General features: G+C 46.4%; 89 protein-coding genes (2 of these 89 running past the window's edge). 30 read left to right on the top strand and 59 right to left on the bottom strand.

Going from position 1 to position 115,343, the window contains the following annotated elements:
- From LZZ85_RS06250 to LZZ85_RS06225, 6 genes are all read left to right on the top strand, one after another.
- Nucleotides 1-435, top strand: the end of a protein-coding gene (locus LZZ85_RS06250) for a hypothetical protein (RefSeq protein ID WP_237869755.1). The gene continues 789 nt to the left of window position 1, outside the view; 435 of the gene's 1,224 nt are visible here — the last part of the coding sequence; its start codon lies beyond the left edge, outside the window; it ends in the stop codon at nucleotides 433-435.
- A 10-nt stretch (nucleotides 436-445) separates the two neighbouring features.
- Nucleotides 446-958, top strand: a complete 513-nt coding sequence (locus LZZ85_RS06245) for a hypothetical protein (RefSeq protein WP_237869752.1) — start codon at nucleotides 446-448, stop codon at nucleotides 956-958.
- A 28-nt stretch (nucleotides 959-986) separates the two neighbouring features.
- Entirely contained in the window at nucleotides 987-2,774 is a 1,788-nt protein-coding gene (locus LZZ85_RS06240; protein ID WP_237869750.1) for a thiol-activated cytolysin family protein, read from the top strand.
- Nucleotides 2,775-2,999: 225 nt separating this feature from the next.
- On the top strand, nucleotides 3,000-3,239 hold the full coding sequence (locus LZZ85_RS06235) for a hypothetical protein (protein ID WP_237869748.1): 240 nt from the start codon (nucleotides 3,000-3,002) through the stop codon (nucleotides 3,237-3,239).
- A gap of 2 nt (nucleotides 3,240-3,241) precedes the next feature.
- A complete protein-coding gene (locus tag LZZ85_RS06230) occupies nucleotides 3,242-3,529 on the top strand; it encodes a type II toxin-antitoxin system RelE/ParE family toxin (protein ID WP_237869746.1) in 288 nt (95 codons plus the stop codon).
- A gap of 14 nt (nucleotides 3,530-3,543) precedes the next feature.
- Nucleotides 3,544-4,050, top strand: a complete 507-nt coding sequence (locus LZZ85_RS06225; RefSeq protein WP_237869744.1) for a hypothetical protein — start codon at nucleotides 3,544-3,546, stop codon at nucleotides 4,048-4,050.
- Nucleotides 4,051-4,258: 208 nt separating this feature from the next.
- On the opposite strand, the gene LZZ85_RS06220 is transcribed toward LZZ85_RS06225, so the two are convergent.
- Both LZZ85_RS06220 and LZZ85_RS06215 read right to left on the bottom strand, forming a co-directional pair.
- Nucleotides 4,259-4,840 carry an LOG family protein gene (locus tag LZZ85_RS06220; protein ID WP_237869742.1) on the bottom strand — a complete coding sequence of 194 codons (582 nt, stop codon included), beginning with the start codon at nucleotides 4,838-4,840 and terminating at the stop codon, nucleotides 4,259-4,261.
- Nucleotides 4,841-4,849: 9 nt separating this feature from the next.
- Nucleotides 4,850-5,041: a hypothetical protein gene (locus LZZ85_RS06215; protein ID WP_237869740.1), complete on the bottom strand. Its 192-nt coding sequence runs from the start codon at nucleotides 5,039-5,041 to the stop codon at nucleotides 4,850-4,852.
- Nucleotides 5,042-5,166: 125 nt separating this feature from the next.
- Between LZZ85_RS06215 and LZZ85_RS06210 the strand changes: the two genes are divergently transcribed.
- Nucleotides 5,167-6,207, top strand: coding sequence for an alpha/beta hydrolase (locus LZZ85_RS06210; RefSeq protein ID WP_237869738.1), 1,041 nt, complete (start codon nucleotides 5,167-5,169; stop codon nucleotides 6,205-6,207).
- Nucleotides 6,208-6,748: 541 nt separating this feature from the next.
- Here LZZ85_RS06210 and LZZ85_RS06205 read toward each other — a convergent pair.
- Nucleotides 6,749-7,705, bottom strand: coding sequence for a hypothetical protein (locus LZZ85_RS06205; protein ID WP_237869736.1), 957 nt, complete (start codon nucleotides 7,703-7,705; stop codon nucleotides 6,749-6,751).
- Nucleotides 7,706-8,168: 463 nt separating this feature from the next.
- On the opposite strand from LZZ85_RS06205, the gene LZZ85_RS06200 reads away from it, so the two are divergent.
- A complete protein-coding gene (locus LZZ85_RS06200) occupies nucleotides 8,169-11,024 on the top strand; it encodes a M16 family metallopeptidase (RefSeq protein ID WP_237869734.1) in 2,856 nt (951 codons plus the stop codon).
- Nucleotides 11,025-11,880: 856 nt separating this feature from the next.
- Here the strand turns inward: LZZ85_RS06200 and LZZ85_RS06195 are convergent.
- The 4 genes from LZZ85_RS06195 to LZZ85_RS06180 form a co-directional block, all read right to left on the bottom strand.
- Nucleotides 11,881-15,468 carry an efflux RND transporter permease subunit gene (locus LZZ85_RS06195; RefSeq protein ID WP_237869732.1) on the bottom strand — a complete coding sequence of 1,196 codons (3,588 nt, stop codon included), beginning with the start codon at nucleotides 15,466-15,468 and terminating at the stop codon, nucleotides 11,881-11,883.
- A 154-nt stretch (nucleotides 15,469-15,622) separates the two neighbouring features.
- Nucleotides 15,623-16,810, bottom strand: a complete 1,188-nt coding sequence (locus tag LZZ85_RS06190) for an efflux RND transporter periplasmic adaptor subunit (RefSeq protein WP_237869730.1) — start codon at nucleotides 16,808-16,810, stop codon at nucleotides 15,623-15,625.
- A 31-nt stretch (nucleotides 16,811-16,841) separates the two neighbouring features.
- Nucleotides 16,842-18,197, bottom strand: coding sequence for a TolC family protein (locus LZZ85_RS06185; RefSeq protein WP_237869728.1), 1,356 nt, complete (start codon nucleotides 18,195-18,197; stop codon nucleotides 16,842-16,844).
- Nucleotides 18,178-18,816 carry a TetR/AcrR family transcriptional regulator gene (locus LZZ85_RS06180; protein ID WP_237869726.1) on the bottom strand — a complete coding sequence of 213 codons (639 nt, stop codon included), beginning with the start codon at nucleotides 18,814-18,816 and terminating at the stop codon, nucleotides 18,178-18,180. The genes LZZ85_RS06185 and LZZ85_RS06180 overlap by 20 nt, the downstream gene beginning before the upstream one ends.
- Before the next feature lie 149 nt (nucleotides 18,817-18,965).
- On the opposite strand from LZZ85_RS06180, the gene LZZ85_RS06175 reads away from it, so the two are divergent.
- From LZZ85_RS06175 to LZZ85_RS06145, 7 genes are all read left to right on the top strand, one after another.
- Nucleotides 18,966-19,592, top strand: a complete 627-nt coding sequence (locus tag LZZ85_RS06175) for a DUF502 domain-containing protein (RefSeq protein WP_237869724.1) — start codon at nucleotides 18,966-18,968, stop codon at nucleotides 19,590-19,592.
- 221 nt (nucleotides 19,593-19,813) lie between these two features.
- Nucleotides 19,814-20,767, top strand: coding sequence for a zinc dependent phospholipase C family protein (locus tag LZZ85_RS06170; protein ID WP_237869722.1), 954 nt, complete (start codon nucleotides 19,814-19,816; stop codon nucleotides 20,765-20,767).
- Between the two features lie 84 nt (nucleotides 20,768-20,851).
- Nucleotides 20,852-21,925 carry a 3-phosphoserine/phosphohydroxythreonine transaminase gene (gene serC, locus LZZ85_RS06165; protein ID WP_237870303.1) on the top strand — a complete coding sequence of 358 codons (1,074 nt, stop codon included), beginning with the start codon at nucleotides 20,852-20,854 and terminating at the stop codon, nucleotides 21,923-21,925.
- 5 nt (nucleotides 21,926-21,930) lie between these two features.
- Nucleotides 21,931-23,151, top strand: a complete 1,221-nt coding sequence (locus LZZ85_RS06160; protein ID WP_237869720.1) for a DUF1015 domain-containing protein — start codon at nucleotides 21,931-21,933, stop codon at nucleotides 23,149-23,151.
- A 129-nt stretch (nucleotides 23,152-23,280) separates the two neighbouring features.
- Nucleotides 23,281-24,303 carry a tetratricopeptide repeat protein gene (locus LZZ85_RS06155; protein ID WP_237869718.1) on the top strand — a complete coding sequence of 341 codons (1,023 nt, stop codon included), beginning with the start codon at nucleotides 23,281-23,283 and terminating at the stop codon, nucleotides 24,301-24,303.
- Nucleotides 24,304-24,485: 182 nt separating this feature from the next.
- Nucleotides 24,486-26,273, top strand: coding sequence for an AMP-dependent synthetase/ligase (locus tag LZZ85_RS06150; protein WP_237869715.1), 1,788 nt, complete (start codon nucleotides 24,486-24,488; stop codon nucleotides 26,271-26,273).
- A gap of 78 nt (nucleotides 26,274-26,351) precedes the next feature.
- Entirely contained in the window at nucleotides 26,352-26,594 is a 243-nt protein-coding gene (locus tag LZZ85_RS06145; RefSeq protein ID WP_237869714.1) for a hypothetical protein, read from the top strand.
- A gap of 13 nt (nucleotides 26,595-26,607) precedes the next feature.
- Here LZZ85_RS06145 and LZZ85_RS06140 read toward each other — a convergent pair whose 3' ends face one another.
- Nucleotides 26,608-27,108 carry a Panacea domain-containing protein gene (locus LZZ85_RS06140; protein ID WP_237869713.1) on the bottom strand — a complete coding sequence of 167 codons (501 nt, stop codon included), beginning with the start codon at nucleotides 27,106-27,108 and terminating at the stop codon, nucleotides 26,608-26,610.
- A 186-nt stretch (nucleotides 27,109-27,294) separates the two neighbouring features.
- Here LZZ85_RS06140 and LZZ85_RS06135 point away from each other — a divergent pair, with 186 nt between their 5' ends.
- Together LZZ85_RS06135 and htpG are read left to right on the top strand one after the other, a co-directional pair.
- Nucleotides 27,295-27,951, top strand: coding sequence for a DUF1003 domain-containing protein (locus tag LZZ85_RS06135; protein ID WP_237869712.1), 657 nt, complete (start codon nucleotides 27,295-27,297; stop codon nucleotides 27,949-27,951).
- 228 nt (nucleotides 27,952-28,179) lie between these two features.
- Complete coding sequence (gene htpG / locus LZZ85_RS06130; RefSeq protein ID WP_237869711.1) at nucleotides 28,180-30,069, top strand: molecular chaperone HtpG; 1,890 nt, start codon at nucleotides 28,180-28,182, stop codon at nucleotides 30,067-30,069.
- A gap of 273 nt (nucleotides 30,070-30,342) precedes the next feature.
- Here htpG and LZZ85_RS06125 read toward each other — a convergent pair whose 3' ends face one another.
- The 20 genes from LZZ85_RS06125 to LZZ85_RS06030 all read right to left on the bottom strand — a co-directional run bounded on the left by LZZ85_RS06125 (nucleotide 30,343) and on the right by LZZ85_RS06030 (nucleotide 61,145).
- Nucleotides 30,343-31,713, bottom strand: a complete 1,371-nt coding sequence (locus tag LZZ85_RS06125; RefSeq protein WP_237869710.1) for an MFS transporter — start codon at nucleotides 31,711-31,713, stop codon at nucleotides 30,343-30,345.
- A 4-nt stretch (nucleotides 31,714-31,717) separates the two neighbouring features.
- Nucleotides 31,718-32,380: a bifunctional 4-hydroxy-2-oxoglutarate aldolase/2-dehydro-3-deoxy-phosphogluconate aldolase gene (locus LZZ85_RS06120; RefSeq protein WP_237869709.1), complete on the bottom strand. Its 663-nt coding sequence runs from the start codon at nucleotides 32,378-32,380 to the stop codon at nucleotides 31,718-31,720.
- The gene (locus LZZ85_RS06115; RefSeq protein WP_237869708.1) at nucleotides 32,355-33,431 is read right to left on the bottom strand and encodes a sugar kinase; all 1,077 of its coding nucleotides are present in this window, start codon (nucleotides 33,429-33,431) and stop codon (nucleotides 32,355-32,357) included. The genes LZZ85_RS06120 and LZZ85_RS06115 overlap by 26 nt, the downstream gene beginning before the upstream one ends.
- A gap of 118 nt (nucleotides 33,432-33,549) precedes the next feature.
- The gene (kduI, locus tag LZZ85_RS06110) at nucleotides 33,550-34,380 is read right to left on the bottom strand and encodes a 5-dehydro-4-deoxy-D-glucuronate isomerase (protein WP_237869707.1); all 831 of its coding nucleotides are present in this window, start codon (nucleotides 34,378-34,380) and stop codon (nucleotides 33,550-33,552) included.
- A gap of 245 nt (nucleotides 34,381-34,625) precedes the next feature.
- Nucleotides 34,626-35,396 carry an SDR family oxidoreductase gene (locus tag LZZ85_RS06105; protein WP_255724003.1) on the bottom strand — a complete coding sequence of 257 codons (771 nt, stop codon included), beginning with the start codon at nucleotides 35,394-35,396 and terminating at the stop codon, nucleotides 34,626-34,628.
- Nucleotides 35,397-35,539: 143 nt separating this feature from the next.
- Entirely contained in the window at nucleotides 35,540-36,979 is a 1,440-nt protein-coding gene (uxaC, locus tag LZZ85_RS06100; protein ID WP_237869705.1) for a glucuronate isomerase, read from the bottom strand.
- Between the two features lie 216 nt (nucleotides 36,980-37,195).
- The gene (locus LZZ85_RS06095; RefSeq protein ID WP_237869696.1) at nucleotides 37,196-38,839 is read right to left on the bottom strand and encodes a UxaA family hydrolase; all 1,644 of its coding nucleotides are present in this window, start codon (nucleotides 38,837-38,839) and stop codon (nucleotides 37,196-37,198) included.
- An 87-nt stretch (nucleotides 38,840-38,926) separates the two neighbouring features.
- Nucleotides 38,927-40,459 (bottom strand): tagaturonate reductase, encoded by a 1,533-nt coding sequence (locus LZZ85_RS06090; protein WP_237869687.1) that lies wholly within the window; start codon nucleotides 40,457-40,459, stop codon nucleotides 38,927-38,929.
- A gap of 141 nt (nucleotides 40,460-40,600) precedes the next feature.
- A complete protein-coding gene (locus tag LZZ85_RS06085; protein WP_237869685.1) occupies nucleotides 40,601-42,502 on the bottom strand; it encodes a glycoside hydrolase family 88/105 protein in 1,902 nt (633 codons plus the stop codon).
- Nucleotides 42,499-44,139 (bottom strand): glycoside hydrolase family 28 protein, encoded by a 1,641-nt coding sequence (locus LZZ85_RS06080; RefSeq protein WP_237869676.1) that lies wholly within the window; start codon nucleotides 44,137-44,139, stop codon nucleotides 42,499-42,501. Before LZZ85_RS06080 ends, LZZ85_RS06085 begins: the two co-directional genes overlap by 4 nt.
- Before the next feature lie 244 nt (nucleotides 44,140-44,383).
- Nucleotides 44,384-46,165, bottom strand: coding sequence for a RagB/SusD family nutrient uptake outer membrane protein (locus tag LZZ85_RS06075; protein ID WP_237869674.1), 1,782 nt, complete (start codon nucleotides 46,163-46,165; stop codon nucleotides 44,384-44,386).
- A 19-nt stretch (nucleotides 46,166-46,184) separates the two neighbouring features.
- Nucleotides 46,185-49,463, bottom strand: a complete 3,279-nt coding sequence (locus LZZ85_RS06070; RefSeq protein ID WP_237869672.1) for a TonB-dependent receptor — start codon at nucleotides 49,461-49,463, stop codon at nucleotides 46,185-46,187.
- Nucleotides 49,464-49,736: 273 nt separating this feature from the next.
- Nucleotides 49,737-50,840, bottom strand: coding sequence for a FecR family protein (locus LZZ85_RS06065; protein ID WP_237869670.1), 1,104 nt, complete (start codon nucleotides 50,838-50,840; stop codon nucleotides 49,737-49,739).
- Nucleotides 50,841-51,033: 193 nt separating this feature from the next.
- Nucleotides 51,034-51,636, bottom strand: a complete 603-nt coding sequence (locus LZZ85_RS06060) for an RNA polymerase sigma-70 factor (protein ID WP_237869661.1) — start codon at nucleotides 51,634-51,636, stop codon at nucleotides 51,034-51,036.
- Nucleotides 51,637-51,817: 181 nt separating this feature from the next.
- Nucleotides 51,818-52,246, bottom strand: coding sequence for a nuclear transport factor 2 family protein (locus LZZ85_RS06055; protein WP_237869658.1), 429 nt, complete (start codon nucleotides 52,244-52,246; stop codon nucleotides 51,818-51,820).
- Between the two features lie 11 nt (nucleotides 52,247-52,257).
- Nucleotides 52,258-53,655, bottom strand: a complete 1,398-nt coding sequence (locus LZZ85_RS06050) for a Gfo/Idh/MocA family oxidoreductase (RefSeq protein ID WP_237869656.1) — start codon at nucleotides 53,653-53,655, stop codon at nucleotides 52,258-52,260.
- 717 nt (nucleotides 53,656-54,372) lie between these two features.
- The gene (locus LZZ85_RS06045; protein WP_237869654.1) at nucleotides 54,373-56,001 is read right to left on the bottom strand and encodes a glycoside hydrolase family 43 protein; all 1,629 of its coding nucleotides are present in this window, start codon (nucleotides 55,999-56,001) and stop codon (nucleotides 54,373-54,375) included.
- 292 nt (nucleotides 56,002-56,293) lie between these two features.
- Nucleotides 56,294-58,024 carry a sodium:solute symporter family transporter gene (locus LZZ85_RS06040; RefSeq protein WP_237869652.1) on the bottom strand — a complete coding sequence of 577 codons (1,731 nt, stop codon included), beginning with the start codon at nucleotides 58,022-58,024 and terminating at the stop codon, nucleotides 56,294-56,296.
- 292 nt (nucleotides 58,025-58,316) lie between these two features.
- Nucleotides 58,317-59,645, bottom strand: a complete 1,329-nt coding sequence (gene xylA / locus LZZ85_RS06035; RefSeq protein ID WP_237869649.1) for a xylose isomerase — start codon at nucleotides 59,643-59,645, stop codon at nucleotides 58,317-58,319.
- Nucleotides 59,646-59,654: 9 nt separating this feature from the next.
- On the bottom strand, nucleotides 59,655-61,145 hold the full coding sequence (locus LZZ85_RS06030; protein ID WP_237869647.1) for a xylulokinase: 1,491 nt from the start codon (nucleotides 61,143-61,145) through the stop codon (nucleotides 59,655-59,657).
- A gap of 230 nt (nucleotides 61,146-61,375) precedes the next feature.
- Between LZZ85_RS06030 and LZZ85_RS06025 the strand changes: the two genes are divergently transcribed.
- The gene (locus LZZ85_RS06025) at nucleotides 61,376-61,555 is read left to right on the top strand and encodes a hypothetical protein (protein WP_237869645.1); all 180 of its coding nucleotides are present in this window, start codon (nucleotides 61,376-61,378) and stop codon (nucleotides 61,553-61,555) included.
- Between the two features lie 265 nt (nucleotides 61,556-61,820).
- Here LZZ85_RS06025 and LZZ85_RS06020 read toward each other — a convergent pair whose 3' ends face one another.
- The 17 genes from LZZ85_RS06020 to LZZ85_RS05940 all read right to left on the bottom strand — a co-directional run bounded on the left by LZZ85_RS06020 (nucleotide 61,821) and on the right by LZZ85_RS05940 (nucleotide 83,566).
- Nucleotides 61,821-62,828 carry a zinc-binding alcohol dehydrogenase family protein gene (locus LZZ85_RS06020; RefSeq protein ID WP_237869643.1) on the bottom strand — a complete coding sequence of 336 codons (1,008 nt, stop codon included), beginning with the start codon at nucleotides 62,826-62,828 and terminating at the stop codon, nucleotides 61,821-61,823.
- Between the two features lie 186 nt (nucleotides 62,829-63,014).
- Nucleotides 63,015-63,683 (bottom strand): SGNH/GDSL hydrolase family protein, encoded by a 669-nt coding sequence (locus LZZ85_RS06015; protein ID WP_237869640.1) that lies wholly within the window; start codon nucleotides 63,681-63,683, stop codon nucleotides 63,015-63,017.
- A gap of 28 nt (nucleotides 63,684-63,711) precedes the next feature.
- Nucleotides 63,712-64,500: an SDR family oxidoreductase gene (locus LZZ85_RS06010; protein WP_237869631.1), complete on the bottom strand. Its 789-nt coding sequence runs from the start codon at nucleotides 64,498-64,500 to the stop codon at nucleotides 63,712-63,714.
- A 6-nt stretch (nucleotides 64,501-64,506) separates the two neighbouring features.
- A complete protein-coding gene (locus tag LZZ85_RS06005; RefSeq protein WP_237869629.1) occupies nucleotides 64,507-65,340 on the bottom strand; it encodes an amidohydrolase family protein in 834 nt (277 codons plus the stop codon).
- The gene (locus LZZ85_RS06000) at nucleotides 65,327-66,184 is read right to left on the bottom strand and encodes a fumarylacetoacetate hydrolase family protein (protein WP_237869627.1); all 858 of its coding nucleotides are present in this window, start codon (nucleotides 66,182-66,184) and stop codon (nucleotides 65,327-65,329) included. The genes LZZ85_RS06005 and LZZ85_RS06000 overlap by 14 nt, the downstream gene beginning before the upstream one ends.
- A gap of 120 nt (nucleotides 66,185-66,304) precedes the next feature.
- The gene (locus LZZ85_RS05995) at nucleotides 66,305-67,081 is read right to left on the bottom strand and encodes an SDR family NAD(P)-dependent oxidoreductase (protein WP_237869626.1); all 777 of its coding nucleotides are present in this window, start codon (nucleotides 67,079-67,081) and stop codon (nucleotides 66,305-66,307) included.
- Between the two features lie 139 nt (nucleotides 67,082-67,220).
- Entirely contained in the window at nucleotides 67,221-67,562 is a 342-nt protein-coding gene (locus LZZ85_RS05990) for an L-rhamnose mutarotase (protein WP_237869623.1), read from the bottom strand.
- Nucleotide 67,563: 1 nt separating this feature from the next.
- A complete protein-coding gene (gene fucP / locus LZZ85_RS05985) occupies nucleotides 67,564-68,829 on the bottom strand; it encodes an L-fucose:H+ symporter permease (protein WP_237869622.1) in 1,266 nt (421 codons plus the stop codon).
- 250 nt (nucleotides 68,830-69,079) lie between these two features.
- Nucleotides 69,080-70,021 carry an alpha/beta hydrolase gene (locus tag LZZ85_RS05980; RefSeq protein WP_237869619.1) on the bottom strand — a complete coding sequence of 314 codons (942 nt, stop codon included), beginning with the start codon at nucleotides 70,019-70,021 and terminating at the stop codon, nucleotides 69,080-69,082.
- Nucleotides 70,022-70,390: 369 nt separating this feature from the next.
- Nucleotides 70,391-72,016: a glycoside hydrolase family 28 protein gene (locus tag LZZ85_RS05975; protein WP_237869617.1), complete on the bottom strand. Its 1,626-nt coding sequence runs from the start codon at nucleotides 72,014-72,016 to the stop codon at nucleotides 70,391-70,393.
- Between the two features lie 2 nt (nucleotides 72,017-72,018).
- Entirely contained in the window at nucleotides 72,019-72,942 is a 924-nt protein-coding gene (locus LZZ85_RS05970; RefSeq protein ID WP_237869616.1) for an alpha/beta hydrolase, read from the bottom strand.
- A 473-nt stretch (nucleotides 72,943-73,415) separates the two neighbouring features.
- Entirely contained in the window at nucleotides 73,416-74,411 is a 996-nt protein-coding gene (locus tag LZZ85_RS05965; protein WP_237869614.1) for a pectinesterase family protein, read from the bottom strand.
- Nucleotides 74,412-74,419: 8 nt separating this feature from the next.
- A complete protein-coding gene (locus LZZ85_RS05960; protein WP_237869612.1) occupies nucleotides 74,420-75,166 on the bottom strand; it encodes a rhamnogalacturonan acetylesterase in 747 nt (248 codons plus the stop codon).
- Between the two features lie 35 nt (nucleotides 75,167-75,201).
- Nucleotides 75,202-76,614 carry a pectate lyase gene (locus tag LZZ85_RS05955; protein ID WP_237869610.1) on the bottom strand — a complete coding sequence of 471 codons (1,413 nt, stop codon included), beginning with the start codon at nucleotides 76,612-76,614 and terminating at the stop codon, nucleotides 75,202-75,204.
- 260 nt (nucleotides 76,615-76,874) lie between these two features.
- Nucleotides 76,875-78,464 carry a DUF5123 domain-containing protein gene (locus LZZ85_RS05950; protein WP_237869608.1) on the bottom strand — a complete coding sequence of 530 codons (1,590 nt, stop codon included), beginning with the start codon at nucleotides 78,462-78,464 and terminating at the stop codon, nucleotides 76,875-76,877.
- Nucleotides 78,465-78,494: 30 nt separating this feature from the next.
- Entirely contained in the window at nucleotides 78,495-80,330 is a 1,836-nt protein-coding gene (locus LZZ85_RS05945; RefSeq protein ID WP_237869606.1) for a RagB/SusD family nutrient uptake outer membrane protein, read from the bottom strand.
- 20 nt (nucleotides 80,331-80,350) lie between these two features.
- Nucleotides 80,351-83,566 carry a SusC/RagA family TonB-linked outer membrane protein gene (locus LZZ85_RS05940; RefSeq protein WP_237869596.1) on the bottom strand — a complete coding sequence of 1,072 codons (3,216 nt, stop codon included), beginning with the start codon at nucleotides 83,564-83,566 and terminating at the stop codon, nucleotides 80,351-80,353.
- A 534-nt stretch (nucleotides 83,567-84,100) separates the two neighbouring features.
- Between LZZ85_RS05940 and LZZ85_RS05935 the strand changes: the two genes are divergently transcribed.
- From LZZ85_RS05935 to LZZ85_RS05925, 3 genes are all read left to right on the top strand, one after another.
- Nucleotides 84,101-85,135, top strand: coding sequence for a LacI family DNA-binding transcriptional regulator (locus LZZ85_RS05935; protein WP_237869594.1), 1,035 nt, complete (start codon nucleotides 84,101-84,103; stop codon nucleotides 85,133-85,135).
- Nucleotides 85,136-85,382: 247 nt separating this feature from the next.
- Nucleotides 85,383-86,417, top strand: a complete 1,035-nt coding sequence (locus LZZ85_RS05930; RefSeq protein ID WP_237869592.1) for a sensor histidine kinase — start codon at nucleotides 85,383-85,385, stop codon at nucleotides 86,415-86,417.
- Nucleotides 86,418-86,611: 194 nt separating this feature from the next.
- Entirely contained in the window at nucleotides 86,612-87,394 is a 783-nt protein-coding gene (locus tag LZZ85_RS05925; RefSeq protein WP_237869590.1) for a LytR/AlgR family response regulator transcription factor, read from the top strand.
- 141 nt (nucleotides 87,395-87,535) lie between these two features.
- Here LZZ85_RS05925 and LZZ85_RS05920 read toward each other — a convergent pair whose 3' ends face one another.
- A complete protein-coding gene (locus tag LZZ85_RS05920; RefSeq protein WP_237869588.1) occupies nucleotides 87,536-90,577 on the bottom strand; it encodes a ligand-binding sensor domain-containing protein in 3,042 nt (1,013 codons plus the stop codon).
- A gap of 105 nt (nucleotides 90,578-90,682) precedes the next feature.
- On the opposite strand from LZZ85_RS05920, the gene LZZ85_RS05915 reads away from it, so the two are divergent.
- The gene (locus LZZ85_RS05915) at nucleotides 90,683-91,900 is read left to right on the top strand and encodes an MFS transporter (protein WP_237869586.1); all 1,218 of its coding nucleotides are present in this window, start codon (nucleotides 90,683-90,685) and stop codon (nucleotides 91,898-91,900) included.
- Nucleotides 91,901-91,909: 9 nt separating this feature from the next.
- Nucleotides 91,910-92,653: an SDR family NAD(P)-dependent oxidoreductase gene (locus tag LZZ85_RS05910; RefSeq protein ID WP_237869584.1), complete on the top strand. Its 744-nt coding sequence runs from the start codon at nucleotides 91,910-91,912 to the stop codon at nucleotides 92,651-92,653.
- Between the two features lie 254 nt (nucleotides 92,654-92,907).
- On the opposite strand, the gene LZZ85_RS05905 is transcribed toward LZZ85_RS05910, so the two are convergent.
- The 7 genes from LZZ85_RS05905 to LZZ85_RS05875 all read right to left on the bottom strand — a co-directional run bounded on the left by LZZ85_RS05905 (nucleotide 92,908) and on the right by LZZ85_RS05875 (nucleotide 97,872).
- On the bottom strand, nucleotides 92,908-93,306 hold the full coding sequence (locus LZZ85_RS05905; RefSeq protein WP_237869582.1) for a hypothetical protein: 399 nt from the start codon (nucleotides 93,304-93,306) through the stop codon (nucleotides 92,908-92,910).
- Nucleotides 93,307-93,308: 2 nt separating this feature from the next.
- Nucleotides 93,309-93,746, bottom strand: coding sequence for a hypothetical protein (locus LZZ85_RS05900; RefSeq protein ID WP_237869580.1), 438 nt, complete (start codon nucleotides 93,744-93,746; stop codon nucleotides 93,309-93,311).
- A gap of 57 nt (nucleotides 93,747-93,803) precedes the next feature.
- Nucleotides 93,804-94,250, bottom strand: a complete 447-nt coding sequence (locus LZZ85_RS05895) for a hypothetical protein (protein ID WP_237869578.1) — start codon at nucleotides 94,248-94,250, stop codon at nucleotides 93,804-93,806.
- Nucleotides 94,247-94,843 (bottom strand): RNA polymerase sigma factor, encoded by a 597-nt coding sequence (locus LZZ85_RS05890; protein ID WP_237869576.1) that lies wholly within the window; start codon nucleotides 94,841-94,843, stop codon nucleotides 94,247-94,249. Before LZZ85_RS05890 ends, LZZ85_RS05895 begins: the two co-directional genes overlap by 4 nt.
- 192 nt (nucleotides 94,844-95,035) lie before the next feature.
- Entirely contained in the window at nucleotides 95,036-96,025 is a 990-nt protein-coding gene (locus tag LZZ85_RS05885; protein WP_237869574.1) for a GlxA family transcriptional regulator, read from the bottom strand.
- A gap of 274 nt (nucleotides 96,026-96,299) precedes the next feature.
- Nucleotides 96,300-96,998 (bottom strand): phosphatase PAP2 family protein, encoded by a 699-nt coding sequence (locus LZZ85_RS05880; protein WP_237869572.1) that lies wholly within the window; start codon nucleotides 96,996-96,998, stop codon nucleotides 96,300-96,302.
- A gap of 364 nt (nucleotides 96,999-97,362) precedes the next feature.
- Nucleotides 97,363-97,872: a DinB family protein gene (locus LZZ85_RS05875; protein WP_237869570.1), complete on the bottom strand. Its 510-nt coding sequence runs from the start codon at nucleotides 97,870-97,872 to the stop codon at nucleotides 97,363-97,365.
- A gap of 293 nt (nucleotides 97,873-98,165) precedes the next feature.
- Here LZZ85_RS05875 and LZZ85_RS05870 point away from each other — a divergent pair, with 293 nt between their 5' ends.
- Nucleotides 98,166-100,307, top strand: a complete 2,142-nt coding sequence (locus tag LZZ85_RS05870; protein WP_237869568.1) for a glycoside hydrolase family 97 protein — start codon at nucleotides 98,166-98,168, stop codon at nucleotides 100,305-100,307.
- Between the two features lie 403 nt (nucleotides 100,308-100,710).
- Nucleotides 100,711-102,120 (top strand): discoidin domain-containing protein, encoded by a 1,410-nt coding sequence (locus tag LZZ85_RS05865; RefSeq protein ID WP_237869566.1) that lies wholly within the window; start codon nucleotides 100,711-100,713, stop codon nucleotides 102,118-102,120.
- A gap of 208 nt (nucleotides 102,121-102,328) precedes the next feature.
- Here LZZ85_RS05865 and LZZ85_RS05860 read toward each other — a convergent pair whose 3' ends face one another.
- Complete coding sequence (locus LZZ85_RS05860) at nucleotides 102,329-103,837, bottom strand: M56 family metallopeptidase (protein ID WP_237869564.1); 1,509 nt, start codon at nucleotides 103,835-103,837, stop codon at nucleotides 102,329-102,331.
- Entirely contained in the window at nucleotides 103,834-104,208 is a 375-nt protein-coding gene (locus LZZ85_RS05855; protein ID WP_237869562.1) for a BlaI/MecI/CopY family transcriptional regulator, read from the bottom strand. The genes LZZ85_RS05860 and LZZ85_RS05855 overlap by 4 nt, the downstream gene beginning before the upstream one ends.
- Nucleotides 104,209-105,388: 1,180 nt before the next feature.
- Here LZZ85_RS05855 and LZZ85_RS05850 point away from each other — a divergent pair.
- Together LZZ85_RS05850 and LZZ85_RS28360 are read left to right on the top strand one after the other, a co-directional pair.
- A complete protein-coding gene (locus LZZ85_RS05850; protein WP_237869560.1) occupies nucleotides 105,389-107,290 on the top strand; it encodes an ulvan lysase-like protein in 1,902 nt (633 codons plus the stop codon).
- 128 nt (nucleotides 107,291-107,418) lie between these two features.
- Entirely contained in the window at nucleotides 107,419-107,550 is a 132-nt protein-coding gene (locus LZZ85_RS28360) for a hypothetical protein (protein ID WP_255724001.1), read from the top strand.
- 1,115 nt (nucleotides 107,551-108,665) lie between these two features.
- Here LZZ85_RS28360 and LZZ85_RS05845 read toward each other — a convergent pair.
- Nucleotides 108,666-109,595, bottom strand: a complete 930-nt coding sequence (locus tag LZZ85_RS05845; RefSeq protein WP_237869558.1) for a diacylglycerol/lipid kinase family protein — start codon at nucleotides 109,593-109,595, stop codon at nucleotides 108,666-108,668.
- A gap of 63 nt (nucleotides 109,596-109,658) precedes the next feature.
- On the opposite strand from LZZ85_RS05845, the gene surE reads away from it, so the two are divergent.
- Entirely contained in the window at nucleotides 109,659-110,393 is a 735-nt protein-coding gene (gene surE / locus LZZ85_RS05840; protein WP_237869556.1) for a 5'/3'-nucleotidase SurE, read from the top strand.
- A 1-nt stretch (nucleotide 110,394) separates the two neighbouring features.
- On the opposite strand, the gene LZZ85_RS05835 is transcribed toward surE, so the two are convergent.
- Nucleotides 110,395-110,967 (bottom strand): pentapeptide repeat-containing protein, encoded by a 573-nt coding sequence (locus LZZ85_RS05835; protein WP_237869546.1) that lies wholly within the window; start codon nucleotides 110,965-110,967, stop codon nucleotides 110,395-110,397.
- A gap of 67 nt (nucleotides 110,968-111,034) precedes the next feature.
- On the bottom strand, nucleotides 111,035-112,267 hold the full coding sequence (locus tag LZZ85_RS05830) for a multiheme c-type cytochrome (protein ID WP_237869544.1): 1,233 nt from the start codon (nucleotides 112,265-112,267) through the stop codon (nucleotides 111,035-111,037).
- A 202-nt stretch (nucleotides 112,268-112,469) separates the two neighbouring features.
- On the opposite strand from LZZ85_RS05830, the gene LZZ85_RS05825 reads away from it, so the two are divergent.
- The gene (locus LZZ85_RS05825; RefSeq protein WP_237869541.1) at nucleotides 112,470-112,850 is read left to right on the top strand and encodes a hypothetical protein; all 381 of its coding nucleotides are present in this window, start codon (nucleotides 112,470-112,472) and stop codon (nucleotides 112,848-112,850) included.
- Between the two features lie 290 nt (nucleotides 112,851-113,140).
- The gene (locus tag LZZ85_RS05820) at nucleotides 113,141-114,568 is read left to right on the top strand and encodes a PA2928 family protein (RefSeq protein ID WP_237869539.1); all 1,428 of its coding nucleotides are present in this window, start codon (nucleotides 113,141-113,143) and stop codon (nucleotides 114,566-114,568) included.
- Between the two features lie 133 nt (nucleotides 114,569-114,701).
- On the opposite strand, the gene LZZ85_RS05815 is transcribed toward LZZ85_RS05820, so the two are convergent.
- Nucleotides 114,702-115,343: the final stretch of a TonB-dependent receptor gene (locus tag LZZ85_RS05815; RefSeq protein WP_237869537.1), read on the bottom strand. 1,521 nt of this gene lie beyond the right edge of the window; the window shows 642 of its 2,163 coding nt (coding positions 1,522-2,163); its start codon lies off the right edge, out of view; its stop codon occupies nucleotides 114,702-114,704.

Below are 115,343 nucleotides of genomic sequence, written 5' to 3'. Positions count from 1 at the left end.
AAATACTGGCTCCTGTCCGGTTTGCTTCGCAGCAGCTGGTATGAAGAAGAACTGAATTTCCTGATGACGGATAATGACACGGGAGAAGAAGTTTCGCAGAAAGCCTTTGCAAAAAATAAACTGTTCACCATGGGTTTCAACCTCCGCTACGGAAGCCCGGTATACACCTTCTTCTTTGAATTTCTGTACGAAAAGAAAAGTTTCAAATCTGCCGCTGCAGCACTCAAGGAAACATTTACGCCGGCTTCCAACTTCGAGATCATCGAACCAAGTGTTGCCTGGGATGTGGTTCATCCAAACAGTGTAAGTATTGGGGGCGACTGGCGGATCAGCCGCAGCGTAGTCATCAACTATGGCATGCGCTGCGTATTCGATAAGAACTGGAAATTCCAAACATTCACCCCCATCGCCACCATCGCGTGTATGATGAGATAAAATAAATACCATGCTACCCATCCTATTGCTCTTTCTGAATTCTATTTCGCTTCATGATCCGCCATCACAGGATAAACAATTGCAACCAAACGAAGCTGTTGTGGTAAAAGTCAAAGCAAACGAAGCCCATAACCGGACAAGCGTTCAACTGCAAAAAGGACAGCTATACGAGATCACTGCCACGGGACAATGGAAAGACGGCACCTGTGCCGCAACGGATGCGGCAGGATTCAAAGCCAGTGATTGCAATAGTCCGCAAGCAGGTGTTGACCTTGGGCTATCCAGCATGGAAGCACTAAAGCGGGATAAGAGTTCAAACTGGCTTTGCCTGACAGGCAGCATTTATAATCAGACCTCGAACAGTTTTGAAAACATCTTGCCCGACCAGCAATTCAGCATCGGCAGGTCGGCGAAGATCAAGCCCGCTGTCAATGGTAAACTGGTTCTTTTCGCCAATGATATTGTATCAGGGTATGGTAATAACACAGGCCAGTTAACAGTCACGATCAAACGCATTCAATAATCAAAAACTAATCATTAAACCAGCAAACATGAAACAAACACACGTAGTTCTTCTCGCCACCTGCCTGCTATCCGGCCTATCGGGGATCAGTCAGAATAAAATTGCACAAACCAGGGCACAGTTATTAAAACTTTCTCCCGCATCAAAACTTAACTGGTATGCCACTGCCATGACGAAGCTGACGTTAAAAGGCAGCAGCAACTCAGGCTCTTCTGTATTGTCTACCAGAACGGAATCTGGCAACAGAACCGAGATTGGGATTGGATTGACCGGCTCAGAAGATGGTTTCACTCCAAACGGCAACACGCGCCAGGAAACAGGTGGCAACTCTGTTTGCACCTATCAGCCGATGCGTGTAAATTATGTAACCTCGCGTGATTTTAACCTGTTCGATGAAAATGCAGGTATTTATCCGGGTCAGTTTTTTACGGTCAATTCAATATTAAATAATTCCTTTTCTGCGGCAACAACACCTCAGAGAAAAAATTACCAGATAGGGATCAGCATCTTCAATCCCAATAACCCTGGACCTGGCTTTCTGAATATAGAAGATCTGACGAGGAGCCCTTTGCCTGAGATCCAACGCCAGTTACTGGCACCAAGTTTCGGAGCGGCTATTCCCGCACAGGGAGTATTAGACATGTCGGAGATCACCTCTACTGCCATGTTGAAAGCCAAATTTGAAACAAGCTCAGGCATCTTTCTCCCGTTACAGGAACTGGGCATCCCTGCGGAGATCACCGCCGGCTTCCAGGGATCTGGAAATACAAGTAATACAACCCGGAAGAAAGTATATATGCTGAACTTTATTCAACCTATGTACACGCTCAGCGTTCTTACTAACCACAACCAGCTTTTCCAGTCGCCAAATTCACACACTGGATTAACCAATGCAGGTTATGTGGAGTCTGTAACCTATGGCAGAAGGGTGGTGATCCTGATCTCTTCCACATCAAGTCTCTCGAGAGTGAAAGCGGCGATGAGTGCGGCAATAAGCGCAGAGATCAATGGAACAGAAGCCGCGGATATCGAAGTTGGCTCAAAAGTAAGTGGAGAAACATCAGCATCGCTACGGGAAGTTGCTACAACGTTTCATGCACAGATCTATGGAGGCGAAGGCCGATATGCGAATGCGATCTTCAGCAACATACTGGAGTTCCGGGATGCATTCAAACAATACATTAACTCCAGTTCCGCCAGCAGATTCACCGCAAACACAACAGCATTGCCTTTGCATTATACTATCAGAAGGATCTCTGATGACGCATTGCTTTCTGTTCGTTCTATCGGAAACTATGATGAATTGGTTTCCTGCAATACTTCTAATTTCAAGGTAGAGATCCAATACAAAGGATTCACGGTAAACAAGGTGGTGGAATTGTTCCCGGATAGTGAAGAAGACATCTATGGAGATTTTTCTTTGCAGAGCATTACGACCAATGGCAGCACCAGTAGCAAAAATTTGAAAATAAAAAGCATTTCCAAGAGCAACGCAATCTCTAAAGGAGCGAACAAAACAGATGATGACGATATCACTGTTATGGCTATGAACAATATCAGCGAGACAAACCTGAAAGCAACAACACTGAATTTTTCCCAGGATATCCATGATTGGGAGCCGGCACATGAACCAACGTACAAACCTGAATCATCCGCTGAGCTGAAATTCAACTTTGCAAATGAAGCGGATGATATTTCAAGAATGACGCCGGGCTCTTCTAAAACTTTTACAAAGAATATCAAGCTTATCGAGTCTGGTCCGCTTGGAGAGTCGAAGATCACTTTGCTTGTGAAGATCAGGGTAACGAAGAGTTAAAATAATCCGGGAGGCAGAGGTTCCCGCAGATTTACGCAGACATAAAACAGATACGCAGATAGAACTCTAAAAACGGAGTAATATCTGCGTATTTGCGTTTTATTTTCTGCGTAAAGCTGCGGAAAACCACCAGCCATTTTCTCCCTCGGGGAAAAAACATTTAGAATTTGTTTTTTCCCCATTGTGTTCAGCAAGGCTTTCCTGAATTTTAGTTAAAAAAAACTCATGGATCATCAAAATAACCCGGGTTCCCCACTCGATGAAAAAATGATGCAATACTGGCCTTTACTCACACGTGAGCAAAAAGAAACGATTCTGACGATCATTCAGTCATTCACAAGGCCCGACGGACACTATCATACTGATAAATACAGCGAAGAATTGAAACAGGCGCTGCAACGGGTTAAAGCAGGTGAATATTATACGCATCAGCAGATAAAAGAAATTCTTAAAAAGATAAAATGATCATGAGTATTCTTTGGGACAAACGGGCATTTGAATCATTCACACGTGAACTTGTACGCGCCCGCAGACGCTCATTTCATCGGGCCGGTGAAATGGAAGAAGAGATCATTTCGGCAATAACTAAACTAGCGGCAAACCCGCAAATTTATCCGCCAGATAATTTTATGCGTGGAAACAAAGGTGCATTCCGGATATTCCGGTTACAGGGTCTGAATATCTCTTACCACATTAGTGAAGAATCCTCTATTTTTATTCTGCGGGTATTGCATTGGAGAAGAACAAATAAATAAAACGCACCGAAGAAATGGGCGCTGTAAAACGCATTCTATTTATCACCTCTGTCTCGATCATTATCATCATTCTTTTCTTCAGAATACTCATTGCGTTATCACCTCTTGAGTACTCCAGCCATCACACCGGGACAGTTGTTAATACGGTCATGCACATCTGGCTTGCCATAGCTATCGCGTTTACGCTAACCGGGACACTTCGTGATAAAGACAATACACTCACAATTGTGTTTAAAATCCTCCTGACATTACTTGCATCATTCCTTGCAATAGCAAGTCTCGTTGTGTTATCTTTTCTAAATATGTGTAACTCTGTCAACAAGAAAACTCTTTACCACAATAAAAAGTCAGCTTCTGTAACAATTGTTGTCGGGGAATATGGTTGCGGGGCAACTGACAGCGGGCCTTCCGTGCCCGGTGTATTTTGCGTAAGACCTGTGATGCCGGGGCTGAACTGGGCAACCCGGCTCGATACGCTGGCGATCGACACCAGGCAATGGGTCAGCGTACCGGATCGCTAAAAGTTTGTACCATACAGTTACCGGTATTGTTAAATCCCATCGGTCAGAAAGTGTTGATGAGATCTTCCTCAGGCCTGTATCCACATGGCCAACGCCCTACGCTGTTTATTTACTTGATATTACAAAACGGAGCTTACGAGATGCCGTGCACACGTTTGAATTTAAACTTAAGCCGGATTTCGTGCAACACTTGTTTGCTGCCTCCTGCCTATACTTCCTCCTTGTTAATCCATTTCCCCACCGCTGGCGGCTGATAATTTTTCATCTTTTCCAGAAGAGAGTCTATATTACTATCTGCCAAAAGCATGTCCTGGTTCACTTTTTTCAAAAACCCTTTTTTCACCATTGTATTAATTAGTGACAACAATTCCGTATAAAAACCATCCGTGTTTAAAAGCCCTATCGGCTTACCGTGCAAACCCAACTGAGCCCAGGTGAGCATTTCGAAAAACTCTTCCATCGTTCCGAAACCGCCGGGAAGAGTGATCACGCCGTCGCATAAGTCATTCATTTTTGTTTTGCGTTCGTGCATGGTCTCTACAATAATAAGCTCGGTCAGTCCGGCATGCGCAATTTCCTTTTGCCGCAGAAAATCGGGCAGCACCCCGATCACTTCCCCCTTTTGATCGAGAACACCATTTGCTACCGCCCCCATCAGACCTATACTTGCACCTCCATATACCAGTCCGATATTTCTTAATGCAAGATTCTTCCCAAGCGCATACGCTTGCTCTTCAAATACTTTATCTGTTCCAAAGCTGGAGCCGCAAAACACAGTTACTCTTTTCATTGCTGAGAATTAGAACATCAAAGATAACGGATAGATCGTAGCCGCATATCCGGATACATCCCTGACACTCCCCGGCATACAAACTTCCATTAGAATGAAATCATTGCACACGCCCCCAGCACAATCAGCGCTGTAGTTCTTCCCAAAAAGTACACAACCATAGTAATAACCCTCCTGCTCATCCGGCATTCTGAAGAACATTCCTTCCGTGTTGATCCCATGCGGGAAAAAAGTACAATACTTTCCGCTAAATATGCATTGACCCCAATTCTTTGCAGTTCTAGCTTTGTGTTATGAAATCAATCAGCAATACAAATCAAAATATAATGAGATCAACTCTTCTATCCGGCATTGCTCTTGCAGCATCAATATTTACTTTAAATAATCCAACAATGGCACAATCTATCAAAGCAGAAAATGATCCGCTGATATTTACCGAAATAAGAGGCTTTCTTAAGGCGCTGAATGCAGGCGGTGGCAAACCTATTGAACAACTTAGCCCCACAGATGCCCGCCAGGTACTGGTTGAAGCACAGAAATCTGTGGAGGTCGACTACTCGGGCATTACTGAGTCCGAGAAAACAATTACTCAAAATGGAGAAACTGTTACCATACATATCACAAAGCCCAAAGACGCAAAAGCCAATTCCGCGGTTTTTATTTTTATCCATGGCGGCGGCTGGGTATTGGGAGACTATCCCACACACAGACGACTGGTACGTGACCTTGTTGTAGCAAGTGGAGCTGTTGCCGTATTCCCGGACTATACTCCTTCTCCTGAAGCACGTTATCCCAAAGCCATTAACCAGATCTACGCAGCAACACAATGGGTGGCTGAAAACGGTAAAGAGATCGGCGTGGACGGAAAAAACCTGGCAGTCGTGGGAAACAGCGTTGGAGGAAACATGACAGCTGCTATTGCGCTTATGGCAAAAGATAAAAAAGGGCCGGCAATCAAATTGCAGGTACTTCTCTGGCCAGTAACAGATGCAAACTTTGAAACCGGCTCTTACAATCAATTTGCCGAAGAACGCTTCCTTACTAAAAATATGATGATCTGGTTCTGGGATAATTACCTCCCTGAAAAAGATAAGCGCAAAGAGATCTATGCGTCTCCATTACAGGCAACGGGAGAACAACTTAAAGGCCTCCCTCCTGCTCTTGTGCAGACCGCAGAAAATGACGTGCTGAGAGATGAGGGCGAAGCTTATGCACGTAAACTTAACGAAGCCGGCGTATCAGTTACCCTGACCCGATATTCTGGGCTGATACACGACTATGGCCTGCTTAACCCGATCGCCCATGTGCCTGCAATCAAAACCGCCATCTTCCAGGCAGCCGCAGTGATCAAACAGGCCCTCAGGTAATACAATCACTCAATAGAAATCCAATCTCGTTTAGTTAAGAGATCGTCCTATACCAGCTCGATGGCCGATGGCTGATGGCTGATGGCCGATGGCCGATGGTTGATGGCTGATGGCCGCAATTGGATGGAAGCTATGGCTGCTAATTGGTATAGGGTATTGACACTGGTAGGTATATGTATTTTCGGCCAACGGCAATCGGTCATCGGCCATCGAATGAACTTTCGGAAAGTCCTTAATTAAACGACATTGAATATAAATCCGGAACGGTCTTCATTATGGAGACCGTTTTTATTTGGCCGGCCCCTGGATAAAAAATAATCTCCCGGATCATCAGCATCCCCATTTTCGTTTAATTGTGTTGCACATCTTTGAAAGATGCCTGATTTTTACGCTGGCTACAACTTCTGGAAATCAATCGCATTGAAAAGATCGAATCCTCCTTCGGATGCCCGGTTGAAACCTGATCGCCCATACAGGGCCAGGTATAAACCATGACAAATGGTTTGTCTTTTCGAAACAGGCATATACCTGATCCGTGGACTCACACTGCAACCGCCCTGGGACAGCCCCCATCTCCTTCCAGCTCCCGGAGAAGTGCTATAAAATTTTCAGGCGGATCAAAATGAATGTTCTCTGCATCGAGCGTATATGGAAGTACGATCACCTCGCCTTCGTGTAACCAATACAACTTATCACTCACAGATCCCGGTCCTTCCTTGTTCATGCCGTAAATAGCAGGAATCATACGATGGATCGCCTGCAAGACTTTCATATCTGTTATCCGGTGCATCAGCGCCGCATGCCGGTTAGGAAGACCTATCAGCATACCCTTATATTCCGGATCCGGCTTCTCTTCCAAAAAATTGAACAGGATATTTGGCGCGTAGAAGTGATTCTCCACGACAAAACTGATCGGGATCCCGTCAAAATCCTGCTCAAATAAATTCAAGGGGTACTTTTTCCTTGTATTACGGATCCCAAGGCCGAAAAGCTCTTCGGTACTTAACGGCCATTGAATACTTTGCTCAGGCCTTATATTGACGATACTGTCCGGAAAATCGAAGACAAGCAGTGCATACAGACCTTCAGCCATCAACTTGCCCATTGCAAGACCAGTTTTAATGGCGGAAACATACTCCTCCGGGTATAGCCGGACGCCTATCAAATCGCGCACACAAGCAAAGTCATGAGCTTTGCCACTAAACTCTTTTTCAAATGAAGCCGCCTTCCGTATCCCGTCGAAATGATTGCTGATCATTGCCCCCCATTCTTCAATCGGCTGCAACCGGCAAAACTGTGCAAGATTTATCAAACCCATTTTCTCTGAAGAGCGACCATTCCCTCCGGGACCGGATACTGCCCCTTCAGCAATGGCATAACTGACATCACTTCCTTTGAAGTAATCTGATACATATCCCATGAACATAACAAACTCTTCTTTGCTAAAGAACCCGGCCCATTCCGGAACCCGGCTATCCTGAAAATTAATAGTTGACACCTTACTGATTTTTACTGTTTAACAATCTGGTTTAACCCACCGATCAAACTATCAAACCCATCCATACACATTTACTGACACCGGTATAAAACTACCTTCAGCGCCAGGTTAAACCTTGGGAAAAAAACGTCAAAAAATGTTTTTTTCCCCGAGGTTTCGTTTTCGAGAAATGCCAATTTTGAAATACCAGCTGCAACAAGGTCAGCCCGTACAACGCAATATTATTACTGTCATTATTAAGAAAACAACCCGTGCATTAACGGCGGACAGGGGCCGGAAGAAGGACTATGGAAGTGCCCGGCAGGATACGGACGAGTCAGATCTGCTGTCGGTAGCAAATTATAAAAGATGGATACCAGCGCACCCGGTGCCAGTTATGAGAAGGTTCTTAGTATTTGACAACCGGCAGCCTTTTCCGCCCATTATTGCTTACATTGCTGCATCCCTTAAAGCAATCATATATATGAGACAAAAACTTCTTGCGGTTACGGCGATATCGCTGCTGGCTTCCGCAGCGGCAAACGCCCAGGCCAAACTAGTGGAAAAAGTGACCCGCCAGGGCTCTGAGCTGGTTATCCCTTACGAAAAATATGTTTTACCTAACGGACTGACCGTGATCGTTCACGAAGACCATAGTGACCCTGTGGTACACGTAGACGTTACCTATCACGTTGGCTCTGCCCGTGAAGAGATCGGCAAATCAGGATTCGCGCACTTCTTTGAACATATGATGTTCCAGGGGTCGGACAACGTAGCCGACGAACAACATTTCAAGATCGTCACTGAATCAGGCGGAACGCTCAACGGCACCACCAATACAGACCGTACTAACTATTTCGAAACTGTTCCTTCCAACCAGCTGGAAAAAATGCTGTGGCTCGAAGCAGACCGCATGGGTTTTCTCCTCGACGCTGTAACACAGAAAAAATTTGAGATCCAGCGCGAAACAGTAAAAAATGAACGCGGTCAGCGGGTGGACAATAGCCCTTACGGACTTCTCAGCGAGGTAATGGCGAAGAATATGTACCCCTACGGACACCCTTATTCATGGCTCACCATCGGATACATTGAAGATCTCAACAGAGTTAACGTGAATGACCTCAAGAATTTCTTCCTTCGCTGGTACGGACCCAATAACGCAACACTGACCATCGGCGGAGATGTTACCTCAAAGCAGGCCCTCGCGCTGGTGGATAAATACTTCGGAAGCATCCCGCGCGGACCAAAAGTTGAAAACATGAAGCCTATGGTGCCGGTTCTCCCAACCCATCGCTTTGCTTCATATACTGACAACTATGCACGCCTTCCGATGCTGGTGAAAACATACCCTAGTGCTCCAAGCTATCACCAGGATCAGGCGGCCCTCGCCTGCCTTGCCCAGATACTTGGCCAGGGTAATAACTCCGTGCTTTATCAGCAACTCGTAAAAAAGCAACTGGCATTGAACGCCGGTGCTTTCGCAAGCCCGCAGGAATTGTCCGGCTCTTTCATCTTCCAGATCATTCCTTTCCCTGGCAAACCATTGTCAGAAATGTATTACCTGCTTAACAATGCGCTGGACTCTTTTGAAAAAAGAGGCGTAACTGATGATGATATCGCCAAGTTCAAGGGTGGCTATGAATCCCAGATGATCAACGGCCTTCAAAGCGTATCAGGAAAAGTCTCTCAGCTGGCAGCATTCAACACATTTACAGGCAATCCGAATATGATCGGGAAGCTGATGAAAATGTACCAGGCTGTAACAAAAGAAGACGTAATGCGGGTATATAACAAGTATATCAAATTGAAACATTGCGTTACGGTAAGCGTATTGCCCAAAGGCGCTGACGAGAAAATGCTGGTAGCAAAAGATAATTTCACCATTGATACCACCGGATATACCCCGCCTCATTACGGATATGACGGACTTAAATATGTAAAAGCGAAGGACAAGTTCGACCGTACCAAAATGCCAGGCAATGGCCCGAATCCTGTCGTAAAGGTTCCTGCGTTCTGGAAAAAAGATCTGAATGGCGGCATCAAAGTGATCGGAACAGAAAATACTGAACTTCCAACAGTCACCCTTTCTATCAAGATCCCGGGCGGCCATCTCCTTGAGTCAAATGATATGTCGAAAGCCGGTCTTGCGTCTTTCTTCACGGATCTGATGAATGACGACACAAAGAATTATACAGCTGAAGCAATGAGCCGTGAGTTGCAGAAACTCGGCAGCTCTGTTTCTGTATTCAGTGGTAACGAGGACATCACCTTTCAGGTACAAACACAAAAGAAAAACCTCGATGCGACACTGGCCCTGCTGGAAGAAAGAATGTTCAACCCAAAATTCACTCCCGAAGCGTTCGAACGTTTTAAAAAGCAGAACCTGGAAAGCTTCCGCATGGCAAAAACACAGCCTACATCTATTGCGGAGAACGTGTTTGCTAAAATCAACTATGGCAACAACCATATCCTGGGGATCTCCGGTGATGGAAACGAAGAAACAGTGAAAAATATCACACTCGCAGACATCCAGGCATACTACGACAATAATATGACCTCTCAGGGTACAGACGTAGTCGTTGTGGGAGATATCACTGAAGCAGAGATCCTTCCTAAACTTGCATTTCTGAGCAAGCTCCCAAATAAGGCTGTTACCATCCCAGCCATTGCCGCCGTGCCTGCTGTTGACAAAACAAAGATCTATCTCGTAGATGTACCAAAAGCAGCGCAGTCTGAGTTTCGCGTTGGTTATGTGACAGGTATGAAATATGATGCTACTGGTGAATACTACAAATCCGGGCTCATGAACTATAACCTGGGTGGCGCGTTCAACAGCCGTTTGAACCTGAATCTTCGTGAAGACAAGGGCTGGACTTACGGCGCGAGCAGCTATTTCTCTGGCGGCAAACAAACCGGTGAATTCCAGTTCGGTGCTGGTATCCGTGCAAATGCAACTGACAGCGCACTGATCGAAGTAATGAAAGAGATCAATGGCTATACAGAAAAAGGTATCACTGACGAAGAACTGGCTTTCATGAAAAACGCAATCGGACAACGCGATGCCCTGCGTTATGAAACAGGCTTTCAAAAAGCTGGCTTCATCGGAAATATCCTCGAGTACAACCTTCCTGCGGATTACGTTGATCAGCAAAGCAAGATCGTTGCAAACATGTCAAAAGCCGAGATCGATGCACTGGCTAAAAAATGGCTGAATTCAGGAAAAATGAACGTACTAGTAGTGGGCGACAAAGCAAAGATCCTTCCTGGTCTGCAAAAGCTCGGTTATGAGATCATTGAACTCGACTCTGACGGAAAACCGGTTGAGAAAAAAGCATTCTAGGGGCTAAGAGTTGAAAAGATGATTAAGAGGGGAAGAGGCTTTAGCTAAAAGAAATTTGCTTCGTAATTGGCTAAGGCGTTTTCTCTGATAAATTCGAATTTAGTATGTTAGAATAAATCCGGGGACGTTAAGAATTTTGCCGGATGAAAGAAGGGCTTAGAGACATGGCAGTCGCCAACTCTAAGCCCTTCTTAATTATTTAAAGAATAGCCGTTTAACACGATTGTATTGAGTGATTGAGTCACGGTGACGAAAAAAAGTGTACCGATTCTCTACAATTTCCCCGTTAAAACGGACGGTAAGTGTACCAGAACTGTACAAACTTCCTACCGGCCACTTACCATCTAACCGTCATCTCTACCTCCTCTCTCCGATACCCCTTCAAGTACAAAGTCCTTCCCCTTCACTTCCAATATATTCCTGGGCACCGTCTTTTTATCTCTACCCATCCTGTTACCGCAAAGCAGGTTCTTCCCCACTCGCCGATACCCGATCAATGAACCATCCCATTCGCGTCCATTCGCGTCTATTCGTGGCCATTCGTGGCCATTCGCGAAGCATTCGCGCCAATTCGCGCCAATTCGCGCCAATAAGAAAAGCGGCCCTGGTGAGAGGAGCCGCTTTTTTCCGCTAAGCAGTTAGATAGGCGCGGATACAAAACCAACAAAGTGAAAATATAGTTAAGCAGTTAATTCTGGTTGCGATCACGCGAACCGCATAATAGAGACAAAAGCTTCATTCGTTGTGCTGCACAAAACCGCACTTTTTTTTTAAGATTTTTTTTACCCGGGCAAAAAAAATATCAGCCTGCTAACAGACTGATATTTACATATTAAAAATATAATTCACTCAATTCTTAGATCCAGGAACCGATAAAAGCTTCGTTGGCCTTCGCCTCTTTTATTGCCTGCAATCTTCTCCGGCGCCTGCGCACTTTTGCTTTGTGAACGCTCATCGTCCAGATCATCAGGATGATGAACAGTGGGAAAATGAGACCCAGGAATGAGACCCATTTGCCGCCATACATTCGGCGCATGGGACGTTTAAGCCTTTCCGCGATCAGGTACATGCTTGGCACCATGAACAATGTCATAAAGAACGCGAATGCCAGACCAAAGATGATCGTCCATGACAATGGCTTCCAGAACGCTACGTTGTCTCCGCCAAAGAAGATATGCGGGTTCAGGTCTGCAAAAAGAGTAATGAAGTTGATATTGAAACCGACCGCGAGCGGGATCAGCGCCAGGATCGCCGCCAGCGCTGTCAGCAATACGGGAATGATCCGCGTCTTACCCGCCTGTACTACCGCTTCCCGCGTCTTCAATCCCCGTCCCCGTAATTCATCCGCAAACTCGATCACCAGGATCCCATTCTTGATCACGATACCAGCCAGGCCAAGAATACCGACACCTGTCATAATGGTCGATAATTCCATACCAGTGATCGCAAATCCAAGCAACACCCCGATCACACTGAACACGATCTCCGTAAGAATGATCACTGACTTACTCATCGAGTTGAACTGAACAACCAGGATCAGCAGGATCATCAGCAAGGCGATCATCAGGGCTTTTCCAAGAAAAGCACCCGTCTCCGCCATTTGCTCGCCTTCTCCAGTCTGCCTGATCGTAACATCATTCGGCTTCTCTTTGAAATTCGCAATGGCAGAAGCAAGCTGCTCATTCACGCCCGCCGGAGTGTATCCCTGAGACTCGAGTACATTCGAGCGCAGTGTGATCACTCTTTTCTGGTTCTTTCTCTTTACGCTACCCAGCGTACTGGTATAATCAACCTTGACGACCGAAGTGATAGGAATACTCTTCACCGCACCACCTGCAGCCATATCCTGGAAACGGATATTCATGTTCAACAGATCAACCAGGTTCTTACGCTGCAGTTCATTATTACGTAACTGGATCTTATATTCGTCTTCCCCGTCTTTTACTTTCGAGATCTCCTTACCAAACAAAGCCGTTCTGATCTGCATCCCGATCTGAGCAGTAGACACGCCTTCACGCATTGCTCTCTCACGATCTATTGTCATAGAGATCTCCGGATTACTCAGATCCACATCCATTTTCAACTCTTCAACTCCCGGCGTATTCACCGAATCCAGGTAGTTTTTCAGCGAAACGGCTGTCTTGATCAGTTCATCAAAATCTTCACTGGCTACTTCGATATTCACCGGCGGATCTGTCGGCGGACCACCCTGCTCCTGGTTTACAGAAAGCTCTGCTCCCGGAATACCTTTCACCACCGCCCTGATCGAATCAAGATAAGGTCTGGACGAAACACCATGTCTCTTTTCAAATTCAACAAACGACACCTGTATACGGCCGAGTTCCGGCCTGGTGCTTCTATCGCCAGAGGTTGGATCGCTTGCGCCGATCGCAATATTCGTGATCACACTTTCTACGATCTTGTTCCGCTTTCCGTCTTCCATTCCCAGCACTTTATACACTTTCGTCTCCAGTGTTCTCGTCACAGAATCTGTGTATTTAACATCTGTACCCACCGGAAGCTTCAGGTACACATACACCTGGTTAGGGTCTGCACTTGGGAACAATACCACAGGAAGTTGCCTGGCCACGAAGAAAAAGATGGTAACAATGAAAAGAACAACAGCGCCAAGTAAAAGGTGCACCGGCCTCCATCCCTTCAAAGCCCACCGCAGCAAACTCTCATAATGACTCATGATCCATGGCAACACACGATTCTGGAAACTATGGATCATGCCATCGATCACATATGCATTCAGGATCATCAGCAATCCAAAAAAGATCAATAGATTTCCAAAGAAAGTCGATCCAAAAAGATCCAGTAACAATCCCATTCCAAAGAAGATCCAAAGCAATGGCTTACGAAATACAGCTGATTTCGCTTTTTTATGTTCGCCCTCCGCGTGGTTCATAAAGTCTACCGCAAATACCGGGTTCATGATAAAGGCTACGATCAATGAAGCCGCCAGCGTGAAGATCAGCATTGCCGGCAGGTATACCATGAATTTACCAATGATGCCCGGCCAGAACAAGAGCGGAAAGAAGGGCGCCAGCGTGGTCAGCGTTCCCGCCAGTACCGGCACAAAAACCTCACCCGCAGCCATCATGGCCGACTTCTCTGAGCTGATCTTTCCCTTGCCTTCCACAAAGATCCTGTGTGTATTCTCGATCACCACGATCGCATCATCCACGATAATCCCCAATCCAAACAACAGGGCAAACAGCACGATAAAGTTCAGCGTAACGTGCGATCCTATGATCAGATCCGCTGCCGGCAGGAACATGAATGCCACAAACATGCTCAGCGGAACAGACAGCGCCACAAAGAAGGCATTCGTTACTCCCATAAAAAACATCAGGATCAGCAACACCAGCACAAACCCGATCACGATAGAGTTTACAAGTTCATTAAAGGACGTCCTGGTTTGCTTACTCTGATCACCTGTGATCACTACTTCCAGATTTTTGGGAAACTGGGAAGCCTTCAACTCGTCTGTAATCCTTTTCACACTCTCAGAAGTTTCGATCAGGTTCTCCCCGGCACGTTTGATGATGTTGAGCGTAATCACATTCTTTCCATCAAGACGGGCATAACTCTCCGTTTCCTTGATAGTATCTTTTATCGTAGCAATGTCTCTCAGGTAGATCGGCGAGCCTTTTGTATTGCGGACTACGATCTTCTGAAGATCCGAAGCCTCTTTGATCTGACCTTTTACCTGGAGGGTACGTTTCATATTCCCCACTTCAAGCAGACCACCGGAAATATCGAGGTTCTCACGGGCAACAGCGCCTTCGATATTATCGAACGTGATACCAGTAGCTTCCATCCGGCTATTGTCTACGTTGATCTGGAATTCTCGTTCCGGCGCACCAACCAGATCAACCCGGTTGATCTGCGAAAGTTCTTCCAAACGATCCTGCAGGTCTTCCGCATATTCTTTCAGCTTTACCGGACTGTAATCACCACTCACGTTCACATACATGATCGGTTGATCGGAAAAGCTGACCTCCAATGCTGTTGGTTCCTGTGTGAGGTCGGTGGGCAGATCCTGTTTCGCCTTATCGATCGCATCCTTCACCTTCTGTAAGGCTATATCCACTTTTACATCTGTTCCAAACTCAACAGTGATAGCCGAAAAGTCCTGCAAAGAAGTACTCGTTGTTTTTGAGATCTTGGCGCCGGTGATCCCCTTGATCTGTTTCTCGATCGGCTGGGTCACCAGGTTCTCCATATCCTTCGGAGAGTTACCCACGTATACTGTCTGTATATAAATAGTCGGGATAACGATATCCGGAAACTGCTCCTTGGGCAGGGTCACAAACTGGTTGACGCCCCAAAGGGTAACAATGATCATCAGCAGGTACACTGATGTCCTGTTCTTTACGCTCCAGGTAGTAGGCCCAAAGTTTTTGAACTTACCGGTGAGATTTTCTAAAGCACTCATTGTATAATTTGTTGTGGACGAAGGATCGTCCCTTAATTTATTCTGGTTATGTTCGAATTAAAAATTCAAAAGTAAAAAGTAAAAAAACTGCTTGAAGGTTATCAGGATCCCCGGATCAGGTGCTCTTTTTTTTTTGACTTTTGAATTCTTAAGTTTAATTCGTCGTTATCACCTGGCCATCATACAATCCCTGGAAACCTTCTGTGATGATCTTATCCCCTGTTTGCAAGCCACTCTTCACTTCCAGTTTGTCGCCATACAATTCGCCTACAATGATCGTTTTCTTTCTTGCAACCAGTTTTCCATTTTCTGTTACAGCTACCAGTACAAATTTTCCTTTATCGTCGTTCTGCAATGTATTAACGGGGATCGTGATCGCATTGGCGGCCTTGTAATCCTGGATCTGCACAATCGCGATCTGGTTTGGACGAAGATCTTTACCCTGCAGTTTTCCTTCGATATAAAAAGCACGGGTGATAGGATCGATCAGCTTCCCTGCAACGGTTACTTTCGTATTCACTACTTTGTTATTCAACTCAGGAAGTGTAACACGAAGGTTTGTCCCAACGCTGATTTTCTCCAGATAGTTTTCCGGCACCTGAACCAATACTTTCAGGTCGCTCGTATTGACGATCTGAATTTGCTGGGCACCGGCAGTAAAGACCTCTCCGGCTCGTACATTCACCGTATTCACCGTTCCGTCAATTTCGGCAGCTACATTGGTAAAGTTCACCTGCTCCTGTGCCAGTTGAACATTGGCTCTTGCCGCGTTCAACTGACTTTGCAATGCATCAACATTGGTCTTCGCATTTAAAACCTGCAGCTCTGTACCGATATTTTCTTTCCAGAGATTTTGCTGACGCTGATATACACTCTTTGCCTGTTCGAGCTGGGCAGCAATACCCGTTGTCTGCTGTTCTGCAGCAATTACCTGCTGGCGCTGCACGGCATCATCGAGTTTTAAAAGCGTTTTTCCTTTGCGTACATAATCGCCCTGCTTTACATAAACCGCACGGACCAATCCACCCTGACCGCGGGGCGCTGCAAACGCCACATTCTGCGCTTCAACCTTACCCTGCAGATCAATAAAGTGTGTGAACGTATCTGTACCAACAGAGGAAAGCGCAACAAGCTTTGCTTTCACACCCACGGTTGAATCTACTTTGGAGATCTCATCTTCCAGTTTAGCGACTGATTCGTTCAGCTCTTTTTGCTGCTTCTTCAATTTTTCCAGCTCAGCTTTTTTGTCTCCCAGATCGCCTTTACTGTCTTTGGCGCCGCCGCACGATGCCACCAGCAGGGCCAGTGAAGCAGACAGCATAATGGTCGATAACTTTTGCATATATCTTAATTTAGAAGTAATGGTTGTTTGATTAAAGTTTACCGGTTGCATTCAGAAAATCAACCTTTGCGATGATGGCATCATACAATGCCGTGATATAATTCGTTTGCGCCTGCTGAAGATCTTTCTGCGCCGTATTTAACTCGATGCTGCTTCCTGTCCCTACTTCGTATTTCCTTTTACTCTGCCTGTACACCTCCTGCGCGAGTTCCATATTCTTACGCTGATAATCCATTGCTGCTATAGACGTTTGCAATGTATTTCTTGAAGACACTACTTCATTATCGATCTGGATCTTCATTGTCTGCAACTGGTTATCCAGCTTCTGTACGGTCAGCCTTGATTCTGCGATCTTTGAATTGGTAGCGAAGCCGTTGAAGATCGGAACAGATAAACGCAGCGAAACAAACGAAGCGGTGAACCAGCTGCCGTTGAACTTGAATTCATTTTCGAGCAATTGTTTGTTATAAGAACCTGCCACACTGAGTGTCGGGATCTTGCTCAATTTATAACGACGGACATTGTAGGCATTGAAATCACGCGTCAGTTCGAGATATTGAAAATCTTTCCTGTCATTATAAGAATAAGTAGAATTCTCCAGGATCCCGCCTCTGATCATTTCATCATTCAGCGTATCTGTAAGAATCAGTGCATCTGCCGTTGGAATGCCGAGCAACAGCTTCAATCCATAATAACCGTTATTGATCGAAGTCAGCGCCTTTGCTCTTTCCGTTTCAAGGTTGGCAAGTGCAACAGTAGCCCTGTCTACATCCAGCTTTTCTGCAAAGCCATTCTTATACATTATATCCGCGTCGTGTTGTTGTTTTTTGACGAGGGCTACGTTGCTATCGATCAGGTCAATCTGGGTTCTGCTTGCTACCAGTTGATAATACACTTTGTGGATGTTGGCTTTTACTGTCTGCCGTGTTACTTCCACTTTCTTGTTTACCCACTCGATTGAAGTACGGCGGGCCTGCAGGCCAACAAATACCTGTCCGTCAAACAGGATCTGGTTCAGCTCGGCCGTTCCGCTGGTGATATACTTTGTACCGAATGTAACGGGGATGAATGTACCCGCTGGCTGACCGATCAGTTCACCGGGCAAAAGTGTTTTTTGTAACTGCAGATTGTCGGTCAAACTTCCGTTGATAGACACTTTGGGTAACGCTGCCGCGGTCGTTTGCCGGTTGGTTTCTTTTTGCAGCAGAACGTCTATTTCCGCATTCCGGATCTCCACGTTATTCTTATTGGCGTAATCGAGCGCCTGCTGAAGCGAAAGTTCGTGCCGCACCGTACTGGCTGTATCGCCGGTTTGCGCACTCGCTGCCGCTGGCAGAAAAACACTGATCAAAAGCCAATAATGCCATCTACTTTTTATTCTCTTCATGAGTAAGGCTTTTTTTTCTTTGTTGGATTTGTTTCTGTATCTGTTTATGTCCTTTGATTGTTGCAATGCCATAAGTGAAATGAATGAGGAACTCTTTCGACAGTTCTCCCAGATTGAATTTGCCCGGCGGAAAAGTGACTACGTTGAACGGGATCATGATACACTCGATCCTGAACCTGGCCATCATATCAATATTGATGTCTTCCCTGTACAAACCATCCCTGATACCCCATTCAAGGTTTTTCCTGAGGGTGTCCATCATGAACTTGTCCTTATGCTCCGTAAACCGCTCATACGCGCGGTAGTGGAACTTCTGCAGATCATGCAGCAGCATCGGGTTCATATCATTGAAATCATCGATCACCTGGTCGATAGTGATAAAGATCTCATCGATCGCATCTTTTGCGGTGGTATTGATAGCAAAACAATCTTGCTCGAGGGTGGAAATATGATTCATTACGACGGCCATGACCAGTTCGTCCTTATCCTCATAATACTGGTACAGTGTTTTCTTGGACATTCCCAGGTGGTTGGCAATATCATCCATAGAAACGGACCTGATCCCGAATTTCATGAATAACTCCTCAGCTTTGGCGGAAATGCGTTCTTTAGCCTCCATTCACACGATAAATTTTGAGCCACAAAACTAGGGAAACTTTTTTTGTGGCAATAGTTTCCATCCCGTTATTTTCCCCGTTCATCCCGTTTTTTCCTCCGCCGGTCAGACCCACGTTTCACTAACTTTGACCCTTCAAATCAATAAACATCATGGCGAACAGCCCTAAAAATACTGGTCAGGACTACCTAAAAAAGATCTTTCGCTATCTGCTTCAAGGGATTATCATCCTCGCGCCGATAGGTATCACGGTATACATTGTTTACTGGCTTTTTGACAAGGTAGATAGCATCCTCCGCCCCTATTTGAATATTCCCGGGCTTGGATTCGTCATCATTGTCGTCTTTATCATCCTTGTTGGATGGATCTCCTCCAACTTCCTCATGGGTAGTTTTATTCATTTCTTTGATAAATGGGTGGAAAGAACCCCTGTTATCAAGTTCATTTATTCCTCCACCAAAGATTTTTTCGAAGCATTTGCAGGTGATAAAAAGCGGTTTGGTAAAGCCGTACTGGCAAATGTGTTTGCAGAAGACGTCTGGATCGTCGGCTTTCTGACCGATGAGGAGATGGAAAAATTCGAAATGGGTGCGGATAAAGTCGCCGTTTATGTTCCCCAGGCTTACAACTTCGCCGGGCAATTATATATCCTCCCACGCTCCCGCGTGAAAAAGATCGAATCGATCAGCTCCGGCGATGCAATGAAATACGCTGTAACAGGTGGAGTCGTGGAACTGGAAGAAGAGAAGATCCATCATAAAGCTGAAGATAGATTATAGCTGCAAGCTAAGGTTTAAAGATCTGACCGGCGTAGGAGTATCGCCAGGCGCGCAAAGTGGCCGCCAAGAATGCTAAGTATTTCTCTGCGTTCTTCGCGGCCACTTTGCGCGCTTTGCGATACTCCCACGCTGATGCTATTTTAGTCAGGATCCGGGACCCCGATACAATGTGAATGCCTCTAATGCTTTTTTGATCTTTCTTCAACTTAATCACCACTCACATGAAAAAAATATTTCTTTCCTTACTATTGGCATTACCCTTTCAGACCCATTCCTGGGGTTTCTTCGGTCATAAAAAGATCAACCTTCACGCCGTGTTCCTCCTGCCTCCGGAAATGATGATCCTCTATAAACCAAACATTGCCTTTATCGAAGAACACGCCGTTGATCCCGACAAACGCCGCTACATGATCCCGGCCGAAGGCCCGCGTCATTACATTGATATCGACCGCTACGGTTCTTATCCATATCCCGATCTGCCGAGGACCTGGAATGCCGCTGCCGAAAAATACACCACCGACACCCTGAATGCCCACGGCATTGTCCCCTGGTGGATCCAAACCATGCTGCTACGCCTCACCAACGCATTCAAAGAGAAAAACCAGGCTGCTATCCTGAAATACTCAGCCGAACTCGGCCATTATATTGCTGACGCTCATGTCCCCCTCCATGCCAGCTCCAACCACAACGGCCAGAAAACCGGGCAAAAAGGCATTCACGGCTTCTGGGAAAGCCGCATTCCCGAACTGCTGGCGGAAAAAGAGTGGGACTTTGTCATTGGCAAAGCCGGATACATCGCTGATCCCGGAAAATTCATCTGGCAGCGCGTACTCGAAAGTGCCGCTGCCGCTGATACTGTCTTAAAACTGGAAAAGCACCTTTCCCACCTTGTGAAACCTGATCAGCGTTATGCCTTCGAAGATCGTAACGGACAGATAATCAGACAATACTCTTCTTATTACACTCGCCTCTACGATCAAAAACTGAACGGCATGGTCGAAAGACGAATGCGCCAGTCCATCTTTGCCATTGCCTCCTTCTGGTACACCGCCTGGGTGAATGCCGGCCAGCCCGATCTCAAAAACCTTACGAATAAAGATTTCTCGCCGGAGGAATTGAAGGAATTCGAAGCGCTTAACACTGCCTGGCGCACCAGGGAGGGGGATGAGCATTAAACAAACTTTCCTCCCCTCCTTTCCCCTCCTTTCTCCTCTTAGCCTTAACTTCGCGCTTCTTATTCAACAAACCCACGACCAGTGATGTACAATTTCAATGCTGGACCTTCTACCCTCCCTAAAGAAGTTTTTGAAGAAGCCAGCCGCGCTATTCTTAATTTCAGTAATACCGGTCTCTCTATTCTTGAAGTAGGGCACCGGACGCCCGCGTTTGAATCCGTTATGGACGAAGCCCGCTCGCTTGTTCGCGAACTCATGAACCTCGACGGCGACCATGAAGTGCTCTTCCTGCATGGCGGCGCATCCACACAGTTTATGCAGGTGCCCATGAACCTCCTGAATGATAAGGAAGTGGCCGCTTATACAGATACCGGCGTATTCGCATCAAAAGCGCTAAAAGAAGCAAAACTCTTTGGTCATGTTGAAGTAGTAGCCAGCAGCAAGGATAAGAACTACACTTATTTACCCAAAGAGTTTCATGTTCCGGCCACAGCGAAATACCTGCATGTCACCAGCAACAATACCATCTATGGTACGCAATGGAAGGATATGTCGATGTTCGAAAAGTTCAACGTTCCCGTTGTAGCTGATATGAGCAGCGATGTGCTCAGCCGCGATATGGATTTCAATAAATTCGATCTGATCTATGCCGGCGCACAGAAGAATGTCGGTGCCGCTGGTGTGAATCTTGTCGTGATCAATAAAAATATACTCGGTAAGGTTGACCGGGTATTGCCTACCATGATGGACTACCGCCAGCATGTGGACAATGGCTCTATGCTGAACACTCCGCCCGTATTCGCGGTATACGTTTGCATGCTTACACTGAAATGGCTTAAAGAAAATGGCGGCGTGCCCGCGATCGAAAAGCTGAACAATGCAAAAGCTACTTTATTTTATGATACACTCGACAGCCTGCCCTTGTTCAAAGGAACTGTCGAGAAGGAAGACCGCAGCACAATGAACGCAGTATTCGTGATGGATAATAAAGAGCTGGAAAAAGAATTCCAGGACCGCTGCAAACAGGAAGGATTATATGGGGTAAAAGGCCACCGCAGCGTTGGAGGTTTTCGTGTATCAATGTACAACGCTTTGCCGCTCGAAAGCGTCGTAGTGATCACTGAAGTCATGAAAGATTTTGCAAATAAAAAAGGATAATAAGTATGGCAATCATTAAGCCGTTCCAGGCCCTGCGCCCAAAACAGGAACTCGCTGACAAAGTGGCTTCAAGGCCTTATGACGTTCTGAACAGCAGTGAAGCAAAGGAGGAAGCAAAAGGGAACCCCTATTCCTTTCTTCATATCACCAAAGCTGAAATCGATCTGCCTGAGGGAACGGATATTCACAGCCAGGCGGTGTATGATCAGGCTGGTCATAACCTGATGGACTTCCAGCATAAAGGGATCATCTTCGCTGAAAGCAAACCCTGCTACTATATTTATCGCCTGATCATGGATGGCCGTAGCCAGACTGGTTTGGTATGTGTATCATCGGTTCAGGATTATTTTGATGATGTGATCAAGAAACATGAATTCACACGTCCGGAAAAAGAAAAAGACAGGATCGACCATATGAAAACGATCCGTGCGCAGACGGGTAATGTATTTCTTGCTTACAACAACGTAACTGAGATCGATACGATCGTTAACAACTGGAAAGCGCAAAATGCGCCTGCCTATGACTTCAGGGCTGAAGACGGCATACAGCATACCTTATGGGTCGTAAGTGATGACCGCGCTGTTGCAGACATCACAAAGATCTTTGCAGAAAAAGTTCCCGCTACCTATATCGCAGACGGACATCACCGCGCAGCTTCCGCTGCAAAAGTGAGCAAAGAGATCAGGAACAGTACAGATGCCGGTTATTTCCTCACAACCATCTTCCCTGCCAGCGAGCTCGCTATCATGGACTACAACCGCGTAGTGAAAGACCTGAATGGATATACGACAAAAGACTTTATCGCCGCCCTGCAGGATGACTTCATGATCACCAGCAGCCCGGAAGCCGTTAAGCCCGCTCACCAGCATGAGTTCGGCATGTATTTGGATAACCAGTGGTACATTCTCACCTGCCGTAAAGACACTTATACAACAGATCCGATCGGCGTGCTGGATGTAACGATCTTATCCAATAACGTTCTTGATAAACTGCTTGCTATTAAAGATCAGCGTACAGATAAACGAATTGACTTTGTGGGAGGCATCCGCGGCCTGGGTGAACTGGAGAAAAGAGTGAACAGCGGTGAAATGAAAGTCGCATTCAGCCTTTATCCGGTAACCATCCAGCAATTATTTGATATCGCAGACAGTGGAAACGTAATGCCGCCCAAAAGCACCTGGTTCGAACCAAAGCTTAGAGACGGACTTCTTACGCACAGCATTTAAATCACAATTGAGATAAAAAGTCAAAATTTAAAAGTAAAACAGTCTGCTGCTGAAACGCTTTCACGATATGCTAACTTTTTACTTTTTAATTTTGGCTTTTTACTTCGTTCTCCTTTATAACTTGTATTTATGAAAAAACTTCTTCTTCTTCCCTCGCTTGTACTTTTCGCTGTGGCGGCTGTAGCACAGGAAGATGCGAAAAGCATGCACGAAACTGCGAAAGGGTATATGCGTTCAGGTGATTTTGACAATGCCATCCTGGTATTGAACAGAGCATTAGTGCAGGATAAGACGAACCTTGAGATGCAGAAAGACCTTGTAATGACATACTATCTCAAAAGGGAATATGCCAAAGCACTCGAAGGGGCAAAACTGCTGATCGACCGGGATGATGCAGACGTGATCTGCTTCCAGATCGCCGGCAACGTCTATAAAGCGCTCGAAGAAGTGAAAGAGTGCGACAAGATGTACAAAAAAGGATTGAAAAAATTCCCTAAGAGCGGCCCTCTCTATAGCGAATACGGAGAATTACTTTTATCCGCGCATAACAGCACGGCGATCGATATGTGGGAAAAAGGAATCCAGGCGGATCCCGGCTATGGCGGCAATTACTATAACGCAGCGCTTTACTACTTCTCTACTGAAGACAAAGTGTGGAGCATTGTTTATGGAGAGATCTTCATCAATATGGAGAGCCTTTCACAAAGAGGTGCTGCGATGAAGGAACTGTTGCTGAAAGCCTATAAAGAAAAACTGTTCAGCCAGGCAACTTTGCAAAAAGACATTGACAAAACAAAAAATGAATTTGCAAAAGCCTTCCTGACCATCATGAACAAGCAGCTGTCACTGACAAATAAAGGTGTGACCGTTGAATCGCTCGGCGCCGTTCGTTCCCGCTTTATCCTCGACTGGTACAACACTTATTCAACAAAATTCCCTTACAAACTCTTCGACTACCAGCAACAACTGCTGCAATCCGGTATGTTTGAAGCATATAATCAATGGCTGTTCGGACCAGTTGACAATCTGGCTTCGTATGATTCATGGACAAAAAGCCATGCAGATCAATACGAAACATTCAAAAAATTCCAGGCAAACCGCGTATTCAGGATGCCGCAGGGGCAATATTATGCAGTGGTAGCGGCTAAATAAACAAAGTTTACCGCTTCGCAACCTTTTGGTTTAAAAGTTCAAAGGTTTAATAGTTCAAAGATCAGGAGACATTGAAGGCAAAACCTATCGTACTTCCTGACTTTTAAACTGTTAAACCTTTAAACTTTTAAACTTTTTTTTCCTAATTTGTTGGTAGAATTTAACGACTTAACGATTGTACTATGACAGAGCCACGCAGACTTTTTGATTGTATAGAATGGCATCTCGAACGCACCCCGCTGGACGTAATGCTTGCCGGGAAAGAGAATGGCAAGTGGAAGACGTACAGCACTCAGGATGTATCCAACATCGTGTCAGATATCGCTGCAGGATTGGTTGCGCTCGGTGCCGGTCCGAACGATATGACAGTAGAAGGCCGGGACAAGATCGCCATCATCGCCAAAAACCGGCCGGAATGGCTGATGGTTGACCTGGCAGTACAAAAGATCGGCGCCATCTTAACACCTGTGTATCCGACGATCAGTGTAAGCGAGCTTGAATTTGTTCTGAAAGATGCTGCGGTCAAATTCGTTTTTGTAAATGATGAAGAACTTTATCTGAAAGTTCTCAGCCTGAAAGACAAACTCCCTTCCCTCCAGCAGATCTTCACGATCGAACATGTTGCCAATGCTACTTACTGGAAAGATATCGCGACCCATGCAACGGATGAATCGAGGGTTCGTGTAAAAGAGATTGCAGATCAGATCAAGGAAAGCGATGTGGCAACGATCCTTTACACCTCCGGAACCACCGGCACACCAAAAGGCGTAATGCTGATGCACAGCAATATCCTTTCAAACATCATCGCCGGCCTTCCCTGCTTTCCTCCAGGGGAAAATATGCGGGCCCTGAGCTTCCTGCCGCTCAATCATATTTTTGAAAAAATGTGCAGCTATCTCTACCTGTTCAAAGGCACATCGATCTATTATGCAGAAAGCCTTGACACCATCGGAGAAAACCTGAAAGAAGTAAAACCGCATCTGTTCACCACCGTTCCGCGTTTGCTGGAAAAGGTATATGACCGGATCATGGCGAAAGGCTCCGAACTCACCGGTATAAAAAAGAAGCTGTTCTTCTGGGCACATGGCCTTGCTGAAAAATTCGAGATCAATCAAAACCAGGGATTCTGGTACAACTTCCAGTTAAGCCTTGCCAATAAGCTCATCTTCAACAAATGGCGTGAAGGGTTGGGTAACGAGCTGAAATGTATTATCACCGGCGGCGCTGCCTGCCAGGTCCGACTCATCCGCATATTCACCGCCGCGAAGATCATCGTAATGGAAGGATATGGCCTTACTGAAACATCGCCGGTCATCTCCGTGAACCGTTTTGACGAAGAAGGCCGCAAATTCGGCACAACCGGTCCTGTTCTCGAAGGAAATGAAGTCAAAATTGCGGAAGACGGCGAGGTGCTTACCAAAGGGCCTCACGTGATGCTGGGCTACTATAAACGACCGGATCTCACTGCAGAAGCCATCGTGGATGGATGGTTCCACACAGGCGATATCGGTATGATCGTAGATAATAAGTTCGTAAAGATCACCGACCGCAAAAAAGAACTGTTCAAAACCAGTGGGGGAAAATATGTAGCGCCATTGACGGTAGAGAACAAACTGAAAGAATCCCCCTTCATCGAACAGGTCATGGTTGTTGGACCAGAACGTAAATTCGTCGGCGGACTGATCGTTCCGGCATTCCCTGCCCTGCGCGACTGGTGCAAGCAACATAATGTTCCTGCCACGACCAATGAAGAGATCATTAAGAATGAAAAAGTGATCAGCATGTATAAAGACGTGGTTGAACGCTTCAACAAATATCTGAACCACGTAGAACAGGTAAAGAAATTTGAACTCCTCCCTAATGAATGGGGAATTGACACCGGGGAGATGACCCCGAAGCTCTCCATGAAACGAAAAGTGATCACAGAAAAATACAAAGACGCGATCGAACGGATTTATGCGAGTGCATGATCAGTAAAGAAAAATGGTTACCAGGGTGCAGATGGCTTCCGTCATCTGCACCCTGATTTTTTATGATAATTTCGCGGTATGCAAATTTCTAGCTGTCTGCAGATCGGCGAATACCACACGGATCATTGCGAAGATTATGTATACAGAGGACAAATCAGGGATGGCCTTACCGTATGCGCAGTTATGGACGGCTGCACGATGGGAGAAGACAGCTATCTCATATCGACGATCACCGGGAAATTGTTGCGTAAGATTGTCATGGAAAAATCTTACCTGCAAACTAAAACTGAAGCCCTGATCAAACCTGCCAATAACAGGTAGCGCTTTGAGCCATTCATCGCTCCCTTATCCCATAAATAAACTTCTTGTAAAAAACCCTCATCGATTCTTTCGAAATCACCGAACTGCATCTTTCTTCATCCGCAAACCCCTTCCGCGCATCGATCCAGGGAGCATCTCCATGCGTAAGTTTCTCCAGATCGGCAGCACTGAGCTTTGCATACCCGTCCGCTACCTGGTGGATCAGATCCAGCTGCTCCTCGTCAATCATTGCCGGCAACACTTCAGACGGTCTTTTTTCCCCCGGCGGAGAAAAGAAAATAAACTCTGTGTACAATAATGACTGATCCCTGAACCGGTCAAATACCGGCCGGCAGACTGGCCCATGCAGCCATGCCTGGAAATCATCATCAATAATCGGCTGATCGAAATAGGCCAGGTGAAATGCCTGCACATAGTACAACAGCTTTTGCAGTTTCAGATGAGACATCTTGCCTCCCCGTTCGAAAATGTACTCACTGAGAATTTTCGCGTCTACTGATTTGATAAAGCCCATAAAATGGATTTGGTTTCAATACAAATTTGCTCAGTAAACAAGGCTATGCCATGGGGAAAAAACAATTTCTCAGCGTTTTTTTCCCATGGCGACTTATCTTATTTCGGTTAAGATATATTGCATCCACTATTAAACCCAGGTGATCCAGCGTAAAAATCGTTAACTTCTGCATTCAAATGCACCCGCATGAAACATACAACATCCCCTATAGAATGCTCCTTTACTGACTATCTCAAACAACACGCACCGGAAAAAGAAGATATCTCCAGCCTCGATCCTGAAGAACTCATCGAGTTGCGAAGGAAATATATCGATCAATTACTACAGGAAGATCATGGCGAATTGGATGAAGTGGCAAAACTTGTTGCAAAAAGCATCAACAACCGCAGACTTGTATCCAATGTGAAAGCAGGACCGGGCGACCAGGACTCTTCCCTCGGAGAACGTCTTGCCGACAAAGTAGCCAGCTTTGGTGGCAGCTGGAGATTTATCATCATCTTCTTCGCCATGCTCATTGGATGGATGATCCTGAATGTTTGGTGGCTTAGCAACAAAGGCTTCGACCCGTATCCTTTTATCCTGCTCAACCTGATCCTGTCCTGCCTCGCATCCATACAGGCACCGATCATCATGATGAGTCAGAACCGGCAGGAGGATAAAGATCGGGAACGTGCTGAACATGACTATAAAGTAAACCTGAAAGCCGAAGTGGAGATCCGCATGCTGCATGAAAAACTTGACCACCTGCTGCTCCATCAAAATAAACGTCTGCTGGAGATCCAGAAAGTGCAGATGCAAATGCTGGAAGGGATTGAGAAAAAGATCAACACAAAAATTCAATAACGCGAATTTCCCAAATGGAAGATCCGACAGTGATCCGATCTAATTATCCTGCGGGCCCAACGCATGATGCCTGATATGTTTGTCCGCATTCACTACCCCTTCTCCATGTCCGCCGCGTTCCACTTACGCCTGACCGTTCTCTAATGTATCTGTCACTTTGTCCGCAGCGGCATCTTTGGAACATCCCTTGCATAAAGCCACCAGCTAATACTCTAAACATATCCAAATATGCAAGAAAAAGGTACTATCTCCATCCACACCGAGAATATCTTCCCGATCATTAAAAAATTCCTGTACTCTGATCACGAGATCTTTCTCAGAGAGCTGGTTTCCAACGCTGTAGATGCTACGCAAAAGATCAAACGCCTGTCGTCCATAGGCCAGTACAAAGGCGAACTGGGAGAGCTCCAGGTAGAAGTGTCATTTGACAAAGAGAATAAGACCATTACTGTCAGCGACCGTGGCCTCGGCATGACCGCTGAAGAGATCAAAAAATACATCAACCAGATCGCATTTTCCGGCGCCACCGAATTCGTTGAAAAATTCAAGGATGCAAAAGATGCGAACGAGCTGATCGGCAAGTTCGGCCTCGGTTTCTACTCCGCCTTTATGGTAGCCGATAGAGTAGAGATCCAAACCCTGTCACACCAGGAAGGCGCAGCTCCTGCCCGCTGGATCTGCGACGGCAGTACCGAGTTTGAGATCACAGAAGGCAACCGCACAACGCGTGGAACCGACATCATTCTTCATATCAATGCTGATTCCGAAGAATTCCTCGATCAGCACAAACTCGAAGAGATCCTCAAAAAACATTGCGCATTCCTGCCAGTGCCGGTCGTATTCGGCAAACGCAATACTTCCGTAGAAGATGGACAGGATGAGAACGGCGAAACGAAATATAAGACTGTTGAGATAGATAATATCATCAACAACACCAATCCTATCTGGACAAAATCTCCTTCAGAATTGTCTGATCAGGATTACCTGGATTTCTATCACCAGTTATACCCAATGTCCGACGATCCATTGTTCTGGATCCACCTGAATGTTGATTACCCTTTCAATCTGACCGGCGTTCTATACTTCCCTAAAGTGAAGAAGGAAGTGGAGCTTCGTCCCAATAAGATCAAGCTGTTCTCCCGCCAGGTATTCATTACTGATGAAGTAAAAGATATTGTACCTGAATTCCTGATGTTGCTGCATGGCGTGATCGATTCTCCGGATATTCCGCTGAACGTCTCCCGCAGCTTCTTACAGGCAGATAGTCATGTTAAAAAGATCAACTCCCATATCACCAAGAAAGTGGCGGATAAGCTTGGCGATCTCTTCAAGAAGGATAGAAAAGGCTATGAAGAGAAATGGAGCGATATCGGCCTGTTTGTAAAATATGGAATGCTCACTGATGAGAAGTTCTATGATCGCGCAAAAGACTTTGTATTGTTGAACAATACGAAAGATGAAGTCTTTACGCTTAGCGAATACGAAGAAAAAGTTGCTCCGCTGCAAACAGAAAAAGAAGGAAATAAAGTTTATCTCTATACAACAGATCCGGGCAAACAGGATTCATTTATTCAATCGGCTAATGCAAGAGGATATGATGTATTGCTGATGAACTCTCCGCTGGATAATCACTTTATCAGTCAGCTGGAACAGAAACTGGAGAAAACACAGGTAAAACGTGTTGATTCCGGCACGATCGACTCATTGATCAAAAAAGATGAGCCGCTGCCTTCTGTATTAAGCGAAGAGCAATCAGCCACAGTGAAAACTGTCTTTGAAAAAGCAGTGAAAAAGCCTGGGATGAATGTACATGTTGAAAGTCTTTCTCCATCTGAATTACCGGTAACCGTTACCATGGATGAATTCATGCGCCGCATGAAAGACATGGCTGCAATGGGCGGCGGTGGCGGAATGAACTTCTATGGTTCCTTACCCGATAACTATAATGTTACTGTTAACAGCAATCACCCGTTGATCGGGAAGATCGCTTCGGCTTCTTCTGAAGAAGAAAAAGAAGGAATGGCTAAGCAGGCTTTTGATCTCGCATTGTTGTCTCAGGGATTACTGACCGGTGCGGAGTTGACGGAGTTTGTGAAGAGAAGCGTGGCGATGTTGTAGTACTTCTTCTTTTTGAGAATATCGCGGCCCTCCTGCGCTTCGTTTCCGACGGGCGTAGCGAGGGCCGTGTTTTTTTAATTGCCAAGTCAAGGGAAAACTGGCGTAGGGGAACGCGGCGAAATACATATCTTCTCCGGCTGTTTTCGCTGCGTTCGCCGCGTATCGTTGCGTTCGCCGCGTTCCACCCTACGCCACTCCAAAAAAACAACATCCCGATCAATAAAAAAGGACCAGCATTATTGCTGATCCTTCAATTTATTAGAATCTCTTCTTTTACAGATCAGTGATCGGCTTGTACTTTGGTACCAATGCTTTCATAATAACCCATGCAATCAAATACGCAACCGCACAAAACACAAACATGATCGTGTACCCTGTCTGAACATGGCCGAGTTTTTCATAGTGATCAAACAGCGCACCACCCACCTTCGAAATCAATACACCACCAAGGCCACCAGCCATGCCGCCGATTCCCACTACGGAACCAACAGCTTTTTTCGGGAACATGTCAGATACGGTTGTAAAGATATTCGCACTCCAGGCCTGGTGAGCAGAAGCACCTATACCTATCAGGATCACCGGCATCCAGTAGCTGATATCACCTAACGGCTGTGCGGCAAGCAAGGCCAAAGGAAAAATAGCGATCAATAACATGGCCTTCATCCGGCCATCATAAGGAGAGTACCCTTTCTTAATAAAATAAACCGGGAACCATCCACCACCAATACTGCCGAACATAGTCATGGTATATAACACCGCCAGCGGGAACGTGATCTCTGTTTTCTCCATACCATATTGCGCCTGAAGATATTTGGGCAACCAGAAAAGAAAGAACCACCAAACCCCATCGGTCAGAAATTTTCCGATAACAAAAGCCCATGTCTGATTATAGGCGAGCAGTCTGGTCCATTTAACTTTCTCTACCGGAGCATCGACTGCAACAACTACATCTTCTCCATCCTGCTGAACATAAGCCAGCTCTTCTGCAGATAATTTCTTTTGCGGACTGTCATACAACCATGCCCAGAAAAGCAACCAGAGAAAACCAACGGCTCCTATTACAATAAATGCCGTTTGCCAGCCCCAGTGTATAGCAATCCATGGTACAGTAATGGGGGCGAGGATAGCGCCAACATTCGATCCGGAATTAAAAATACCGGTTGCAAGCGACCTTTCTTTCTTTGGAAAAAATTCAGCAGTAGCCTTGATAGCCGCAGGGAAGTTGCCCGCTTCACCAAAACCCAATACAGCACGGGAGATCATAAATCCCAAAATAGATGCTGGTACTGCAGCGATGCCAACCCAAGCCAGCAAGGAATTGGTACTTTCCCCGATAGGAATTGCATAGGCGTGCATGATCGCACCGATAGACCAGATAATGATCGCCCAGATATACCCCCATTTCGTGCCGAGCTTATCGATGATCCTTCCCGCAAACAGCATGGAGATCGCGTATACTAATTGAAATACGGTGATAATGTTCGCGTAATCCGTGTTTGTCCAGCCAAATTCGCGGGACAATTCCGGCGCTAACAAGCTCAATACCTGTCGATCGAGATAGTTAACCGTTGTTGCAAAGAAAAGGAGGCCACAGATCGTCCATCTGTACTTCCCTATCGCTTTTCCTATGGCTTGCTGCTGCATGTCGTTATTTTTTGATGTTGGCTGTGATCGTTAGTGCTTCCTTGGCCAGCCTGGTTATGGTTGTGTAATCTTTATTTGCTAAAACTGTTTTGCTGATCATCTTACTTCCAAGCCCAACCGCACAAACCCCTGAACCGAACCATGCACCGATATTCTCTTCAGTCACTTCCACCCCACCCGTCGGCATAAAATCCATCTTAGGGAATAGTTCCTTGATGGCGCTTACGAAGCCCGGTCCAAGTACATTGCCCGGAAACAACTTCACCAGCTTACATCCCGCATTCTCTGCTACATGTATTTCTGTCGGCGTCATACATCCCGGTAGCCAGAGAACTTTGTGCATGTAAGCCATATCGCATACATCTGCATCAAAAACGGGACTGATCAGGAAATCAGCACCAGCGTCGATAAATGATTTTGCCTGATCAGCAGTGCGGATCGTTCCCACTGCCAGCAGCAGATCGCTCATCCCATCTTTCTTTGCTGCATGCATTGCTTTGAAATTGTCCATCGCAGCTTTGCCACGATTCGTAAATTCAATTACGCGGATGCCTGCTTCATACAAAGCTCGTGTAACTGACACGCACACTTCTGTATCGTCATGATAAAACAGCGGCAATACGCGTTGCTTTTTTATCTGCTCAATTATTTGCTGTTGCTGCTCCATACTTTTTCATTGTTTCTTTTACATCCGCCACTTTTTGTGAAGTAGCATCCGATTTTTCCTGCAGTTTGCCGAACGCCGCTGCAGCTGCAAAATTGATCACCTGCTGAGGTGATTCTTCATTATAAAGGCCATAGATCAGTCCGGCCATAAAACAGTCTCCGCTACCGATCTTATCTACCACCTGATCAATGGCAAAATCGACAGATACTGTCTGCGCTTCTTTTGTATTCAATGTTGCGTAATATTCGATGCCGCCATTGCCTGCATCAAAACGGAATGTATTGGCGACTACGCGACAGTTCTTGAATTTATCTAAAATCGCCAGTGATGTTTTCCGGCTGTGTTCCAGGTAGGAAGCTTGCTGATTTGCATCAACGAGTGCATTGTCGATCGGTGTACCCAGCAACTTCTCTTCTGCCCAGATATTTCCCATGATCACATCACAATATTCGGCCAGCAAAGGCATGATCTCGTTTGGCTCTTTGCCATATTTCCAAAGCTTGGCCCGATAGTTCAGGTCGACTGAAATGATCAATCCTTTTGCTTTCGCAGCCCGTAAAGCTTCTTCACAAACGGCAGGAGAGATCTCGTTCAATGCCGGGCTGATCGCACTGAAGTGAAACCAGGAGCAACCATCAAGAACAGCATCCCAATCGATCATTCCCGGCTTAAGATCCCAGAAGGAAGAATGCGCGCGGTCGTAGATCACACCCGCATTTTTCAGATCAGCACCCTGCGGCAAATAATATGTGCCGACACGATTCCCTGAAAAATGAACTCTATCCGTTTCAATATTCTTGCTTCTCAAGTCCTCCAGTATCTCTTCCGATAAATAATGCGAAGGCAATGCCGTAGAATACGTCACCGGCAATTCCCAGTTCGCCAATGCCGTTGCCACATTCAACTCAGCTCCTCCTATATATACGGGCATCTGGTTGCTGTGTATCCACTGCCGTCCCAAAGAAGGCGACATACGCAGCAACAACTCTCCAAAGCAAAAAACCTTTTGCTTCTTATTCTTATCAGAAAATATAGAACCTATTGAACTCATTCCTTTAATCTATCTTTTTAAAAAGCATCCCAATCCTTAGTCCTGCATTCGCGTTCATTCGCGTTCATTCGCGGCCATTCGCGGCCATTCGCGGTACGCAAATCCTTCCCGCCTGAGCTTACAATAAATTAGCGATCGGCGCCGGATCCATGTCGGTGAAGGTCTGATTCTCTCCTGCCATTCCCCAGATAAATCCATAGTTAGACGTACCGCAACCGAAGTGAACACTCCATGGTGCAGACAATACCGCATCATAATTCGTCATTGTGATATGACGCGTTTGCTGCGGCTCTCCCATGAAATGGAATACACGGTGCGATTCAGGAATATCAAAATAGAAATAGGCTTCCATGCGGCGTGTATGCGTATGTGGTGGAACAGAATTCCAGACGCTTCCTTGTTCGAGCACGGTCAGGCCCATCACCAGTTGACAGCTCTTGATGCCATCGAGGTGAATGTATTTATAGATCGTTCTTTTATTGGAGGTAGCAGTGTCACCAAGATTAACAGGTGCTGCCTGCTCTTTAGTATACATGGTGTTCGGGTAAGCCATATGTGCAGGAGCCGACAGCAGGTAGAATAACGCTGGTGAGCTTTCATGGCTGGTTTTAAAGGTCACCGACTTCGTTCCTTTCCCGAGGTAAACACACTCAAGTTTTTCAAGCGGGTACTCAATACCATCAGCTATTACTACTCCGTTCCCTCCAACGTTTATAATGCCGAGTTCTCTTCTTTCCAGGAAATACTCCGCACGGAGTTCCGGGTGATTCGGAAGTTCGATCGCCTTGCTGGTTGGTTTTACACCACCAACGATCACGCGGTCATAATGCGAATAAACGAGCTGGATCGTATCATCCTGCATAAGGTTTTCGATCAAAAAATTCTCACGGAGTTGTTCCGTGGTCATTTTTTTTGTTTCAGCAGGACTATTTTGAAATCTGATTTCCATAATGTTTTCTTTATTGAACTTTCGATAATTCGAATGGCGTAGGTTCCCGCAGATTACGCTGATTTCTCAGTCTGCTATCTGAGGAGTCTTACGTCCCTTGTATATATCTTCATTTGTTAGCGCAGATTGCGCAGATCAGTTTCCTTTACCGGGTGCTTATCCGCGTAATCTGCGTGAACCCAACGAACATACAAACAAATAACGACTCCCACAGTGGGTAAATCCTGATTAAATCAACGGAATCGTTACCGGCCCATCCAACCACCATCTACGGTAAGAATAGTGCCCGTTACATAACTTGATGCGGGAGAAGCGAGATACACCACCGCTCCTTTGAAATCCTCCGGATCTCCCCAACGTCCCGCAGGGATACGATCAAGGATCGATTTGCTTCTTACCGGATCATTGCGCAGCGCTTCTGTATTATCTGTCGCGATATATCCAGGCGCAATACCATTCACATTCACGCCTTTTCCAGCCCATTCATTCGCCAGTGCTTTGATCAGGCTGGCAATCGCTCCTTTGCTTGCCGCATACCCAGGCACATTGATGCCACCCTGGAAGCTAAGCAAGGATGCTGTGAAAATGATCCGGCCGCTGCCCTGTTCCAGCATTTGTTTACCGATCTCCCTGGCAAGCAGGAATTGCGCATTCAGGTTAATATCGATCACGCGATCCCAGTATTCATCCGGATGCTCTGCGGCTGGTGCACGCATGATAGTTCCGGCATTATTCACCAGGATATCGATCCGGCTATTCTCCGCTTTTAATTTGTTCAGAAATGCATAGATCGACTCACGGTTGGAAAGATCAGCCTGGTACGCTTTGAATTTCCGTCCAAGAGCCGTTACTTCTTTCTCCACTTCGCTGCCACTAAGTTCGATCGATGCGGATACAGCGATGATATCTGCACCGGCTTCCGCAAGGCCCAGCGCCATGCCTTTACCAATGCCTTTGTTGCCGCCTGTTATCAGGGCTACTTTACCAGTGAGGTCAAATTGTTTGAGAATGCTCATTGAATTGTAGTATAACTATACATGAAAAGATCAGTATCGCAAAGGACGCTAAGATAGCGCAAAGGACGCAACGTTGCGCCCTGTAACGGGATCCCTTTGCGTTCTTTGCGCTATCTTAGCGTCCTTTGCGATACTGATATCGGTTACTTAAATAGTTCTGGCTTCGCCTTCGCCGGCTCCAATTGCCAGTTGAAATAATTCTTGTTATTGTTAAAGCAAATATCCTGGATCACCTTTCCGATCCAGGCGATATCATTTGGTAATTCGCCATTCTCTATTTCCGTTCCGAACAGATCACAAAGGATGCGGCGGAAATATTCATGTCTCGGGAAAGACAGGAAGCTTCTCGAATCAGTCAGCATGCCTACAAAACGGCTCAGCAATCCCATATTGGAAAGCGTGTTAAGCTGTTTGATCATGCCATCTTTCTGATCAAGGAACCACCAGCCTGATCCCCACTGGATCTTACCAGCCGACGAACCATCGTTGAAATTCCCGATCATTGTCGCCATTAATTCATTGTCTGCAGGATTCAGGTTATACAGGATCGTTTTCGCCAGTTTGTTATTGCTATCCAGCTTGTCCATGAATTTGGCCAGTGCACGTCCCTGTGAGAAATCACCGATCGAATCCCAGCCGGTATCCGCACCAAGCGTTTGCATCATACGCGTATTGTTGTTCCGCAATGCACCGAGGTGGAATTGCTGCACCCAGCCTTTCTCCCAATCCCATTCTGCAAAATGGATCAGCATCGCTGATTTGAATTTGCGCTGTTCTATATCATTCAGCGCTTTTCCACCATGCACTTTATTGAAAATGGCATCGATCTCGGAACCGGTAAAGTCTTCTGCATAAATTTCTTCCAAACCATGATCAGATACGCCGCAGCCAAGTGATGCAAAGAAATCATGACGGTTCTGCAAGGCATACAGGAAATCATCAAAAGAAGAAACAGCGATATTCGTAACGCCTTCCAGTTTCTTTACATATGCGTTGAACTTTGCCGGATCAGCTACATTCATGGCGTTATCCGGACGAAAAGCCGGCGTGATCGGCACTTCAAACCCATCTTCCCGCAGGCGGATATGATACTCCAGGGAATCAACCGGATCATCTGTAGTACAGATCGCCTTCACATTCATCTTGCGGATCAGGTTCTTTACAGAATAGTCTGATGATTGCAGTTTAGCCGTGCTTTCATCATAGATCTTTTTCGCCGTATCAGGGTTCAGGGTGTCGTTGATATCGAAGTAACGCTGCAATTCCAAATGCGTCCAGTGATACAAAGGATTTCGGAGTGTATACGGAACTGTAGCGGCCCACTGCTTGAACTTTTCAAAATCGGGCTTGTCTCCCGTGCAATAACTTTCATCTATCCCATTCGTACGCATTGCTCTCCACTTGTAATGGTCTCCATAGAGCCATGCCTGCGTGATGTTCTCAAATTGTGTATCCTCTGCGATCTGCTGCGGAGGCAGATGGCAATGGTAATCGATGATCGGCATTTCCTTCGCATACTCATGATAGAGACGCTGTGCCGTTTTTGTCTTCAGCAAGAAGTTCTCGTCAAGAAATGGTTTCATACGCGCGCGTTGAAGTAAAAATTCAAAAGTAAAAATTCAAAATATCCCTCTGATAAACCGGCATTTCAATACAGCATCGAAATGGGGCTTCTGGTCTTCACTCTTTCCTCTTCACTTAGTTTAGGTTGTTGTATATGGTTTTGTAACTGCTTCTTCTTTGAAGTAAAAATCTATCACAGGCGAACCCATTTATAATTTTTACTTTTTAATTTTTAATTACAGCGAAACTCCTCGTTTCCACGGAATAAAATCATCCTGGTTCAGCAACACTGCTTTCGGGATCACTTCTCCGCTGGCGGCCTTAATGCAATAATCAAGGATCTCCTCTCCCATTTCTTCGATGGTCTTTTCGCCATCGATGATAGGGCCGGTATTGATATCAATGATATCAGCCATTCTTTTTGCGAGTGATGAATTCGTTGCTACTTTGATCGTGGGGCAGACCGGGTTTCCGGTTGGGGTGCCTAATCCAGTTGTGAACAGGATCAATGTGGCGCCGCTCGCTGCTTTGCCGGTTGTGGCTTCCACATCATTGCCGGGCGTACAAACAAGGTTCAATCCTGGTTTGGTCACCGGTTCTGTATAATCGAGCACATCTTCCACAGGAGAAGTACCGCCTTTTTTGGCAGCGCCCGTGCTTTTGATCGCGTCAGTGATCAATCCGTCACGTATATTTCCGGGAGACGGGTTCATATGAAAGCCGGATCCCACTTTATGCGCAGCATCATTGTAAGCTGTCATCAGTCTGATGAACTTCTTTGCCGCTGCTTCATCTTTTGTGCGATCGATCAGGTCCTGTTCAGCACCGCAGAGCTCCGGGAACTCAGCCAGCAAAACTTTGCCACCTAATGCCACCAGCAGATCGGAGGTGTAGCCAACCGCAGGATTAGCGGAGATGCCGCTGAAGCCATCGCTGCCGCCACATTTCACACCTAATACGAGATGTTCCAGGCCGGCAGGTTTTCTTTCGATCTTATTTATTTCGATCAGGCCAAGAAAGGTCTGACGGATCGCTTCGGTGATCAGTTGTTCTTCGCTTTGTGATAACTGCTGTTCGAATATATGCAGCGGTTTATCAAACTTCGGATTGCGTTCTTTGATATCATCCAGCAATTGCTGCGTTTGCAGGTTCTGGCAGCCAAGGCTGAGGATGGTCACACCGGCAACGTTTGGATGATCTGCATAGGCTGCAAGCAATTTGCCCAGTACACCAGCGTCCTGGCGTGTTCCGCCGCAACCTCCCTGGTGATTCAGGAATTTAATGCCATCCACGTTTTTGAAAACGCGGTTGGTTGGCACTACAGCTTCTCTCACATTCAGATCAACACTATTCAGATCAGCGCCACTTTTATACAGTTCCAGCAGCTGATGTGTTTTCAGTTTGTATTTATCCGTAACGGCATAACCCAATTCATTATGCATCGCTTCGCGGATCACATCAAGGTTTCTGTTCTCGCAGAATACCGTCGGTATGAACAGCCAGTAGTTGGCTGTACCAACACGACCATCTGCACGGTGATAACCGTTAAACGTACGGTCCTTGTATTTGGCAACATCGGGGGCTGACCACTGATAGTTAGATGGGCGATACGCGAACGGATCAGCCGCATGTTTGGTATTGTCCGTTGTCATGCGCATACCTGCGCTTACGTCGAACTGGATCTTTCCCACCAGTACGCCATACATGGTGATCTTATCACCCGTATGCATGTCATCAATAAAAAACTTATGTTTTGCTGCAATATCTTCCAGCAGAACATAATCTTTACCGTTGTAGGAAACGGTCTCCCCTTTCTTCAGATCCTGCAAAGCCACCAGTACATTATCATCCGGGTGAACTTTTAATACTCTATGCTTCATTTAAGCGAATTGTTTTTTCTTTCGTTTTAATTTGAAAATCCCCTCAAATGTCTCTTGCGTAATTTGCCGCGTAAATCTGGGGGGACCTTACGCCAGCCTATTTGATTTACTCAACTGGCCGTTGGCAATCATTGCCAGGGCGCCTTCACTTTTTATAAATTCGATATTGTCTGTCACAGCTTGCGCAAAACCGGCAAACTCAGTCAGATCGATACCCCATATTTCCTTGTCGGCCAAAACCGATTTTACCAATTCAGGAGTATCCAGCGCAGCCCATTTCCCCGCAAAATAACCCGCCTGATCGTCCTGCAGCTTGTATTGTTTACCAGCCGCAGTTCCGTAGTACGCCCCGTCATCGCCTTTTACACACTTCATGAAGAGGAGATAAGCGGCAAATCCCTGGGCCATATGTGCAGGAACCTTGCTGTTCTTTTCATAATGACGCGTCAGCAAAGGTATATTTCTCATCCGCATTTTGGAACTGAAGTTCATCGTGATCGCCAGCCACTGGTGTTCGATGAACGGGTTGCGGAAGCGGTCGATCACCGTATTGGCGAAAGCGCAGGCTTCATTATAAGAGATCGTATCGCTGGCAACGGCATTGGCAATTTCCAGCATCATCAGGCGGCGGACATAAGCCGAGAACTCTTCATTTACCATCGCCTCTTTTACTGTCGGGAAGCCCGCCAGCACGGCAATTCCGCTGGAGAATGTATGGGTTCCATTGAGCAACCGGAGTTTCAACTCACGGAACTTCTCGATATCCGGCGTAACCACCACTCCTTTATCGGATTGCGCGAAAGACAGTACTTCTTTCACCCTGTCACTACCCGATTCAATCGCCCAGAGGCGGAATGGCTCAGCCATGATCATCAGCTCATCACTATATCCTAAACGGTTTTCGGCATCCTTTTGTTCTATAGCAGGCAGTTTGCCGGGCACGATCCGGTCAACCAGGGAATTGCAGAAATGATTCGCAGAGGCAAGCCATTGAATGAACGGCTTTTCCAGTTTATTCTGCTCAGCCAGTTCCAGCACGATCTCACGGAGTTTTGTACCATTACCCACGATCAGTTCCGTAGGAACGATCACCATCCCGCTTTCCAGCGAACCGTTGAACACCCTGTACCGCTCGTGCAGAAAAGCAAGCAGTTTTCCCGGAAAAGAAGAAGGAGGCGATTGACGGATATCATCATCCGTCAGCACAATGCCAACCTCCGTAGTATTGGAAATAATCAACTGCATGTCAGGGTTGGACGCACATTTCAAGATCTCCGCCCACTGTTCCTTTGCAGAAAGCACGCGGCTGATAGAGGCGTTAATGATCGTCTCTTCTACTTTCTTGCTGTCCTCTATCCCTTTTACAGAAAGCGTGAACAATCCATCCTGCGTTTCAAACGCATCAGTCCCGCCCGTAGAGGTCGATTTCACCACCACGACACGGCCATTGAAAAAGCCCTGCTTATTTGCCTTATCAATAAAATAATCAGGCAATCCGCGCAGCAACACACCTGTTCCAAATTGCAATACTTTTTCCGGTAATTCCAGCAAATTCATTGCAGGCACAGAGAGAGTGTCCTCTTTTTTTATCTGTCCTATTGCTTTTTTAGATAACTGCATTGAGAAGTAAAAATTAAAAAGTGAAAATTAAAAAACATCACACGCTGCCACCGTCTTAACCTTGAAGCAAAAGATCAAAAAGCAAATTCTATAGGTCACTTCTCAAAAGGACTCTATTTTTTACTTTTTAATTTTGACTTTTTACTTCGACAACAGCCATTTTGCAAGATCTTCCGCTGCTTTATAATTATCATATTCAGCAGGGAGCTTTCTTCCGTCAACATATTCGTTATACAACCATGGATCACCAACGGCAAGCACTTTACCTTTGCCGTATTGTGCTGTGGCGATAATAATGTCGCCGTCTTTCGTAGCGTTTGCTTTTGCAGGTGCTTTTATGGTGATCGTACTTACTTCTTTCAGGAACATGTTTTTCGCTGTTTTGAAAACAGGATTGTTTGCACCCGGTAATACCGAACCGGTTGGATAATGATCATTCTTCACCATGTTCACACTTTTGTCTGTGAAGGTGAATCCGAAGGCATTGGCCAGTTTGTTGAAATGTTTCAGATCACAGTTATTACTGTCATTTGCCATGAGCAATAGAGAACCTCCGTTTTTCACCCACTCCTGTATCACTTTCACATCTTTATCGTCTACATAATTTGGCGTTGGGTTATCTCTGATATGATCCGGATCGACGATGATATAGACATTTGCTTTCTTCAGATCAGCAGCGGTTGGAGCGCCATCCAGCGAAGCGAGTTTCGCACCATAACGTTTGAAGATCGCGCCGAAGGTTTGGAAGCCCGGGTGAGATCTTTCATCCCAGGTGTAATGCCAGTAATCCATCTGACCGCCCGGCGTTTTTCTTTTTTCGCTGTTGAAATAACGGTCGAGCAATACTGTTTTCTTTTTCGCAAACCCCTGTGGCATCATTTCCATTTCAACGGCACAGTTGATAAAGGCTCCCATGCCTTTCGGATCATTGACGATAACTGGTTCGCGCATGTAGTATTCAAAACTGCCATCGCGGTAAGGATTACCGCCGAGGCCAGATACAGCCACCGTTCCATGAAGATTCAGCTGACCATTCTCTGTTTTCAGAAATTCTTTCTTAATTCCTTCATATCCTTTCTTTGCTTTTGCTGCAAAAGATTCAGGAATGTATCCGAGGCGAACTGCTTTCGCCAGTGTATACACCAGCATACAGGAAGCAGATGCTTCTTTGTAGTTCTTCCCCTGGTTTGGTTTATCCACCACATCCCACCAAAGACCAGATGCAGGATCCTGTACTTTCACGATCGCCGTGGCGAAACGGTTCAGGATGCCGATGATCGAATCACGACCCGGATGTTTTTCCGGGAAATAGTCCAATGCATCTACCATTGCCATACCATACCAGCCCAATGCGCGGCCCCAGAAGTTTGGAGACAAACCTGTTTCCTTATTGGCCCATTGCTGCTGTTTGCTTTCATCCCAGCCATGATAGAGCAATCCTGTTTTAGGATCACGCGCATGTCGCTCCATGTAGATGAACTGGTTGGCTATATCATTGAACGTAGTGTCTTCGTTGAACACCTGTGCATACTCCGCGTAGAATGGCTGGCCCATGTACAATCCATCAAGCCACATCTGGTAAGGGTATACTTTCTTATGCCAGAACCCGCCTTCGTTCGTGCGTGGATGTGTTTTCAGCTGATCGCGCAGCAGCTGTGCTGCTTTCTTGTATTTCTCTTTGCCAAGAACGCGATAAAGCAGCAGGATCTGTTTACCGTTATTGACGTGGTCGATATTATAGTCGGAACCTTTGTAATCATAGATCGATCCGTCATCTTTCACGTAATAATCCAGGCTGTGCTGGATATAGTTGAAATAACGGACATCACCGGTGTTCTGCCAGATACCTTCGATCCCTTTCAGGATGACGCCCTGGTCATAGCTCCAGCGGGCTTTGTTGCCTGGTTTAACAGAAAAAGAATCCGGCCACATTTTGATGGCCGTTTCTGCCATTTGCTGTGACAGGGGAAGCGTTGTCTGGGCAATCGTTTGTTGCGAAAAAGCCAGGGCAATCACGGCCGCTGGCAAAAAATAATTTTTCATTTAAGGGAAACACTTTTTTCCGAAGCTCCTAATTCGTATTGGATTTTCTGTCCTGCACTGGTGGCGTCGGTGTTTTTAATTTGTATATCCTTACTTCGGTCGCCGCTTACGCGGAATAACAGGGAAGCACCTTTTTTGAAATTGAATTTATCAAATACCAATCCGCTGCTTTGGATGATATCCACGACCGGTTCAGTTTCATCACTGATGATATGGACGTTTTTGAAAGTAATACCGTTGCCTTCCTGGATCTCGATGCCTTTTTTCGCCTGGAGTACCATGTTTTCCATCACGATGTCTTTCACTGGCATCTCGGGCAAGCCGCGAACAAAAACGCCTCTGTCGGCACCATTGCAATAGATATTACTGATCTGGAAATTCTTGAACACCGGCGTTGCTTCGCTCACGGGTTTGGTTTCGATCACCGGCAGTTCTCTTTTTTCGCCAGCCAGCGGCACAGGATCTTTGGCGGCATAATACATATCAAACAGGATCGCATCACCGGGAAGATCTTTCATGTAGATATCACGGATAAAGATGTTCTCCACCACACCACCGCGACCGCGGGTGGTTTTGAAACGAAGGCCAACGTCTGAGCCGATGAAGGTGCAATTGCTTACATACACATTCTTTACACCGCCGCTCATTTCACTGCCGATCACGAATCCGCCGTGTGAAGCGTAAACCGTACAACCGCGGATGATCACATTCTCCGTAGCCATTCCGCGTTTGCGGCCTTCTGCATCACGACCGCTTTTCATGCAAAGACCGTCATCGCCTACATCGAATACAGAATTTTCGATGAGGACGTTCTTGCAGCTTTCAACATCGATACCGTCGCCATTTTGCGCGTACCAGGGGTTTTTCACATTTACATTTCTTACAGTCAGGTGTTCGCTCATCAGCGGATGAAGAGTCCATGCCGGTGAATTCTGGAATGTAACACCTTCGAGGAGGATCTGCTTGCAGCCCGTCAGCAATACAAGATTCGGGCGCAGGAAGTCCTTAATACTATTGAAGAAGGCCGCGTCTTTCTCCGGAGAGATCGCTCCCGGATTAGACATTTTCGAGCCTTTCAGTGCTTTTTCGGAAGGATACCATCCTTTTTTATCTTCATTCAACACACCACCGGAAGCAACAAGACGCTTCCACTGGCTTTCGGTCAGTTTATCTTTTTTCACCATTCTCCAGGCATCTCCGTTTCCGTCAACAATTCCTTTTCCGGTGATGGCGATATTGGTGGCATTGGTAGCGGAAATGGGCGACTGATTGCGCATTTGCTGCAGGCCTTCCCAGTTTGCTTCCACCAATGGGTATTGATTGAAATCTTTGGTGAATAAAAGTGTAGCGCCCGCAGCGAGGTGCAGGTTGATATTGCTTTTTAAAACGATGGGGCCGGTGAGCCAGAGGCCATTCGGAACGTATACCACACCGCCGCCACGTTTGGTAAGTGTTTCAATAGCGGCATTTATGCTTTTTGTGTTCAGTGTATTTCCGTCAGGAACAGCGCCGGTTTTGACAATGGAGAGCGTGTCTTTTTTAAAAACGGGCGACTTGATTACGGGGAGGGGGCCTTTGAACTGTGCCGTTGCAAAACAGGGCGCGACGAGGCACAGGGCGAAGATTTTTTTCATCATGACATTACATCGTTATCGGTTAAGCACAAAACCAGGAGGTTCATCGTACAAGTTTAACCCCATACGCAGTCATTTTCAATACATTCGGTGGGTTTATTTACGCAATCGTTACCGGTAACGTTTTCAAGGGACTGCCGTAGGAGTATCGCAAAGAGCGCAAAGTGAGCGCAAAGGGCGCTAAGTATTTCCTTGCGTTCTCTGCGGCTACTCTGCGCCCTTGGCGATACTCCTACGCCAGTCATCCTCAATTATACCCCTGATTCTGCCGGAATTCCTCCTTATTGGTAACTGCGTCTATCTGAGTTTGAGGAATCGGACGAAGTAAATGGAAAGCCTGTATCGTCGGAGCTGCCTGCGGATTATTCGCTTTTACCCGGTCAATCAACTGCCCGGTTCTCTTGAGGTCCATCCAGCGCCATTGTTCCCCCGCTAATTCCCGCGCGCGCTCATCCAGCAGGAAACCAAGCGTCGCCTGTGCCGCTGTAATATCCATCACACCCGGCGTTTCGAACGGATAGGTTCCGCCCGCCGCCCTGCGCCTCACTTTGTTGATCAGGCCAGCCGCCGTCGCCGGATCGTTCAGCCGGATCTTTGCTTCCGCCGCTATCAGCAGGATATCCGCCAACCGGAATACAAACGCGTCCCGCGCACTCCTTGCATCCGTGGTTTGCGTGGCTGGAGCCACGGTCTTGGTTGGATCGATGAACTTCTTCACCGCCACATAAAGATTATTCAACCGCGGCATGCCATCTGCTGCATACACCCGGTTGATATCATAACAATTGTATTTGCGCCCATCTTTGAATTCGTTCGATAATGCTTCCTTGGTAATGAACAGCGCCGTGTCCCCCGGATTGATCACACGTGTTACGGTTGTACCGTTCGACAAAGTGATCGTGTTATTGGTCGGCGTTGTTTTATTACTGATCCAGGCTTCAGTGAAGGTAGCTGCATAACGCCTATCCAGCGATGCATCATACAGGTTCAGCAAAAACCTCGATGGCATAAAGCGGGTAAATGGCTGACCGTACACACCAATACTTCTGGTCATGCCTGGCTGCACATCGTATTTGGGAATGAACATGAAGTGACTGTTATTACTTCCGCGCGGATGCCCGTCGGGATAAACGATCACCGTTCCACCCGGAGCGCCGGAACTGGTGCGGGAATCACTGGTCACAAAATCATTGGCATAATTCACGGCCCAGATCACTTCGGTATTGATCTGTTTGGTGAAATCCCATAGATCGGAATATTTATCCAGCATCCTGATCGCAGGATAGTTAGTGATCACATTGTTGGCATATTTATACGCACTATCAAACCTTGATGTATTGTTATCATAACTCGCCCAGGTGAGGTAAGCTTTTGCGAGAAATGCTTCCGCAGCAGGTTTGGTCACCCGCCCATTGTCTGATGCAGCATTTACCGTGGCAGGTAATTGTGCGATCGCAATATTCATATCGTTCACTATAGCCGTATAAATAGAATCAACTGGCTTTCTGAAGGCAGTCGTGACGATCCCCTTGGTTTCTTCCAGCGTCAGCTGTGATGGCCCCCATGTTTCTACAACAAAAAAATAATACCAGGCACGGAGCATGCGAAGTTCTCCTTCCCGTTGAGTTTTTAATGCAGCAGATAAGCCGGATTCGCCGACGCGGCTGATCAGTGCGTTAGCCAGATTGATCGCAGCATAATACTTTCCCCAAACCTGGTCAACCACCGCGCTGGTTGGAAGAAAGTTAGGTGTATAACTGGTGATCTCTTTATTCACATCATCCACTCCACTCAGCCAGATATCAGAACCGGCTTCATAGAGATTATAACCAGCTTCCTTCCCCCAAGTCCAACGATTAAAGCTGTATACTCCGCTGACACCAGCTTCAAAACCAGCAGGCGTATTGAAAACAGCATCCGCTGTAACACCGCCAGGATTATATTCGTCGAGTTTCTTTTTGCAAGAGACAAAGATGATCATCGCTAAAAACGCAATGATTGTTTTTTTATATAGAATAATATTTTTCATACTTCAAGACTTTAAAAAATTAGAAATCGATATTCACACCGCCGAGGAATAAGCGGGATAAAGGATTGGTGATATTGCCACCACGCTCCACATCATAATTGTCGATCCTGGAGAAAGTCGCCAGGTTTCTTCCGCTAACATAAAAGCGAACGCGTGACAAACCCCAGCGTGCTGCCAGTGAAGACGGAAGATTATAGCCCAATGTAGCGCTTCGTATTTTCAGGAAAGAAGCTTCCACATTCGCCAGCGTAGTATAACCAAGCAAAGAAGTAAGCGCTGCAGTTGAACGCGGATGCGGGAAATCATTGCTTGGATTATCAAGCGTCCAGTAATTCATCACAGCACTGTTCTCGCGGCCCTGAAGATGAAAACGGTTATTGTAATCATACACCATCCACTGACCAACCCTTGCGAACAAGAATACGTTCAGATCAAATCCTTTGTACGTGAAGTCAAGGTTCAGACCTGCATTCCATTTCGGCGTAAGCTGACCAACCACTTTGCGGTCAAGGTCGGTGATCTTATTGTCTTTGTTCAGATCAAGCAAACGGATATCTCCGGGCACCTGGCTGTATCCCTTTGCCGCAGTAGAATCACCCAATTGCCAGATCCCGAGTTTTTCGTAATCATAGATCACATTCACCGGGCTGCCCACAACGATCATTCTTCCATTGACAGGCATGTTTGCCAGGTTATCAACCAACGATACCACTTTTTCTTTATTGGTAAAGAAGGTAAGCCCCGCATTGAATTTAAAATCGTGATGGTTTACAACAACTGCATTTAAACTGATATCCAAACCATATGTGTTGGTTCTGCCGACATTCTGCAAGACCTTTCCGGCCCCTGTAGTTGCAGGCAATGCTCTTTCCAGGATCAGGTCATAGGTATTTGTTTTATAAAAATCGATCGCACCATTGATCCTGTTGGCAAACAATCCGAAATCAACACCGATGTTGAGTGCTTTTGTTTTTTCCCAGATCAGATCGGGGTTACCAACAAGATTGCTGAAATACAAACCTGTTGCAACGGCTTCGCCGAAGGCATTCGGAACGGTGTTCAAAACAGATTGTGTAACATACGCGGAAGCAGGATCATTACCTGTCAACCCATAGCTCACCCGGAGCTTCAATTCGTTGATGCTTCTGCTCTTTGCCATGAATGGTTCATCAATGATGCGCCATGCAAGTGCACCCGCAGGAAACACGCCGGATTGATTAGCACCGCGGTATTTCGATGAACGATCGCGGCGCACGCTGAACGAAGCGAGATATTTTCCTTTATAAGAGTAGTTCACACGACCGGTCAATGAGAACAATGCTTCTTTTACATAACCACTTCCATTGGTTGGAGAAGATCCAATACCAAGATTATAGAATAAGCTGCTGGGTAACAAAAGACCGTTCGATTTTCCGATCAGGCTTTCACCGTTCGTTTGCTGATAAGAAGTAACGCCCGTAACATTCAAATTATGTTCACCGAACGAAGTGCCATAGGTGGCGATATTCTCCCAGGTCAGGTTTCTGCCGAAGTTAGCCGAGTCTGATGCAACGCTGGCGCCACCGCGGGAATTCAGCGACAATACATCATAGAACTTACCCGTGCGGCTGTTATTCACTGTTAAACCAAGGTTGGATCGAAGGTTCAAACCTTTGATTGGTGACAGTTCCGCATAGGCGATCGCAAGTGTTCTGTCAATGATCTGGTTATTGACAGATACATTCGGCAATTCATCGAACAATGGATTCCATCGCGCTGATTCACTGTTCGGATTCTTGATCAGCTGACCAAGATCATCATACGCGCGGGAAAAAGAGGAGATCTTGGATGCTTCATCCAGCGGATTGGTACGCATGTCTATCTGGTAGCGTGAATATTGCATTTGCATGCCCACTTTAAAGATCCTGCTGATGGTTTGATCAAGGCTGAGGCGGCCGGTGAATCTTTTCAGTTCATCATTCTTGAACATGCCGCGTTCATTATAAAAACCAAGCGAGCCATACACTTTTGTTTTTTCGCTTCCTGCACTGATGCCGACGGTATGTTCCTGCTGGTGCCCATCGCTGATCACTAGATCAAGATAATCTGTGTTTATACCATTGTTGAGATTGGTCAGCTCTTCGTTGTTGAAGATCAGGTTATCACTGTTGTTGTCGATCCATGTGCCTGCGGGGTTGATATTCGCCATCGTGATACGCCTGTTCGCTTCGCGGCGAAGATTAGCGTATTCAGTACCATTCATAAAGCGGGGGAACTGGCTGAGTTGGGAGATCCCATAGTAAGAATTCAAAGAAACCTTTGGCTTACCAGATGTTCCTTTTTTGGTTGTAACAAGCAATACGCCATTTGCCCCCCGCGCACCGTATATAGCTGTCGAGGAAGCATCTTTCAATACTTCCAGGCTTTGGATGTCATTTGCGTTGATGTCCTGGATACTGGGATAGATCACACCATCCACAATCACCAGCGGACCGTTATTGGCGGAGATCGAACGGTTACCACGAACCGTCATCGTAACGCCGGAAGAGGCACTCCCGCTGTTCCTCGTGATATCCGCACCCGGTAATTTTCCCTGAAGGCTTTCCATTACGTTACCTGACGGAACTTTCTTCATTTCATCGCCTTTCACAGAAATGACAGAACCGGTGAGATCACGCTTTTTCACCGCGCCATAGCCGATGACTATCACCGCATCAAGATCTTTTTTAACAGAAGTAAGAATGATGGAGAAAGATGGATTAGCGCCCACTTTTTGCTCCTGGGGTTCAAAACCGACGTAAGAAAAGGTAAGTACGTCCTCTTCATTCGCATCAATAGTGAATTCGCCTTTTTCGTTGGTGGTTGTGCCTGTGTTCGTCCCTTTTATATTAATGGAAACGCCGGCCAGTGCCACACCATTTTCGTCTGTGATCTTACCTGTGACAGGCTTGGGTGGAGAATACTTGTCATCGGGTTTGATCACGATCAGGTTTTTCTCCATGAACTGGTACATCAGTCCACTACTGACCAGGATCTTATCAAGAGCCTGTTTGATATCAGCAGCTTCCATATCCAGGCTCACTTTCCGTTTTACATTTTTGAGCTGTCCGTTATAAAGGAACCGGTAATCGGTTTCTTTTTCGATATAGCTCAGGATTCCTGCTATCTCGGTTCGTTTGAACCTTAGATTCAGCTTCTGCCCGATCCCTTCAGCAGATACATGCAGCGCAAAAGCCAGCAGAAAAAAAGTGGTCACTTTCATGATAAGGAGTAGTTTGGAAAGCAACGGGTTTTTCGCAACCGTTAAAAAACTTTTCATACTTTAGTATGGTTATGGGTTGATAAATGCAGTTCCCCTTCCGCTTTGCGGAAAGAGACGCGTTCCTTAAGAAGATTATTAACTTGTAACACAGGGGAATGCGCCAACATTCCCCATTTGTTTGCCAGCAATTTTCCGGATAGCCTTGGGTTGGTTCCCGCTGATCAAGCAGATCAGGCGCGGATACGCAGAGTATTTAACTTAAAAGTGATTTGATCTGCGTACCCGCGGTTTTATTTCTGCGGTGATTCTCGGGAACTTGCGCCAGGCGATCTACCTCGCTGATCCAATAAATATTTCATTTCCTTTAATTGAATATTTGAAAGACACTGCAGCCTGCAATGCCTTGAATGCCTGCTCCACCGATTCACTTTCGATAGAACCATTGAATACCAGTTCCGTTACTTTCTCATCTTCAAAATGAATGGTCACATTATACCAGCGCTCCAGCTTTTTTGCCAAAGACTCAAAATCATCATCCCTGAATTCGAGCCGGTTGAACAGCCAGGCCGTTTCGATTCTTTCCTTTTCACTTAAAGTCGTATCAATCGTGGCAATTCCTTCAGAGAGTGCTTTCTTTTGCCCGGACGAATTTGCCGGAAGATCATCGGGCGGGTCAGTAGAAATATCATGACCTGCCGAAGGCAAACTGATCTTTTGATTCGGATGAAGATAGATGGCGGGTTTATTGCCAGGCTGTATGATCTGAACCAGGCCTTTGATCAGCGTGGTTTCCACCAGATCGTCGCCGGGATAAGACTTCACATTGAACGAAGTGCCGAGCACTTTGATATTTATATCACCCGCATGAACGACGAACGGGCGATCAGGTTGTTTTACAACATCAAAATAGGCTTCGCCGTATAATGTTACTTCACGGATCTTATCATTAAATGTTTTGCCATAGCTGATAGAAGAACCAGCGTTAAGCCATACAGTGGATCCATCCGGAAGGATTGCGCGTGTACGACTTCCTTTTTGCGCAACCACCTGATGATTGTTATCTGCGACACTACTTAATGTAAACCAATGTAAAATCCCCCATGTGCAGAGCGCCAGCACGACCAGCGTGGCGGCAACCTTCCAGGCATACGATCTTCTGCGAACAACAGTTTCTTCCGGGATCGCATCATTGTTTTCCCGGAGTGCTTCTTCCACTGCGGCGAGTTGAAGGATCCGACTGATCCTGGACGGCTCAGTAACGGATAAAGGAGGATTATTCTTTGCCTGCCAGAGCTGGAGCAAAAGTTCATATTGTTGCTGATGATTGGGATCTTCAGCCAGCCATTGCCGCAACGCCGTAGCTTCTGCAGCAGTTGCTTCTCCCGTTATATGACGGGATAACAGGAACCAGATATATTCGGGATTTTCCGGCAATGCAATACGTTTGACTGAAAGGACAGCAATAATGGAAGTATCTACTAAGAGATTGGAATATTTTTTTAAAGCTGGCGTAGGAGTATCGCAGAGAGCGCAAAGCATCGCAGAGAGCACAAAGAGATCATGGCGCACCTTGCGGTTCTTTGCGCTCTCTGCGATACTCCTGCGCCAAACGAATTAAGAAAACAATTCAGGGAATCTGATTTTTACGGTCCGGGGAATTTGACCGCGGGGATAGTTTTACATCGCCGTCTTGTTGTTCAAGCAAGGCGCAGATCCTTTTTGTCGCAATCGCCATCTGTACATCAATCGTATTGACCGAGATGCTTAAGATCTGAGCTACTTCTTTGTATTGCAATCCATCTTCGCGTATAAGGCGGAAGATCATCCTGCACCGGGGAGGCAATGACTCTATTGCCAGTTGCATTCGCTTCATCATTTCAGCGCTTACCAATAATCTATGCGGATCAAGAGAAGGGGCTGACATTTCATCCCCCATATCCTCCAAAGAGTAATGAACAGTTTTGCCTCGTTTAACCAACAGGTTATACGAGCGGTTCTTTACGGCAACATATAAATAAACGGAGAGGTTGTCTATGCTGAGGATATTCTTTCTGTTGGCCCAGAGTTTTACAAAAACATCTTCCACCAACTCTTCTGCGTCCTCCGGAGATTTTACAATGGAGTTACTGAAATAGTGAAGCCGACTATGAAAAAGCCTGTACAGCTCTGTTAGAGCCGTCTCATTTCCGTCGCAAATACCTTGCTGTATCAGACGAAGATTAGCAGTCATTTTAGTCGTTTTGGCAAACAATACAAACTAAATATACCGAATTTCTTTATTGAAATATTCTCAATCTCCGCAAACGTTCCCGTTCGAAGTCAAAATTAAAAAGTAAAAAGTAAAAAATCTCCCGGAGAGAACTGCTCCGTTATGAGAGGTTTTTTACTTTTTACTTTTGAACTTTTAATTTTTAATTGATCTTAACTGCCTGCCGCGCCAGCATCTTCCACCCACCCTTCTGGTGCTGCCATACGGTCATGATCTTGAGATGAACTTCGCCTGGTTTACCACCGTCATTTGTTTTTGCGGAGAGGGTATGGCGAACGATCGCAACATCTTTGCTGACCTGGATCGTTTGGTCAGTGAGGTCGATGGTTACGAAATCAGACTTTCCGCTGGCGAGAGTGCCTACGAACTCAGCCTTGGTTTCTACTTTACCACCGCTGTGACCATAAGAGAGCCCATCGGCTGCAATATTATTGAGCGCTGATTCACTGCCGTCGACCATCGCTTTACGGAGCGCTTCAACTGCTTCAGCTACTTGTTTCTCACTTTTTGTTTGTGCATTCATGGTTGTACTGATTAATAGTACGGCGATTGCGAGCAATAGTTTGTGCATACGTGAATTGTTTATTGTTCGTGGCGAATAGCCATTGGCTTAAGGTCTGTTAATTCTGAAATTTTTACCGGCCTTTTCAAAGCTATGCTTTTTCTGGCAGCAATACCAATCAGGATAGACATCGCGCCCTCCCGCGTTCCGGCCATTACATGATGCGGGTTATCATTCCTGTCAACAAACATTCTCCGCTGCATCCGGATATCACCACCGCCGTGACCACCCTTGATCTTTGGCGTGGTAAAGATCTCATACTCCTTTTTGAAATTGTCCATCACCATGATCTCTCGGAATTCGTTCGCAATGGCATCATCGGCATCGGACATCTCCACCGCATGACGGCCCGCCTGGTCATCCGGTGTTTTCTGCAGATAGGGAATATCTTCCCAGGTTTCGATACGGCCATCCGTTCCGTTGAACGCGATCTGCCATCCTTCATACGGAGAGTAAGTAGTGAGTGAGTAGTTGGCTACAACGCCGTTTGCATACAGGATCTGAGCAGACATCTTATCATAGATATCTATTTCATTCCTCCAGACACAACCATCACGGATATAACCATCATGCTGTTCATTCTTTACATACAGGTCAACCAAACGCTGGTCTTTGTTAATATCCCAATAGAACTTACACTGATCTTTATACTGGCATCCGCGGCATTTGGTGCCACGGAAAGAATTGTTCTTTCCATACATCTCAAGCGAACCATAAGCACTTACTTCAACGGGCTCCGAATTCAGCCACCAGTTCAGCAGGTCAAAGTGGTGAGTTGCTTTATGGACCCAAAGCGAACCACTCTTCGCGGTAAAGCCATGCCAGCGGCGGAAATAGTCCGCACCATGATATACGTTCAGGTACCAGTTAAAATCAACAGACGTGACTTTACCCACCCGTTTCTTCGCCAGCAATTCCTTCAATTGCATGCTGTGAACGCTGTGGCGGTAATTGAAAGCAACGATCACTTTCTTACCCGACTTTTTCTCCGCCTCAAGAATGCGTTTACATTTCACTTCATCGGTGGTCATCGGCTTTTCGGTGATCACATTAAAGCCTTTGAGCAGGGCTTTTACAATGATGTCATCATGAGTAGAGTCGACAGTAGTGACAATCAGATAGTCGGGCTTTGTCCTGGCGAGCATCTCATCCAGGGAAGAAAAGAGTGGACAGTTGACGCCCATCATCTGCTTTACATATTCCATCCTTCCGGGGTTGATATCAGCGAGACCAACAAACTCTGCGACAGAGCCAAAATTTTTGAGAAGGTCTTTGCCCCAGAAACCGGATCCCCTGTGGCCGGTGCCGATCATGGCGAGTTTGATCTTTTCTGCAGGTGCAGCAAATGAGTCAAAGGGATGCAACAACAGTGATGCACCCGCAGCGGCGGTATAGCCGAGGAATTTACGACGTTCCATATAGCAAGCGTATTTAAATGTGGATCATTAAAAACGTCGGAAGTATCGCAGAGCGCGCAAAGGATCCGCCAGGATCGCAAAGACTTAGCGTACTCTGCGACACCTTGGCGCTCTTCGCGATACTTATCATTTCACTGACGAAATCCGAAACCAATCAACATCCGCAAACCAGCATCATTCGTTTTTGTCCTGTCGCAGAGCGCGCAAAGAATCCGCCAGGATCGCAAAGACTTAGCGTACTCTGCGACACCTTGGCGCCCTCCGCGATACTTATCATTTCACTGACAAAATCCGAAACCAATCAACATCCGCAAAACCAGCATCATTCGTTTTTGTCCTGTCGCAGAGCGCGCAAAGGATCCGCCAGGATCGCAAAGACTTAGCGTACTCTGCGACACCTTGGCGCTCTTCGCGATACTTATCATTTCACTGACGAAATCCGAAACCAATCAACATCCGCAAAACCAGCATCATTCATTTTTGTCCTGTCGCAGAGCGCGCAAAGAATCCGCCATGATCGCAAAGACTTAGCGTACTCTGCGACACCTTAGCGCTCTTCGCGATACTTATCATTTCACTGACAAAATCCGAAACCAATCAACATCCGCAAAACCAGCATCATTCGTTTTTGTTGTGTCGCAGAGCGCGCAAAGGATCCGCCATGATCGCAAAGACTTAGCGTACTCTGCGACACCTTAGCGCTCTTCGCGATACTTATCATTTCACTGACGAAATCCGAAACCAATCAACATCCGCAAAACCAGCATCATTCGTTTTTGTTGTTCTTGTGCAGAACAGCCCGACTTTCGCACCAACCCATCTTCCCGGTTTTGCCGTCAGCTTCTCTCCTATCTTTTCAAATTTAGTTCCGTCAGTGCTATAGCTGAATTCGCAAACGCCACCATTACTCACTGTCACCCGGAAATAAATATCTGCATTCTCCAGTTTCCTGCTATCCTGCACTGTTTCATTCTTTCCCTTGTCAGCATTGTTACAGATACTAAAGGAAAGATAATTCCCTTCTTTCTTTTTTACAACAGAAACGTATGCATAATCAGCGCCGAATACGATCAGGCCTGCCCGCTCATTATCAAGACGCGGCTTGAAGTTCAGTTTGGTTGTTGCCACAAATTCGTCAGCCGGGAATTTCTGCATCAGCAGGTTGGGAACATCCCAGTAGTTCTTTACGCTATCCGGCACCGGGTAGGAGAACAGCCGGAGTTTACCACCACCAGGAAAAGCCCAGAATGGCTGAGGGTTTGCCTGCCATTGCCATTGCAGACCGAGTTTGTTTGCATCGAACTCATCACTATCCGGGGGAGTTGCCCTGGTAATTTTCTGTGCACCGACATTCGGCTTTTTGTATTCCATCACCGGTTCACCTTTACCATCGCCATCTTTATCGATCCCGATCACCGGCCAGTCATTCACCCATTTCATCGGTTGCAGATGCACCACGCGGCCATAAGCTTCTTTATCCTGGAAGTGAAGGAACCAGTGTTCCCCGGTTTTTGTATCCACCCAGGCTCCCTGGTGCGGACCGTTCACGGGAGACTTGCCCTGATCCATCACGACCTTTCTTTCATAAGGACCGTAGACATTTTTTGAGCGAAGCGCCAATTGCCAGCCGGTGCTCACACCGCCTGCCGGGGCGAGGATATAATAATAGCCGTTACGCTTGTAAAACTTAGGGCCTTCGAGTGTAGGATCCGCATCATGACCGTCGAATACAAGCACACCTTCATCAAGTGTTTTCGTACCATCGGGGGTCATCTCTCTTACAGTGAGTACACTTTTGATGCCGGCGCGGCTGCCCGCGTACGCATGCGCGAGATAAGCTTTGCCATTATCATCCCATAGCGGGCAGGGATCGATCAATCCCTTACCCGGCGCTACAAGGATGGGGTCTGACCAGGGACCAAGAATGTTCTTTGCCTTTATGACATAGATCCCGAAATCGGGATCGGGAGAGTAGATATAGAATTCATTGTTATGGTAACGGATGCTTGGCGCCCATACACCACCGCCATGCTGCACTTTGCTGAAGTGCTCATAAGGCGCCTGTCTTTTTAGTACATGACCGATCAGCGACCAGTTCACCAGGTCCTTTGAATGCAGGATCGGCAGGCCAGGCATATGCGTAAAACTGGAAGAGATCATGTAATAGTCATCGCCTACCCGTATTGCATCGGGATCACTGTAGTCAGCATTAACAACCGGATTTTTGTAAGTGCCATTACCATTATCCGCGACCCAGGCCTGGGAAAGGGTATTCTGTGCGGACACAATAGATGTATTGAAAAGGCAGGTAGTAAGACCCGCGATGGCAAGACGGAAGAGTTTCATTCGTTAGCGTGATTAATCAGGTAACAATGTCTGAAAAAATGTTTGAATAAACTTTTGAAATTACGCAATCGTTCCCACTACAAAACAGGCTTGCGTAGAGGAGCGCGGCGGGCACGGCGGTACGCGGCGATCGCCGCGAAATACAATATTCCTCATGGCTGTTTCGCCGCGTCCGCCGCGTATCGCCGTGTCCGCCGCGCTCCTTATACGACAGTCGACTTCAATAGGATAAAAACAAAAAGGTCCCTCGCAGAATAACCTACGAGGGACCTTTGTATCAAGAAAAAAACTATTACCAGAATCTTGCATAAAGCGCACCGATCAGCATCAGCGTTATAACGATCATCACGATCGTTGCTGGTTTCACCTTGAACATTGAACTGTCGATAGCGAATGCTTTTGGATTTACTTTCGGACCAGCAAGGCTGATCGCGATCATCGTTGCAATAGTGAAGAAGAAGGACCATCCCATATTGATCAGGAATGGAATCTCAATAACCGTTTCCACCACGCCCTTATTCATCTTCTGATATTCAAAAGCCGTATACATCCATGTTTCTTTGCCAAACAGCGGAACTGCATAGCTATTGAAGAAGATCGCAAGCAGGAATCCGAGTACTACACCCACCAGCGCAGCTGCTCCGGTAGTGCGTTTCCAGAACATACCGAGGATGAACATTGCAAATACACCCGGGCTGATGAAGCCGGTATATTTCTGAATAAAGGTAAAGCCGCCTTCACCTCCGATACCCAGCGTATCTTTCCAGGTAAAGAGAAGGGAAACGATCATTGCCACTACTACAGTCAAACGGCCGATCCATACCATTTTCTTCTCTTCTGCTTCTTTGTTTACATATTTCTTGTAAATATCCAGCGTGAAGATGGTAGAAATACTATTTGCCTTACCAGCAAGTGATGCCACAATTGCCGCAGTCAGCGCCGCCACTGCAAGTCCTTTCAAGCCACTTGGCAGGAATGCGAGGATGGCAGAATATGCATCATCTTTTACACCTGTAAATCCAGGAAGCTGATCATTTTTAAACAATACATAAGCCGCGATACCAGGAAGCATTACAATGATAGGCATCATCAGTTTCAGCATACCGGCAAACAGAATTCCCGTACGAGCCGTTTGCAGGTCAGCTCCAAGGGCGCGCTGAGTAATATACTGATTACATCCCCAATAGTTCAGGTTAACGATCCACTGACCAGCGAAATACATGGCAATACCAGGCAGTACTACATACTTCTGAACATCAAGGTTCTGCGGCATATCAATAGTAGTGGTAGTTAACTCAGGTTTGGGAAGTATCATTTTAAAATGTTCCGGCGCCTGGTTAAGTAGTGTTTTGAAACCAGCGATCGCATTACCGTTAACAACCCCATTGATACGTTCGTCCACGATCTGGAGCGCCATGAATACAGTGGCAAAACCGCCAATGATCAACACCGCTACCTGGATCACGTCTGTGTAACCGATCACTTTCATACCGCCGAGCGTAATAACCAACGCCATCAGCATCAATACGATCATGATAATATGCAGATATTCGCCCCCGAGCAGACCATTAATAGCCACCGCACCGAGGTAAAGAATTGACGTAAGGTTTACAAACACGTACAGGAATAACCAGAATACAGCCATGATCAGCGCCACCGTTTCATTATACCGTGTCTTCAGGAACTGCGGCATCGTGTATATCTTATTCTTAAGATATATAGGGATAAACCAAACAGCGATGATGATAAGTGCAATAGCTGCTACCCATTCGTAGGCGGCTACAGCTGTACCAACAAAAAACCCCTCACCGCTCATCCCGATAAATTGCTCAGCGGAGATATTGGAAGCGATCAGAGACGCGCCAATGGCCCACCAGGTAAGTGATCCTTCAGCAAGAAAATAGTCGTGAGAAGCCGATACAGTGGCTTGTTTCTTTCTTCGATAAATCCAGTAACCATACCCGGCCACAATAACAAAGTAGACCAGGAAAACCACATAGTCCAGCGGGGAGAGGGAGTTCATACAGCAGGCTGTTTAAATTTTAAAAGTTGTTTTTTCGGTTGTTGAGCAATTCGGTTCTTAATGGTCAGCAGCACTTTTACAATTAGTGTCATATCAACACTTATTGCATAGGTACGGAAAATCCGGTAAAAGACCTAATCGGGACAGCAAGGAAAGATACGGAACGGGACCGGAAAGGCAAGGGTCCTTTTTTGGAGAAGATCGGAAGTATCGCAAAGGGCGCTAAGGAAGCGCAAAGGACGCCAAGACTTTGCGCCCTTCGCGCTTCCTTAGCGCCCTTTGCGATACTAATTTAGATGTAGCGATTTATCAGGTTCTCCAGATACTCCTGCTTTCCACTCGCCGACTTCGGCTCACCATTCGCCACCGCAAATGCTCTCAGGTCTTCCAAAGAAAGCTTACCCGCTTCAAACTCCGCCCCTTTTCCACCATCAAAGCTTGCATAACGATCTTTCCTGATCTTCTTATAGTCAGACTTCTCCAGGATCGCTTCCGCCGTCAGCAACGCTCTCGCAAATGTATCCATGCCACCGATATGCGCATAGAACAGGTCTTCCATATCTGTGCTGTTCCTCCGGATCTTCGCATCAAAGTTGATACCGCCGCCTTTGAAACCTCCTGCCTGTAGGATGATCAGCATCGCTTCGGTCAGTTCGTTGATATCATTCGGGAACTGGTCTGTATCCCAGCCATTCTGGTAATCGCCACGGTTGGCATCAATGCTGCCGAGCAGTCCGGTATCAGCGGCCACCTGCAGTTCATGCGTAAAGGTGTGTCCCGCCAGCGTAGCGTGGTTCACTTCAATGTTCAGGCTGAAGTCTTCCAGCAGTCCGTGCTGACGCAGGAAACCGATCACGGTCTCAGAGTCATAATCATATTGATGTTTGCTTGGCTCGCATGGCTTGGGTTCGATAAAAAACTGGCCTTTGAAACCATTCTTTCTTGCATAGTCGCGGGCTGTTTGCAGGAAACGCGCCAGGTGATCTTTTTCCCGCTTCATGTCTGTGTTCAGCAGACTCATATAACCTTCGCGGCCGCCCCAGAATACATAATTCTCGCCGCCTAATGCGATCGTTGCGTCCAATGCTGCTTTTACCTGTGCTGCTCCATGGGCGAGCACGTGAAAATCAGGATTGGTAGAAGCGCCGTTCATATAGCGTTTATGGCTGAACAGGTTGGCCGTACCCCAAAGCAGTTTAACGCCGCTTTCCTTTTGCTTTTCTTTCAGGTATTCCGCTACGGTTTGCAGGCGGTTGTCATTCTCCGCGATATCATTTCCATAATCCACCACATCCACATCATGAAAGCAGTAATAAGGAATATTCATTTTCGTGATGAACTCAAATGCCGCATCGGCTTTATCTTTTGCCCGCTGGATCACATCTTTGCTTTCGTCCCACCCAAACACATGTGTTGGCTCACCAAAGGGATCGGCGCCGTTGCCGTTGAAGCTGTGCCAGTATGCACAGGCAAAACGCAGGTATTCCGCCATGGTTTTACCCGCCACTTTTTTGTTCGCATCATACCAACGGAATGCCAGTGGATTGTCGCTATCACGACCTTCGTATTTGATCTGGCCTATGCCTTTGAAGTATTCTTTACTTCCTGTTACCACGTTCATCTTTAAAATTTATTGTTGATTCAATTGATTAGATAAAACTTGTTTCCATCCTTCATAAAGCGCGTCATAGGATTTTGACAGCGACGGTGAAGGTTCTATGCTGGATAATGGCTTGAAATGTTTGAATGCTTCCTGTGGCGTGTTGTAGATACCCGCTCCAAGTCCGGCACCGATCGCTGCGCCGACACTTCCATCACCATGATATAATTCCACACTCAGTCCGGTTGCATTTACGAACGCCTCTGTAAATACATTGCTAAGGAACATATTTGTTTTAGAAGCACGGATCACGCTGGGATTGATGCCATTGCTGCGCATGATATCCAAACCATACCGGAATGCAAAAGCGATCCCTTCCTGAGAAGCCCTGAACAAGTGAGCGGCATGATGCCTGTTGAAGTCGATGCCATTGATATGTGCCTGCACGGTGCGGTTGCCAAGCATCCGTTCAGCACCATTACCAAAGGGTAGTATGTAAACGCCTTCGCTGCCCGGCGCTATACCTGAAGCTGCATCATTCATTTGGCGGTAGTCTGCTTTATCGCCTGTCACATTTTTGATCCAGCGATTGAGAATACCGGTGCCATTGATGTTCAGCAATACGCCAAGCCGTTTTTGCGTGGATGTATAATTAACGTGAGCGAATGTATTCACCCTTGATTCATTATCATACGTAAGCTGATCACTCACGGCATAGATCACACCGCTGGTACCGGCCGTTGCCGCCACTTCACCGGGATTGAGCACGTTCAATGATAAAGCATTGTTGGGCTGATCGCCGGCCTTGTAGGTAACAGGAATGCCGGGAGTGAGTGATAATGCCGTAGCAACAGCCTCCGGCACTTCACCGTGATTGGTGAACACATCCTTTATTGTTGGAATAAAAGATGGATCGATCTTATAGTGATTGAAAACGTCTTTGGAGAGTTCATGCTCCTGGAAATCCCAGAACACACCTTCAGACAATGCAGAGATACTGGTAGTGACCTCCCCTGTTAGCTTCATCGCAATAAAATCGCCCGGGAGCATGATCCGGCTGATCTTCTCATACAATGCCGGTTCGTTCTGCTTAACCCAGGCCAGTTTGCTGGCAGTGAAATTTCCCGGGGAATTCAGCAGATGCAGCAAGGCTCGCTCCCTGCCGATGGCTTCGAAAGCGCCACGGCCAAGTTCTACAGCGCGACTGTCACACCAGATGATACTATCACGCAGCACCTGCTGGTCTTTATCCACGCAAACCAACCCGTGCATTTGATACGCGATCCCGATCGCTTTGATTTCTCCTGGATCATATTTTCGTTGGGCATGAAGTTTCAGGATTGCGAGCTGAACATGCTCCCACCACATTTCGGGTGATTGCTCCGCCCATCCGGGTTGAAGGGACGTGATGCCCGATTCTGTTTCGGGATATTGAGCAGAGGCAAGCAGTTGTTGGGTTGCAGCATCCACCACCGACGCTTTGATCGAGGATGTGCCGATATCAAGGCCTAGTAATAACATAAACAATCGGTTTGATTCCGTGCGCCGCACCTATCGGAACGAAGGGCAGTGGGAACAATTGCCGAACTTACGGCATATCGGGGAATGAAAAATGAAACCGATTGCATTTTTTTTGCAAACGATGGCGTGTTGAATATAAATTATTAAAAATCAACAAATTGAAAGTTATCAACCTGGATGGCCGTACCCACACTGTGACTTCATACGGGCTTTAAAAAAGGCATCCCTTTGTGGATACACCTCCTGCAAAGCTCAGCGGATCTGAAGACAACCAGGCCGCACAGCTGATGGGAAACCAGGCCTTGATCCCTCTCAGGCCAGCAATTACCGATCCCTTGTCAGCTCTTCCAGCAACAGGTAAAGACGGAATCTGTATCATTCCAACCCGTTTTAGCTTTATGGAAGCATGACTACAGCATGGTTATAGTATAACCCAAGCATCAGCATAGCATCAGGATAGCATGAGGATAGCATGTCGGTAGCATGGTGGTAGCATTGCGCAAGCATCAGACTGGCATCACTAATACTACCGTGATCCAGCCCTTCGGCATCACAAGGGCATGCGGGAAGCATTCATGGAGCATTTTACCGTTTTTTGTCCGGCCCCGTTCCGCTCCTTTCGGGATTTTAAACGCCGGGTCGACCCTGTCTGAAAACTCCCGGTTCATGTGTGGCCTATATTCCGATCATCGCCTTGATCACCCCATTCTTCGGATCCAGCCAGGAATTAAAGTTGTCCTTCACGTCTCCAAACTCCACCCTGTGCGTAATATATGTCGCCGGATCAACCAGCTTCTTCCGCATGCTGGCCAGTACGTGATCAAAATCGGCACGCGTAGCATTGCGGCTGCTCATCAGCGTCGACTCGCGCTTGTGAAATTCCGGGTGACTGAAACTGATCTCTTCTTTCTGCAACCCGACCAGTACGTACCGGCCGCCGTGCGCCAGGTACTGAAATGCATTGGTGACAGCTTTCAGGTTGCCCGTTGCATCGATCACTACAGTCGGCATATCTCCATCTGTGATCTGCTGCAACTCAGCCGTCACATCATTTTTCGCGTTTATAGTGTACGGTATATTAAGCTTTGTTCTGCAAAATTCCAGTCGGCTTTCCTGTACATCCATCGCGATCACTTTCGCTCCGGCAATGCGGGCAAACTCCATCGTCCCGAGACCGATCGGGCCCGCTCCAACTACCAGTACAAATTCATCCTTCTCCACGGCAGCTCTTCTGATCGCATGCGCACCGATCGCCAATGGTTCCACCAGTGCGAGTTCATCAAGTGAAAGTCCTTCACCACTCACCAGCGAGCTATCCGGGACCAGCAAAAACTCACGCATGCCGCCATCAACATGCACCCCACACACCTTCATAGATACGCAGCAATTCGGCTTTCCGCGGCGGCAGGCGATACAGGTCCCACAATTGAAATACGGAATAATGGTCACCGCGTCTTCCTTTTTAAAACCAGGTGCAGTGGTTTCTTCAATCGTTGCCGCGAGTTCATGACCAAGTATTCTGGGATAACTGAAGTAAGGTTGTGTGCCCTCAAATGCGTGAAGATCTGTTCCGCAAACACCGATGCGCTGGATCTTTAGTAAAGTATGGCCGGGTTGAATGGAGGGCTTTTCAGATTCTGTATAGCCAAAATGATGAGGAGAGGTACAAACAAGCGTTTTCATTTATCAAAACTTTTAGTATGCTAAGCTATTACAGTTGAAGATTGATAGTGGCCTGCACTATCCTGAGAAATGAACGGTGTAAGAGTATCGCAAAGGACGCAAAGGGATCGCGAAGTACGCCAGGATATCCTTGCGCCCATTGCGGTCCTTTGCGTCCTCTGCGATACTTAGGTGATGCAAAGAGAATTACTTCAAAGCCTTCAACACCTTCCACATCTCGCCTGCTACAAATAAATTTCCCGCATCATTCAAATGCACCCGGTCCGTTGTCAGAATTCCCTTCTCCTGGTTTGTCGGATTATTCGCTTTCTCATAATCAACAAATGCCTTGCGAAGATCTACCACCGGCAGGTTAGACTCTTTTGCGATATTGCGGATGATGTTACTGTAATGATTCAGATCTTCATCCTGCTCATTGGAAAAATCATTCCTTTCTCCAATGACAGAAGGTGTGCAAACGACTACACGGATATTCCTGTCCTGCAGCTTTTTGATGATCGCTTTATAGAAAGCAATGAATTTAGGAGCGTCTGTTCCCGTACCGGAACTGCTTTTATGCCATACATCATTTATTCCAACATAAATAAAAACGATATCCGGGTTCTTCTCCAGCACATCGGTCTCCATTCTTAAATACAGATCATACACTTTATTACCGCCGATGCCTGCACCAGACAATTCAAACGATTCTGCAAGTCCTTCTTTCTTGATAATGCTATCAAGTTTTACAATATATCCATTCCCTTTAACAGCAGCCTGCGTAATGGAATCTCCAAAGAAGATCACCTTATTTTTCTTAGCGGGTGTAGTAAAAGCAAACATGGCTAATGTGGCTACAAGCACAAAATATTTCATTGTATAATTTTTAAGATCGGTAATTAGTTCAGGCATTTGCTAAAGCTCTGTCGAGATGAACATAACCACCATCAACATAAACAAGCTGTCCGGTAGTATGACTTGACTTCGCTGAAAGGAGAAATGCTACCGTATTGGCCAGTTCTTCCGGGGTCGTCATCCTGTTCTCCAATGGTATCTTTGACTCAATTTCCTTCAATTTGGTTGCAGGATCTGAAAGTGTCTTGATCCATTTCTCATAAGCGGGCGTATAGGACTCCGAGACTACCACCGCGTTTACCCGGATGCCATACTTCAGTAGTTCAACCGCCCATTCCCTTGTCAACGCGTTACGGCCACCATTAGCCGCTGCGTAGGCAGATGTATTACCCTGTCCGGTGATCCCGGTTTTGGAAGTAATATTCACAATGCTCCCTTTGCTTTTCTTTAATTCAGGTAAGGCATAATGTGCAACCAGGTAGTAGTGCACAAGATTTTTATGCAGGCTCTCCATGAATTTTTCATAGTTGCCGTTCTCCAGGCCAACGCCATCGTTTACTCCGGCATTATTGACCACACCGTCTACGCGTCCCAATTGAGCGATGACCGTCTTAACCGCCTGCTCACAAGCCGCAGGCTCTGCGAGCTCTGCCACGATCTGTATTCCTTTCCCGCCCGCCTGTTCTATCTCAGCAAGCAATGCCTTATTATCCGCTTCATTCCGGCCGATGATGGCGACGATCGCACCTTCGCCGGCAAGCACTTTTGAGATCGCTTCACCAATCCCTTTCGCACCACCTGTTACGATCACTACTTTATCTTTTAACTGAAGATCCATGTTTAGCTATTGAATGTTATAAAATGTGCAGGCATTACCTCCAAAAAAAGCAGCCTGTTCATCCGCAGAAAATTCCAAAAAATATTCCTGAACGATAGTCAGCATATCCGTGTATGTAGCCGCAACCTGGCAAACCGGCCAGTCGCTGCCATACATGATCCGGCTTGTGCCAAAAGCATCCACCACTGTATCTATATACGGATGAAAGTCTTCTTTCTTCCAGTGATGCCAGTCGGCTTCCGTCACCATTCCCGAGATCTTGCAATAAACATTTTCATGCTTTGCGATGCTGCGGATATCCTCATGCCAGGTTCCATCTTCCTTTGTTTTGACAGCCGGCTTGGCGATATGATCGATCACAAATTTCTGGTAAGGAAATTCCTGCACCAGTTCCTTTGCGAATTTCAGCTGATCAGGGAAGATCAGTATATCATATGTAAACCCGTATTTACGAAGCAGACCAATGCCCTGTTTAAAAGCAGGACGGAGCATCAGCGAACGATCCGCTTCTCCCTGCAGCACATGGCGAAAGCCTTTGAGGCGCGAGAAGGTTGTGTAATACTCCAGCCGGCTTTCCAATTGCGGGTCACGAAGATCCACCCAGCCAACCACTGCTTTGATAAATGGATTCTCAGCTGCATTCCTGAGCTGGAATTCATTTTCCGCCTCGGTCTGATCGCTCTGCACGACCACACAACCATCAAATCCGTGTTCCTGTAATGTTTCATGGAATTCCGCCGGCAAAAAATCGCGGCGGATCACTTCCATTGCAGGTGTTATCCAGCTGTCTCTAACCGGATCAAACTTCCAGAAATGATTATGTGCATCAATTTTTAGCATACGCCACGCAGGTTTGCTTTGATTCACCAAGGCCGTCGATGCCGAGCTCAACCACATCACCTGGCTTGAGATACACAGGAGGATTGAAGCCAAGGCCAACACCGGCAGGTGTTCCTGTGGAGATCACATCACCAGGCAGCAACGTCATGAAACGGCTTACATAAGCGATCACGTGCGGAATATTGAAAATAAAATTCGACGTATTACCATCCTGCATTTTCTTTCCGTTCACATTCAGCCAAAGGCGAAGATTGTTCACATCTTTTACTTCATCGGCAGTAACCAGCCATGGACCGATCGGCGCAAACGTATCACAGCCTTTTCCTTTATCCCATGTGCCACCTCTTTCAAGCTGGAACTCGCGCTCACTGACATCATTATGCAATGCATAGCCGGCAACATACTCAAGCGCATTTGCCTCCTCTACATAACTGGCTTCCTTACCGATCACAACAGCAAGTTCCACTTCCCAGTCAGTCTTTACAGAATCCTTCGGGATCACGATATTATCGAATGGACCAACCATCGCAGTGCTCGATTTCAGGAAGATCACCGGCTCTGACGGGGGCGTAGCGCCTGTTTCTTTTGCATGATCAGCATAGTTCAGCCCAATACAAACGATTTTGGAAGGACGTGCAATTGGCGCACCGAGCCTTGTATCTCCCGCCACTTTAGGAAAGCCACTTATATTTCCTTCTACCGCTTTTTTAATAGAAGCGATGCCATCATTGGCAAAAAAATGTTCATCATAATCCCGGGCTACAGAGGAAAGATCGAATCTTTCGCCATTGATTTCAATACCAGGTTTTTCTTTTCCTTTTTCACCAAAACGGATCAGTTTCATTTACGTTTAATTTTAAGATCACGAAATTGTTCGATGACCGGGGGCCGATGGCCGAATATCAAAATTATTTAAATGCTGTATTCCCAGCCAACAGCCAGGGGCCATTGAACTACGCTAAGACTAATTATTCAATTTGATAAACCCTCCATCGATCGGGTAATCACATCCCGTAATGAAGGACGCTTCATCGCTGCAAAGGTATAGTACCAGGTACGCGATCTCTTCCGGCTCAGCCATACGGCCGATCGGCTGTGTCCTGGATAGCTTTTCAAACATCTCCTGCTCATTTCCCGGATAGTTCTTCGAAATAAATCCATCTACAAAAGGAGTGTGGACACGCGCCGGGGAAATGCAATTGCACCGGATCTTCTGACCGATATAATCTTTCGCAACAGATAATGTCATTCCCACCACTGCGCCTTTTGTCATAGAATAAGCAAAACGGTCTGGCAAACCAACCGATGAAGCGATTGATGCCATGTTCAGGATCGCACCACCTGTATGCTTCATGTGCGGGATCACCGCCTGCAGACAATTGTAAACCCCTCGAACATTCACAGACAAAAGCCTGTTGAAATCTTCCTCGGATGTTGTTTCAACAGTGCCAACATGCGCCACGCCGGCATTATTCACCAGCAACTGCACCCCTCTTGTTTTTGCAGCAATACTTTCCACCACATCTTTTACCTGCTGCTGATTGCTCACATCACAGGCAAACGCTTCAGCAGATCCTCCCGCTTTAACGGCTTCTTCCGCTACAGTATCTGCGGTTTTCTTATCATAGTCTAAAATGAAAACTGTGGCCCCCTGCTTTGCAAACAACAGGGATATTGCCCTGCCAATCCCACTTCCACCGCCGGTGACAACGGCAGTTTTTCCTTTTAAGTCAAACATCATGTTCGTTTTTCGAATTATTCAATCGAGTTGAAGGGTTTAAAGTTTAAATGTTTAAGAGTTTAAAAGTTAGGTCGGACAATAAAAAACCTCTGTCAGAAACTAACAAACTAGTAAGCCTTAAAACTTTTAAACCATTCAACTATTTTTTCTTTTCCAGCTTAAAAATCTCTTTCATGAGCATCCACTTCTCTCCGGGTTTACTTCCCGGCAATGCCTGCTGATAATCCCACATCAGTTTTTCCCATTCCTGCACTTTTTCATTCCCTGCATCAGCCGCCGCTTTCTGTTCAAAGGTAAACTCATCTGAGGAATCAATTATCATGAACAATCTGTTACCAAACCTGTAGATCTCCATCTGCTCTATTCCTGAATCCCGGATGCTTTGCAGGATCTCCGGCCATACCGCCTCATGATATCTTTCATAAGCGGCGATCTTTTCTTCATTGTCGATCAAATCCAATGTAAGGGTGAATCTTTTCATATTAATGACCTGACTGAACAGTTGTTGAAAGGTTACGGAATTTATATGCAAAGAAACCAACTACGGCAAAACAGATCGCGGGAACAAGATAGGCGAACTGGATATCGCCGCCTCTTGCATCAGACAATTGTCCCATCGCAAGCGGGATGATCGCGCCACCAACAATAGACATTACAATAAAGGATGAGCCCGTCTTTGATTCTTCACCCAACCCCGAAATCCCCATTGAGAAGATCGTCGGAAACATAATGGACATAAAGAAAGGGACTGCCATTAATGTATACACGGCTGTTGCGCCTGTGGTGGAGACCGCTGCAAAAAGTAAAACGATATTGATCACGGAATAGATCAGGAGCAGCTTTGCCGGTTTGATGTATTTCATGAGAAAGGTGCCGGAAAAACGTCCCAGCATAAAGCCGACCATCGCGATAGAACCATATAAGAACGCCGCATTCTTCTCCGGGATATCGTGGGTGAACTTTGAAAAACGCACAAAAAAACTGCCCACGCAGGTTTGTGCACCTACATAGAAGAACTGCGCAATGACGGCCCAGGCAAGATGCTTATGACGCAATACACGAAAGGAGAACTTACCGCTTTCTTCAGACCCTTTCTCCCTGATCTCAGGCAGTTTGGTAAAGACAAAGATCAGCAGCAAGAGAAAAACAACAATTCCTATTATCAGATAAGGCATTTTAACCGTCGCGGCTTCGCCATTCAGATAAATCGCGAGCTGCTCCGGCGTCATCTTATCAAGCTCTTCCTTTGTATACTCCACACCGGAAAGGATCACCTGGGATCCGATCAGCGGAGCGAATACGGCCCCTGCGCCGTTGAACGACTGCGCAAAGTTCAAACGCTGTGTAGCGGTCGCTTCGTCACCCAGCTTGGTGATATAGGGGTTACCTACTGTTTCAAGGAATGTTGCGCCAGACGCCGAGATAAATAATGCGGCAAGAAAGAATACATATTCCCGTGAAGACGCTGCGGGCACAAAAAGCAAAGCACCCACACCATACAAAAACAATCCGCAAAGAATTCCTTTTTTATATCCATACTTATGCATGAACCAACCGGCGGGGATAGCCATGGAGAAGTAGGCAAGATAAACGGCTGTATCAATAAACGCCGATTGGGTATCCGTCAGCTGACAGGCTTTGCGTAAATGTGGGATCAGCACCGGGTTGATATTATGCAGGAAAGCCCACAGAAAGAACAAACTTGTAACGAGGATAAACGGCAATAAATAAGGCGAACGCTGTTTCATTGGCTTGCTATATAATGAGGGTGAAAGATAATGATTCAGGATGAGAGATGTATGACGAAATGAGGAGAACTGTCATGCTCTGTCAGCCGAAGCCTTAACGAGGAGTGAGAGGTTCATGTATTGAGTGGCGTAGGGAGCAACGCAGAGAGCGCTAAGGATCGCCAGGAACGCAAAGATTTCCAGCTTTTGGCGGGATATCCTTAGCGATCTTTGCGTGCCTTAGCGCTCTCTGCGTTGCTCCCTACGCCACTCAATAGACAAAAACCTTTCTCAAAAACCCGCCAATCTCCTTCATCATCGGATCAAACCACGGATGAAAGAACCAGAACGGATGGGGCGTATCAGGAAACGTATGGATTTGCGAGTAGATCTTCAATGAATCCAGTTTGCGGATCATATCATCCCGCCCGGCATGAAAACGCGGATTGGAACTATTTACAAAGAAAACCGGCGCGCTGTTCGTATCCACATGGTTCAAAGGTGCTGCTTCTTCCCAGATATCAGGACGTTCTTCATACGTTCCGCCCAGCCATTGTGCAGCTACCGCGCCTTCCACAGATTCCGGATGACGGAAGGCCAGGGTTCCATCAATATTAACGATCGCTTGTACAGAAGCATTGGTGGTATCCACTATCTGCCCGCCAAGCATGAGTTGTTTATTCGTATTACCTAAAAGTGCCGCCAGCTGGCCGCCTGCCGAACATCCCAATACCGCGATCCTGTTCTTGTCAAGCGAATAGGTCTGCGCGTTCGCGCGCATCCACCGCAAAGCATCTTTCAGGTCTATTACCGCTGCAGGATAAGTTGCTTCGAGCGAAAGACGGTAATCAGCCGTTACGGCAACAAATCCCTGCTTCGCCAGCTCGGTCGCCATGGCATAGTTGTGCGTTTTATCCCCGGAGCGCCATCCGCCGCCGAAGATGAGTAGTACAGCCGGCGTCTTTTTCGTTTTTTTCTTTGGATAGAAAATATCAAGTGTTAAAGCATGTTCGCCTGCTTTTTTAAAAATGATATTCTTTTTAACCGACACTTCTTTGGAGACCGCAGGTTCGGCTATGATGATATACGGGCGTTTCTTTTTCTCTTTTTCGAAGGTGGCGGGGATATTGAACGAGGTATCGCGCGGGAATGATTGCTGAGCATCCGATTTTATGACAAGAAATACTGATAAAGCAAAAAGGATGTTCTTCATATTTGGTCTATTTTCTTATGCGTCTGTCGTAAAGGAACGCGGCGAACGCAGCGATACGCGGCGAGCGCAACGAAATACATTTTTTTGCGTGGCTGCTTTTCGTTGCGTGCGTTGCGAACCGTTGCGTCTGTCGTAAAGGAACGCGGCGAACGCAGCGATACGCGGCGAGCGCAACGAAATACAATCTTTTGCGTGGCTGCTTTTCGTTGCGTGCGTTGCGAACCGTTGCGTCTGTCGTAAAGGAACGCGGCGGAGCAGCGATACGCGGCGAGCGAAACGAAATACAATCTTTTGCGTGGCGGCTGTTCGTTGCGTGCGTTGCGAACCGTTGCGTCCGCCGCGCTCCACTACGCCATTCTAACTTAATTCCTAATCCATCAAAACAGCCGTCGCGGGGGCTCCATCTGTGATCACGATCCTTTCCGAGTCTTTGGTAATTCCCATATGACTCATATCGATATCTTTTGAACGCTCACCCGTCACCTTGAGGATCGTTTTAAATGCACTGGGGAAGATCAGCCCACCAAACCGCACATTAGTGCCATTATTAATAGAAATGACCGGATCCGTTTTTGTCGGATTCAATTCCTGCATATCAAATGCGATCCTGTCAACATCCACCAGCTCCGCCCCGATCTCAGCCGTAAGGATACAGTCTGTAAACCGTATATTCTGTACCGGCATCTCCGGAAGGCCGCGAATGAAAATCCCTTTCTTCGCGCCATTGCAAACGATCTTTTCAAAATGCATATCACGGAAGATCGGCGTCCCTTCATTCACAACAGGGCTTTCATTTCTTTCACCATCTGTGGCAAACTTCACGAAGTAATACATATCGAAGAAGATCGCTTCCTGTTCGATGTCTTTCATATAAATATTCCGCGCATAGATCTTTTCTACCACTCCACCGCGGCCACGGGTTGATTTGAAACGCAGCCCCTTATCCGTGCCCATGAAGTTGCAGTCATAGACAAAGATGTTGTTTGCCCCGCCACTCATTTCACTGCCGATCACAAACCCGCCATGCGCCTTGTACACCAGGTTATTTCTGACAATCCCATATTGGGTCGGCATTCCACGCTTACGGCCTTCTTCATCTTTTCCCGATTTGATACAGATCGCATCATCTCCCACATCAAAAGTGCAGCCTTCCACAAGGAAGAATTTGCAGGATTCGATATCCGCTCCATCACCGTTCTGTGCATAAGCAGGATTTTTCACCAGCAGATCGCGCAGGATCAGGTTCTCACACATCAATGGATGAATACACCATGCTGCCGAATTCTGTAGTGTCACTCCTTCCAGCAACACTTTATTACACTGCGTGAATACAACCAGGTTTGGACGCAGGAAATCTTTCATCTCTTCAAAATCCTTGAGCTCTTTCCCGGGAACAAGGAGCATACTTTTATTTTCAACTTTAGCTTGTTTGAACTGCTCACTGGGATACCATTCCTTCCCATCGTCTTTTAAAACGCCTCCTGATCTAATTTTTTCTTTCCATTCATTTTCTGTGAGAGCCGACTTACCAACAGCACGCCATGCATCACCATTGCCATCGATCACACCTTTACCGGTGATCGCTATATTGGTCAGACCCGTTCCGGAGATAGGTGATTGGTTTCTCGCCGCCCGTTTCCCTTCGTAAAAACCTTCTACCAGGGGGTATTTTGTCTTATCCGTCGTGAACGTCAGCAAAGCCCCACTGGCCAGATGCAGGTTCACATTGCTGCGCATTTCGATCGGCCCGCTCAGCCACAATCCTGCCGGGATCATTACTACCCCACCGCCCTGGCGGCTGCAATCGATGATCGCCGCACTGATCGCTCTTGTATTCAGCGTATATCCATCCGACTTGCCGCCATAGTTCAGGATAGAAAATGTATCCGTTTTAAAAACAGGTTCTTCTACTTTAGGAAGATTTCCCCATGAATACTGCGCATTGGCAGAAATAAAGCCACTACAAAAGAGGACCGCGAGCCAGTTTTTTTTCATGATTACTTATTAATGGGCGATAAAAAATTCATTTCCTGGAGCCAGCTTTCACAAAGTGTTGTCCACTGATTGGCTGAACCGGGATTATTCCGCAAGGCAATAGCATGTGCTCCCTGCGGAAAGATATGCAAAGATGAAATGATCTTCTTATCCAGCAAAGCCTGGTAGAACAACAAACTGTTACGGGGGTCTACCGATTTGTCGTTCGCCGCGTGTACGATGAATGCCGGCGCGGTTGATGACGTAACCTGCAACTGCGCTGAATATTTTGCTATGAGTGCCGCTGAAGGATCACTTCCCAGTAGGTTTTTCTTACTTCCTGTGTGTGCATACGTCCCCATATCGATCACCGGAGAAACAAGCAGGGTGAAATCAGGCCGGCAATTGATCGTATCCAATGCGTCATTGATCCGGGAAAGATCTTCTGTTGAAGTGGAAGCGATCGCGGCAAGATGTCCGCCGGCAGATGACCCCTGAATCCCGATCTTGTTGGGCTGGATCTTCCACTCCACCGCTCGTGAACGGATGATCTTCATCGCACGCTGTGCATCCTGGAGCGGTCCTTTTTCTCTTTCTTTAAGATCCGGTGAATTCGGTAAACGATAGTTCAGCACAAATGCGGAAACTCCCATCGTGTTAAACCATTTGGCGAGTTGAATGCCACTGATGACATATGCCAAACGTTCATAACCGCCACCGGGGCAGATCAGCACGGCGGCGCCTTTGTTCTCCTGGTCGGAAGTAAAGAATGCATACATGCCGGGTGTTCCAACACGGTAAACTCTTTCATTGGCGATGCTATCCGAAAGATTCAATCCTTTGGAATTTGGCATTTTGCCTTTTGGCCAAAGAGGAATGAACTCCTGCGAGATAACCTGGGTCGCGACGAAAACTGACGCCAGCAGAATGAAAGTTTTTTTATGCATGTAGAGTCTTTATTAAGTTAAGGCGTTGGAAGTATCGCAAAGAGCGCTAAGGATTCGCAGAGTTCGCTAAGTTACCCTCTGCGTGCTTTGCGTTTACTTTGCATGCAAAGAGCGCTAAGGATGCGCAGAGTTCGCTAAGTTACTCTCTGCGTACTTTGCGTTTACTTTGCATGCAATGAGCGCTAAGGATGCGCAGAGTTCGCTAAGTTACTCTCTGCGTACTTTGCGTTTACTTTGCATGCAATGAGCGCTAAGGATGCGCAGAGTTCGCCAGGTTGCTCTCTGCGTACTTTGCGTTTACTTTGCATGCAAAGAGCGCTAAGGATGCGCAGAGTTCGCCAGGTTGCTCTCTGCGTGCTTTGCGTTTACTTTGCATGCAAAGACCGTTAAGGATTCGCAGAGTTCGCTAAGTTACTCTCTGCGTGCTTTGCGTTTACTTTGCATCCTTTGCGATACTTACTACGCAGTGCATTTTACGGTTTCCACGGTGTAGTCCCCGCAAAGATATTTTCCAGCGTATAATGTTTTGCCTCTTTCTTTGTCAACTGTTTGCTCCAGGCAACACGTTTATCGGGCGCCGCTCCTTCACCTTTAGAATTGTATTCCGCATAAAAAGCAGTTTTTTCATTTTCCGGATTGCGCCAGTTATCCCAGCCTTCCGGGCGGATATGCTTGCCCAATTCACAATTGATGAAGACAGTCCTTGCATTTGCGCGCCATGGTCTTCCGAGAAAAACTTTCTGAGCTTCGTCATTAGCCGTGATCTTACAATCGATAAACACATAGCCAAATGATTTCCATTTCGGTGTTGATGCCGCAGTGATATAGGAATTCGTGAGACTTCTGATCGTACAGCTTTTGAACACAGCTGTCGCCGGGCCGAAGATAAAATCTGTTGTTCCTTCGATCAGGCAATTTTCATAGTACTGGCGGCTACTGTCACCTGCGGTCAGCAAAGTATCCTGGTTGCCGGAGAGATTGCAATCACGGATCGTAAACCGGTCACCATCCACGTGCAATGCAACACCCTGTCCTACCCTGCCAGCTGTATTCCTGATCGTCAGATTCTCGATCACCACATCATTCCCCTGCACCCAGACGGTATACGAGTTAAATGTGCCGAATTTGGTTTTGTTGGTGACGGTATCCGCACCTTTTGCTACAAACTTACCGGAGTAATCAGCATTGGAGATAATGGTCTGATCGCGGCTTTCTCCTTTGAGAGTAATATTTCCTACCCATGAAGGGATCACCAGCTTCTCTTCATATACGCCATTCTTAATAAAAATGGAGATCGGCTCCGGCGAATATGCCCGCACCGCATTGATCGCTTCCTGGATCGTTTTGTAGTCGCCGGACCCGTCTTTAGCAACGGTCAGCTTAGTGGGATATGTTTGCTGCGAAAAAGAAATCAGAGCAGCCAGCAGGAAGGCAATGCTAAAGAAAACGTTTTTGTTGAGCGAATGCATAAAGGAATTTATTTCTTTACAGGTTTAATGATCCTTTCCGCGAGCTGCGGTTCAGCCTTGCGGATATCTTCCAAGACCAATTCAGCCATTCTTCTGGCACCGAACTCGCTGAAGTGTGTATTATCTTTCACGCCATCGGGATAGTTCGGATGTTCGCCCGGTGTAAGATGGTTATATAAATAAACCGATCCCTCTACTCCCATTTGTTGCAACAATGCCTGGCTTTTCACATCCAGATCGATCAGCGTCACCTTTGCCTCTTTCGCCACTTCTCTCACGATCCTGGAATAGACCTCATGCGTTCCTTTAACATGTCCTGTACTATCAAAACTGCGCCGTGCAACCGGGGTGATCAGTATAGGAATTGCTTTTTTACTGCGGGTATCAGCAATATAATTGACGAGATAATTCCGGTAATCGTTCTCCGGAACGTAACTTTTTTTGGTCGGCACTTCATCATTATGGCCAAACTGGATGAAAACGTAGTCTCCTTCGGCAAGGTCCTTCATCACCGGTTCCCATCTTTTTTCTTCAATGAACGTCCGGGTACTTCTCCCATTCAAAGCCCGGTTATCAACTGTTACCGTTGAATCCCAGAAATACACAAATGGCATTCCCCAGCCATGTTCCGGGTAAGCTCTTGTTTGCTTCGGTGCCATGGTCGAATCTCCGATCAGCCAGATCTTTATTTTCTTTACTGGTTTATTGAATGACAAGAAAAGAAGAACCGGAAGGCAGAACAATATTCGTTTCATGATGAAGGTTGATTTTTGTACGGGTTGCGATCGGCTTATTTAACAGATGCAACAAGACTGTTAATATACACCTCAATATTTGTATACTGTTTGTTCAGGGTAAACCCGGTAGCATCAGTTGGATCCTTTGGATTGAGGCCATTCTTTTTTTCCCACTCATCGGGCATGCCATCATTGTCTGAATCAAGAGGGCCTTTCGCTTCTTTCAGTGCCGGCCACGCGGATATGGTTTGCTCGTATGGTGTTCCATGCGGATAGCCTCCCTGCACGTCGATCATTCTTCCTGTTCTGTTCTTTACATCATTGATGATCCGCGCATCCAATGTATCTCTCACCGGAAAACTGGCCCCGGCGCATTGCAGGATACACTCATACGCTTCCTTAGCTGACTGCCCGGGAATTTCTATGCTTTCAAATGATGTAGACACCACAGCCTTCCCTTTTTCTTGTTCAAACCCTTTGCCCATATGCACACCAAGCAGATTATTTGCAGAAACATCTTTGGCCCCATCGACATAGTTCCCGTTCACATAAAACTGTCCGAAATCAATAAAAGGCTTTTCCTGTCTTGATGGATTTACGATCCTGCTTTGAACAGATTTGCTGGTAGCGGGGCCATACTTGTAATAGTTATTCACGAGATTATACTGGCCGCCTTCTCCTCCATACACGTTATTATGTCCCCAGTTATAGATCACATTATTGCGGTAGTCCACCCGTTCTGCATCTTCTTTTGTTCGTACACCATTAAAGCGAGGGTTCCTGCTTACGCAATGTGCCAGCAGGTTATGATGGGCAGACAAATGCCGTCCACCCCAGATCCCACCATAGCCATGATGTTCAAAATCTTTATCCCCGGTTTCGAAGTGATAGGAATAATTCAGGGGCTCACTGATGATATTCCATTGAAGGGTGGTACTGTCGCCGCCATAAACAGAAAACACTTCATCGGTGCTCCAACTGATACTGCAATGATCTATCACAATATTTTTTTTTCGGTTACCTCCGAAGGCATCATCAGCTCCGGCTCCATCTATCATTCCCTTATTCTGGTAACGGTCTCCCATCCTGAAACGCAGATACCGGACGATAATATTATCTCCGTTGAGGCTCACGGGGTGGTCGGCAATACAGATCCCATCTTCCGGAGCGGTTTGCCCGGCAATGGTAACATTCTTTGCGATCAGCAGCCGGGATTTCAAATGTATTGTTCCGGAGACCGCAAACACCACGATCCTCGGATGCTTCGCTTCAACAGCTTGCCGTAAACTACCTTCTCCATCATCTTCTAGATTGCTCACCACATAAACCCGGCCACCTCTTCCACCAGTTGTGTACTTTCCAAACCCTTCTGCACCGGGAAACGATACTACTTGCGCGCCTGCTTTCAGACCCATCATCAAAATAACAACCGAGGCAATTAATTTTCCTGCTCGAAAAACAATCATAGGTTCTTTTTTTAAAGAATTACTGCTTATTCAACAAAATAGACGTTCCCATAATGAAAGTAGTTGGCTGACCAGATGGAGCAGCCAACTACGAAGTATACAAGCAATCCCAGGGGAAATCGTTGACCGTTGCCCGTTGTCCGTTGCCCGGGATTCAGCGAACAGGGCTTATAAAGTCAGCGACTATTAAAAAATCTACTCAAAAATGAACTACTTTACTGCGATTCTTTCAACGGTCAACGGTCAACGGTCAACGAACCTTACCTCCATCTCGGATCTCCCGCGCTCGTCGCTCCCGCAAACGTATTATCCTTTATCTTGAAATCCCCATTTAACGGATCCAACCAAAGTGCGGTAGAAAGACCTGCATAAGCAATAACCGTAGGAAGAGGGTTTGATGCATTCACATAGTCCGATGTGGCGTAGACATTGCTGGAAGAAATGGTCGTGGTAGCACTTGCACGAACACCTCTTGGGCTGGTATTCCCTGCATTGCTTTTTCCAATGCCCATGATGGTATTCCTTACAATGACACCATTGGTTACATTGTTGGTTCCGCTGGTGCTGTAATCGACGAGATAGTTACCTCCGAGCGGGCCCTGGTTGATCGTACAATTTTCGATCAGACAGGAGGTCGAATTCTGACGGCTCGTGACCATTTTTTCAGTCCTGAAAATGGTGCTATTCTTAATAGCAATGTTCTCTATCTTACAAAGCACATTGTCAACACTGACAATACCATAATTTCCTACACTATCAATGATAGAATTGTCGATCAAAAAGTCGGTGATATTGATCGCTGCGCTTTGAAGCCTGACCATTCCGCGGAAGATCCCAGTCCGGACACCTTCAAAACTCATTCTGCCGATAGAGCAGGCATTGCTCACATTAAAAATATATCCGCCGCTATAGCTGTTGCCTTTGATGAATACATCCTTGAAACTAAGCTGACTGATCGTACTGCCCGCCGCAACGTTGAAATTGCTGATCATATCGATGACCGCCAGTTCATTGGAGAAATCATATCCGCTTACTATTGTTACAGCCTTGCTCAAACTGAATGCAGCGGAAACAGGGTATGTATATCCCCTTTTTAATATTACCGTACTTCCATCAGCGATCAGCGGCAACGTATCTGTCAATACTGAAGGACGATCGGTGATCCCGCGAAGATCGATGATATTGGAACCTGTCAGGGCTGGCTTGGTGGTGAAGTTCACCAAACCTTTTGACAATGTTCCCTTGAAGATCTCGGCGATGTACTCTTTATTGCCTGTTAATCCGCTGACGATCTTTTGCGCTGCGGCAATGTCTCCCGCAGCAAGATTCACACTGATCGCTGTGCCGCCGCCAACCGGAACGATGACGATGCGGGTCAGATCAGCCTGCTGTTTCCATTTCAGCTGAACAGCAATATCCGTGATATCGTTGCTTGTCAGCGGCTGGAAGATCTGCTCGCCAAGGATACCGAATTTACCGCTGCGCAGCCAGTTTGAATTCAGCGTACTGTCGGCGGACAAAGTTTGCACGCGGGCATAGTATGTTGTGCGGACAAGCAGGTCAACATCCGTCAGTGTGATACCGCTTGTGTCGGTGGTATACGTAAACTCTGGACCGTTTGTAAATAAGGTATCGCGGGAAACGATCACTTTGTATTTCGTTTTTGGGGCTGCATTGATCGCAGCCTTCCAGGTCAGCTTTACAGTAGATTCACCGGAAGAAGAACCTATCTCGCCCGAAGGCATGAACTGCCTCATGGGAGCAAGGTTTTCATCCTTTTTACAGCTTGCAAACAGTATACCCGTCAGCAAGATCCCGGTGATTGATTTATGAAGAAGTGTCTTTTTCATGAAATTCTTTTTTGGATGCGATCGAGTGGTTTAGTAGCCGTAATCTTGTTTAAGCCTGAAGTTCTCGTTGATGATATCAGAATGCAAAGGGAACAGCTCGCGGGAACTGGGCTTGAAGTATGAAGCAAACCCGCTTTGAAGACCGGTAATGCCATCTTCCGTCACAGAACGTCTCCAGTTCTTGACCGTATATCCCGATGGAGCAGATGTGCTGCCCAGGCCTGGTTCGAAGAACACTTTTGAAGGGGCGCCACCATAGACATCCAGTGTTGCCACTTCCTGTACGCTGGCAATGATATTATAATCCGCTGCCTTTGTGTACACGTACAAGGGAAGGTTTGCATAACGGCCTTCGCCGTTCATGAACTGGCGGAGTTTAACGCGTGTTTCTTCAAATTTTGCGTTGATGAGATTCCAGCGGATCAAGTCGTACTTACGGATACCTTCGCCACCAAACTCCAGCAAACGCTCCTGCGTGATCGCTTTGAAGAAGCCATCTTTATCTGTTGGCGTTGTACCCATGCGGGTCTCGTATCCTTTAAATGCACGTCTTCTTACTTCTTCGAATGCGCTGATCGCTTCTGCGGAAGGCGCATTCTTCAATTCGTTATCGGCTTCTGCAAACATCAGCAATACATCCGCAAAACGGATCACCGGCCAGTTCACACCATACGTTTGAGCAGTGGTTCCCCAGTTCGTTGTCCATGAACGCCGGTATTTGCCGTCAGTCATGTTGTTTGCGGCATTTAGCAGTTTTTTGCTGTTTGCATCGATCTCATAGCTGTTGATCGTTACATCACGACGGCAGTCACCGATCGAATCAAATTCATAGAAATAGGTTGCGATCGCATTGATGCCACCGCCGCCTGCTCCATAGCGTGAAGTTCCATTATGACGAAGACCATTGTAGTATCCCAGTTTAGTATCGGTGCTGGCATTGCTGCCGAAGGCGCCGATCTCGAACATCAGCTCGTTTGCCGCATCCTTGCGGTTGCCGGAATTGATGGTAAGGAAAATATCTTCATAAGTGGGATTCAGCGTATGCTGTTCGCGATGAGCCAGTAATTCCTTTGTTTCATCATAAGCGATCTGGTAGAATGTTTTGTAATCATCCGGTCTTGCCATGATCTGTCCGTATTTGCTTTCCGCAGTACGGAGAGAATAACCGCCGCGGGCCAATGCGATCCTTGCACGAAGTGCTTTCACCGCGCCTTTAGTGATCCGCGCCCCCTCACTGAATTCTGTACGCCATGGAACAAGTTCGCCTGCGATACGAAGATCTTCGATGATATGATTATAGATGGTATCACGATCCGTTTTCGGCAGGTAAGGATCCTGCAGATCTGCCGCCGGCACCTGGTGAAAAGGAAGATCGCCCCAGTTGCGGATCAGTTCATAGTAAAACTGTGCGCGAAGCGTCAGCGCTTCACCATACAAACGGCGAAGTGTTTTCTGCTGATCCGCTGAACCACTGCTGTAAAGAGCAGAGGCGGGAATATATTTGATACAGATATTCGCACGCTCAATCCCGCGATAGAACTGGCGGAACGGGTTCAGCAGCTCTGTATTACCTGAACTTGCACCATACATGCTGATGCCACGTCTGTCCAGCGGACTGTAACTTCCCGAAGTTTTGAAATCGTCTGCTGTCTGAGGATAAAGGCAGGAGATCCGGTTCCCATATCCGTTATCACCTACCAGCATTGCATATACGCCGGTTACGGCTGAGTTTGTATAAGATACACTATTGAATACGGCTTCCTGAGAAATAGTGGATGGCGTTTCCACCTCCAGGTATTTTTTACAGGATGCAAAACTGCCGCTCACTACAACAGCAGCTATGATTATTTGTGATGACTTCTTCATATAGCTTGAATTAGCAGTTTTTAAAAAGTAACATTGATGCCACCCACATAGAAACGGCTGCGTGGATAAGCCGAGTAATCAACAGAAGGCGTTAACGGATTACGACGTGTGTTCGCCTCAGGATCAAATCCTGTGTATTTCGTGAATGTATGCAGGTTGTTCACTGTTGCATACACACGAACACGGGTGATGAATTTAGTGCTGCGCAAAATGCGGTCAGGCAGCGAGTACCCCAATGTTATGTTGCTCAGACGCAGGAATGATCCGTCTTCGATCGCAAATGAATGAGGAGCATACTGACCTGCAGAAGGAGTCCAGTATTTCGTGTCCTTATTCATTTCCGCAAGCTGTGCCGGATCTCTTACCAGCTGACCGCTTTCATTATACCATTTCCAGCGATCGTTCATGATCGCCAGCATATTATTATCACGGTAGAGATACTGGGTAGTGTATTCAATACGGTTTGCATTGTAAACCTCACCACCAATAGCCCAGTTCATGAACACGCTCAGGTCAAAACTTTTGTAGGTGAACTGCTGGTTAAATCCGCCGATCAGTTTTGGCTGTGCATTACCGATCACTGTTTTATCCTCTTCATCGATCAGCATGCTCGCCTTTGAAGAGAGTTTTTTGAATTTCAGATCACCCGGCTGCGGCTCACGGTTGCCCAAGGCTGTACGATTATTGGCGATCCCGGCTTTCAGCGTATATGCCTGTGTAGTGGCATTGTAGTCGAAGTCTTCCAGCTTATAATAACCATCCGTTACATAGCCATAGTACTGACCCAGCGGTTTTCCTGTTTCAACAAGGAAATCCCAGGTTGAACTCGTGATCCAGCCTGAAGAAACTGTGTATGCTTTCTTCGGCTGACCGGAAGGATCGAAACCAAGATCAATGATCTTGTTGCGGTTCGCGGCAAGGTTCAGGTTTGCACTCCAGGTGAAATTTTTATTATTGATGATCGTACCTGCAAGCTGAACTTCAATACCTCTATTCTGTGTTTTACCAATGTTCTGTTGCTGGATCGTATAACCGGTTGTTGAAGGAACCACCGCTTCAAGCAGCAGATCTTTTGTATTGTTCGAATAAAGATCAACTGAAGCTGTAAGACGATTGTTCAGGAAGGTAAGATCAAAACCGAGGTTACGGGAGATCGTTGTTTCCCATTTAATGTTCGGATTGGCATAAGACAGTGGCGCAAAACCAGGCGTTACAGCTTCGATGAATGCATAGCTCGACTGGCTGGTATTGAACATTGTTTTATACAGATCGGTACCAATACGGTTGTTACCAACAGTACCTATACTGAAACGGACCTTCATATCCGTGATACCTGCTTTATCAAGGAATGGCTCAAGGAATTTCTCCTGTGAAGCTCTCCAGGCAAGCGCCATTGAAGGGAAGTTACCGTATCTGTTCTCCGGAGAGAAAAGGGTAGAACCATCCCGGCGGAAAGTGAAGGTAGCAAGATATTTGCCCTGGTATGAATAGTTCGCACGACCAAAAAAGGACAACAGGCGCTGAACTGTTTCAGAGGATGTTGGAGGATCCTGGATCGCACCTGCCGGTGGTGTTGCTTTCTGGATACCGGCGTAAGCTTCTTTTGCAGTGATATCAACAGGCAACCATTTCACCGTAGCACTCATTGCTGACGCTCTTGTCTGGTAGATCTCCTGGCCAGCCAGCAGATCCAGCTTATGATCTTTCGCAATCGTTCTGCTGTAAGCGATCGTGTTTGAATTCGTGATCGCCATGGCTTCACCTCTTCCCAGTGTCACCACTGGCATGCCTGCATTCTGACGGGCAACACCGGTGATTGAACTGCTGAACTGGGTAAGTTTGTTATTGGAAGGCGTCAACCCCGCAACAGATTTTATGGTCAATCCTTTGATCGGAGTATAGCTTGCATAACCATTTAACAGAAGATCTTTTCTGTAGTTGAATCTTTCTTCCGCATATGCCAGCAATACAGGACTGGTAAGGTTGGTGAGCAACGCGTATTCCGGATCAAATTCATCAACGATATCAGAACCACCAATAAATGGTTTATAACGAACAGAGTTCCTCAAACGGTTATTGCCCTGCGTACCTGTGTTGGAAGTACCCGCACCCTGCGTACGCTGATCACCATAACGGGCGTTGAAACCAAAACGTACTTTTTCAGAAAGTTTATGATCAAACTTGAAAGACACCATCGTACGGCGGAAACCGGATTCCAGCATTACACCATTCTCATTCGTATTGCTTACGCTGAGGTTGAACGTAGTTGCTTTTGTACCACCTGTTACGTTGATCGACTGGGTAAAGGTTCCCGCATTACGGCCAAACACTTCATCCTGCCAGTCAACAAATGGCATGTTCTTATAAATATCCAGGTCTTCCCAACGGCCATAGCGATCGCGGAAGCTGTTCTTTGTTTCCTGGTCAGTGTTAAAATTATAGATCTGGTACTGGTATTGAACGAAGTCATAAGGCTTCATTACATCCAGTTTGTTCGCGATGTTGCGGATACCATAGAACATATCATAGGAAACGCGTGTTTTCATTTCACGGCCCCCTTTCGTAGTAATGATCACCACACCATTTGCACCTCTTGCACCATAGATCGCGGTGGAAGCGGCGTCTTTTAAGACGTCAACAGATTCGATCTCTGAAGGAGCAAGGAAGGAAAGAGCGTTCTCTACCTGGATCCCATCGACGATATAGATCGGAGAGTTATCGCCGGATATAGAACCACCACCGCGGATCTTGATCGTAACTTCCGCGCCCGGGCTTCCTTCTGTACTTTGCACCAATACACCGGCAAGACGGCCGGTCAGTGCTTCAGCAGCCGAGTTCAGCGGAATATCCCTGATGTCTTTCGCACTCACAGAAGATACTGCACCCGTCAGTTCTTTACGTTTCATGGTCTGATAACCGACTACCACCACATCCTCCATAGAGCTTACCACCTTTTCGATCTTTGCGTCAAGCACATCAGTCGCGGCAACCAGCGTAATGGTGCCATAGCCAATCGCTGAAAAAGTGAGGTCTTCTTTAGCGCCTTGCGGCACCTGGATGGTGTATTCGCCGGCATTCCCTGTTTGTGTGGCAACCTTCGTGGATTTCACCGTCACGTTCACACCGGAAACAGGCTGGCCAGTGTCATCAGTTACCCTTCCCTTTACGGTCCGGGTTTGCGCAAAGCCGACAGCCCATCCCAGTAAAAGGATTAACATAACCAGTAGTCTTTTCATACTGCAATCGTTTTAATTTAAATAGGTTTTGTGTTGATGAAAAGAAAAGCATCAGGCCTTCCGTGATGGCAGAGGAAATGCCGGGGAACAGGAGGAAAACCGGTGGATCTACCCGCCAGGAAGGCAGGGTAAAAAAGCAGTTTTTTTCAGGCATGACAAGCAATTCAGTTTGAGTTACCGGGCAAGTCTAAGCCGATTTTAAAGATTGCAGAAGGATTTGAAAGTGTTTATTTACGCAATCGTTCCCGGTAACGATATCATTATGAATAATTTGAGAAATATTTATAATGTATGTAATCCGATTGCATGTATTTTTTTCCATTCTCAGGTTCATTGTTGCTGAAGTACCTTTCAACTAATTGATTTATAAATAAATAAAAGAATTTCTGTCAGGAATTACAGCTGGAATATTTTACTACAGACATGGAAAATATCGTTGCGAATCCGTTGATTTTATTTGAGATAGTGATTTCGCCTCCGGCGGATCTCACCCTAATCCACTACCTTTAATCGTTCGCCGAAACACCCCTCTTCATGAGATTTGAAGCCGTCACCATTAAAGATATTGCCAGGGCACTGGGGCTGTCTACCTCGACCGTCTCCAGGGCTCTTCGTGATAGCTATGAGATCAGCCCGGAAACCAAAAAGCTGGTGCTGGATTACGCGGAAAAGATCAACTATCAACCCAACCCCATTGCGCTGAGCCTCAAGGAAAGAAGGACCCATTCAATAGGCGTGATCGTATCAGAGATCGCCAATAGCTTTTTCTCCCAGGCCATCGACGGCATCGAATCCGTCGCCTACCGCAATGGCTATAATGTCATCATTTCACAAACGCGTGAATCAGCGGAAAGAGAGCAGGTAAACCTTAACTATCTCACTTCCCGCTCGATAGACGGACTGATCGTTTCAGTATCCGCGGAAACCAGCGACTTTAGCAATTTCCGTGAACTGTACGAACGCGGGATGCCCATCGTTTTCTTCGACCGGATCGCTCCGGATATCAATACATATAAGATTACAGTCGACAGCTACCGCGGTGCTTATGACGCCACCGTTCACCTGATCCGGAATGGATACAACAGGATCGCGGCCCTGGCGAGTAATGTACTCCTGTCCATTACGCGGGATCGTCTCGCGGGATATCGTGCCGCACTGGCGGATCATGGATTGATCGAAAAAGACGAATATATCAGGTATTGCCAGCATGGCGGGCTTATACTGGAAGAAACCGATATCGCGGTGAGCGAAATGCTGAATGCTCCGGAACGCCCTGATGCCATTCTCGCGCTTTCCGATAAACTCACCACAGGCTGCCTTCGCGTCCTGAAAGCCCATAAGATCAAAGTGCCGCACGATATTGCCCTGATCGGGTTTTCTAATTCGGATCTTACCGAGCTGATCGATCCTGCTTTATCTATTATCAAACAGCCTGCCTTTGATATGGGTGAAATGGCAACGAATTCTTTGCTGCAGATGATCGAAAGTAAAAAGCCGATCACAGATTTTAATACAACAACGCTGGCTCCGCAGCTGATCATACGGGATTCATCACAGCCAGGCCGATAGGGTTTTCCGTTCGACTGGCGAGGAGTAACGCAATGAGCGCGAAGGCCCGCAAAGGTCGCAATGAAATCAATCCTTAGTCAGGGAGACTTAACGTCCTCGGGGCCCTTTTCTCAAAATTGGCCGCCGCCATAGTTCCAACGCTTCGCCTGTCCAAAAGCACAGTTTATCTCTATTAAGCCCAATCTATCCTTTGCCATGCCCGATAAAGGGCCAGAAACAATATCTTAGTGCTCACCGAGTTTAAAACATGACGATTTTTAACTACAGCAGCAAAGAACGATTGATCGGCGCCATTCTTATCCCCCCGATGGCTTTCGCCCTCAACTGTATGATCTTTGCCTCATCGTACTTTCAGAGCTGGCAAAGTTTTCTGTGGCCCACCCTTATCACCATGGCAATGGTGCTGGTGTTGTACACACTATGCAGCATGATCACCGTTGTTCTTGCCAATCATTTCCCGCTCTACAGCCAGACCTTCAAACGCATCGGCATCGCCATCGTATGCTATATCATCATTACGATCATCGGTATTACTATTCTTTTTTTCGGCTACGACTATATCAGGGTGATGGGCCTGAACGTAAAAATGACCAACTATCCGTGGATGGTCGTGGTAGGCATCACGGGAAATCTTTTGTTCACCAGCTTCAATGAGGGGGCTTCATTTTATGAAAAGTGGCGAAAACTGGTTGACGAAGCCGATCAGCTGAAAAAAGAAAACCTGCAAAGTCAGCTGGAAGGATTGAAGGGGCAGGTAAATCCCCACTTTCTGTTTAACAGCCTGAACTCCCTCTCTTCCCTGATCAGTGATGAACCCGAAAAAGCTGAAAAATTCCTGGACGAACTGAGCAAGGTATACCGCTATCTTTTGCGGACAAATGAGGATGGCCTTACCTCCCTCGATACGGAAATGCAATTCATCTACTCTTATTTCCACCTCCTGAAAACACGGTATGGTGATGGGCTGGAAATGGAAGTACGCATCAACGAACGATATCTCGTGTATATGCTTCCTCCCCTCACACTGCAGATCCTGGTAGAAAATGCAGTAAAACATAACATGATCTTAAAAGATCAGCCTTTAAAGATCCTGATCATGACCACCAACAGTGGAAAGCTGCTGGTGAGCAATAATCTTCAAAGAAAAGAACGGATGGTGTCCTCAAACCGGGTGGGGTTGATCAATATTGTCAATAAATACCGGCTGATGAAGCAGGAAGAGATTACAGTACGGGATGACGGAAAGGAGTTTGCAGTGGCGGTTCCATTGATACCATCTTAACGCGAATGGAACGCGAATGGAACGCGAATGGCCTTTTCGCTTATATAAGGAATGTATTTGCGTGCATTCCTGTTACTGTTCATACAAGGATTTCACAATTCATGCATGCAGAACACCAGCTTAACGTATCGTCATTCCTTCCCCGGTTTATCAGTATTATCTTGGATGTATCAAAAAACCAAAACCACTCTATTATGAAAGTACTGATCATCGAAGATGAAGAACTGGCAGCAAAAAAACTCCAGAAAACCCTCGCCACTGTAGAACCAGCCGCTGAAGTGGTTGGTGTTATGGACAGCATCCGCTCCTCTGTGAACTGGCTCGAAACAAATGACAGCCCTGATGTGATCCTGATGGACATTGAACTGGCAGATGGTCAGAGTTTTGAAATATTCGACCGCACCGCCATCAAAAGCACAGTCATTTTCACAACTTCTTATGACGAATATGCATTGAAAGCATTCAAGGTCAGCAGCGTGGATTACCTGCTTAAACCGATCCAGAAAGAAGACCTTCGCGGCGCACTCGAAAAATATCGTGGAATGAAAAGCCTGTATGGGGGAACTGTTGAAAACCGTGACCCGCTGAACGTGGAGGGCCTGGTAAAACAACTGCAGGAAAAATTACAACCCAAAGAATACCGCAAACGCTTCCTGGTAAAACATGCACAAAAGCTCGTAAGCGTTGAGGTAAATGATATCGCTTATTTCTATAGCGATGGCCGCCTGAACTTCTTCAAAACAGCCGACAATAAAAAGTTTGTGGTCGACTATATCATGGATGAACTCGAAGACATGCTTGATCCTGAAAAATACTTCCGTATCAGCCGTTCTTTCTATGTATCGGTAAACAGCATTGACCAGATACACGATTACTTCGGAAACAGATTGATCCTTCACCTGAATCCTCCGGTAGATAAGGAAGCCATCGTAAGCCGTGAGAAAGTAACAGAGTTCAAAAAATGGATGGGAAAATAATCCGGCTCTTCTGTATACATCAAATCAAAAGAGCTCCGCTGATTTTCAGCGGAGCTCTTTGTATTTATAATGGCTTAAGATACGTGGAAGTTTCTGGCATCTGTTCGGCGCAGGAGTAACGCCAGTACTCTTAAACCTCCATCAAATTCCCAGTTCCATCTTCACGATCGTTCCCGTATTAATTTCCGATTCTATGTAAAAGGAGGCATTGATCGCAGAAGCACGGCGGCGCATATCACTTAATCCACGGCCCATCATTGCCACGTTGTCCATTACAAAACCCTTTCCATCGTCCACGATCATCATGATCAGTTTTGATTTCCGGTGGCGTATGCTGATCTCCACCAATTTTCCGCCTGAATGTTTCCCTGCATTGGTCACCGCTTCTTTGAATACCGAGAGCAATTCATAACGATGCTCCATATTCAAACGAAGGCCCTTAACAGCAGACTCCACATCAAACCCGGTATTGATCTCATAAAGGCTTTCGATCTCCCCCGCAAATACCTTCATTCGCTCTATCGTATCTGCCATCGTATCAGACTCCGGGTTGATACTCCACACCATGTCATACATCGCCTGAACCATGCGGCTGCTGGTTTCACTGATCTGCGAGATGTATTCCTTCGTACGTTGTGTATCCGTATCCACTTTCGCTTTCGCCAGTTCACTTGAAATATTGATATTGCTTAGAGAGTTACTCATGTCTTCTGTCAAACTGGTGGCAATGCGTGTACGTATACTCTCTGTAGCGCGGATCTTTTGCATACGAACCTTATCCAGCCAGTATAATACGCAAACACCGGCCAGTACAAGTATACCGAGGAACCACCAGGTTTTCCAAAAGGGCGGCTTGATATGAATTTTGAACTCCACCAGATTTTTAGAAGGAATACCATCGGCATTCGTACAGTATGCTCTGAATGTATAATCACCTGGTGGCAGGTAAGTGTAAACGGCCTGGTGGAACTGGCGTGACAATTGCCATTCATCATCCAGTCCTTCCATCTTATAAAAGATCCCATAGCTGCTTTGGAAGGTCAGGGAAGAGAACTCCAGTGTAAGTGAATTCTGATCATGATTGAGTTGTAAAACAGGAAGCCGGTTCAATGAGTCAAGCGGAAGCCATTTCCCCATCACACCTATGCGTGTCATGCTGATCACCGGTGGCAAGTGAAGATTATTCTTGGCGATCGCTGCCGGATCGAAGATCAGCCAGTCCCGCATCGTACCAAAGCCGATCCTTCCGTCATTCAATAAGATGGATGTCGCCGGGAAAAATGAATTAGTATGCACACCATCACGCTCGTTATAATTCGTTACCACATGTGTGCTCATGTTCACACTGCAAAGTCCGTTCTGCGTTGTCACCCACAAATACCCAAGCTTATCTTTGATGATATTGCAAACAACACTTGAGGGCAGCTCAGAAGTGGAGGGCATTCTGGATATCTTTTTTGTATACACATTCAACATGTTCAATCCACCCGCAGCAATGATATAAAGACTGTCGCTGTAACGGATCATATCATACACATCGTTAGAGAAAAGCTTTTGGCCCACAGCGCCTTCGGCCGTGTAATTATCTTCAATGGAATTATCCCTGATATTTACCCTGAAAAGTCCGTTCTGCAATACTCCAACCCATAGATTCCCTTTATTATCAGGCATCAAACGCATGACGCGGTTTTTAAACCGGAGCAGATGGATCATTTTCCTGCCAGCTGAATCGAATTTGGCCACCCGCCCGCTTTGTGTACCTACCCACATATTGCCTTCCTGGTCTTCCGTGATCTGCCGTACAACAGTAAGTCCTGAGAAAAATCCAAGTTTTTCAGTCTTACCTGTCGACCGGTGAATAATGGTGAGCGAACCATCTTCGCCAGCTTTCCACAGGTCGCCGTTTGACCGCTGGAACAAACAGGAAACAGCTTCGTCTTTTTTTGAGGATGCGGTGATCACATTTACGGGCAGCGGTTCGAGTTCGCTGCTGAAACGGAACAAACCGTTTCCGGCAGTAGAAGTTATGATCTCGCCATTCGCTGCCTGGCAGATCCCTGTTACAGCTTGCGGGTAAGTATATTTAGGTTCTCCGGGTCTTCCGTTCAGCACCGCGTGAAAGAACTGGCGCGTCGGATTTACCCTGAACAGCCCTTTATTCGTACAGACCCAAAGATTATTCTCCCTGTCTTCGTAAATACTTCTGACCCCGTCATAACGGATAGCAAATGGACCGGGTAAATTCGATTCAACCAGCTCGAAGTTGGAAGCACCTTTCCTGAGACCTGCAAGTATATTCAACCCCAGCACCCAAACCGTTCCGTCAGATTGTTCCTGCACATTCAGCATCCGGTAATTCGGATCTTTTATGATGGATGAGATCTCAGCCTCCCATTCTTTTAACCGGCTTTTCCTGATATCAACGCTGTAGAGTAATGTTTTTCTTCCGGAAGATGAATGAGCCATCATCCACAAGCGTCCGGAATGATCGAAAGTAAGTAAGGTGATAAAACGAAGATCACCTGCTGCGGATAGAATGGGATCATTGCCGGGATTATGCCCACGGAAAAACATTTCCTTTTTCCTCGCATCATATTTTACCAGCCCCGAATCACAGGCGATCCAGTAAATGTTTGGAAGACTGTCTGTTTGTACAAAGATCGGGTTCCAGCCTTTCGGCGTTTGAACCGGAGTATTCTTCTGATTGAATTCCTTTTTCTCTTCATCGTAGGTGAACACGCCCACTTTATAAAGGAGGAGAAGCACGCGCCCATCTTCATGGACCATCAGCTGGCTGACAACCGCATTCCTGAGCTCGCCCTGTGTTCTGACAGTCACCTCGTGATAAGTAAGGTCAACGGGATCCATATACCCGATCTTGTTCTCATTGAACAAAAGCCACAACCGGTTTTTCCTGTCGAGGCGCATCTGCTCAATATTATTGCTGGGAATGGAAGTGCTGTCATTTTCCGCGTAGCGGAATGTAAGATACCTGCGCCCCTCGTACCGTTGCAGGCCATCTGCCGTGGCGATCCAGATATAACCCGCGTCATCCTGCTGCACGGCAACGGTTTCTTCCGAAACGAGTCCATTACGAAGGTTGGAGAACAGGAAATCTCTGCGCAGCTGCGCCCCTGCATCAAAGGCAAGAAAGATCAGTAAGGTGAAGAATATGGAGCGCATGCGTGTGGTTAAGCAGGCCAAATATAGCTATTGGCTTACCAAACCGGAAGAAAGGGCTGATGAACTGCCGCTATCCGAGATGGACTGTATAAAATGGATGATGGCATGTTTTGGCTTTGTGATCATACATTTGTGGCTCCTATGGCTACAGAATCAGTGAAAACTCCATCCGGTCATCAATCTATCAGCCCATCACTCACGATGCTGATGGCTGTTACCTGCGGCCTTGTAGTCGCGAACATCTATTATAATCAACCCTTGCTGGCAGAGATCGGGCGCAGCTTTAAGGTACCCGAGAGTACCGTGAGCCTGCTGGCCACTTTTACGCAGGTGGGCTATACTATCGGACTGTTGTTTGCTGTCCCCCTGGGAGATAAGGTTGAGCGGAAAAAGCTTGTGCTGGCGATGCTGGCCATTGCCTGCGTGGCGATGCTCGGCTGTGCTATGGCTCCGCAGTTCGAATGGATGCTGGCCGCCGGTCTGATCACGGGCATTTTCTCAGCAGTCCCACAGGTATTACTGCCCATGGCAGCCCAACTGGCCGGTGATCATGAACGGGGAAAGGTAGTCGGGAAAGTAATGAGCGGTTTACTGATCGGCATCCTTCTTTCCCGCACGATCAGTGGTTATGTAGGTGCACACTTTGGCTGGCGGATCATGTTCGGAGCGGGAGCCGGGATCATGGTGATCCTGTCAATTGCCCTTGCAAGATTTCTTCCGGTCAGCCAGCCGACCTACCAGGGCAGCTACGCAAGCCTGATGCGTTCATTGGTGACACTTGCAAAAACATTGCGCCCTTTGCAGAAATCAGCTCTTACCGGTTGCTTTATGTTTGCCGCTTTCAGTGTATTCTGGACGACGCTCGTATTCTTTCTTGAAGGCGCTCCTTATTTCTATGGAAGCGATATGGTTGGCCTCTTCGGCCTGATCGGAGCCTGCGGCGCACTTGCCGCCCCCCTGGCGGGAAAAAGTGCTGATAAAAGAGGGCCGCAGTTCACGATCAACCTCGGCATACTCGCCGTGTTTGCTTCATATATACTTCTCGCACTCGGCGGAACATACCTGATCGTACTGATCATCGGAGTGATCATTCTTGATATCGGCATGCAGGTCACCCATATCTCCAACCAATCACGCATCTTTGCGCTGCTTCCGGAAGCGAGAAGCCGGATCAATACCGTGTATATGACCTCTGCCTTTATCGGCGGATCAGTCGGGTCTGTTGCCGGAAGTGTTGCCTGGACCAGCGGCGGATGGACAGCCGTCTGCGGCACAGCTCTCGCATTTGTAGCGTTAGGATACCTTGCACAAAAAATCAAGTAAACTATTCCCATGCAGCCTTCAACAGCCGGACAAAATAAAACTGTACTGATACTTGGCGCGAACTCAGACGTTGCCAAAGAAACCATTCGTTTGTATGTCGACAAAGGATTTCATGTAATTGCCGCCTCGCGGAGTATTACCACGCTGGAGGAATTTGTCACACAACAACGGATCGATCACACCAAGGTCTCCATTCTTTATTTTGATGCGGAAGCATTCGACACACATGCAGCATTTTACGAAAGCCTTTCTGCAAAGCCCAATATTGTTCTATACGCAGCAGGTTATCTGAAACATAACGAAGAAGCATTGCTCGACTTTGAAGGAAGCTTCAGAATGATGAAAGTACATTATGCAGGCGCCGTTTCCATTCTCAATCTCGTGGCGATGGATAAAAATAATCCTCACCTGGAAAGGATCATTGGTCTTTCTTCCTTATCCGGAGTAAGAGGCCGGAAAAGCAATTTCATTTATGGAAGCACCAAATCTGCCTTTACACAATACCTGGCGGGTCTGCGACAATATCTTTTTCCCAGGCGTATCGTGGTGAATGTGGTCGTGGCAGGATATATCAGAAGCAAGATGACAAAAGGATTGGACCTGCCGGAGTCTTTAATGCTGGAACCTTCGTTTATTGCAAAAGCCGTGGTGAATGCTGGAAAGAATTTGATCATTGTGCCTGGTTTCAAGTGGAAGCTGATCTACCAGGTGCTGAAAGCGATGCCGGAGAAACTGGTGGCGAAGTTGCCATAGGATCGATCGGCGTAGCAGTAATGCGGCGGAGGCAACGAAATATACTCTTTTGCGTGGCTGCTTTTCGTTGCGTGCGTTGCGAACCGTTGCGTCTGTCGTAAAGGAACGCGGCGGACGCAACGATACGCGGCGAGCGCAACGAACCGCGGCGGACAGGGCGTAATACAATATTTTTCCCGGCTGTTTTCGTTGCGTTCGCCGCGGTTCGTTGCGTCCGCCGCGTTACTCCTATGCCAATCAAAGAAAGCCTGTTCCTACTCCGCAAATTCCTCCATCAAACAGCCTCCCTTGAACGTCCTTACAGACTTCCCTCCTTTTCCCGGAGTTGTAGTGCCGATCGTCACATTATCTCCTCTTCTCTTAACCGTTAATGTTTCTTCATAAAGCACTTTTCCTGAAACATTCCGCACTTCTATTGCATAATTACCGGACGGCAGATACTCTTTCAAACAAGCTTGTTTCGAAGAATCATTTTCGCAGTTTGGCGCAGATGGGAGATAAGGGATCAATCCTTTTTGCTTTCCTTCTATAAAAAGAAATCTCTCTTCCCCCGGAATACTCGTCCAGAAATAGGTATCGAATCCCTGTGTATACATCGTACTGCATCCACTCAGCAAAAAAATCGATGCACAAATAGTGATTATATTTTTCATCTCTATTTGTTTTCCGTTTTCCTGACAAAGAAATAATAAGCCAGGTAACCCAGGGCGATGCAAAAGCAAACAATCCCAATTGAGTGAAATCCTAATGGCTGAGTCTGACTTACCAGGATAAATCCGGCGGCCACACTTAAAAAGATGATAAACCATTTCATCGTGAGCGATTTCACATCTTTTGTATTTGATTGAAAGAACTGGCGCGCCAATTCTTCGGAAACGCCTTTATCCAGCATTTTTCGCTTCAGGCGATGATCGAGTAATGTCCGGATCAGCGTGAGTATAAATGAACCGATGAGGTACATGCCGGTGAAAATTATTGTGGCGCGCATAACCTCTTCCGGAACGGGAAGATAATTTCTATATCCCGACTCATCCTGCGCATTTACCATCATTGTGCTCAGCAGTATGGTAGCAAGTAGTGATAGCTTTTTCATTCTTGTTTGTTTAATCATTTATAATGATCTGACGTTTCTGCCAGATGAATGTTTCATTTATTCGAAATTCAATTCTTTCAATTGACGGCGGTAACGGGCATACATGTCGGACACACTGATCACAATGAAAGTGACTGCAACGATCCCAACCACTCCAAACAACCATGGTGACACACTTTGAAGTCCGCTGCTATTCTTATCATCAAACAAAAGGAATGGAAGTCCGATCAGACCTGCGAGTACCAATAACCCGGACAAGATCGCGGGCAGTCTGTTCACTTTTCTCTTCTTCACAGACAGTAGCGGCATCACCAGCTCCGCCACATCAAAGTCAAAGGCTGGCTTTGGCATTTCCCCGACACCGCTGAATAAAGATTCGTACATATTCAGTTTTGCCTGGCATGACGCACAGGTTTGAATATGTTGCAAGGCATACTGCTCCAGTGCTGATTCCTTCAACACATACGATTGGATGTCCTCTTCAGATACATGTTCTTTGATCATAACTCTTCCCTTTTATAGTTGAGCAATAGATTTTCTTTAAGCGCTTTCCTTGCACGGAACAAATAACTTTTCACTGTTCCTTCGGGCAGGCTGGTAATGGCACCTATCTCCTGGTAACTCATTTCTTCCTGGTGATAAAGGGTGATCAGCGTGCGATGGATCGGAGACAATTTCTCCAGCGCTTGTTGCACCAGCGCCGTTCGCTGTTTCTGAAAGATCCTGTTGTCTGCTTCCTCTGTTTCGACTGCTTCATTTGCGCCACGTGTTTCACCATCTTCATCCGCCAGGCCATAGCCAGGAAGCAACAATTGCTTTGCCCGCAGATAACTGATGCACGCATTGTAAGTGATCTGTCCGATCCAGGTGGAAAGTTTTGACTGATACCGGAAACCCGAAAGATTCTTGTATACTTTGAGATAGATCTCCTGCACAAGGTCTTTCCGGTCCTCCGGGCGCTGGATCATTTTAAATACCATTTGGGCCACCAGGGCCTCTGTTTGCTGGATGATAACGGCAAAAGCTTGCTTATCGCCACCCAACACCCTGTCGACCAGGTGCTTGTCCGGTATATTATGAGGAAATGGTAAACTCACTGCAGCATGAGACGGAGGGGTGATGGAATTGTTGCAAAAAAAGGGAAAATCTTTTGATCCGTTGACGGCTGTCCGTTGACCGTTGTCCGTTGACCGTTGTCCGTTGAGTAATTAAGGTCGCGGAAGTCAAATTTTCCGGTGCAACGGATAACGAACAACGGATAACGAACAACGGATAACGTATAACGAACCTCAACCCTCCAGTTCCGCCGTCAGCTCCCTGTTATACTTATTACGATACTGAACGGGAGAAAGACCTGTGATCCGTTTGAAGGTCACCCTGAATGCCTTTGGATCCGTATACCCGACATTATACATCACTTCTGTTACATTATGTCTTGATTTCTCCAGGCTCAGCTTTGCAGCTTCGATCTTTACGCGTTGGATGTATTCTACTACAGTATTAGATGTGGCCTTTTTAAACCTGCGTTCGAGGTTGCGCCTGCCAAGGGCGAGCATTCCTGCAAGCTGATCAACAGTAATACGTTCCTGGAAATTTTTTTCTATGAATTCCTGTGCCTGTTTGATGGAATCATCTTCATGTTCCTTTTGACCACGGAAGATGGTGAAAGGCGATTGACTGTCTCTTTCAATATCTATCTGGAATACTTTTGAAACGAATATGGCCATTTCCCTGCCTGCATATTTTTCCACCAGGTAAAGAATGAGATTAAGATAAGAATAGGCGCCGCCACTGGAATAGATTCCGTATTCATCTGTCAGGATCTTATCTGCCACGAGGTTTACATCGGGGAACATTTTCCTGAAATCATTTGCGGCGAGCCAGTGCGTTGCACAATTGCGGCCTTTCAACAGACCTGTTGATGCTAACAGGAACGCACCCAGACAAAGACTCGCGATCTCCGCACCCTGCTGATACTGATCAACGATCCATGGAAGAAAAGCCTCATTATCTTTTACAGCCAGCTGCAGATCGCCGTGAACCGCGGGAATGATCACAAGATCTGTTTTCATTACATTGTCTATCGTCCACTCTGTAGTTACCGTATACAATCCGTTATTCAAAGGGGTCTGCCTGCTTATGCCAACGAGTTGCACATTGAACAACGGCGGCCTTCCCATCGAGGCGGCCAGCTCATTTACTTCGGTAAATAACTTATGAGGGCCTTCAATGCTCCCCATAATAGCGCCTTTCGGAACAAGGATCGATACATTTTTCATATCCTAAAAGTAAGGATATCGGCTGTCGCAATCAACACCTGTAGATGGCGGAAACGACCTGCCCGTTATCCGTTGACCGTTGACCGTTGTCCGTTGACCGTTGACCGTTGTCCGTCGACCGTCATAGCTGTAATAAAGAGAAAGGCTTCGGTATTTTACCAAAGCCTTTCTTTAAATTATATACTAAGATCAATTTATTCTTGTTGTTTCCCTCCGGTCAACGGACAACGGTCAACGGTCAACGGATAACAGTCAACGGTCAACGGTCAACGACTCAATACGTCACCATCTCTCCCCTTTTCTTCCTGTTCCACTTGTACTGATGCGTCCAGTAAGAGGCTTTCATGGCGAGAATTCCGATACCCGCACCGAGCAGCACGTCGCTGATATAGTGTCGGTTATTGGCCATGCGCATCATGCCAACAGAGGAGGCCATACCATAAGCAGCATAAGGCATCCAGGGCCAGCGGTCTTTATATTCCATGCTGAGAAATGTTGCGGTGGCAAAAGCCTGGGCGGTATGCCCGGAAGGAAAGGAGAACCGGTCAGAGCCATCGGGTCTGAGCTGATTGGAAAATTCTTTGATCAAACCGACCGTGCTCAGCATCATAAACTCGCCTTTCAGGAGAATGGCTGTCCGGTTTGCGAAATCATTTTTTGCCTTAAAACCCATGGCATCCAACCCATATACGATCCCGATCGGTGCGTATTGCAGATAATTGTCGATATGCGTCCTGAAATCGGCCATATGCTCGTTCCGCTGACGCTTAATGACATTTTTGATCGATTTATCTGCATTGCCACTGGCAGCCAAACCAAGCCCCATCATCACCACCGGCACATTCAACTGCCTGATTGAAAACCTGTTCCGTTCAATCGACGGCAACCTGACCAGGCTGTCATTGACCTGCTGACAAAAGCCACACTGGGCTATCAATACCAGAAAGGAGGAAACGAGTGCGAGTTTTTTCATGCGAATACGCCGGAAGATAGTACCGGAATAGCAAATAACGCACAGTTGCCGGGGTTAAGTATATAAAGGGGAAGTTAAAAAAGGAAGGGGAGGAAGGTTTAAAAGTTTTAATGTTTAAGGGTTTAAAAGTTTGAAAGGTGGAAAGGCGGGCGGATTTGAGACGTTTGGCAGGTTTGAAACGTTTGATTATTATATCGTTGCATTGTTTGTTATCCCGGCACCGCCTACGCCGAGCTTCAGTGGGCAGGCCGGTCTAAATGTTCAAAACCCCTTAACCCGGTCAAAACGCCTCAAACCTGTCAAACGTCTCAAACCTCTCAAACCCTTAAACCCTTAAACCTTAAACTTTTAAACTTTTAGACTTTTAAACGTTCTCCCCCCTCAACGCCTTCCTCATATTCCTCAACTGATGCAGGTGCCGTTGGGTATGGATGACGAAGAAACTCAGCCATTCGAAGCGGGTGAGAGCACCGGATCCGGGGAACTCGAAGGCGAGGCAGGTCCTGGAAAGATCCAGGGTTGTCGCCGCTTTCCGGATATCCGTCCAGCGGGTCTTTAACAGGCGATAAACCTCTTCCTTATTATAGTGGTCGCCCCGCGGGTAAATGAAGTCCGGCGATTGCATTTTTGTAGAAAAATCAAGGAATATCGCTTTGATGGATTCAACCATAGACGCAGGATCACGGGACGTGTCAGCCGTTTCGGCATACAATGTATCGATCCCACAGGATTTCTCGAGATGCTCAGAAAGCTGACCGGGCGTCCAGCTCCCCGCAAACGGTACGGTATTCAACTCCTCCTGGCTCAATGACCTGTATAATTCCAGCAGGGTAGCCTCGGTGCTGTCTATCTGTGCCAACAATTCCTTTTCCATAAAGATGATTTTTGTATCACAAACCTACCCTGATCTCTTATATAAACCCATGGTCGATCGCGGCAATTTCCAGTACCAATCCGACAACCATCAGATCGCAACGCCTGCACCGCCTGCCTTAATCCCTGCTCATGTTCCCCAAAAGAGATAACAGAAGAAGAAGCATACTCTCAACCGCTCAAACCTTCACTCATCAAACAATCATGTACTCAATACACATTAATACATATTTCTTACATTTGCCCCGGCAGCCCCGCCGGCTGCAGTATTTTCCTCATCATCAAACTAACGATATGCGCCAAACCATTGCGTTTATTATTGTGCTGTTCACGTTCTCTGTAGTTCATTCCCAGGATCTCCAATCCCCCGATAAAAACCTCAGGCTTCATTTTGCTTTGGGAGAGCAGGGAGTTCCCGTTTATGATCTTATCTATAAAACCAAAGAGGTGATCCGCACCAGCAAGCTGGGCATTCAACTGGTAAAGGACACTTCTCTTACTCAAAACTTTTCCATTTCCGATACCACCCGCCGGAGCTTCGATGAAACATGGAAGCCAGTTTGGGGTGAAGTAAAAGAGATCCGCAATCACTATAATGAACTGGCGGTTACACTGACCCAATCCACCACCAAACGCGTGATGATCATCCGCTTTCGCTTATTCAATGACGGCCTTGGCTTCCGCTATGAGTTTCCCGAACAAAAGAATCTTGCCTACTTCATTATAAAAGAAGAACGTACACAGTTTGCACTTGCCGGAGACCACAAGGCTTTCTGGCTACCCGGCGACTATGATACACAGGAATACAGTACAGTTACATCCAACCTTTCTGAGGTCCGTGGTAAAATGAAAGAAGCCGTTACGCCCAATGCCTCTCAAACAACATTCTCACCAACGGGCCTGCAAACTCCGCTGATGATGAAAAGCAAGGATGGCCTGTACATTAACATACATGAAGCCGCGTTATTGAATTACTCCTGCATGTCACTGAATCTCGATGACAAGAATTTTATTCTTGAATCGGTACTGACACCAGACGCGGTAGGAAATAAAGGATTTATGCAGGCTCCAACGCAAACACCATGGAGAACAGTGATCGTGAGTGATAAAGCCGGTGAGATCCTGGAATCCAAACTCGTACTGAACCTGAATGAGCCAACAAAATATGCCAACACATCATGGATCAAACCGATCAAATACGTAGGCGTTTGGTGGGAAATGATCACTGGCAAAAGCTCATGGTCATATACCAATCTCGAAAATATCCAGCTTGACAAAGTTGATTACACGAAAACCCCTCCCAACGGAACTCACGGCGCGAATACAAAACATGTAAAAGAATATATCGATTTTGCCGCACAGCATGGATTCGAAGCCGTACTGGTGGAAGGATGGAACACCGGTTGGGAAGACTGGTTTGGGAAAACAAAAGATTATGTATTTGACTTCGTTACACCTTATCCTGACTTCGACGTAAAAGAACTTCATCAATATGCGGCCGGGAAAAATGTGAAGATCATCATGCACCATGAAACATCATCATCCGTCCGGAACTATGAGCGCCACATGGACACTGCTTATAAGTTCATGGTGGAAAACGGATACAATGCCGTGAAGAGCGGTTATGTCGGTAACATTCTTCCGATCGGCGAGCATCACTATGGTCAATGGTTGATCAATCATTACCAGTATGCGATCGAGAAAGCTGCCGACTATAAGATCATGGTGAATGCACATGAGGCAGTTCGCCCGACAGGTCTTCACCGTACCTATCCTAACCTGCTGGCAAATGAAGCGGCAAGAGGCACAGAATACGAATCATTCGGTGGAAACAATCCTGATCATACAACGATCCTGCCATTTACCCGGCTTATTGGCGGACCAATGGATTATACACCAGGCATCTTTGAAACAAAGATCATCAAGTATAATCCCAAAAATAATTCCTGGGTAAGAAGCACGCTCGCGCGTCAGCTGGCTTTGTATGTAACAATGTACAGTCCATTGCAGATGGCGGCAGATCTGCCGGAAACATATAACAAGTTCCTGGATGCATTCCAGTTCATCAAAGACGTAGCGGTTGACTGGGATGATACAAAAGTGCTTGAAGCCGAACCGGGCGATTATATCACGATCGCGCGTAAAGCAAAAGGAACCAATAACTGGTTTATCGGCAGCACCTGTGATGAGAATGGACGCGAATCCAATATCAGTTTCAGCTTCCTGGACCCGGGTAAAAAATACATCGCCACGATCTATGCAGATAAAGCCAATGCACATTATGATACAAATCCCCAGGCTTACGAGATCCGCAAGGTGATCGTTACCAGCAAGTCAAAACTGAAACAATTCTCCGCACCGGGTGGTGGCTACGCCGTCAGTGTAATGGAGCCTAAGACTGAGGCCGACCTCAAAGGCCTGAAGTCACTGAAATAAGAACGGACGATTTAAGTACTGACCTTTGAATAATTATAGATCCTTCCCTTTTTCTCTGCCTACCGGTTACTTTTACCGGAACGGCGGGGCGAAAGGGAAGGATCTCTGTTTTCGGGTTCACTTCAGCCCCTGTTTCTGAAGTTGATCCCTATCCGCTCAAATGATGCTGATCAAGAATCGAAGAAAAAACTTTCAAAAAGCCGTCTCTCTTTCGCATTAAATACGTGGATTTTACGCAAAGCTATCCGCAACTCTACTACCCGCATCAGATCGCCGGTTCAAAAAATCCTTATTTTCTATTTGGCAGTTTACGGAATTGATTGATTTTACTCTTAAGATAATTACGTTATCTGTCAGTTTTTACCGAAAAGAGTCAATGAAAACAATTCTACAATCACCCCTTATGAAATCTCTCTTTATCGTGTGCATGGCTTCACTGCTGTTCAGCGCACACGTATCATCACAGTGTAACACTTCGAACAACCTTGCTGTAAACCGGATGGTTACGGCAACTTCTGAAGAAAACTCAGGCCGCCGCGCAGATTATGCGGTGGACGGAAATACATCCACCCGCTGGAGCAGTGCCGCTTCAGACGCTCAGTCGATCACAGTGGATCTGGGCTCTCTTAAATCCCTCTGCAGTGTTGAACTTTTATGGGAGTCTGCTTATGGCCGGGATTTCAATATAGATATCTCTTCCGACGGTTCCAACTGGACAACTGCTGCAAGCATTGCCAATAATACTTCAACCCATAATGTGATACCCGTAAGCGGTAGTGCGCGCTATGTAAGAATGAGCGGGATCACCCGCGCAACCGGATATGGCTATTCATTATATGAGTTCCAGGTTTTTGGCACAGCACCCGCTTCTTCCTGTTCTTCCAACCTGGCATTCCAGCGTACTGCGTACGAATCATCACAACAGAATTCGTCTTTCCCTGTATCTAATATTAATGACGGGAATATTGATACGCGCTGGAGCAGCGGTTTTACCGACAATGAATATATGTATGTTGACCTTGGTGCAAGATATCCGATCTGCACTGTTGAGATCTTCTGGGAAGCAGCATACGCAACAGCCTATCGCATTGAGCTGTCAAATGATGCAGTGAACTGGACTACTGCAACAACTGTATCAAATAATACCGATCTGCATAATACTATTGCGGTCAGCGGTAATGCACGATATGTAAAGATGCAGGGTATCAGCAGGGCCAGCGAGTACGGCTATTCCATCTGGGAAATGCGCGTACTCGGGACGTCAATCGTTCTGCCGGTGAAATGGGTTTCATTTTCCGGCAAACCGGATAGCGATAAAAAAGTTGATCTTGACTGGGTAACTGCCGACGAATCAAACAATGCGCGTTTCGACGTTCAGCGTAAAGGCGATAAGGATGCAGATTTCATTACTATCGGAAGTGTCAAGGCAACAACGCTTGCTTCCGGAGCCGGTCAATATGCGTTCACCGATGCCAAACCTGCCGATGGCATAAATTATTACAGGATCAAACAGGTAGATCAGAACGGCCAGTTCTCTTATTCAAAAACGATCAGCGTAGAAAACAGGAACTCATCTGCTGCTGTACTCGTGTATCCAAACCCGGTGGTAAGTCAGCTTTACATTAAAGACGCGGGACAGCCAATTGACTACATCCGTGTGTTTACCACAGACGGACGAAAAATGCAGGAATTCAGCAACATTGCGAAAGGGCAGACAACGATGATACAGATGGGAATATATCCGAAAGGCAATTATCTCGTGCAGATCGTCACGGCAAATGGAGTGGAAACAAAGAAGATCGTAAAAGAATAAATTTGAAATAGGGTTAGTTTACAATCAGGATGTCTGCACAAGCAGGCATCTTTTTTTTGTTACAGGTTGTTCCGATCAGATTGAATGCCCCTCTGAAAGCCTCTCTCCCCGCCTTACCGGTGGAAAAGTGAACCGTAAGGCGGGAACAGAAGTACTTCCTTTTGTTGAATGCTGCAATGTGTGTTTGCTGTGCAGCAAAAGGACCGTCTTACCGGAGTGCTTCTCTTTTATGGAGGTCCAATGCTACAGGCTCTTTGATCTGACCCCGGCGTTCATTCTCCCGTTTGAATGCTGCATGGGTGGTCAGATTCAGCTGATGCGTATAAGACCGCCCTTCTTTGGCCCTGCCATAAAGTTTGGAGATCGTGAACTGGCTGAAATCAGAATGCTTATAATTGGACAAAGCAGAATTAGCTATCCTTTTATTGTCGATCCATATCCCATATTTGGAGGCGTTCTTAAAATTGTCAAACTGGCTTGCCGTTGGAACGTTCTCTGTCATCGGGGCCTGAGGCTTCACAAATACTATCTCCTGTTTCAACTGCTGCTCCCTGTTCATTTTTGAGAAAAGTTCAATCATCCTTTGCCGGTTCTTTTCAGACAGAGTGAAAGTCCAGGCATTCCCTTCTTGATCAGTCTTCCTATCCTGGTCGATCATTTTTTTGTACTCTTCCATTTCATCAGGAGAAATTCCGCTCTCCGTGCCCCCGATCAACTCAGACACCGGGAAAACGCCCCAGGTCCTGGCAGGATTATTTCGTTGTTTTTGGGGAACCGTGTCGTTTACTGCAACATTACCTTTTGGCCCGGTCTCTTCTATCGGCGCCGCAGGGACCTGGGCAAGCGATCTTTCACTGAACAGCAGTACGGCCACTACAATGACCGGTACCAGTAATAATGCCCGCAATACATTGTATCGGGTTGGTAGAGAATAAGTGATCATGGCTAATCGTTTTTGGGTGATTTTATAATTGAACGAACTGGTTACGCGATAACTGCGCGCCCCCGCACTGATCTTTTCCAACAATAACAACTGATATCCTGTGGGGTCCTGGAAATGTTTAACAACAGCTTCGTCAGCCAGGAATTCATGATTCAGCTGGACCGCCTTCCTGTACAGAAATAAAACAGGATTGAACCAGGCCAGCGCAGATAACAATTCTATAAATATAATGTCGATCGAATGATGCTGCCTTATATGAGAAAGTTCGTGATATAACACTTCCGGTTCAACCTGTCCGTTGCGATATTCCTTCTCCGCCACAAACACAAAGCGCAAAAAGCTAAACGCGGCTATTGGCTTCTTCAGTAATACGAGGCTGTATCCGGGAAAAGAGATCCGTTCATTTCGCTTTGCCAGCGAGAATAATTGATAGAGATTTCCTACAAAACGGAACAACAATACAAACACTACAGCCGCATAAGCAGTCCATAATAACGAAGTGGTGCTGAGACTTTCGGATCCGCTCTTTGCTTCATTAGCGACCAGCGGCAGATCTGCGGCAGGGTTAATACTTTCCAGACGTTGTTCTTCAAAAACCGGGAACACCGTTACCTGATCAACGAACGTGATGGCCGGGATGATAAAGGAAATGATCAACCCGGTCAGCAGATAGAATCTGTTGAAACCTGCCATCTTTGCTTTTTCCAGCATCACATAATAAACAGCAAGAAAGAATGCAGAGCAAATGATCACTTTCAGAAAGTAACTCATCATTTCTTTTTCTTTTTAATTTCCTGGTTAATGATTTTTTTCAACTCCTCCAGTTCATCAGTACTAAGATTTGCATTGGAAGTGAAAAAGGAGGCGAATTGCAAAGCGGAATCACCGAAGTAATCCTTCACCATTTCTCCTATGTGTTTTGAGAAGTAGTCATCCTTGTTCACCAGCGGGAAGTATCGCCGCGAGTTTCCCAGCAGTTCATAGCCAACAAACCCTTTATCCTGCATCCGTTTGAGCAGGGTAGCAACTGTTGTTGCAGCGGGTTTGGGATCAGGATGGGCTTCTATCAGGTCTTTCAGAAAAACCTTCTCCTGTTGCCAGATCAGTTCCATCAGTTGTTCCTCCGCTTTTGCCAGCTTAGTCATTCTACAATTGTTTTCTTTGTTCTACAAACATAGAATATAAATCCAGATCGTCAAATTTTTTATTTTTTAAGACAGATACGTTCTCGTCATTGCGTCGGGGCAAGCGTAAAAGTTGTGGGATGGTTGTTTAAATGTTTAATGGTTTAAAAGTTTAAAGTTTTTGCGTTTGCTTCGGTCCATCGTAATCAGGCTTGCCGGTATTCTGCAAACGGGTTATTCTCACTTGTCCACTTACAAATTTTTAAGCGATAGCTGTCGGATCGGGCACAAAAAACGTGAGTACGCCTTGAAGCGATATATGCTCCTTAGATACGACAATCTGGCACGAGAAGCCAGCTGATGTGTTGACTGATGATAATCATTCAGGGGCAAATTTCGCGTGTTTTTGAAATGCTTGTTAGTCGTCGTTAGTCCGTCTCTTGGTCGTCCTTTGGCCGTCCAAAGTTTGACGGGATCTTAGGCAGTGAAAAATGGTGACAAGCTGACACGCTGAGGGCGATAAATCTTTTGAGCGACTGGCCTGGGTTCCCTTTTCCGCTTCGCTACGGTGCAAGGGCCTCCAGAAGTTTATGCGAGCGATGCTCATCCGGAACATTTCAACCCAAGCCATTTTATAGCCCCCCAACTTTTCAACATGCCCCATTGCCTCCTCGATTCTTCCCCGATTTCCCTATGAACGGCCTCCGATTCCGAGAAGGCAATGAGGAGGAATAGGGAAGCAATGACCATGCATCGGGGAGGAAGCCGGGCATCCCAGGGCGGGATTAGATCTCGCGAAATGCTAACTTAACGACCGGCCTGATGCTCATTCCTTCCCTTTTTAGCAACAAGAAGGCCGCTACTTTCGTAGCGGCCCGGTCTCTTTAACTGGACGGTAAAAAGAGTGAGTGACATTGGATTTTAACCCGGTTTGGTTAGGACCGGCGGTTTTTTGGATGTTGGATAGTTTTAGTTCTTCTCTTGGATATTGGATGGACTGATATTTAACTATCACTCAACTGCTGATACAAACATACCACCTCAACAGTCCCTGCGCAAGAGGAAATCTACCCGAAAAAGCTATGATTTTTACGATACCGGGTACCTACCCGAAAACTCAGAACCGGTCAGTTTCCGGGTACGTAGCTTAATTTTGAAAGCTAAATAAACCGGCGTATTTTCATGATTATCAACATGCTTTATGAATCGTTTTTCACGACGGAGTTTTATCAGAACCTCTGCTCTTAGTACTATTGCCGTTACCAGCGACTTATCTGGCCTTAATTTATTTTCGTTTAATAATACCGATCCTCTTCTGATAGCCACACAGGACCTCGCATCACAGTGGGCACAAACACTCGTAAGATTGCAGATCAAAGACGCTAATGATCCTAATTACGGAACGATGATCTATCCTCCGGAAAACAAAGTGCACGGAAGAATGGGAGATACCTTTTATCCTTTCCTGCATTTCGCCCATCGTCGCAACGATCAGCAATATCTGGATGCCGCCATTCTTCTTTACCGGTGGATGGAAAAAACAGTCAGCCAGGAAGATGGATCATGGCTGAACGAACCGGTAAAGAACTCATGGAAAGGCACAACTGTTTTTACCTCGATCGCCCTGGCAGAAGCTTTGCTGCTGCATGGCGATATCCTTGACAGATCGTTCCGGGAACAGATCATGGCCCGGCTCCGTAAAAGCGGCGACTATGTTTTCAACAACTTCACGATCGACTATGGTAATGTGAACTATCCCGTCGCAGGGTCTTACTGCCTCAGCTTACTGGGCAAATTACTGGACGATAAAAACTATAAAGCGAAGGGAAAAGAACTCGCTCATACAGCATTGAAGTTTTTTACGAAGACTGATCACTTCCTTCATGGTGAGGGTACACCTTACTATACACCCAGCGCAAAAGGATGCTATTCGATCGACCTCGGTTACAATGTTGAAGAATCATTGCCGTCACTCGCTCTATATGCAAAACTTACCGGCGATAAAGAAGTGGAAGAAGCTGCAGTAAAAAGCCTTCGCACACATCTTGAATTCATGTTGCCCGATGGAGGCTGGGACAATAGCTGGGGTACCCGCAATTACAAGTGGACCTGGTGGGGCAGCAGAACATCAGACGGAAGTCAGCCTGCTCTCGCACTCCTCGCTCACAAAGAACCTGCATTCTATAAAGCTGCGCTGCAGAACACCCTCCTGCTGAAAGCCCACACAAAAGACGGGATTCTGTATGGAGGGCCTCACTACAGCTCACATAAAGTACCGGCAAGTCTTCATCATACATTTTGTCATCTGAAAGCACTGGTCACTGTTTTAGATAACGGTATTACCACACAGGCAAATGCTCCAGCCGTATTGCCGCGTGAAAAGGAATATGGCAGCCGTTTCTTTGAAGACATACAAACCACACTTGTATCCAAAGGAAAATTCCGCGGCACTATCACAACCTATGACCGCGATTATAAAGACTTCAAAGGCGGACATGCATCCGGTGGCGCGCTCAGCCTGCTGTGGCATGAAAAAGCTGGGATCATTTTTTCAGCAAGTATGAATGAATACCAGCTGTATGAATCCGGCAATATGCAAAAAGACACAGATCCACTTTCGATGCCACTAACACCACGTATAGAACTAAAAAGAGACGGCATCGCATATACTAATATCAATGATTTTACCGCGACAATGAGATCCTCTCAATCAAATACCGGGATCCTTATTGAAACCACATCGAAACTTGTCGACAAAAACCAGTGCTCGCCTTCATCCGGCGAAATTCATTGCGTCATCAATTACCGGTTTACCGGTGAAAAACTATTCATCGAATTCCGTCACGATAACACGGACCCGTCCTTGCAGATCCAAACAATTTTGCCCGTTATATCCGCATCTACAGAAAAAGTGGACAAGACCAGGCGGGGTATTGTTTTTAAACGGGAAGAGGGCAAACTTCAGATCTCCTCAAACCGGAGCTTTATAACACTGCCTACAGGTACCAGCGGGAGGATCTTCAATTTTGTACCCGGGTTAGAGGCAATGCCTTTGTGTGTTGAAGATGCGGATGTAATGATTGAAGTGAGCGTAGGGGATTGATCTGGAAATACTGCGTATGGGAAGCGTGAAGCCTGCAAAGGGATCGCAACGTGCGCTAAGCATTTCCTGGTGTCCTACCCGATCCTTCGTGTGCGGGCGATATGGATCGGATGCAAAAATTGGAGGGAATGAGTTCTTCAACTTACGTTACCGGTCGTTTATTCACCGTGACACTTCCGTTATTTTCCCGCGAGATCCTGTCTTTTTCCCATGGATTCTCTTTTGCCTACAGCGATATTTACAACAGAGAAATTTCTTAGTCACCGTCATTTTCAGGACTGGTGGAGGAGGGCAGTCCTGAAAAGGGCGGTGCGTTTTTTTATTGCATCTATGATCAAAAACAAGAAGAATGAGATAGGAAATGTGGAATGATACAATTAAAAAAGTGGGCGACGACAGTCAAACGCAGAAATGCGGTTGCTGTCGTATGCCCATTTCTGCCTGCGCGCGCGCGGCGATGATGGATCAGCGCGCGCGGCGGTCAATGAAAACTACCGCGCGACGGGCACATTAACCCGCCCCCCCGGGATCGCATAGAGCCCCGGAACTTACTACCTGCTTCGAGACATCAACCTATAAAACCTCTGGAACCTGTGAAACTTTTAAACTTTTAAACTCTTAAACTCTTAAACTTTTAAACTTTCCACTTTCCCCATCGTCTGCTAATTGCGTCACCCCAAAAAAAATTAAGCCGCTACATTACTGTAACGGCTTAAGCTTTTTAACTATGGACGGTGAAAAGAAGAATAGAAGTTGACTGATATTGGATTTGCGGCTGGTTATTCCAGCAGGGCTTTCTCAGGATTTGGATCGGTTTTTTCGGTCTTTGGATTTTTGGTCTTTTTCTGGATTTTGGACTTCAAGGTTTTTCTGGATCTGGACGGTTCGGTTTTTTCTCGGATCTGGATTTACTGGTTTTTCTGGCTAGTCTTGGATTCTTCGGTTTTTTACAGGTCTGGATTTGGTTGGTCTTTGGATTTGGATTCTTCTGGCTTTTCTGGATTTGGATCGTTGGTCTTTCGGATAATTGGATTCGATCGGTTTTCTTAGGGATATCGGAGAGATTGATAGTCGCTATCAATCAACTTCTGATACAAACATAGTCCTACCCAGGCCCCTGTGCAAGAGAAAATCTACCCTGTACGGGTATGAAAACTACGATAGTCAATTTCCTGAACGTAGATTTAGACCAGTATAATTAGCTGAAAGCCAAAATGATAAAAACACGCATCCGTTTGCGTAAAACGCAGTGATAAACGTAATTTCTACACTTCTTTTCGTAAGAAAACAGCGTCACAACATCAATTTTGATCACTGTTTTTTCTGTCAAGACATCTGATACAATGGATCGACGGCTTAGATGACCAATTTGCGTTTAAACCTTTCCTGACGGATCACCTTCTTTGCCGGGGGCAAACACATTGATCGGGTCTGCATTTACCCTGATCTCAACTCCCGAAACGCCGTCGTTTTCCAAAAGTTTATCCTCAATATGGTATCTCTTATCCGAAGAAAAGATCACGATCTTTTTCGCGCGGATCGTTTCCGTTGCCAGGGCAGGCTCCTCTCCCTCGATCTTTCGCTCCAGGAACTCCACCAGCTTTCCCCGCTCGTCTGCCCCAAATGAAACCAGGTCAAGCAGGCTGTCACCCGCATCCGCCTGCGGAGCAAAAAGCAGGTTCGGGCCGATCATAGGCGTATTCATCGCCAGCAATAAAAGGTAATCGCCCTCCTTTCGGAAACCGTCTGATTCTATCCGGTAATGGCTGGGCTCGAATTTCTTCACCACTTTAAGCAGAGCAATACAACCATCCCGTAATTTTTCCGCCAGAGGTTTGTCTTCCGACTTTGGAGGATTTCGCTTCATATCAAGAATATGTTCTGCAAATACACCAAAACCTGCGGCCTCAAACATCAGTGATTGTATTTCCGCATGTTTTACCCTGCCGGTATTGAATCTTGTAGATTTCATGCCCCAGCTTTCTATCAGTGTTGAAATCGGCGCATCACAACCGACAGAACGTGCGACGTTATTGGCTGTACCCAACGGTATAATTCCCAGTGGCCAGTCTGGTTCATCTTCTTTCCTTTCCTGTATCAGCCTCATCGCCTTCCTCACCGTGCCATCCCCACCTGCAACTGCCAGCCAATCAGTTTTCTTTGGGATCTTTTCCCACCCTTTTTCTTTTACTGAACGTATCTCACAATTATGTCCCGCAGCCTCGATTTCCTTTTTCAGATCCTGCTCATCATGTTTCCCATGACCGGCACCGGGATTATATAATAACAATACATTCTTATTCATAATCCTGATAATGAAAAAATGATACCATGAAATAAACTGGCACAATAATGTGACGGTTACAGTATGAGAATATTAATAAGCAACGACGATGGGATATACAGTCCGGGTATCATGGCACTCTCAGAAGCTGCCGCAGACTTTGGACAGGTGACCGTTATGGCGCCTGATGTTGAACAATCATCTATGGGACATGCGGTGACGCATTCGCGGCCACTTTCCTATAAAAGTTCACCGATCGAATTCAAACAGGCGGAAGCATTCCGTGTAAATGGCACTCCTGCCGATTGTGTGGCATTGGGTACACACCTGCATGCGGATATGGATATTGTATTGTCTGGAATAAACATGGGACTTAATCTTGGCAACTCCCTCTGGCACTCGGGTACACTTGCAGCGGCAAGGCAGGCTGTGTTGCTGGGAATCACGGGTGTCGCATTCAGTACGCCTACCGGCAAGCACGGCCCTGATTTTAACAGGCTTAAACCTTTTGTAAAGCAGGTCCTTGATATGCTGATCGGTGTCCCGGGCCCCGCCCTGTTCAACGTAAATCTTCCGGCCGAACCGAAAGAGATCATGTGGACCCGGCAGTCCGTCCGGCTTTATGACGGGATCATTAAACCTGGCATGGATCCGATGGGAAGGAAGCACTACTGGTTTTCTGTTATGCCGCTCGAACCAGCGGAAGAGGGAACCGATCGCTGGGCAGTTGAAAATGACTATGTATCCATCACACCATTACAACTTGATCTGACCAATCATGCCTACCTCGCCTCTTTGAAAAAGAAAGTACCGGCATAGATCAGTCAATTGTAATACCGTACTTATCCAATAAACCTGCGGCCGCGGGAAAGGAGAACTTTGCTTTTTTGATCTTATTCAATTCGGGATTGATGGAGTAATTGATGGCTGAACGAAAGTCTGCTTTCTCCAAAACGCTTCTTTCAAATTTTGCATTAAGAAGATCGCAATGTAGAAATGCAGCTTCTGTAAGATCCGCCTCCGTGAAATCACTCTCATGAAAGACACAGTCCGGGAACTTCGCCTTCCTGAGATTACACTGATAAAAGGAAGAATAGTTGAGCACCGACTTGCTGAAAGATAACTTGAATAGAGACTTGTTACTGGTTTCGAAATTCACCCCCAGGATCTTACATTCCTCAAACGCCACGCCGTTGAACGTTGTGTTGCCAACCTTTACCATGCTGAGATTGCAGGAGCGGAAGACACAATCAACAAATTGAATCAGGGAAATGTTAGCATCTGCAAAATTGCAATTCGTAAACGAACAACCTTCATACACGCCTGTTGCCAATGGCTTCACGGCAAAATCATTTCCCTCGAAACGAACATCTTCAAAATAACCACTGGACATTACTTATCGATTTGGACTGCAAATTACATTGAAATGAAAGGCAAACCCGTACAGGTGAAAAATTGCTTTACTTCCCGTTTGTTCTTCCTGTCACCAGTTCGACTACGCCTTTCACATCCGGCTTATAAATTCCGATCAGGTGTGTCCTGATGGAATCTGGAGTTGGTTTCGTTTGTCCGTTGGTCAGCAGGGTGATAGATCTTGAAGGAAGGGAGGGCATATGACAATCGATACAGTTTTGCTTCAATGTAGCTGCAGGAACTGTTGAATTGGTACAGAATGTATGATCCGCCTCTTTATGACAATTCATACAGCGTTGAGAAAAGACTTTCAGATCAGTCCTTTCTGTTGCATGTGGATTGTGGCAGGATGAACAATTCATGTCTTTACTTTGAACAAAGCACTGGCTTGCGCTGAACAACTGGTATTGTGTGCCGTGAATATCAAGTTCACTTACTTTCGGACGATTGAAATCAGGATAATAATAATCCTTCAGCAAACTACCGGGCTTAAAGTTGAATATGGACTGTATCGCAGGTTTCAGCCCGGAATGGCAAACAGCACACATATCGAGCTTTTGCTGATTTTTCAGCGTATCAATTCTTGTGATGAACCGGCCCTGCTTTTGTCCGGGGTTTTCTTTATGAAAAGAGACGTGATCAGCGGCGGGACCATGACATCTTTCACAATCGATACCATAGATCACCTGTCCTTTCTCAAAATGCTCTGTAAAACCTGTTCCTTTTTCCTGGATATTCCTGACCACGGTTTTGGAAGTATGACAGCCGAAGCAGGCAGTATTGACGATCCGGTCAAACCGTGGATGGCTCGCAGGAAAGCCCGGGCTATTGGCCCAATCGTGCGCCGATACCAGGTAAGAGACAGGCAACTGATAGTATTGATCCCCTTTAAAATAAACATGCGTTTGAGCTTTTCTGCCCGACCCGATCGCTATTTCAAAACGATGTGCCTCCTGGAACTGGCCGTTCAGATAGGCGACCTGGAAAAGACCACTGTCCCGCTTTTCCATCACTACGTTCACGCCATTCAAAAATCCAAAATTATTACCCGGCGAAGAAAAACGACCAAGCACACTGGAGTCTGAAGCTGCTCTCGATGTATTGTTATGTGCGGTTGAAAGGTAAGAATCATAGATCGCCTTGTGACAGGTGGCACAGGTTGCAGACCCGACAAACCCCTCTCCTCTGAGATCCTTGCCTTCACTGCTACCATTACAACGGCAAAGAACGGTCACCACGGCAACCATTACCAGCAAAACAGACAGCAATCGCTTATTCATAGCAGTTATTGATACTTAAATATACAAATCTGGCAGACACCAACGCACCAGCATGTTCATAAGACAACAAAAAGCATTAACGCGTACCAATGTCCCTTAACCTTAAATAACCTTTGCCTTAACTTTTCCTTACATCGTTTCTGGCACGCTGGCATCTGCTTTGATCTGAATAAAGCATCTTATAACCACAAAAATATTTGTTATGAAAAAGATCTTTACACTCGTTATCGTCAGCCTTTTTACCATAAGCATTTTCGCTGCTGACCGCCGGCCTTCTGTTACGCTTACCACAGATAAAAGATATGAAGTGATCATCGATGGACGAAGCTATGCAAGTACACTCGGTTCTACTATGGACGTCTCTTTGCTTAATAAGAATGCCCGTCATACTGTAAAAGTGTACGAACTGAAGAACGGATTATTCAGTAAACAAAAGAAACTGGTGAGCAGCTCAACCTTTACCGTAAACAGAAGCAGTCTTGACATTTCTGTAGACCGGAACGGGAGGATCACTATCCGCGAAGAAAGAGATAGCCGCATTGACAGAAATGACACTGACCGGAACAGAAGAACAAGATTCTGATCTGAGCTGCGTAGGAGCCACATAAATGATACAAAGAACCGCAAGGGGTGCAAAGAGATCAATCCTAAGAGAAATCTCATTGCACCCCTTGCGGTTCTTCGTATCATTTATGTGGCCGCCCTTATGACCCTCCCATCCTGATCGAATCCTGTAAACCGGAACCGCCAGCGGCAACAAATGAAAAGCGCCCGACTAACCGGATACCCATCCTACTCCTCAAAAGCCACCATTCACATATCCAAACTTCAGCCGTCTTTTGCCTTTGCCTACCTTGCCGCAAATTTTTGCACATGACCCTCCCGGTAAAGTTTACCCTGTCACTGTTATTATTCATGGGCCTTTTGGTACTGGGCTTTATGTTCCTCCTCCGTGGCTGCCTGTCCAAATACGACGAGCGATCCATTCTGCCGAAAGTTCTCTACTTTGAAAAAGACAACCATGCGGTCATATTCTCCATCGTGAAATTTGACAAAACCACTTCTTATACGCAGAGTGGTGGCTTCACAAGCAAATCGGTGAGTACGACATACAGCATCCAGATCAATGATGCACTCACAGGAGAAAAGCTCAATGAAAAGGAAGTCATAAAACACCGTGAAATTAAAAATCACCCGGTGAAAATTATGGGCGCAGCCGGCAGGTTCGTGTGGGCATATATCAATGAACCTGTAATATTCGATCCATTCACCCTGCAAACGATCGCCACTGTAAAACAACTCGAAGACAAAAACCCGGCTCTGAAAGGAGCATTCCCTGCGGAAGCACAATTCTATGAATTCAACAACACGGATCAGCGCCTGTACTTTACCGCAAAGAATGGATCGAAATGGGTGATCGATGGAGAAACATTCCTGGCATCAGCACAAGACACAAAAGAAACCGGCGTCACTGCCCGCATCAAAGAACTGGACCAACTGATCAAAGACAACTTTAAGCAGCAAAATGCATTGATGGAAGAGAAACTGCGCACGCCATCAAAAAGACTGGCCGCAAAAGAAATAGATCTTCGCACGTATCAACAGTACACGACTGAGTTCTACAAAAGCCGGGATGTTCTGTATAAGAACAGAGACAGTCTCGACAAATTACGAAGAGATCTGGACGATAACAGGCGATCTCTGGATGAATTGGAGAGCAGGGCTGAATCCCTCCGGAAAAGATTTCAATTCTCACAGGCAAAACTGAATGCGGATACGATCAATGGCAAATGGATCGGCATTTACACACAAGAGGAGATGGAAGAACTGTATGACAAGGTAAGATACCAGGCTGCGTACAACGACGCTGCCCGCCGGCTCTGCTATATCAGCTCATATACGCCAAACGATCGCGGCGAACTGGTGATCAACCGGGAAAAAGCTGCCATACCACACCCGGATGACCATTTCCTCAATGGCGGCTTTCTAACCAGTAATGAAACAGGTAAACCGATCCGGCTACCAGACGGCTCCTTCCTGCTCATTTACAAAAACGAAGTCGGCAATAACGGGAAGATCCTGTTGTCAAAGCTTGCAGCTGACGGAAAAATCCAGTGGACATATGATACCGCTTTACCGGAATGGGCGAACTATATTTTTACCGGAAAGCAGCTCATCATAACTGCGGAAGACAATAAAGAACTGACAGGCGACGACTGCAACATCCTCTTACTAATAAACCTGCAGACAGGAAAGGCAGAGAAGTACGATTACTTTTATCAGAAGAAAATAACCCAGTAAATATTACCAGCTATCGAACACAAAAGCTCAGTTTTCGTGTCCTCCCGCCGGAAAAAAAATCCAACTGCTGGAAGACTCGAAAACTGAGCTTTTAAATGAGGATGCCTTTAGGTGCGAAGCCTAAAACACTGTTCTACAATTTTAATTTTATGCCGCCATTCACAACAAACCCGTCAACCGGTGCATAAATATCCTGAAACACCGGTTGCTGCCTGGTACCGGAATAGATCGGTCCGAATTTCGTCTGTCTCGTGTCTGAAAAGTTCTCAAAATTTATGAACAGTGAAAACTTCTCCCAGATCCTTTCGGCCATAAATCCCGTGATCCAGTAAGACCGGCCAACGCTTCCGTCATTCAATCGCTGTTTGCTGTAATAATAGGCTTCCAGGCCCAGCTTCCACTTTTCTTCCACTTCATACATCAGCACATTATTCAGCCGATGTCTTGCCGTAAGTGGCAGCCAATGCTTTGCATTGAACTGTGTGTTCGCATCTGTGTACGTGTATCCGACAAACAGTTTGAGATCATGCCAGGTGAGTTTAAGGTTTGTTTCCATTCCTTTGGTCTCCAGGTATCCTGTTGAATTTTCAAACTGCATCATACCTCCGCTTCCTGTATTGACCAGCACCAATGGCCGGTTCAGCCTTGTATAAAAGAACAGGTGGTTCAAACTGAATCCAAATTCTCCAAAATTTGTCCGGTAATTGATATCGGCATTGCCACCAACAGATCTTTCATTGCGCGTACGATTGATATCTATGGGAAGAATATACTG

The organism is Terrimonas ginsenosidimutans, from assembly GCF_022012415.1.
Lineage (GTDB): Bacteria > Bacteroidota > Bacteroidia > Chitinophagales > Chitinophagaceae > Terrimonas_A > Terrimonas_A ginsenosidimutans.
This window is presented reverse-complemented; position numbering and strand designations above follow the sequence as displayed.

Bases quoted from the DNA above. Each gene is read 5' to 3' on its own strand.
- LZZ85_RS06245 (WP_237869752.1), top strand. From the start codon at position 446: ATGCTACCCATCCTATTGCTCTTTCTGAATTCTATTTCGCTTCATGAT.
- LZZ85_RS06240 (WP_237869750.1), top strand. From the start codon at position 987: ATGAAACAAACACACGTAGTTCTTCTCGCCACCTGCCTGCTATCCGGC.
- LZZ85_RS06235 (WP_237869748.1), top strand. From the start codon at position 3,000: ATGGATCATCAAAATAACCCGGGTTCCCCACTCGATGAAAAAATGATG.
- LZZ85_RS06230 (WP_237869746.1), top strand. From the start codon at position 3,242: ATGAGTATTCTTTGGGACAAACGGGCATTTGAATCATTCACACGTGAA.
- LZZ85_RS06225 (WP_237869744.1), top strand. From the start codon at position 3,544: ATGGGCGCTGTAAAACGCATTCTATTTATCACCTCTGTCTCGATCATT.
- LZZ85_RS06220 (WP_237869742.1), bottom strand. From the start codon at position 4,840: ATGAAAAGAGTAACTGTGTTTTGCGGCTCCAGCTTTGGAACAGATAAA.
- LZZ85_RS06215 (WP_237869740.1), bottom strand. From the start codon at position 5,041: ATGTTCTTCAGAATGCCGGATGAGCAGGAGGGTTATTACTATGGTTGT.
- LZZ85_RS06210 (WP_237869738.1), top strand. From the start codon at position 5,167: ATGAGATCAACTCTTCTATCCGGCATTGCTCTTGCAGCATCAATATTT.
- LZZ85_RS06200 (WP_237869734.1), top strand. From the start codon at position 8,169: ATGAGACAAAAACTTCTTGCGGTTACGGCGATATCGCTGCTGGCTTCC.
- LZZ85_RS06195 (WP_237869732.1), bottom strand. From the start codon at position 15,468: ATGAGTGCTTTAGAAAATCTCACCGGTAAGTTCAAAAACTTTGGGCCT.
- LZZ85_RS06190 (WP_237869730.1), bottom strand. From the start codon at position 16,810: ATGCAAAAGTTATCGACCATTATGCTGTCTGCTTCACTGGCCCTGCTG.
- LZZ85_RS06185 (WP_237869728.1), bottom strand. From the start codon at position 18,197: ATGAAGAGAATAAAAAGTAGATGGCATTATTGGCTTTTGATCAGTGTT.
- LZZ85_RS06180 (WP_237869726.1), bottom strand. From the start codon at position 18,816: ATGGAGGCTAAAGAACGCATTTCCGCCAAAGCTGAGGAGTTATTCATG.
- LZZ85_RS06175 (WP_237869724.1), top strand. From the start codon at position 18,966: ATGGCGAACAGCCCTAAAAATACTGGTCAGGACTACCTAAAAAAGATC.
- LZZ85_RS06170 (WP_237869722.1), top strand. From the start codon at position 19,814: ATGAAAAAAATATTTCTTTCCTTACTATTGGCATTACCCTTTCAGACC.
- serC (WP_237870303.1), top strand. From the start codon at position 20,852: ATGTACAATTTCAATGCTGGACCTTCTACCCTCCCTAAAGAAGTTTTT.
- LZZ85_RS06160 (WP_237869720.1), top strand. From the start codon at position 21,931: ATGGCAATCATTAAGCCGTTCCAGGCCCTGCGCCCAAAACAGGAACTC.
- LZZ85_RS06155 (WP_237869718.1), top strand. From the start codon at position 23,281: ATGAAAAAACTTCTTCTTCTTCCCTCGCTTGTACTTTTCGCTGTGGCG.
- LZZ85_RS06150 (WP_237869715.1), top strand. From the start codon at position 24,486: ATGACAGAGCCACGCAGACTTTTTGATTGTATAGAATGGCATCTCGAA.
- LZZ85_RS06145 (WP_237869714.1), top strand. From the start codon at position 26,352: ATGCAAATTTCTAGCTGTCTGCAGATCGGCGAATACCACACGGATCAT.
- LZZ85_RS06140 (WP_237869713.1), bottom strand. From the start codon at position 27,108: ATGGGCTTTATCAAATCAGTAGACGCGAAAATTCTCAGTGAGTACATT.
- LZZ85_RS06135 (WP_237869712.1), top strand. From the start codon at position 27,295: ATGAAACATACAACATCCCCTATAGAATGCTCCTTTACTGACTATCTC.
- htpG (WP_237869711.1), top strand. From the start codon at position 28,180: ATGCAAGAAAAAGGTACTATCTCCATCCACACCGAGAATATCTTCCCG.
- LZZ85_RS06125 (WP_237869710.1), bottom strand. From the start codon at position 31,713: ATGCAGCAGCAAGCCATAGGAAAAGCGATAGGGAAGTACAGATGGACG.
- LZZ85_RS06120 (WP_237869709.1), bottom strand. From the start codon at position 32,380: ATGGAGCAGCAACAGCAAATAATTGAGCAGATAAAAAAGCAACGCGTA.
- LZZ85_RS06115 (WP_237869708.1), bottom strand. From the start codon at position 33,431: ATGAGTTCAATAGGTTCTATATTTTCTGATAAGAATAAGAAGCAAAAG.
- kduI (WP_237869707.1), bottom strand. From the start codon at position 34,380: ATGGAAATCAGATTTCAAAATAGTCCTGCTGAAACAAAAAAAATGACC.
- LZZ85_RS06105 (WP_255724003.1), bottom strand. From the start codon at position 35,396: ATGAGCATTCTCAAACAATTTGACCTCACTGGTAAAGTAGCCCTGATA.
- uxaC (WP_237869705.1), bottom strand. From the start codon at position 36,979: ATGAAACCATTTCTTGACGAGAACTTCTTGCTGAAGACAAAAACGGCA.
- LZZ85_RS06095 (WP_237869696.1), bottom strand. From the start codon at position 38,839: ATGAAGCATAGAGTATTAAAAGTTCACCCGGATGATAATGTACTGGTG.
- LZZ85_RS06090 (WP_237869687.1), bottom strand. From the start codon at position 40,459: ATGCAGTTATCTAAAAAAGCAATAGGACAGATAAAAAAAGAGGACACT.
- LZZ85_RS06085 (WP_237869685.1), bottom strand. From the start codon at position 42,502: ATGAAAAATTATTTTTTGCCAGCGGCCGTGATTGCCCTGGCTTTTTCG.
- LZZ85_RS06080 (WP_237869676.1), bottom strand. From the start codon at position 44,139: ATGATGAAAAAAATCTTCGCCCTGTGCCTCGTCGCGCCCTGTTTTGCA.
- LZZ85_RS06075 (WP_237869674.1), bottom strand. From the start codon at position 46,165: ATGAAAAATATTATTCTATATAAAAAAACAATCATTGCGTTTTTAGCG.
- LZZ85_RS06070 (WP_237869672.1), bottom strand. From the start codon at position 49,463: ATGAAAAGTTTTTTAACGGTTGCGAAAAACCCGTTGCTTTCCAAACTA.
- LZZ85_RS06060 (WP_237869661.1), bottom strand. From the start codon at position 51,636: ATGACTGCTAATCTTCGTCTGATACAGCAAGGTATTTGCGACGGAAAT.
- LZZ85_RS06055 (WP_237869658.1), bottom strand. From the start codon at position 52,246: ATGCACAAACTATTGCTCGCAATCGCCGTACTATTAATCAGTACAACC.
- LZZ85_RS06050 (WP_237869656.1), bottom strand. From the start codon at position 53,655: ATGGAACGTCGTAAATTCCTCGGCTATACCGCCGCTGCGGGTGCATCA.
- LZZ85_RS06045 (WP_237869654.1), bottom strand. From the start codon at position 56,001: ATGAAACTCTTCCGTCTTGCCATCGCGGGTCTTACTACCTGCCTTTTC.
- LZZ85_RS06040 (WP_237869652.1), bottom strand. From the start codon at position 58,024: ATGAACTCCCTCTCCCCGCTGGACTATGTGGTTTTCCTGGTCTACTTT.
- xylA (WP_237869649.1), bottom strand. From the start codon at position 59,645: ATGAACGTGGTAACAGGAAGTAAAGAATACTTCAAAGGCATAGGCCAG.
- LZZ85_RS06030 (WP_237869647.1), bottom strand. From the start codon at position 61,145: ATGTTATTACTAGGCCTTGATATCGGCACATCCTCGATCAAAGCGTCG.
- LZZ85_RS06020 (WP_237869643.1), bottom strand. From the start codon at position 62,828: ATGAAAACGCTTGTTTGTACCTCTCCTCATCATTTTGGCTATACAGAA.
- LZZ85_RS06015 (WP_237869640.1), bottom strand. From the start codon at position 63,683: ATGAAATATTTTGTGCTTGTAGCCACATTAGCCATGTTTGCTTTTACT.
- LZZ85_RS06010 (WP_237869631.1), bottom strand. From the start codon at position 64,500: ATGGATCTTCAGTTAAAAGATAAAGTAGTGATCGTAACAGGTGGTGCG.
- LZZ85_RS06005 (WP_237869629.1), bottom strand. From the start codon at position 65,340: ATGCTAAAAATTGATGCACATAATCATTTCTGGAAGTTTGATCCGGTT.
- LZZ85_RS06000 (WP_237869627.1), bottom strand. From the start codon at position 66,184: ATGAAACTGATCCGTTTTGGTGAAAAAGGAAAAGAAAAACCTGGTATT.
- LZZ85_RS05995 (WP_237869626.1), bottom strand. From the start codon at position 67,081: ATGATGTTTGACTTAAAAGGAAAAACTGCCGTTGTCACCGGCGGTGGA.
- LZZ85_RS05990 (WP_237869623.1), bottom strand. From the start codon at position 67,562: ATGAAAAGATTCACCCTTACATTGGATTTGATCGACAATGAAGAAAAG.
- fucP (WP_237869622.1), bottom strand. From the start codon at position 68,829: ATGAAACAGCGTTCGCCTTATTTATTGCCGTTTATCCTCGTTACAAGT.
- LZZ85_RS05980 (WP_237869619.1), bottom strand. From the start codon at position 70,021: ATGAAGAACATCCTTTTTGCTTTATCAGTATTTCTTGTCATAAAATCG.
- LZZ85_RS05975 (WP_237869617.1), bottom strand. From the start codon at position 72,016: ATGAAAAAAAACTGGCTCGCGGTCCTCTTTTGTAGTGGCTTTATTTCT.
- LZZ85_RS05970 (WP_237869616.1), bottom strand. From the start codon at position 72,942: ATGCATAAAAAAACTTTCATTCTGCTGGCGTCAGTTTTCGTCGCGACC.
- LZZ85_RS05965 (WP_237869614.1), bottom strand. From the start codon at position 74,411: ATGCATTCGCTCAACAAAAACGTTTTCTTTAGCATTGCCTTCCTGCTG.
- LZZ85_RS05960 (WP_237869612.1), bottom strand. From the start codon at position 75,166: ATGAAACGAATATTGTTCTGCCTTCCGGTTCTTCTTTTCTTGTCATTC.
- LZZ85_RS05955 (WP_237869610.1), bottom strand. From the start codon at position 76,614: ATGATTGTTTTTCGAGCAGGAAAATTAATTGCCTCGGTTGTTATTTTG.
- LZZ85_RS05950 (WP_237869608.1), bottom strand. From the start codon at position 78,464: ATGAAAAAGACACTTCTTCATAAATCAATCACCGGGATCTTGCTGACG.
- LZZ85_RS05945 (WP_237869606.1), bottom strand. From the start codon at position 80,330: ATGAAGAAGTCATCACAAATAATCATAGCTGCTGTTGTAGTGAGCGGC.
- LZZ85_RS05940 (WP_237869596.1), bottom strand. From the start codon at position 83,566: ATGAAAAGACTACTGGTTATGTTAATCCTTTTACTGGGATGGGCTGTC.
- LZZ85_RS05935 (WP_237869594.1), top strand. From the start codon at position 84,101: ATGAGATTTGAAGCCGTCACCATTAAAGATATTGCCAGGGCACTGGGG.
- LZZ85_RS05930 (WP_237869592.1), top strand. From the start codon at position 85,383: ATGACGATTTTTAACTACAGCAGCAAAGAACGATTGATCGGCGCCATT.
- LZZ85_RS05925 (WP_237869590.1), top strand. From the start codon at position 86,612: ATGAAAGTACTGATCATCGAAGATGAAGAACTGGCAGCAAAAAAACTC.
- LZZ85_RS05920 (WP_237869588.1), bottom strand. From the start codon at position 90,577: ATGCGCTCCATATTCTTCACCTTACTGATCTTTCTTGCCTTTGATGCA.
- LZZ85_RS05915 (WP_237869586.1), top strand. From the start codon at position 90,683: ATGTTTTGGCTTTGTGATCATACATTTGTGGCTCCTATGGCTACAGAA.
- LZZ85_RS05910 (WP_237869584.1), top strand. From the start codon at position 91,910: ATGCAGCCTTCAACAGCCGGACAAAATAAAACTGTACTGATACTTGGC.
- LZZ85_RS05905 (WP_237869582.1), bottom strand. From the start codon at position 93,306: ATGAAAAATATAATCACTATTTGTGCATCGATTTTTTTGCTGAGTGGA.
- LZZ85_RS05900 (WP_237869580.1), bottom strand. From the start codon at position 93,746: ATGAAAAAGCTATCACTACTTGCTACCATACTGCTGAGCACAATGATG.
- LZZ85_RS05895 (WP_237869578.1), bottom strand. From the start codon at position 94,250: ATGATCAAAGAACATGTATCTGAAGAGGACATCCAATCGTATGTGTTG.
- LZZ85_RS05885 (WP_237869574.1), bottom strand. From the start codon at position 96,025: ATGAAAAATGTATCGATCCTTGTTCCGAAAGGCGCTATTATGGGGAGC.
- LZZ85_RS05880 (WP_237869572.1), bottom strand. From the start codon at position 96,998: ATGAAAAAACTCGCACTCGTTTCCTCCTTTCTGGTATTGATAGCCCAG.
- LZZ85_RS05875 (WP_237869570.1), bottom strand. From the start codon at position 97,872: ATGGAAAAGGAATTGTTGGCACAGATAGACAGCACCGAGGCTACCCTG.
- LZZ85_RS05870 (WP_237869568.1), top strand. From the start codon at position 98,166: ATGCGCCAAACCATTGCGTTTATTATTGTGCTGTTCACGTTCTCTGTA.
- LZZ85_RS05865 (WP_237869566.1), top strand. From the start codon at position 100,711: ATGAAATCTCTCTTTATCGTGTGCATGGCTTCACTGCTGTTCAGCGCA.
- LZZ85_RS05860 (WP_237869564.1), bottom strand. From the start codon at position 103,837: ATGATGAGTTACTTTCTGAAAGTGATCATTTGCTCTGCATTCTTTCTT.
- LZZ85_RS05855 (WP_237869562.1), bottom strand. From the start codon at position 104,208: ATGACTAAGCTGGCAAAAGCGGAGGAACAACTGATGGAACTGATCTGG.
- LZZ85_RS05850 (WP_237869560.1), top strand. From the start codon at position 105,389: ATGAATCGTTTTTCACGACGGAGTTTTATCAGAACCTCTGCTCTTAGT.
- LZZ85_RS28360 (WP_255724001.1), top strand. From the start codon at position 107,419: ATGAGTTCTTCAACTTACGTTACCGGTCGTTTATTCACCGTGACACTT.
- LZZ85_RS05845 (WP_237869558.1), bottom strand. From the start codon at position 109,595: ATGAATAAGAATGTATTGTTATTATATAATCCCGGTGCCGGTCATGGG.
- surE (WP_237869556.1), top strand. From the start codon at position 109,659: ATGAGAATATTAATAAGCAACGACGATGGGATATACAGTCCGGGTATC.
- LZZ85_RS05835 (WP_237869546.1), bottom strand. From the start codon at position 110,967: ATGTCCAGTGGTTATTTTGAAGATGTTCGTTTCGAGGGAAATGATTTT.
- LZZ85_RS05830 (WP_237869544.1), bottom strand. From the start codon at position 112,267: ATGAATAAGCGATTGCTGTCTGTTTTGCTGGTAATGGTTGCCGTGGTG.
- LZZ85_RS05825 (WP_237869541.1), top strand. From the start codon at position 112,470: ATGAAAAAGATCTTTACACTCGTTATCGTCAGCCTTTTTACCATAAGC.
- LZZ85_RS05820 (WP_237869539.1), top strand. From the start codon at position 113,141: ATGACCCTCCCGGTAAAGTTTACCCTGTCACTGTTATTATTCATGGGC.